This window comes from Leifsonia naganoensis (assembly GCF_013410615.1).
Classification (GTDB): domain Bacteria; phylum Actinomycetota; class Actinomycetes; order Actinomycetales; family Microbacteriaceae; genus Leifsonia; species Leifsonia aquatica.
This window is the reverse complement of record NZ_JACCHJ010000001.1, coordinates 1,803,945-1,912,448: the sequence shown is the minus strand read 5'-3', so window position 1 is coordinate 1,912,448 and position 108,504 is coordinate 1,803,945. Positions and strand designations below refer to the sequence as shown.

At 71.1% G+C, this 108,504-nt stretch carries 119 protein-coding genes and 1 pseudogene (2 of these 120 running past the window's edge); 45 read left to right on the top strand and 75 right to left on the bottom strand.

Translation table 11 applies throughout. The features are described from left to right. On the top strand, nt 1–242 hold the 3' portion of the coding sequence (locus tag HNR14_RS09325) for a nuclear transport factor 2 family protein (protein WP_179700807.1). The gene continues 118 nt to the left of window position 1, outside the view; 242 of the gene's 360 nt are visible here — the last part of the coding sequence; its start codon lies off the left edge, out of view; the stop codon is at nt 240–242. Nucleotides 243–266: 24 nt separating this feature from the next. Here HNR14_RS09325 and HNR14_RS09320 read toward each other — a convergent pair whose 3' ends face one another. The 8 genes from HNR14_RS09320 to HNR14_RS09285 all read right to left on the bottom strand — a co-directional run bounded on the left by HNR14_RS09320 (nt 267) and on the right by HNR14_RS09285 (nt 7,530). Then, nucleotides 267–1,031 carry a GntR family transcriptional regulator gene (locus tag HNR14_RS09320; RefSeq protein ID WP_343064447.1) on the bottom strand — a complete coding sequence of 255 codons (765 nt, stop codon included), beginning with the start codon at nt 1,029–1,031 and terminating at the stop codon, nt 267–269. Nucleotides 1,032–1,100: 69 nt separating this feature from the next. Then, the gene (gene deoC, locus HNR14_RS09315) at nt 1,101–1,805 is read right to left on the bottom strand and encodes a deoxyribose-phosphate aldolase (RefSeq protein ID WP_021762504.1); all 705 of its coding nucleotides are present in this window, start codon (nt 1,803–1,805) and stop codon (nt 1,101–1,103) included. A 52-nt stretch (nt 1,806–1,857) separates the two neighbouring features. Beyond that, the gene (gene rbsD, locus HNR14_RS09310; protein ID WP_179700806.1) at nt 1,858–2,313 is read right to left on the bottom strand and encodes a D-ribose pyranase; all 456 of its coding nucleotides are present in this window, start codon (nt 2,311–2,313) and stop codon (nt 1,858–1,860) included. Between the two features lie 31 nt (nt 2,314–2,344). After that, nucleotides 2,345–3,874 (bottom strand): sugar ABC transporter ATP-binding protein, encoded by a 1,530-nt coding sequence (locus HNR14_RS09305; protein ID WP_179700805.1) that lies wholly within the window; start codon nt 3,872–3,874, stop codon nt 2,345–2,347. A gap of 1 nt (nt 3,875) precedes the next feature. Then, on the bottom strand, nt 3,876–4,901 hold the full coding sequence (locus HNR14_RS09300; RefSeq protein WP_179700804.1) for a substrate-binding domain-containing protein: 1,026 nt from the start codon (nt 4,899–4,901) through the stop codon (nt 3,876–3,878). A gap of 76 nt (nt 4,902–4,977) precedes the next feature. Beyond that, nucleotides 4,978–5,979 carry an ABC transporter permease gene (locus tag HNR14_RS09295; protein ID WP_179700803.1) on the bottom strand — a complete coding sequence of 334 codons (1,002 nt, stop codon included), beginning with the start codon at nt 5,977–5,979 and terminating at the stop codon, nt 4,978–4,980. Beyond that, complete coding sequence (locus HNR14_RS09290; RefSeq protein ID WP_179700802.1) at nt 5,976–6,917, bottom strand: ribokinase; 942 nt, start codon at nt 6,915–6,917, stop codon at nt 5,976–5,978. The genes HNR14_RS09295 and HNR14_RS09290 overlap by 4 nt, the downstream gene beginning before the upstream one ends. A gap of 166 nt (nt 6,918–7,083) precedes the next feature. After that, nucleotides 7,084–7,530, bottom strand: coding sequence for an SRPBCC family protein (locus HNR14_RS09285; protein ID WP_179700801.1), 447 nt, complete (start codon nt 7,528–7,530; stop codon nt 7,084–7,086). 108 nt (nt 7,531–7,638) lie between these two features. Between HNR14_RS09285 and HNR14_RS09280 the strand changes: the two genes are divergently transcribed. Next, the gene (locus HNR14_RS09280; protein ID WP_179702604.1) at nt 7,639–8,547 is read left to right on the top strand and encodes a 5'-3' exonuclease; all 909 of its coding nucleotides are present in this window, start codon (nt 7,639–7,641) and stop codon (nt 8,545–8,547) included. Nucleotides 8,548–8,626: 79 nt separating this feature from the next. On the opposite strand, the gene HNR14_RS09275 is transcribed toward HNR14_RS09280, so the two are convergent. The 3 genes from HNR14_RS09275 to HNR14_RS09265 all read right to left on the bottom strand — a co-directional run bounded on the left by HNR14_RS09275 (nt 8,627) and on the right by HNR14_RS09265 (nt 11,318). After that, a complete protein-coding gene (locus HNR14_RS09275) occupies nt 8,627–9,838 on the bottom strand; it encodes a GDSL-type esterase/lipase family protein (RefSeq protein ID WP_179700800.1) in 1,212 nt (403 codons plus the stop codon). Nucleotides 9,839–9,918: 80 nt separating this feature from the next. Beyond that, nucleotides 9,919–10,374, bottom strand: coding sequence for a hypothetical protein (locus HNR14_RS09270; RefSeq protein WP_179700799.1), 456 nt, complete (start codon nt 10,372–10,374; stop codon nt 9,919–9,921). A gap of 14 nt (nt 10,375–10,388) precedes the next feature. Next, nucleotides 10,389–11,318 (bottom strand): aldo/keto reductase, encoded by a 930-nt coding sequence (locus HNR14_RS09265; RefSeq protein WP_179700798.1) that lies wholly within the window; start codon nt 11,316–11,318, stop codon nt 10,389–10,391. A gap of 102 nt (nt 11,319–11,420) precedes the next feature. Between HNR14_RS09265 and HNR14_RS09260 the strand changes: the two genes are divergently transcribed. Together HNR14_RS09260 and HNR14_RS09255 are read left to right on the top strand one after the other, a co-directional pair. Next, on the top strand, nt 11,421–11,696 hold the full coding sequence (locus HNR14_RS09260; RefSeq protein ID WP_179700797.1) for a TetR family transcriptional regulator: 276 nt from the start codon (nt 11,421–11,423) through the stop codon (nt 11,694–11,696). Between the two features lie 38 nt (nt 11,697–11,734). Then, entirely contained in the window at nt 11,735–12,280 is a 546-nt protein-coding gene (locus tag HNR14_RS09255; protein WP_179700796.1) for a hypothetical protein, read from the top strand. 3 nt (nt 12,281–12,283) lie between these two features. Here the strand turns inward: HNR14_RS09255 and HNR14_RS09250 are convergent, their stop codons facing one another. Then, nucleotides 12,284–12,565, bottom strand: a complete 282-nt coding sequence (locus HNR14_RS09250; RefSeq protein ID WP_021756272.1) for a hypothetical protein — start codon at nt 12,563–12,565, stop codon at nt 12,284–12,286. Nucleotides 12,566–12,629: 64 nt separating this feature from the next. Here HNR14_RS09250 and HNR14_RS09245 point away from each other — a divergent pair, with 64 nt between their 5' ends. Further along, nucleotides 12,630–13,202, top strand: a complete 573-nt coding sequence (locus HNR14_RS09245) for a TOPRIM nucleotidyl transferase/hydrolase domain-containing protein (protein ID WP_425485026.1) — start codon at nt 12,630–12,632, stop codon at nt 13,200–13,202. Between the two features lie 10 nt (nt 13,203–13,212). Next, complete coding sequence (locus tag HNR14_RS09240) at nt 13,213–13,725, top strand: tetratricopeptide repeat protein (RefSeq protein WP_179700794.1); 513 nt, start codon at nt 13,213–13,215, stop codon at nt 13,723–13,725. A 48-nt stretch (nt 13,726–13,773) separates the two neighbouring features. Here HNR14_RS09240 and HNR14_RS09235 read toward each other — a convergent pair whose 3' ends face one another. Genes HNR14_RS09235 through HNR14_RS09225 form a run of 3 tightly spaced genes read right to left on the bottom strand, consistent with a single transcriptional unit; the run spans nt 13,774 to nt 15,588 of the window. Continuing rightward, entirely contained in the window at nt 13,774–14,133 is a 360-nt protein-coding gene (locus HNR14_RS09235; RefSeq protein WP_179700793.1) for a hypothetical protein, read from the bottom strand. Next, the gene (locus HNR14_RS20645; protein WP_218875003.1) at nt 14,126–14,404 is read right to left on the bottom strand and encodes a hypothetical protein; all 279 of its coding nucleotides are present in this window, start codon (nt 14,402–14,404) and stop codon (nt 14,126–14,128) included. The genes HNR14_RS09235 and HNR14_RS20645 overlap by 8 nt, the downstream gene beginning before the upstream one ends. 59 nt (nt 14,405–14,463) lie before the next feature. Then, a complete protein-coding gene (locus HNR14_RS09225; protein WP_179700791.1) occupies nt 14,464–15,588 on the bottom strand; it encodes an FAD-dependent oxidoreductase in 1,125 nt (374 codons plus the stop codon). Between the two features lie 462 nt (nt 15,589–16,050). On the opposite strand from HNR14_RS09225, the gene HNR14_RS09220 reads away from it, so the two are divergent. After that, nucleotides 16,051–16,731 (top strand): hypothetical protein, encoded by a 681-nt coding sequence (locus HNR14_RS09220; protein ID WP_179700790.1) that lies wholly within the window; start codon nt 16,051–16,053, stop codon nt 16,729–16,731. A 32-nt stretch (nt 16,732–16,763) separates the two neighbouring features. On the opposite strand, the gene HNR14_RS09215 is transcribed toward HNR14_RS09220, so the two are convergent. The 3 genes from HNR14_RS09215 to HNR14_RS09205 form a co-directional block, all read right to left on the bottom strand. Continuing rightward, nucleotides 16,764–17,159, bottom strand: coding sequence for a hypothetical protein (locus tag HNR14_RS09215; RefSeq protein ID WP_179700789.1), 396 nt, complete (start codon nt 17,157–17,159; stop codon nt 16,764–16,766). 212 nt (nt 17,160–17,371) lie between these two features. Then, nucleotides 17,372–18,769, bottom strand: a complete 1,398-nt coding sequence (locus tag HNR14_RS09210; RefSeq protein WP_343064446.1) for an APC family permease — start codon at nt 18,767–18,769, stop codon at nt 17,372–17,374. Between the two features lie 159 nt (nt 18,770–18,928). After that, nucleotides 18,929–19,771: a TspO/MBR family protein gene (locus HNR14_RS09205; protein ID WP_179700788.1), complete on the bottom strand. Its 843-nt coding sequence runs from the start codon at nt 19,769–19,771 to the stop codon at nt 18,929–18,931. Nucleotides 19,772–19,845: 74 nt separating this feature from the next. Here HNR14_RS09205 and HNR14_RS09200 point away from each other — a divergent pair, with 74 nt between their 5' ends. Then, a complete protein-coding gene (locus tag HNR14_RS09200; RefSeq protein WP_218875002.1) occupies nt 19,846–20,478 on the top strand; it encodes a DUF3887 domain-containing protein in 633 nt (210 codons plus the stop codon). After that, nucleotides 20,475–21,467 (top strand): CPBP family intramembrane glutamic endopeptidase, encoded by a 993-nt coding sequence (locus HNR14_RS09195; RefSeq protein WP_179700787.1) that lies wholly within the window; start codon nt 20,475–20,477, stop codon nt 21,465–21,467. The genes HNR14_RS09200 and HNR14_RS09195 overlap by 4 nt, the downstream gene beginning before the upstream one ends. Here HNR14_RS09195 and HNR14_RS09190 read toward each other — a convergent pair. Further along, nucleotides 21,439–22,245, bottom strand: coding sequence for a putative protein N(5)-glutamine methyltransferase (locus tag HNR14_RS09190; protein WP_343064445.1), 807 nt, complete (start codon nt 22,243–22,245; stop codon nt 21,439–21,441). The two genes, HNR14_RS09195 and HNR14_RS09190, sit on opposite strands and share 29 nt — an antisense overlap. Before the next feature lie 23 nt (nt 22,246–22,268). Beyond that, nucleotides 22,269–22,880 (bottom strand): flavodoxin family protein, encoded by a 612-nt coding sequence (locus HNR14_RS09185; protein ID WP_179700786.1) that lies wholly within the window; start codon nt 22,878–22,880, stop codon nt 22,269–22,271. A gap of 165 nt (nt 22,881–23,045) precedes the next feature. Between HNR14_RS09185 and HNR14_RS09180 the strand changes: the two genes are divergently transcribed. From HNR14_RS09180 to HNR14_RS20840, 3 genes are read left to right on the top strand one after another with little or no spacing between them, the layout of a single operon-like run. Then, nucleotides 23,046–23,324, top strand: coding sequence for a hypothetical protein (locus HNR14_RS09180; protein ID WP_021763848.1), 279 nt, complete (start codon nt 23,046–23,048; stop codon nt 23,322–23,324). 16 nt (nt 23,325–23,340) lie between these two features. After that, entirely contained in the window at nt 23,341–24,882 is a 1,542-nt protein-coding gene (locus HNR14_RS09175) for an FAD-dependent oxidoreductase (protein WP_179700785.1), read from the top strand. Between the two features lie 33 nt (nt 24,883–24,915). Further along, the gene (locus HNR14_RS20840; RefSeq protein WP_246311550.1) at nt 24,916–25,644 is read left to right on the top strand and encodes a hypothetical protein; all 729 of its coding nucleotides are present in this window, start codon (nt 24,916–24,918) and stop codon (nt 25,642–25,644) included. A gap of 78 nt (nt 25,645–25,722) precedes the next feature. Here HNR14_RS20840 and HNR14_RS09165 read toward each other — a convergent pair whose 3' ends face one another. The 3 genes from HNR14_RS09165 to HNR14_RS09155 form a co-directional block, all read right to left on the bottom strand. Next, on the bottom strand, nt 25,723–26,577 hold the full coding sequence (locus tag HNR14_RS09165) for a hypothetical protein (protein ID WP_179700784.1): 855 nt from the start codon (nt 26,575–26,577) through the stop codon (nt 25,723–25,725). 58 nt (nt 26,578–26,635) lie between these two features. After that, nucleotides 26,636–26,896: an SAP domain-containing protein gene (locus tag HNR14_RS09160; protein WP_179700783.1), complete on the bottom strand. Its 261-nt coding sequence runs from the start codon at nt 26,894–26,896 to the stop codon at nt 26,636–26,638. 73 nt (nt 26,897–26,969) lie between these two features. Continuing rightward, a complete protein-coding gene (locus HNR14_RS09155; RefSeq protein ID WP_179700782.1) occupies nt 26,970–27,548 on the bottom strand; it encodes an LmrA/YxaF family transcription factor in 579 nt (192 codons plus the stop codon). 95 nt (nt 27,549–27,643) lie between these two features. Between HNR14_RS09155 and HNR14_RS09150 the strand changes: the two genes are divergently transcribed. After that, on the top strand, nt 27,644–28,078 hold the full coding sequence (locus HNR14_RS09150; RefSeq protein WP_179700781.1) for a tautomerase family protein: 435 nt from the start codon (nt 27,644–27,646) through the stop codon (nt 28,076–28,078). A 66-nt stretch (nt 28,079–28,144) separates the two neighbouring features. Here HNR14_RS09150 and HNR14_RS09145 read toward each other — a convergent pair whose 3' ends face one another. The 3 genes from HNR14_RS09145 to HNR14_RS09135 form a co-directional block, all read right to left on the bottom strand. Further along, nucleotides 28,145–30,499 (bottom strand): M1 family metallopeptidase, encoded by a 2,355-nt coding sequence (locus tag HNR14_RS09145; protein ID WP_179700780.1) that lies wholly within the window; start codon nt 30,497–30,499, stop codon nt 28,145–28,147. 236 nt (nt 30,500–30,735) lie between these two features. Continuing rightward, nucleotides 30,736–30,900 (bottom strand): hypothetical protein, encoded by a 165-nt coding sequence (locus tag HNR14_RS09140; RefSeq protein WP_179700779.1) that lies wholly within the window; start codon nt 30,898–30,900, stop codon nt 30,736–30,738. A gap of 20 nt (nt 30,901–30,920) precedes the next feature. After that, nucleotides 30,921–31,238, bottom strand: coding sequence for a DUF7882 family protein (locus HNR14_RS09135; RefSeq protein WP_021760412.1), 318 nt, complete (start codon nt 31,236–31,238; stop codon nt 30,921–30,923). A 220-nt stretch (nt 31,239–31,458) separates the two neighbouring features. Here HNR14_RS09135 and HNR14_RS09130 point away from each other — a divergent pair, with 220 nt between their 5' ends. Next, nucleotides 31,459–32,403 (top strand): endo-beta-N-acetylglucosaminidase H, encoded by a 945-nt coding sequence (locus HNR14_RS09130; protein WP_179700778.1) that lies wholly within the window; start codon nt 31,459–31,461, stop codon nt 32,401–32,403. A 28-nt stretch (nt 32,404–32,431) separates the two neighbouring features. On the opposite strand, the gene HNR14_RS09125 is transcribed toward HNR14_RS09130, so the two are convergent. After that, a complete protein-coding gene (locus tag HNR14_RS09125) occupies nt 32,432–33,487 on the bottom strand; it encodes a LacI family DNA-binding transcriptional regulator (RefSeq protein ID WP_343064444.1) in 1,056 nt (351 codons plus the stop codon). A 135-nt stretch (nt 33,488–33,622) separates the two neighbouring features. On the opposite strand from HNR14_RS09125, the gene HNR14_RS09120 reads away from it, so the two are divergent. The 6 genes from HNR14_RS09120 to HNR14_RS09095 all read left to right on the top strand — a co-directional run bounded on the left by HNR14_RS09120 (nt 33,623) and on the right by HNR14_RS09095 (nt 43,540). After that, nucleotides 33,623–34,924: an ABC transporter substrate-binding protein gene (locus HNR14_RS09120; RefSeq protein WP_179700777.1), complete on the top strand. Its 1,302-nt coding sequence runs from the start codon at nt 33,623–33,625 to the stop codon at nt 34,922–34,924. Nucleotides 34,925–34,930: 6 nt separating this feature from the next. Then, nucleotides 34,931–35,809: a carbohydrate ABC transporter permease gene (locus HNR14_RS09115; RefSeq protein ID WP_179700776.1), complete on the top strand. Its 879-nt coding sequence runs from the start codon at nt 34,931–34,933 to the stop codon at nt 35,807–35,809. Further along, nucleotides 35,806–36,735 (top strand): carbohydrate ABC transporter permease, encoded by a 930-nt coding sequence (locus HNR14_RS09110; RefSeq protein ID WP_179700775.1) that lies wholly within the window; start codon nt 35,806–35,808, stop codon nt 36,733–36,735. Before HNR14_RS09115 ends, HNR14_RS09110 begins: the two co-directional genes overlap by 4 nt. Next, nucleotides 36,735–38,024 carry a glycoside hydrolase 5 family protein gene (locus HNR14_RS09105; protein WP_179700774.1) on the top strand — a complete coding sequence of 430 codons (1,290 nt, stop codon included), beginning with the start codon at nt 36,735–36,737 and terminating at the stop codon, nt 38,022–38,024. The genes HNR14_RS09110 and HNR14_RS09105 overlap by 1 nt, the downstream gene beginning before the upstream one ends. A gap of 8 nt (nt 38,025–38,032) precedes the next feature. Next, nucleotides 38,033–41,035, top strand: a complete 3,003-nt coding sequence (locus HNR14_RS09100; RefSeq protein ID WP_179700773.1) for an alpha-mannosidase — start codon at nt 38,033–38,035, stop codon at nt 41,033–41,035. Between the two features lie 66 nt (nt 41,036–41,101). Continuing rightward, nucleotides 41,102–43,540 carry an HAD-IC family P-type ATPase gene (locus tag HNR14_RS09095; protein WP_179700772.1) on the top strand — a complete coding sequence of 813 codons (2,439 nt, stop codon included), beginning with the start codon at nt 41,102–41,104 and terminating at the stop codon, nt 43,538–43,540. Here the strand turns inward: HNR14_RS09095 and HNR14_RS09090 are convergent. From HNR14_RS09090 to HNR14_RS09040, 11 genes are all read right to left on the bottom strand, one after another. After that, nucleotides 43,458–43,880, bottom strand: a complete 423-nt coding sequence (locus HNR14_RS09090; protein ID WP_179700771.1) for a hypothetical protein — start codon at nt 43,878–43,880, stop codon at nt 43,458–43,460. The genes HNR14_RS09095 and HNR14_RS09090 overlap by 83 nt on opposite strands. A gap of 91 nt (nt 43,881–43,971) precedes the next feature. Beyond that, nucleotides 43,972–44,307: a hypothetical protein gene (locus HNR14_RS09085; protein WP_179700770.1), complete on the bottom strand. Its 336-nt coding sequence runs from the start codon at nt 44,305–44,307 to the stop codon at nt 43,972–43,974. A gap of 78 nt (nt 44,308–44,385) precedes the next feature. Beyond that, the gene (locus tag HNR14_RS09080; RefSeq protein ID WP_179700769.1) at nt 44,386–44,802 is read right to left on the bottom strand and encodes an Ig-like domain-containing protein; all 417 of its coding nucleotides are present in this window, start codon (nt 44,800–44,802) and stop codon (nt 44,386–44,388) included. Then, nucleotides 44,802–46,454, bottom strand: a complete 1,653-nt coding sequence (locus tag HNR14_RS09075) for a hypothetical protein (RefSeq protein WP_179700768.1) — start codon at nt 46,452–46,454, stop codon at nt 44,802–44,804. The genes HNR14_RS09080 and HNR14_RS09075 overlap by 1 nt, the downstream gene beginning before the upstream one ends. Beyond that, nucleotides 46,454–47,890 carry an RCC1 domain-containing protein gene (locus HNR14_RS09070; RefSeq protein WP_179700767.1) on the bottom strand — a complete coding sequence of 479 codons (1,437 nt, stop codon included), beginning with the start codon at nt 47,888–47,890 and terminating at the stop codon, nt 46,454–46,456. Before HNR14_RS09070 ends, HNR14_RS09075 begins: the two co-directional genes overlap by 1 nt. Beyond that, on the bottom strand, nt 47,887–48,480 hold the full coding sequence (locus HNR14_RS09065; RefSeq protein ID WP_179700766.1) for a signal peptidase I: 594 nt from the start codon (nt 48,478–48,480) through the stop codon (nt 47,887–47,889). The genes HNR14_RS09070 and HNR14_RS09065 overlap by 4 nt, the downstream gene beginning before the upstream one ends. Further along, nucleotides 48,477–49,055 (bottom strand): hypothetical protein, encoded by a 579-nt coding sequence (locus tag HNR14_RS09060; RefSeq protein WP_179700765.1) that lies wholly within the window; start codon nt 49,053–49,055, stop codon nt 48,477–48,479. Before HNR14_RS09060 ends, HNR14_RS09065 begins: the two co-directional genes overlap by 4 nt. Next, nucleotides 49,052–49,699, bottom strand: coding sequence for a hypothetical protein (locus HNR14_RS09055; protein WP_179700764.1), 648 nt, complete (start codon nt 49,697–49,699; stop codon nt 49,052–49,054). The genes HNR14_RS09060 and HNR14_RS09055 overlap by 4 nt, the downstream gene beginning before the upstream one ends. Before the next feature lie 80 nt (nt 49,700–49,779). Further along, entirely contained in the window at nt 49,780–50,439 is a 660-nt protein-coding gene (locus tag HNR14_RS09050) for a hypothetical protein (RefSeq protein WP_179700763.1), read from the bottom strand. Between the two features lie 83 nt (nt 50,440–50,522). Continuing rightward, the gene (locus tag HNR14_RS09045; protein ID WP_179700762.1) at nt 50,523–51,293 is read right to left on the bottom strand and encodes a hypothetical protein; all 771 of its coding nucleotides are present in this window, start codon (nt 51,291–51,293) and stop codon (nt 50,523–50,525) included. A gap of 228 nt (nt 51,294–51,521) precedes the next feature. Next, nucleotides 51,522–52,283, bottom strand: coding sequence for an alpha/beta fold hydrolase (locus HNR14_RS09040; RefSeq protein WP_179700761.1), 762 nt, complete (start codon nt 52,281–52,283; stop codon nt 51,522–51,524). Between the two features lie 59 nt (nt 52,284–52,342). On the opposite strand from HNR14_RS09040, the gene HNR14_RS09035 reads away from it, so the two are divergent. Next, nucleotides 52,343–53,938, top strand: coding sequence for a stealth family protein (locus HNR14_RS09035; RefSeq protein WP_179700760.1), 1,596 nt, complete (start codon nt 52,343–52,345; stop codon nt 53,936–53,938). Here the strand turns inward: HNR14_RS09035 and HNR14_RS09030 are convergent. Further along, the gene (locus HNR14_RS09030) at nt 53,922–54,848 is read right to left on the bottom strand and encodes a phosphodiesterase (protein ID WP_343064443.1); all 927 of its coding nucleotides are present in this window, start codon (nt 54,846–54,848) and stop codon (nt 53,922–53,924) included. The genes HNR14_RS09035 and HNR14_RS09030 overlap by 17 nt on opposite strands. Nucleotides 54,849–54,990: 142 nt before the next feature. Between HNR14_RS09030 and HNR14_RS09025 the strand changes: the two genes are divergently transcribed. From HNR14_RS09025 to HNR14_RS09015, 3 genes are all read left to right on the top strand, one after another. Then, on the top strand, nt 54,991–55,203 hold the full coding sequence (locus HNR14_RS09025) for a hypothetical protein (RefSeq protein WP_021762921.1): 213 nt from the start codon (nt 54,991–54,993) through the stop codon (nt 55,201–55,203). 86 nt (nt 55,204–55,289) lie between these two features. Next, nucleotides 55,290–55,595 (top strand): hypothetical protein, encoded by a 306-nt coding sequence (locus tag HNR14_RS09020; RefSeq protein WP_179700758.1) that lies wholly within the window; start codon nt 55,290–55,292, stop codon nt 55,593–55,595. A gap of 44 nt (nt 55,596–55,639) precedes the next feature. Further along, a complete protein-coding gene (locus tag HNR14_RS09015) occupies nt 55,640–55,837 on the top strand; it encodes a hypothetical protein (protein WP_179700757.1) in 198 nt (65 codons plus the stop codon). 85 nt (nt 55,838–55,922) lie between these two features. On the opposite strand, the gene HNR14_RS09010 is transcribed toward HNR14_RS09015, so the two are convergent. The 4 genes from HNR14_RS09010 to HNR14_RS08995 form a co-directional block, all read right to left on the bottom strand. Next, complete coding sequence (locus tag HNR14_RS09010; RefSeq protein ID WP_179700756.1) at nt 55,923–56,219, bottom strand: hypothetical protein; 297 nt, start codon at nt 56,217–56,219, stop codon at nt 55,923–55,925. A 25-nt stretch (nt 56,220–56,244) separates the two neighbouring features. After that, the gene (locus HNR14_RS09005) at nt 56,245–56,457 is read right to left on the bottom strand and encodes a hypothetical protein (RefSeq protein ID WP_021764498.1); all 213 of its coding nucleotides are present in this window, start codon (nt 56,455–56,457) and stop codon (nt 56,245–56,247) included. Between the two features lie 69 nt (nt 56,458–56,526). Next, nucleotides 56,527–58,773, bottom strand: a complete 2,247-nt coding sequence (locus HNR14_RS09000) for a glycoside hydrolase family 3 C-terminal domain-containing protein (protein WP_179700755.1) — start codon at nt 58,771–58,773, stop codon at nt 56,527–56,529. 83 nt (nt 58,774–58,856) lie between these two features. Further along, the gene (locus HNR14_RS08995) at nt 58,857–61,739 is read right to left on the bottom strand and encodes a hypothetical protein (RefSeq protein WP_246311549.1); all 2,883 of its coding nucleotides are present in this window, start codon (nt 61,737–61,739) and stop codon (nt 58,857–58,859) included. A gap of 110 nt (nt 61,740–61,849) precedes the next feature. Between HNR14_RS08995 and HNR14_RS08990 the strand changes: the two genes are divergently transcribed. Then, the gene (locus HNR14_RS08990; protein WP_179700754.1) at nt 61,850–62,071 is read left to right on the top strand and encodes a hypothetical protein; all 222 of its coding nucleotides are present in this window, start codon (nt 61,850–61,852) and stop codon (nt 62,069–62,071) included. Between the two features lie 31 nt (nt 62,072–62,102). Here the strand turns inward: HNR14_RS08990 and HNR14_RS08985 are convergent, their stop codons facing one another. From HNR14_RS08985 to HNR14_RS08960, 6 genes are all read right to left on the bottom strand, one after another. Continuing rightward, nucleotides 62,103–62,270, bottom strand: coding sequence for a hypothetical protein (locus HNR14_RS08985; RefSeq protein ID WP_021756506.1), 168 nt, complete (start codon nt 62,268–62,270; stop codon nt 62,103–62,105). A gap of 68 nt (nt 62,271–62,338) precedes the next feature. Next, a complete protein-coding gene (locus tag HNR14_RS08980; protein WP_021756504.1) occupies nt 62,339–62,962 on the bottom strand; it encodes a TMEM175 family protein in 624 nt (207 codons plus the stop codon). A 4-nt stretch (nt 62,963–62,966) separates the two neighbouring features. Then, nucleotides 62,967–63,605, bottom strand: a complete 639-nt coding sequence (locus HNR14_RS08975) for a response regulator transcription factor (protein WP_179700753.1) — start codon at nt 63,603–63,605, stop codon at nt 62,967–62,969. Continuing rightward, nucleotides 63,602–64,834, bottom strand: a complete 1,233-nt coding sequence (locus HNR14_RS21355; protein ID WP_179700752.1) for a histidine kinase — start codon at nt 64,832–64,834, stop codon at nt 63,602–63,604. The genes HNR14_RS08975 and HNR14_RS21355 overlap by 4 nt, the downstream gene beginning before the upstream one ends. Before the next feature lie 2 nt (nt 64,835–64,836). After that, nucleotides 64,837–66,414: an MFS transporter gene (locus HNR14_RS08965; protein ID WP_179700751.1), complete on the bottom strand. Its 1,578-nt coding sequence runs from the start codon at nt 66,412–66,414 to the stop codon at nt 64,837–64,839. Between the two features lie 179 nt (nt 66,415–66,593). After that, the gene (locus HNR14_RS08960) at nt 66,594–67,184 is read right to left on the bottom strand and encodes an isochorismatase family protein (protein WP_218875001.1); all 591 of its coding nucleotides are present in this window, start codon (nt 67,182–67,184) and stop codon (nt 66,594–66,596) included. A 104-nt stretch (nt 67,185–67,288) separates the two neighbouring features. On the opposite strand from HNR14_RS08960, the gene HNR14_RS08955 reads away from it, so the two are divergent. From HNR14_RS08955 to HNR14_RS08940, 4 genes are read left to right on the top strand one after another with little or no spacing between them, the layout of a single operon-like run. Further along, on the top strand, nt 67,289–68,584 hold the full coding sequence (locus tag HNR14_RS08955) for an ABC transporter substrate-binding protein (protein WP_021761812.1): 1,296 nt from the start codon (nt 67,289–67,291) through the stop codon (nt 68,582–68,584). Between the two features lie 10 nt (nt 68,585–68,594). Continuing rightward, entirely contained in the window at nt 68,595–69,560 is a 966-nt protein-coding gene (locus HNR14_RS08950; protein WP_179700750.1) for an ABC transporter permease subunit, read from the top strand. Continuing rightward, on the top strand, nt 69,557–70,450 hold the full coding sequence (locus HNR14_RS08945; RefSeq protein WP_179700749.1) for a carbohydrate ABC transporter permease: 894 nt from the start codon (nt 69,557–69,559) through the stop codon (nt 70,448–70,450). The genes HNR14_RS08950 and HNR14_RS08945 overlap by 4 nt, the downstream gene beginning before the upstream one ends. Further along, nucleotides 70,447–72,138, top strand: coding sequence for an amylo-alpha-1,6-glucosidase (locus HNR14_RS08940; protein ID WP_179700748.1), 1,692 nt, complete (start codon nt 70,447–70,449; stop codon nt 72,136–72,138). Before HNR14_RS08945 ends, HNR14_RS08940 begins: the two co-directional genes overlap by 4 nt. An 80-nt stretch (nt 72,139–72,218) precedes the next feature. Here the strand turns inward: HNR14_RS08940 and HNR14_RS08935 are convergent, their stop codons facing one another. After that, the gene (locus tag HNR14_RS08935) at nt 72,219–72,878 is read right to left on the bottom strand and encodes a GntR family transcriptional regulator (protein ID WP_179700747.1); all 660 of its coding nucleotides are present in this window, start codon (nt 72,876–72,878) and stop codon (nt 72,219–72,221) included. Nucleotides 72,879–73,046: 168 nt separating this feature from the next. Here HNR14_RS08935 and HNR14_RS08930 point away from each other — a divergent pair, with 168 nt between their 5' ends. Genes HNR14_RS08930 through HNR14_RS08910 form a run of 5 tightly spaced genes read left to right on the top strand, consistent with a single transcriptional unit; the run spans nt 73,047 to nt 80,023 of the window. Beyond that, nucleotides 73,047–75,095, top strand: a complete 2,049-nt coding sequence (locus HNR14_RS08930; protein WP_179700746.1) for a beta-galactosidase — start codon at nt 73,047–73,049, stop codon at nt 75,093–75,095. Next, nucleotides 75,092–76,468 (top strand): aminomethyl-transferring glycine dehydrogenase subunit GcvPA, encoded by a 1,377-nt coding sequence (gene gcvPA / locus HNR14_RS08925; RefSeq protein WP_179700745.1) that lies wholly within the window; start codon nt 75,092–75,094, stop codon nt 76,466–76,468. The genes HNR14_RS08930 and gcvPA overlap by 4 nt, the downstream gene beginning before the upstream one ends. Then, nucleotides 76,465–78,105 carry an aminomethyl-transferring glycine dehydrogenase subunit GcvPB gene (gene gcvPB / locus HNR14_RS08920; RefSeq protein ID WP_179700744.1) on the top strand — a complete coding sequence of 547 codons (1,641 nt, stop codon included), beginning with the start codon at nt 76,465–76,467 and terminating at the stop codon, nt 78,103–78,105. Before gcvPA ends, gcvPB begins: the two co-directional genes overlap by 4 nt. Further along, nucleotides 78,102–79,274 carry an ATP-NAD kinase family protein gene (locus tag HNR14_RS08915; protein ID WP_179700743.1) on the top strand — a complete coding sequence of 391 codons (1,173 nt, stop codon included), beginning with the start codon at nt 78,102–78,104 and terminating at the stop codon, nt 79,272–79,274. Before gcvPB ends, HNR14_RS08915 begins: the two co-directional genes overlap by 4 nt. Continuing rightward, nucleotides 79,265–80,023, top strand: a complete 759-nt coding sequence (locus tag HNR14_RS08910) for an SDR family NAD(P)-dependent oxidoreductase (RefSeq protein ID WP_179700742.1) — start codon at nt 79,265–79,267, stop codon at nt 80,021–80,023. The genes HNR14_RS08915 and HNR14_RS08910 overlap by 10 nt, the downstream gene beginning before the upstream one ends. Before the next feature lie 122 nt (nt 80,024–80,145). On the opposite strand, the gene HNR14_RS08905 is transcribed toward HNR14_RS08910, so the two are convergent. The 8 genes from HNR14_RS08905 to fliO form a co-directional block, all read right to left on the bottom strand. Then, nucleotides 80,146–80,382 (bottom strand): carbon storage regulator, encoded by a 237-nt coding sequence (locus HNR14_RS08905; RefSeq protein ID WP_021763348.1) that lies wholly within the window; start codon nt 80,380–80,382, stop codon nt 80,146–80,148. A gap of 92 nt (nt 80,383–80,474) precedes the next feature. Beyond that, the gene (locus HNR14_RS08900) at nt 80,475–81,173 is read right to left on the bottom strand and encodes a hypothetical protein (protein WP_179700741.1); all 699 of its coding nucleotides are present in this window, start codon (nt 81,171–81,173) and stop codon (nt 80,475–80,477) included. Next, nucleotides 81,151–83,208, bottom strand: coding sequence for a flagellar biosynthesis protein FlhA (locus tag HNR14_RS08895; protein ID WP_179700740.1), 2,058 nt, complete (start codon nt 83,206–83,208; stop codon nt 81,151–81,153). Before HNR14_RS08895 ends, HNR14_RS08900 begins: the two co-directional genes overlap by 23 nt. Continuing rightward, complete coding sequence (locus HNR14_RS08890; protein ID WP_179700739.1) at nt 83,205–84,299, bottom strand: EscU/YscU/HrcU family type III secretion system export apparatus switch protein; 1,095 nt, start codon at nt 84,297–84,299, stop codon at nt 83,205–83,207. Before HNR14_RS08890 ends, HNR14_RS08895 begins: the two co-directional genes overlap by 4 nt. Next, nucleotides 84,296–85,057 carry a flagellar biosynthetic protein FliR gene (locus tag HNR14_RS08885; RefSeq protein WP_021758880.1) on the bottom strand — a complete coding sequence of 254 codons (762 nt, stop codon included), beginning with the start codon at nt 85,055–85,057 and terminating at the stop codon, nt 84,296–84,298. Before HNR14_RS08885 ends, HNR14_RS08890 begins: the two co-directional genes overlap by 4 nt. Next, nucleotides 85,057–85,332: a flagellar biosynthetic protein FliQ gene (locus HNR14_RS08880; protein WP_021758882.1), complete on the bottom strand. Its 276-nt coding sequence runs from the start codon at nt 85,330–85,332 to the stop codon at nt 85,057–85,059. The genes HNR14_RS08885 and HNR14_RS08880 overlap by 1 nt, the downstream gene beginning before the upstream one ends. Beyond that, nucleotides 85,332–86,246: a flagellar type III secretion system pore protein FliP gene (fliP, locus tag HNR14_RS08875; RefSeq protein ID WP_179700738.1), complete on the bottom strand. Its 915-nt coding sequence runs from the start codon at nt 86,244–86,246 to the stop codon at nt 85,332–85,334. Before fliP ends, HNR14_RS08880 begins: the two co-directional genes overlap by 1 nt. Then, a complete protein-coding gene (gene fliO / locus HNR14_RS08870) occupies nt 86,207–86,731 on the bottom strand; it encodes a flagellar biosynthetic protein FliO (protein ID WP_179700737.1) in 525 nt (174 codons plus the stop codon). The genes fliP and fliO overlap by 40 nt, the downstream gene beginning before the upstream one ends. A 209-nt stretch (nt 86,732–86,940) precedes the next feature. On the opposite strand from fliO, the gene HNR14_RS08865 reads away from it, so the two are divergent. Continuing rightward, nucleotides 86,941–87,690 (top strand): formylglycine-generating enzyme family protein, encoded by a 750-nt coding sequence (locus tag HNR14_RS08865; RefSeq protein ID WP_179700736.1) that lies wholly within the window; start codon nt 86,941–86,943, stop codon nt 87,688–87,690. Here the strand turns inward: HNR14_RS08865 and HNR14_RS08860 are convergent. From HNR14_RS08860 to HNR14_RS08845, 4 genes and pseudogenes are all read right to left on the bottom strand, one after another. Further along, on the bottom strand, nt 87,650–88,315 hold the full coding sequence (locus HNR14_RS08860; protein WP_179700735.1) for a hypothetical protein: 666 nt from the start codon (nt 88,313–88,315) through the stop codon (nt 87,650–87,652). The genes HNR14_RS08865 and HNR14_RS08860 overlap by 41 nt on opposite strands. Before the next feature lie 5 nt (nt 88,316–88,320). Next, entirely contained in the window at nt 88,321–89,040 is a 720-nt protein-coding gene (fliN, locus tag HNR14_RS08855; protein ID WP_179700734.1) for a flagellar motor switch protein FliN, read from the bottom strand. A 4-nt stretch (nt 89,041–89,044) separates the two neighbouring features. Next, nucleotides 89,045–89,932 (bottom strand): FliM/FliN family flagellar motor switch protein, encoded by an 888-nt coding sequence (locus HNR14_RS08850; RefSeq protein WP_179700733.1) that lies wholly within the window; start codon nt 89,930–89,932, stop codon nt 89,045–89,047. Nucleotides 89,933–90,039: 107 nt separating this feature from the next. Next, a pseudogene (locus HNR14_RS08845) lies at nt 90,040–91,188 on the bottom strand (MFS transporter); the annotation flags it as partial. Between the two features lie 287 nt (nt 91,189–91,475). Between HNR14_RS08845 and HNR14_RS08840 the strand changes: the two are divergent. From HNR14_RS08840 to HNR14_RS08820, 5 genes are read left to right on the top strand one after another with little or no spacing between them, the layout of a single operon-like run. Continuing rightward, on the top strand, nt 91,476–91,757 hold the full coding sequence (locus tag HNR14_RS08840; RefSeq protein ID WP_021762677.1) for a flagellar FlbD family protein: 282 nt from the start codon (nt 91,476–91,478) through the stop codon (nt 91,755–91,757). Between the two features lie 15 nt (nt 91,758–91,772). Next, nucleotides 91,773–92,591 (top strand): motility protein A, encoded by an 819-nt coding sequence (locus tag HNR14_RS08835; protein WP_021762676.1) that lies wholly within the window; start codon nt 91,773–91,775, stop codon nt 92,589–92,591. Nucleotide 92,592: 1 nt separating this feature from the next. After that, a complete protein-coding gene (locus HNR14_RS08830) occupies nt 92,593–93,420 on the top strand; it encodes an OmpA/MotB family protein (RefSeq protein ID WP_021762675.1) in 828 nt (275 codons plus the stop codon). Nucleotides 93,421–93,469: 49 nt separating this feature from the next. Further along, on the top strand, nt 93,470–93,721 hold the full coding sequence (locus tag HNR14_RS08825; protein ID WP_179700731.1) for a type II toxin-antitoxin system Phd/YefM family antitoxin: 252 nt from the start codon (nt 93,470–93,472) through the stop codon (nt 93,719–93,721). Further along, the gene (locus tag HNR14_RS08820; protein WP_179700730.1) at nt 93,718–93,978 is read left to right on the top strand and encodes a Txe/YoeB family addiction module toxin; all 261 of its coding nucleotides are present in this window, start codon (nt 93,718–93,720) and stop codon (nt 93,976–93,978) included. Before HNR14_RS08825 ends, HNR14_RS08820 begins: the two co-directional genes overlap by 4 nt. Before the next feature lie 45 nt (nt 93,979–94,023). On the opposite strand, the gene HNR14_RS08815 is transcribed toward HNR14_RS08820, so the two are convergent. After that, on the bottom strand, nt 94,024–94,773 hold the full coding sequence (locus HNR14_RS08815; protein WP_179700729.1) for an ABC transporter permease: 750 nt from the start codon (nt 94,771–94,773) through the stop codon (nt 94,024–94,026). A gap of 9 nt (nt 94,774–94,782) precedes the next feature. Then, nucleotides 94,783–95,577, bottom strand: a complete 795-nt coding sequence (locus HNR14_RS08810; protein ID WP_179700728.1) for a helix-turn-helix transcriptional regulator — start codon at nt 95,575–95,577, stop codon at nt 94,783–94,785. A 49-nt stretch (nt 95,578–95,626) separates the two neighbouring features. On the opposite strand from HNR14_RS08810, the gene HNR14_RS08805 reads away from it, so the two are divergent. After that, nucleotides 95,627–96,049, top strand: a complete 423-nt coding sequence (locus HNR14_RS08805; RefSeq protein ID WP_218874999.1) for a DUF2000 domain-containing protein — start codon at nt 95,627–95,629, stop codon at nt 96,047–96,049. Between the two features lie 325 nt (nt 96,050–96,374). Next, nucleotides 96,375–97,697: a sodium:proton exchanger gene (locus HNR14_RS08800; protein WP_179700726.1), complete on the top strand. Its 1,323-nt coding sequence runs from the start codon at nt 96,375–96,377 to the stop codon at nt 97,695–97,697. An 89-nt stretch (nt 97,698–97,786) separates the two neighbouring features. On the opposite strand, the gene HNR14_RS08795 is transcribed toward HNR14_RS08800, so the two are convergent. Beyond that, nucleotides 97,787–98,431 (bottom strand): cation efflux transmembrane domain-containing protein, encoded by a 645-nt coding sequence (locus HNR14_RS08795; protein ID WP_425485050.1) that lies wholly within the window; start codon nt 98,429–98,431, stop codon nt 97,787–97,789. A gap of 108 nt (nt 98,432–98,539) precedes the next feature. Then, the gene (locus HNR14_RS08790; RefSeq protein ID WP_021764555.1) at nt 98,540–98,884 is read right to left on the bottom strand and encodes an ArsR/SmtB family transcription factor; all 345 of its coding nucleotides are present in this window, start codon (nt 98,882–98,884) and stop codon (nt 98,540–98,542) included. 123 nt (nt 98,885–99,007) lie between these two features. Here HNR14_RS08790 and HNR14_RS08785 point away from each other — a divergent pair, with 123 nt between their 5' ends. From HNR14_RS08785 to HNR14_RS08775, 3 genes are read left to right on the top strand one after another with little or no spacing between them, the layout of a single operon-like run. Further along, the gene (locus HNR14_RS08785; protein WP_179700725.1) at nt 99,008–99,478 is read left to right on the top strand and encodes a hypothetical protein; all 471 of its coding nucleotides are present in this window, start codon (nt 99,008–99,010) and stop codon (nt 99,476–99,478) included. A 47-nt stretch (nt 99,479–99,525) separates the two neighbouring features. Beyond that, entirely contained in the window at nt 99,526–99,936 is a 411-nt protein-coding gene (locus tag HNR14_RS08780; RefSeq protein WP_179700724.1) for an arsenate reductase ArsC, read from the top strand. 32 nt (nt 99,937–99,968) lie between these two features. Next, nucleotides 99,969–100,490, top strand: coding sequence for a P-loop nucleotide/nucleoside kinase family protein (locus HNR14_RS08775; protein ID WP_179700723.1), 522 nt, complete (start codon nt 99,969–99,971; stop codon nt 100,488–100,490). A gap of 95 nt (nt 100,491–100,585) precedes the next feature. Here the strand turns inward: HNR14_RS08775 and HNR14_RS08770 are convergent, their stop codons facing one another. The 9 genes from HNR14_RS08770 to fliF all read right to left on the bottom strand — a co-directional run. Further along, nucleotides 100,586–101,755, bottom strand: a complete 1,170-nt coding sequence (locus HNR14_RS08770; RefSeq protein ID WP_021764559.1) for a flagellar hook protein FlgE — start codon at nt 101,753–101,755, stop codon at nt 100,586–100,588. A gap of 120 nt (nt 101,756–101,875) precedes the next feature. After that, the gene (locus tag HNR14_RS08765) at nt 101,876–102,304 is read right to left on the bottom strand and encodes a flagellar hook capping FlgD N-terminal domain-containing protein (RefSeq protein WP_179700722.1); all 429 of its coding nucleotides are present in this window, start codon (nt 102,302–102,304) and stop codon (nt 101,876–101,878) included. 49 nt (nt 102,305–102,353) lie between these two features. Then, nucleotides 102,354–103,946, bottom strand: a complete 1,593-nt coding sequence (locus HNR14_RS21350) for a flagellar hook-length control protein FliK (protein ID WP_179700721.1) — start codon at nt 103,944–103,946, stop codon at nt 102,354–102,356. Beyond that, nucleotides 103,943–104,608 carry a C40 family peptidase gene (locus HNR14_RS08755; RefSeq protein WP_179700720.1) on the bottom strand — a complete coding sequence of 222 codons (666 nt, stop codon included), beginning with the start codon at nt 104,606–104,608 and terminating at the stop codon, nt 103,943–103,945. The genes HNR14_RS21350 and HNR14_RS08755 overlap by 4 nt, the downstream gene beginning before the upstream one ends. Continuing rightward, complete coding sequence (locus tag HNR14_RS08750) at nt 104,605–105,051, bottom strand: hypothetical protein (RefSeq protein WP_179700719.1); 447 nt, start codon at nt 105,049–105,051, stop codon at nt 104,605–104,607. The genes HNR14_RS08755 and HNR14_RS08750 overlap by 4 nt, the downstream gene beginning before the upstream one ends. Next, the gene (locus HNR14_RS08745; RefSeq protein WP_179700718.1) at nt 105,051–106,364 is read right to left on the bottom strand and encodes a FliI/YscN family ATPase; all 1,314 of its coding nucleotides are present in this window, start codon (nt 106,362–106,364) and stop codon (nt 105,051–105,053) included. The genes HNR14_RS08750 and HNR14_RS08745 overlap by 1 nt, the downstream gene beginning before the upstream one ends. Continuing rightward, nucleotides 106,361–107,020: a FliH/SctL family protein gene (locus HNR14_RS08740; RefSeq protein ID WP_179700717.1), complete on the bottom strand. Its 660-nt coding sequence runs from the start codon at nt 107,018–107,020 to the stop codon at nt 106,361–106,363. The genes HNR14_RS08745 and HNR14_RS08740 overlap by 4 nt, the downstream gene beginning before the upstream one ends. Beyond that, on the bottom strand, nt 107,010–108,029 hold the full coding sequence (gene fliG / locus HNR14_RS08735) for a flagellar motor switch protein FliG (RefSeq protein WP_179700716.1): 1,020 nt from the start codon (nt 108,027–108,029) through the stop codon (nt 107,010–107,012). Before fliG ends, HNR14_RS08740 begins: the two co-directional genes overlap by 11 nt. Further along, nucleotides 108,026–108,504, bottom strand: the 3' portion of a protein-coding gene (gene fliF / locus HNR14_RS08730; protein ID WP_021763784.1) for a flagellar basal-body MS-ring/collar protein FliF. It continues 1,108 nt past the right edge of the window; 479 of the gene's 1,587 nt are visible here — the last part of the coding sequence; the start codon falls outside the window, past its right edge; the stop codon is at nt 108,026–108,028. The genes fliG and fliF overlap by 4 nt, the downstream gene beginning before the upstream one ends.

Here is a 108,504-nt window from a genome sequence, read left to right as displayed (position 1 = left end):
TCGCCGCACGGCTGCTCCCCGGCAGCGGTGGAGTCGCACGCGGCAAGGCAGCCCTGCGCGAGTACTGGACGGCCGGCCTGGCCGCCCTCCCCGATCTCCGGTTCGAGGTGCTGGACCACTACGTCGGGGTCGGCACGATCGTCATCCGCTACCGCAATCAGTCTGGCGGCGTGGTCAGCGAAGTGCTCGAGTTCGACGGCGACGTGATCGTGCGGGGGCACGGGACGTATCAGGCGGGTTGAATCCGCCGGTGACGCGCTCCGCCCTCAGCGGCGCGACAGCAGCGAGGTCACGCGCAGACGACCCGAGTGGATCCAGACATCCGAGTACTCGATCGGGCGGCCGTCGGCGAGGTAGGTCACCTGCTGCAAGTACTGCACGGGAGCACCCGTCGCGAGTTCGAGCGATGCGGCGGTGGCGGCGTCGGCGGCCTCGGCCGAGAAGGTGCGTCGCGCGCTGCCGATCTTGAGCTGGAAGCGACCCTCCAGGGTCCCGAACAGGCTGGCCGTGGTGAAGTCCGTGTCCTCTAGCCCCGGTGTGAGGTCGGTGCGGACGTAGTTGACGAGCAGGGCGACGGGCCCGTCCTCGGTGCGGCGTAGACGGCGCAGACTCAGCACCTTGGCCCGGGCGGGCATGTCGAGGAGGGCGGCGACCGGTCGCGGCGGCTCGAGCAGCACGCACTCCAGCACCTCGGTCTGCGTGACGATCCCCTGGTTGGCGAAGTCCTCCGAGAGCGTGCTGAGCTTCTGGGCGATCGAGGGCTCGATCGTGGTGGAGGTGACGAAGGTGCCCTTGCCGCGGATCTGCCGCAGCAGCCCCTCCTCGATCAGCGTGGTCAGGGCGCGGCGCAGCGTGCCGCGGCTGACCCCGAGGTCGTGCGCCAGCTCGGGCTCGCTCTTCAGCCGGTAGTGCGCCGGCCACTCGCCCGTCGCGATCCGGCCGCGGATGCGCTCCGAGATCTGCGAATGGAGGGCGATCGGGGCCCCGCGGTCGACGTCCCCCTCGTCGAACAGCTCGTCGTTCACGGTCACCGTCGTGTGTCCTCCCCTGGTGTGCGCCGCCGTCCCGACCTTAGTTCACGCGGGACGGCGGCGGCGCGGTCAATAGCTGGCGGTGTTCTCGTCGCCGGAGTCGCTGATGATCTCGAGGCCCGCGCTGGTGCCGAGCAGGCTCGCGCCCGCCTCCAGCAGGGACAGCGCCTGCGGGTAGCTCTTGATCGATCCGGACGCCTTCACGAGCACGCCGTCGCGGGCCAGGCCGACGAGGTAGCGGACGCTCTCGGGGTTGGCGGTCTCGATCTGCCCGCTGGACGCGTTCTTCAGGAAGGCGACTCCCGCCTCCATCGAGAGTTCGACGGCTGCGCGACGCTCGTCGGGCGTCAGGAGCGGGAGCTCCAGCATCACCTTGACCGGGATGCCGGAGGCGCGCACGACCCCGGCGATGTCGTCGCGGAACGCGTCGTACATGCCGCTCTTGAGCCAGCCGATCTGCACGCCGATGTCGAGCTGGGTGGCACCGAGGCGCGCGATCGACTCGGCCTCGGCCGCCTTGCCCGCGCTCGTGGTGACGCCCACCGTGGGGAAGTCGAGCGCGGTGGCGATGCCGACGCCGGTGCCGCGCAGTTCGGCGGCGACGACGTCGACCCACGAGGCGGGGACCATCGCCGCGTTGAAGCCGTGCTCGACGGTCTCGCGGGCGTGGGCGACGATCTCGTCGCGGGTGAGGCCGACCTCGATCTTGGTGTGCTGGATGTACGGGGCCAGCTCGGCGGGGGCGAGTGTCTTCTCGCCGGTGGTGGTGGTCACGGTGGTGTTCCTTTCGCGTGGACCGCGGGTGCGGGGTGGGAGGTTCCGGCCGTCAGAGACGGTCGGCGTAGTAATCGGGGGCGACGACGCCGTCCCCGCCGAACCAGCGGGGCACGTCGACGCCGCAGACGAGGCCGATGTTGCCCCAGGGCTCGAAGGCGCCGGTGCGGACGATGACCTTCGCCTGGGCGGCGACCGCGCCGAGCATGTCGGCGTGGGTGCGCGTGCTGAACTCGGCGCCGGCGAAGCGGTCGGCGAGCCAGTCGTCGAGGCGCGGGTTGTTGGAGACGACGTCCTCGGCGCGGACGACGCCCTCCACCACCAGCTCGTCGGCGATGAGGCCGAGCACGGTGCGCAGGTCCGGGAGGTTCTCGGCGATCGCGAGGTCGATGCGGTGCGCGTCGCGCGGGATGGGGAACCCGGCGTCGACGACCAGCAGCAGGTCGGTGTGGCCGAGGGTGGCGAGCGCCCCGCTCAGCTCGGCGTTGAGGATGCCGTTCTTCTTCATGTCTCTCCTTCTGTTCGGTCGCGGGTCGGGATCAGGCCACGGCGGCGGCGCCGGTCGCAGCGGCCATGATGTTCTCCTCCGTCGCCTCCGCCGTCGGCAGGACCGTCGCGATGCGCCCCTCCGCCATGACGGCGATGCGGTCGGTGATGGTCAGCAGCTCCGGGAGGTCGGACGAGGAGCACAGGATGGCGACGCCCGCCGCGGCGAGCGCGAAGAGCTGCTCGTAGATCTCGGCCTTGGCCCCGACGTCGACGCCGCGCGTCGGCTCGTCGAGGATGAGCACCCGCGGCTCGATCGCGAGCCAGCGCGCCAGCATCGCCTTCTGCTGGTTGCCGCCGGAGAGGTTCACGATCGGGGTCTGCAGCGACGCGGTCTTGACCGTGAGGGCGGTCGCCAGCCGACCGGCCTCCCTGTCGAACCCGCCGCGGCGGACGAGGCCGCCGGAGGTGTGGCGGCCGAGGGTGAGCACGCCGATGTTGTCGCCGACGCCGAGGGAGCTGAGGAGGCCCTGCGCGCGACGCTCGCCGGGGACGAACCCGAGGCGACGGCGCACCGATTCCCCGGGCGTCCGACGGTCGTACGACCGGCCGTCGAGCATCATCCGGCCGCCGGCGCCGCGTTCGGCGCCGAAGAGATTACGGAGCAGTTCGACCCGCCCGCTGTCGGGCAGACCCGCGATGCCGAGGATCTCGCCGGGGTGCAGGTCGAACGACACCTCCCGGTGCCCGCGGCCCGCGAGGTCGTGCACGGTCAGCACCGGGGCGACCAGCGGCTCCGCGCGGACGGTGTCGGAGCGGCGCGCCAGGTCGCCGAGCTCACGGCCGACCATCGCGGCGACAGCCTGCTCCGGTGTCGTCTCCTCCCGGCTCCAGGAGGCGACGTGCCGTCCGTCCCGGAGCACCTCGAGCTGATCCGCGAGCCGGAACACCTCGGGCATCCGGTGCGAGACGTACAGCAGGGTGGTTCCCTGGCGTGTGAGCGTCTCCATCAGCGCGAACAGCCGTTCGGACTCCGCGGGCGTGAGCACCGAGGTGGGCTCGTCGAGGATCAGGATGCGGCAGCCGCGGGCGATGGAGCGCGCCACCACGACGAGCTGCTGGGTCGCCAGGTCGAGCCCGCCGACCGGCGCGGCCGGGTCGAGGTCGAGGTCGAGCGTGCGGAGCAGCTCGGCGGCGCGCTGCCGCATCCGGCGGCGCGACGGGAACCAGCGGCTGCCCGGCTCGACGCCGACGAGGATGTTCTCGGCCACGGTGCGCTCCGGCAGGAGCGAGAGCTCCTGTGGCACGATCGCCACGCCGTGCTCGGTGAGCAGGGAGTGCGGATCGAACCGCTGCACCTCGACCCCGTGGACGGTGACGCTCCCGGCGCTCGGCGGCTGCAGGCCCGCGAGGATCTTCAGGAGGGTGGACTTGCCCGCACCGTTCTCTCCGAGCAGGGCGGTCACCCGCCCCTCCGGAACCTCCATCGTGACGTCGGCGAGAGCCGTGACCGGTCCGAACCGGCGGCTGAGCCCGGTGATGCGGATGGCCGGCTGCGCCGCGTCGGGCGTCGGGAGCGTCATGTCAGCCCTCCACCGTGGCGTCGGAGAGGTTCTTCGCGTCGATGATCTGGGCGCCGGTGTCGACGCCGGAGATCTTCGTGCCCTTCTTCAGGAAGTCGGCGAGCACCTTCACGGCCTGGTAGCCCTGCTCCGACGGGTTCTGACTGATCGTGAAGGTCACCACGCCCTGGGTGATGAACTCGGCGGTCTGCGGGAGGAGGTCGAAGCCGACCATGGTGATCTTCCCCGCGTTGCCGGACTGCTGGACCCACTTGGCCGCGGCCGTCGTGCTGCAGCAGTCGAGGCCGGCGATGGCGACGACGCCCGACTGGCCCGACATGGTCGAGTCGACCGTGTTGTAGGCGGCGTTCGGCTCGTTGCCGACGTTGACCGGGCCGACGACCTCGAGACCCGAGCCCTCCATGCCCTTCGTGAATCCGCCGAAGCGATCGTTCGACCAGCCGGCGCCCGTGTCGAGGGAGAAGACGACGACCTTGCCGGACGCCGTGTCGCCGAGGGCGGTGCGCAGCTGCTTCGCCTCGGAGGTGCCGGAGGCGGCGAGGTCCTGTCCGACGAAGCCCATCTGCTTCGAGCCGGGGTTGTCGGTGTTGAACGAGATGATCGGGATGCCCGCCTCGTACGCCTGCGCGATCACCGGCTTGAGGGCGTCGCTGCTGGCGGAGGAGACCGCGAGGCCGTCGACCGCCTGCTGCTGGATCAGGGTCTGCAGCTCGGCGACCTGCTTCGCGGCGTCGCCACCGGTCGGGCCGATCAGCTGCACGTCGGCGCCGAGCTCCTTGCCGGCCTTCTCCATCCCTTCGCGGATCGGGGTCGCGAACGCGAGCGACGGGTCGTGGTAGCTGAGCTTGATGCGCAGCTTCTCACCGCCGTCGACGCGCTTCTGGATGTACTCGGCGAGGTGGAAGCCGCCGGAGGCGTCGGCGGCGTTGCCGTTGGTGATCGCGCCGCAGCCGGCGGCGGTCAGCGCGACCGTCGTGGCGACGGCGGCGGCCGTCAGCACGCGGCGGGTGAGGGTGCGGAAAGACATCAGTACTCCTTCGTGTGTGATGTACGCGGGTGGTGCTCGGGTGGTGTGCGTGGGCGCGGCGTCGATGCCGCGCCGGTCAGGCGCGTGTCTTGCGCTTGCGCTGCCAGGTGTCCGCGGCCACGGCCGCGACGATGACGAGACCGGTGACGACCGTCTGCCAGAAGGACGAGATCCCGTTGATGTTGAGGATGTTCTGCAGGATGCCGATGAAGAGCACGCCGATGACGGTGCCCCACATCGTGCCGGAGCCGCCGAAGAGGGCCGCGCCGCCGATGATCACCGCGGAGATCACCGTCAGCTCGAGGCCGGTGCCGGTCACGCCCTGCACGTAACTGAGGAAGGACAGACCGAGTACGCCGGCGACGGCCGCCGTGAATCCGGAGAGGACGAACGCCGTCAGCTTGACCACGCCGACGTTGATGCCGACGAGCCGTGCGGCCTCCTTGTTGCCGCCGACGGCATAGGTGTTGAAGCCGAGCCGCGAGCGGGAGAGCAGGATGACGCCGAGCACGATGATCGCGGCGAAGACGATGAGCTGCATCGGGACGACGCCGAAGAGGCGCCCCTGACCCAGCAGGTTGAAGTCGGCGACGCCGGCCTGTGAGGTGCTGAGCGAGATCGGCTTGCCATCGGAGATGAGGAGCGCGACGCCGCGGAAGACGCTGAGGCTGCCGAGGGTGACGATGAACGAGGGGACCCCGAGGAGCACCACCGCCAGTCCGTTCACGAGTCCGGCGACGACGCCGACGGCCAGGCCGATCAGGATCGCGAGCGGCCAGGCCACCCCGCCGGCGATCGCCATGCCGGTCGCGATCGCCGAGAGCGCGTAGATCGAGCCGACGGAGAGGTCGATCTCGCCGTTGATGATCACGAAGGTCGCGCCGACGGCCATGATGCCGATCTGCGAGACCTGCTGGCCCACCGACAGCAGGTTGCCCGCCTGGAGGAAGCTCGGCGAGAGCACGGTGCCGAGCACGACGAGCAGCACGAGCGCGGCGAACACGCCGGCCTCGCGGGCGTGGAGGAGCTTGCGGAAGTCCGGTGCGCTGCGTCGCGCGGGGACGGTGGTGGCGGTCATCGGGTGGGTCCAATCGAGCCGGGATTCGGGAGGGAGGGGAGGGCCGGGAGCTGCGCCGCGGTCGGGAGGGCGGGGACGACGCCCTCCGCCGCGACCGTGTGGGCTCCCGCGTGGGCGGCATATGCGGCGGCATCGGCGAGCGACGCGCCCGCCGCGACCGCGACGGCCAGGGCGGCGGTGAACGAGTCGCCCGCACCGGTCGTGTCGACGACGGCGACGGGAGGCACAGGTGCGATCTCGCGCTCCCCCTCCGCGTCGGCCAGGAGCGCGCCGGCCGCGCCGCGGGTGAGGAGGACGGACCCGCCGGTGCGGGCGCGCAGAGCGGTGACGAGCTCGTGCTCGGTCGCCCCGTCGCCGGGCTCGCGGCCGAGCAGCACCGGCGCCTCCGTCTGGTTGGGGGTGATGATGTCGATGAGCGCCCACGCTTCATCGGGCAGGGCGCGGGCGGGCGCCGGGTTGAGCAGGGTGGTCGTTCCGACCTCCCGTGCCGTCCGCAACGCGTGCACGACCGCGGCGAGCGGGATCTCCATCGAGACGACGAGGACGTCCGCCGCGGCGATCTCGTCGCGGAAGGCGTCGACCGCGGCGGCGTCGAGCTCGTCGAGTGCGCCGGGTGCGATCGCGATGCGGTTCTCACCGCTCGGCTCGACCAGGATGAAGCCGACCATCGTCGCGCCGGCGCCGGTCAGCGTCTTGCTCGCGTCGACACCCTCGCGGGCCCAGAGTTCGCGGGCCGCGCGACCGAAGTCGTCGGCGCCGACGGCGGTGAGGAGGGAGGCCTCAGCACCCAGCCGGGCGGCGGCGACGGCCTGATTCGAGCCCTTGCCTCCCGGCCCGGAGTCGAAGACTCCTCCGCTGACCGTCTCACCGGCCTCCGGCGAGCGCGGGACCCGCATGGTGAGGCCCGCCCCGTAGCTTCCGACCACAGCGATCTTCATCGATTCGAGTACTTCCTTGTACGTGGACAACTATGAACATGAGCAGTGTATGTCCATAGTTGTCCACTCGTCAACCGAAGCTGCACGAACGGTGCACGAAAGACGGGCCCGCCCACTGAACGCGTCAGCGCGGCCGGCCCGGGAAGCGATGGAAAGGGGTGGGGTCCTACCCCTCCACGACCTGCTTGAGCTGCCGCAGCCCCTTCTCGAAGTCGGAGCCGACCAGCTTCTCGACGTTGAACAGGCGGGTCATGAGTGTTCGGGGGCTCTCCATCCGCCAGATCACCCGGGTGCCGTCGCCCTCGGGGGTCAGCACGAAGCGGATCGCGTTGGTGGAGCGGAACGGTTTGGTGAAGTCGAGCGCGATGGCGACCCCGTCCGGGTCGACGGCGGTGACCTCCATGCGCCCGGCTCCGGCCTTGCGGTTGCCCGACCAGGCGTAGCTCGACCCGACCGTTCCCGGCTCGCCGGAGTAGTCGCGGTGGAGGTCGGGGTCGAGCCCCTCCCACGGCGACCAGTCGATCCAGCCCGGGAGGTCCGCAATGCGGCGCTGCAGTTCTTCGGGGGTCGCGGCGATGCGCTCGGTGCGCTCCACGACGGTCGTTCCGGCCATGCCGCCAGGGTAACGCCTCTGGCCCCGCGCGGTGGCGCTGCGTAACGTGGGCATCCGGAGGTGCCGACCATGCCCCAGCCCACGCCCGCGTCCGCCACCGGACGGACCATGCTGCTCGACTCCGCGTCGCTGTACTTCCGCGCGTTCTACGGGGTGCCCGACACGGTGCGGTCGCCCGAGGGCGAACCGGTCAACGCGGTGCGCGGTTTCCTCGACATCATCGCGCGGCTCGTCGGCGAGTTCGGGCCGGAGTCCCTGGTCGCGTGCTGGGACGACGACTGGCGCCCGCGGTGGCGCGTCGACCTCATCCCGAGCTACAAGGCACACCGGGTGGCCCGCGAAGTGCCGGGCGGGGTGGATGTCGAGGAGACTCCCGAAGCGCTCGTGCAGCAGGTGCCGGTGATCCGGGAGGTGCTGGAGGCGCTCGGCCTCGCGATCGTCGGCGCCGCGCAGCACGAGGCGGACGACGTGATCGGCACCCTCGCCTCCCGAGGCGACGGCCCGGTGGATGTCGTGACCGGAGACCGCGACCTGTTCCAGCTGGTGGACGACGCGCACGACGTGCGGGTGATCTACACGGCCCGTGGGATGAGCAACCTCGAGGTACTGACCGACGCGGTCGTGTCGGGCAAGTACGGCGTGCGGCCCGACCAGTACGCCGACTTCGCGGCGATGCGCGGCGACGCGTCCGACGGCCTCCCGGGCGTTGCGGGCGTCGGCGAGAAGACGGCGGCGGCACTGCTGGCCGAGTACGACTCGCTCGACGGCATCCGCGCCGCGGCGGCCGACGACTCCAGTCCGATGAAGCCGGCGGTCCGCGCCCGCTTCGCGGCGGCGACGGACTATCTGGACGTCGCGCCGCGCGTCGTCGAGGTCGTGCGCGACCTCGACCTGCCCGACGTGGAGGCGCGGCTGCGCCGGCCGAGCGCGAAGCAGCGCGAGACCCTCGACGCGCTCGCCGACCGCTGGGGGCTCGGCGGCTCGCTCGACCGCCTCCTCGCGGCCCTCCCCGACTGAGGCAACTGCCGAGTACGCGGAAAGTACGGCTCGAACCGCCGAGTACGCAGAGAATTCGCGTACTCGGCCGTCGGCGGGGTCAGACGCGGTCGGGCTCCCAGCGCCAGAGCTCGCGCTGGGCGAGCAGGGCCAGCTCGCGGAGCACGTCGAGGTCGAGCTCGCCGGTCTCGGCATCGCGCGGCTTGCGCCCGAACACGCAGAGCGCGCCGATGCGCGTGCCGTCCGGCGCCTCCACGGGGTAGCCTGCGTAGTACCGCAGGTGGGCGGGACCGGTCACCACGGGGCTCGACGCGAAGCGCTCGTCGAGCTCGGCATCGGCGACGACCAGGCCGTCGGCGGAGGCGATCGTGTACTGGCAGGCGGATTCCTCGAGCGGGAACTCGCGCGTCGCCGTGCCGACGGCTGCGATCGCCCACTCCTTCTCGGCGTCGAGGATGGTGAACATGGCGATCTCGGTGCCGAGCGTGCGCTGCGCCGTGCCCACCAGCCCGTCGAGGCGGGCGTCGCGGCCGCGCTCCGCCAGGCGCAGACGCTCGATGGCCTCCACCCGCTCCGCCGCCGTCCGTGACGAGGGAGGCGTGCTCCGGCGCGGCTCGACGAGCGTGGGCACGAGCACGTCGGCGATCCGCCGCGCCCAGAACAGGTAGTCCGCGGGCCCGCGGTGCCGAGCGGATTCGGCATGCGGCGGAGCCGGGAGCGGCACGAACAGCGCACCCTCCTCCCGGCACACGCGCTCCGCCACGAGATTCAGACGCTCGGCGTGGCCCTGGGCGATCCGGGTCGGTCCCGCGTCGTCCGGGTCGAACGAGCGGATCGGCTGGGCGCCGAGCCACACCACCGCGCCGCCTGCTCCCCGCGCGGTCCGGACTTCCCTCAGCAGCGACCGAACCCGCTCGCCCCACCTCTCCGGGTCGGGCAGGCGCAGCGAGTCGGCGAGCGTCGCGCTCAGCACGACCACCTCGTAGCGCTCGGGCCCCGCCGCGGCGACCAGCGATCGCAGTCTGCGCACGCCGGCCGAGGGATGCGCGACGACGTCGACGACGGCCCCGCGCCCGGTCGACGACCCGATCGCCCGGGCGAGCGCGCCGGGCAGGGCGAGGTCGTAGCTCGCGACACCCCAGCCGACGACCGGCCCCGAGCCCGCCAGCAGCACGCGCACGTTGCGCCGTCCCGCGGCGAACCCCTGCGGTGCGTCCGCCGGCCGTGCCAACCCGCTGCGCACGCCGACCACCCGCAGCAGCTGCGCCCGGGTCAGGAGGCGACGCCCCAGCGTCACACGTTCGGCATCCACTCGGTTGACGGTATCCCGGCATACGTCCGCGGACTAGCGGCGGCTCGCCGGGTCACCCGGAATGTGTGAGGAGGCGTTCGTCAGGGCTGGTTCTGAAGCCACTCGAGAGCATCAGCCGCCTCGGCGTCCGTACGCCGGGGACGACCGAGCATGATCTCGCGCCGGCGCAGCTCGGTCGCATCGTCGTCCGCCGCCATGTTGAGGTCCGTGCCCGTAAGCCAGGTCCGACGCCGACCCTCCGAGGAGTCGTGGATCAGAGCGATCGCGAACTGCTTGCTCTCGCCTGCCAGCCTGGTCGCGAGATCGAACACTTCGACGAAGTCGGCGTCGAGCACATCGACGCTCTCGGTGTTGAACCCAGCGGGCACGAGGTCGTTCTCTTCGAGCGCCTCGAAGGTGGTCAGGACGTCGGTCGTCGGCAGATATACGGCCCAGTCAGGAAGGCCGAAACCAGTCGGCCCGTCGAAGAGGACGATCCGGAAGCGGGCCTCGTCCGTCCCGCTGACGTCGCGTTCGCAGCCCTCCTCGAACCGCATGCCCCCATCGCCCCTCACGGCAGGATGTGCCCCGCCGCGCGGAACAGCCGGTACCACTCTTCGCGGGTCAGGGGCAGGTCGGAGCCGGCGGCGGCGTCGCGGACGCGCTGGGCGTTGGTGGTGCCGAGGACGACTTGGATGCCGGCGGGGTGGCGGGTGATCCAGGCGGTGGCGATCGCGGTCGGGGTGACGCCGTAGGAGGCGGCCAGCTCGTCGATCACGTCGTTCAACTCGGGGAAGTGCTCGCGGTCGCCCAGGAAGACGCCGTCGAAGAACCCCTTCTGGAACGGCGACCAGGCCTGGAGGGTGATGTCGTGCAGGCGGGCGTGGTCGAGGATGCCGTTGTCGCGGTCGATCGACTGCGGGAGGCCGGCCATGTTGGCGGCGACGCCCTGCGCGATGAGGGGGGCGTGCGTGATGCTCAGCTGCACCTGGTTGGCGACGATCGGCTGCGAGACGTACCGGCGCAGGAGGTCGATCTGGCCGGGCGTGTGGTTGGAGACGCCGAACGCGCGCACCTTGCCGGCCGCCTGCAGCTCGTCGAACGCGGCGGCGACCTCCTCGGGCTCGACCAGGGTGTCGGGGCGGTGCAGCAGCAGGAGGTCGAGGTAGTCGGTCCGCAGGGCGGCGATGGACTCGTCGACGGTGGCGAGGATGTGCTCGCGCGAGAAGTCGAAGTAGCCGTCGCGGATGCCGACCTTGGACTGGATGACGACCTGGTCGCGCTCGGCGGCCGGGATCGCGCCGGCGTCACCGAAGCGACGCTCGCTCCCGTGCCGCTCCTCGCCGTAGATGTCGGCGTGGTCGAACACCGTGACGCCCTCGTCGCGAGCGGTGCGCACCAGGGTGCGGATCTCCTCGTCGGACAGGGGTTCGATGCGCATCAGGCCGAGGACGATGTTGGACGCGTCGACGGCGACGCCGGGGAAGCTGAAGGTTCGCATGCCTCCCATCCTCCTCCCGTCAACCCCCTCCTCCTGCGAGACGAGCCGGTCTACAGTTCGAGCAACGGGAGAAGAATGCCCGCGGATCAACAGGAGGAAGCCATGACGATGACACCCGAGATGCAGCTCGCCGTTGAGGACTTCCGCACCGAGACCGCCCTGGGCGCCCGCCCGTCGCCGGCCCGTCCGCGGTACATCGTCCACGCGCTGGGCCGGGATTTCCGGGTGAGCGACGAGATGGCGCAGATCTTCGTGCGCCAGGTCGAGCGCGTCGCGGCCGATGACAGCTCCGCCCTCGTGGTGCTGCGGCACGAGGAGGGCGTCGAGTTGCTGATGGCGACCGACGACAACTCGTTCAGCATCCGGACGCTGCCGTAAGTCCGGACGACGATCGCCGCACGTCGTACCCTCGGAGGGTGACGGATGCGGGCGATGAGGAGGCGGTGGCGGCTCTCCGGGCGGTGATCGCCGAGGTCGCAGCGATGCTGCGGGAGGCCGGTGCCCGCGAGGAGGCGCTCGCCACCTACGAGGATCGGCAGCGCAAGCTCCTGATCATGCGCGAGCCGGTGCTGCGACCCGCCGGACGGGTGTGGCGGCTCGGCGTCCTGCTGCTCGACGCCGACGGCGGCCTCCACGCGACGGGGTCGATCGTGCGCGCCACCGAGCCGGGGCGGACGCAGTACGTCTCGGTGTCGGCCGAGACCCGGCGCGCCTACCGCGCCGCAGCCGAACGCGGGCACTTCCGCGACGGCGAGACGGTGAACTTCGACGCGGAGCCCGTGGCGCTGGATGTCGGGAGCCTGCGGGAGGCTGCCGAGACCGGCCGTGGCCCGCTGTTCCTGCGCGAGGGGCGCGTGCTGGTGCGCTGGAGCGCGGCCGTCGCGGACGCGGACGCCCGCGACGCCGTCGGCTACCTGCGGGAGCGGGCCGACCTGCTGGCCCACCCACCCCAGGGCGCCTGAGGCTCAGTTCGCGGTCGCGGCCCCGCCGCTCTTCTTGCCGGTGATGTCGTCGATCTTGGAGGCCGCCTTGTCGGTGGCTTTGCCGACCGCGTCGCCGACGGTCTCGCCGATGTCGGAGGCGGCGCGCGAAGCGAAGTCCTTCACGTCGTCCTTGACCTGCTGCACCGGCGCGGACCCGGTGAAGTCCCGCACCCGCTTGCGCATGTCGTCGTAGGCTCCCCGGCCTGCGCGCGAACCGACGACGAACCCGACAGCGACCCCTGCTACGAAGATGAGTAGTTTCATGTCGCGAACGGTACGCGCGCCGGGCGGGAGGCGACAGGGGGCGGATCGGAGCAGAATGGCCCGCGTGAGGGACCTGAGCCTGGACGAGGAGCGGGCCGCACGGATCGTCGTGCTGGTCGAGGGCGCGAGCGACCGTGCCGCGGTGCACGCGGCCGCCGCCGTGCTCGGCCGCGACCTCGCCGCCGAGGGCACCGCCGTTGTCCCGATGGGCGGCGCGATGAGCGTCCGCCGGTACGTCAAGGCGCTCGGGGTGGGCGCGTCAACGGACGCCGCGGGCACCGGCCCGGAACTGCGCGGCCTGTGCGACGCCGCCGAGCGGCCGTTCTACGAGCGCGCCGGCCTCCCGGAGTCGTCGATCGCGGTCTGCCGTCCCGATCTGGAGGGCGAGCTGATCGACGCGCTCGGCCTCGCCGCGGTGGAGGAGGTGCTGGCGCGGGCGGGCGATCTGCGGCTGTTCCGCACCTTTCAGAACCAGCCCGCGCAGCGCAGCCGGCCGACGGAGGCGCAGTTGCACCGGTTCTTCGGGACCACATCGGGCCGCAAGGAGCAGTACGGGCGGCTGCTGACCGCCGCGCTCGCGCCCGACCGCATCCCGGAGCCGCTGCTCGCCGTGCTGCGGGCGTCGCGCCTCACGTAGGGTGGAGCGCATGTCTGCGCTCGACGACCGCCTCGCCGCCATCTTCGCCGCCCGCGACCGGGCCGACATGGCGCCGACGATCGCGGCCTTCCTGGAGGTGCTCGCCGAGCATCCCGACGACGCGCACGTGCTCTACGAGGTCGGCGGGTCGTACGACACGGCCGGTGAGGAGGAGACGGCCGCCGGGTACTACGAGCGCGCGCTCGAGCGGGGCCTCACCGGCGAGACGCTGCGCAAGTGCCTGCTGCAGTACGGCAGCACACTGCGCAACCTCGACCGCTTCGCGGAGTCCCTCACGGTGCTCGACCGGGCCCGCGCCGAGTTCCCCGATTCGGAGTCGGTGCAGACCTGGCACGCGCTCTCCCTGCACGCCGCCGGGCGCAGCGACGCCGCGGTCGCGGAGCTGATGGAGCTAGCGGCCGATCGCATCCGCACGGCCGACCTGCTGCGCTACGAGGCGGCGCTGCGCGGCAACGCGGAGTACCTGCGGTCGGTCGACCGCGAGCAGCACCCGGTCGCGTAGCTCGCTATCCCGGCTCCGCCACCGCGAGCCGGAGCCGGTCCACCCTCGTCAGCTCGCCAGCTTGTGCTGCTCGAGCAGGAGATGCACGGCCTCTCGAACGAGCTCGCTCTCCTTCTTGCCCGTCTGCTTGATCAGCTGGTCGAACGCCGCACGATCCGCCTCCGCGATCCGGCCGCGAACGGTCGGCGACGCCCCCTTGGGCTTGGTGCCGAGTCGGGGGCGCCCCGCCGTTCGAAGCGCCTCGTCCAGCGCTTCCTCCGACCCGTACTCGCGCAACATGAACTCGCGGCCGGCAGCCTCGGCAGCAGCGCCAGACAGCACGTTCGCCGCCTTCGGCAGTTCGTGGTCCGGGTCGGTCAGCCGGGCAGCGAGCTGCTCATACTCTGCATCGGTCATCTTCTCAGCCATTCGGATTCTCCTCCCTGTAGCGCCGGAACTTCGGGCCCAACTCCATCGCATGGAACACTCCGGACTCGCGACCGTCCGGGTAGGCGTTGATCAGGATCTCGATCTCCTGATCAGTCTGAGCGTGCGGGTGGCCGATGATCAATCGCACCGTTCCATCGTCACGCGATTCACCCGGCAGGTCTGCCTGGTACGTGGGGTGGAGAAGCGCCCAGATCTGGTCAGCTCGTGATCCACCGTGCCTGAAAGCTGAGTCGATCCACCGTGGTGCCATCGACTCATTTTATCACGGCTACAGATATTGCACCCACCGTTTTGTGATTCTGATATTGCCTACCCCGGCTCCGCCACCGCGAGCCGGAACCGCTCGGGCGCGCGTTCGCCGTGCAGCGCGAGCCGGGCGAGCACGTCGCCGAGCGCGGGACCGAACTTGAAGCCGTGGCCCGAGAAGCCGGTCGCGACGGTCACGGGGCCGACCCGGTCGAGCACGAAGTCGGAGTCGGGGGTCGAGTCGTACAGGCAGCTGATCGCGTCCGGCCGTGACGCATCCACGCCGGGCACCCATTCGGCGACGTAGCGCTGCAGTCGCTGCAGCCGCACCGGGTCGATCGTGCGGTCGCGGTCGTCGGGGTCGACGACCGGGCCGTACCCGTGGGCGCCGACCTTCACTCCCTCGCCGGGAGTGAGCAGGCCGTAGACGCTCGGGATCTCCGGGTCGAGTGGATGGTGCACGAAGCTGGGCCACAGGCTCTCGTCGTCCGCCGGGCCGGGGAGCAGCGGGAAGTGGGCGGGCTGCTCCTCCGTGACGCGCACATCCGGCAGGGCAGCGCCGTGGTGCGAGAGCCAGTCGCCCGCGAGCGTGGGGGTCCACGACCCGGCCGCCACGACCAGCCGCGCCGCGCGGTGCTCGCCGTCTGCGGTGGTGACGACGACGCCGTCGCCGTCGGAGTCGATGCCGGTGACGCGCACGCCGAAGCGCAGTTCGGCCCCGGCCGCCTCGGCGGTGTCGAGCAGGGCCTCGATCGCGGCGTCGGCGTGCAACCTCCCGCCGCCCGGACTGAACAGCACGTCGTCCTCGAACTTCAGTCCCGGCCAGCGCTCGGCCGCCTCGGCACCCCGCAGCCGCTCCGACGGGAGGTCCTCCGCGGTCATCGCCGCGGCGATCGCATCCAGCGCCTTCGGATCGCCGTGGTCGAGCGCCCCGGTGCGGTCGAACACCGTGCGGCCGCACTGCTTCTCCAGCCGCTCCCACCCGGCGGCGGCGCGCACCGTGAGCTGCACGTAGTCGGCGGTGTCGTAGCCGTAGCGGAAGATGCGGCTGGCGCCGTGGGAGGAGCCGCGGTCGTGCCCGCGCTCGAACGCCTCCAGGAGCAGGACGCGGGAGCCGGCCTCGGCGAGCGAACGCGCGGCGGCGGCGCCGACGACGCCGGCCCCGATGACGATGGTGTCGACGGTCATGCCGTCACGTTAGCCGCCCCGCCTGGCAGCGCGACGTCAGCGTTACGCCGCTTGTCGCTCTCGGCGACCACAATTCAGAGCCTCCGGCAGTCCACAAGCCTCACTCTTTGGAGCGTTCACGCACGCCGGTGCAGTAACGCTGGGATGTGCGGTGACCGCCGGAGCGAGTGGTGTTGGCCATCGCCCGGTTCGCGGTCGGCGTTAGCTCGCAATGTTCGAAATGCCGGGCGGTCGCTGCGTCGTGCTCGGAGCGTCCAATGTGTCTTGTTGCGTCCAGGCCCGGTGGTGGGTTGGCGATGACCTGCGCGCGTAGGTGCCGCGTCTCCCCCGAGACGACCGATCCTTCATTTAGGGTACCAAATATATTCGGATAGATTAGAAATTGATCCGTTTCACTGGTCAGCTCTGACACGGAGCGCGAGTAAATCGATGGTCGCAGTGGTGCGACCGTGAGGAAGACACATGCGTTTTCGAAATTTGCTAATAACCCTGCTCGCCGCAGGCTCCCTCGTTATCGGCGCCGCCATTCCGGCAACGGCAGCCGAACCTGATAATCAGTTTGAGGAGGAGCTTGGGCTGTACACCGTGGTCAACGACCGGCCTGTGCGGGTCACCGACTCGTTCCTCGAGGAGCACGCACTGGAACTGAACGAAGCGGCCCCAGAACAAGAGCCTTCCACCCGACTAATCGACTGGAACCAATGGTTCGGCTGCTACTCGCTGAACAACGCAAACGACGTCTTCGCCAACTACATGTTCTGGTGGGACGGGGCCGGAAAGAACGTCCGACTCAAGTGCGGCGAAGGCGACGCTCGCTCCGGATGGGGCTATAAGCACATCCGCGACGGTAAGGAATCTCAGTGGCAAACCAAGCTCGACGCGGCGAGAGCCGCGGGCTGGAATTCCAGCGCGGTCAAGGTGGAGTCCTGGGATGACTTGATGTCCGGCGCATCAGCTGCCGTGATTCTCTACCCGGACTACATTCGGCGCGACACCGTGAGCAACAAGTGGTGCGCTAACAACCTGTTCTACTTACAGGACGCGAACGGAAACGTCCGCTACAAATTTCAGGTCGAAGTCGCGTGGGCTTCAGACAGCGACCGCCTCATCACTTCATTCCCGTCAAACCGCGCCTACTGCTAGACACCCGGGTAGGGGGCGGCACCTGCCGCCCCCTACCCGAACTCAGAAACGATTTCGGCGAAATCCCACACCTCGACCTGAACCCGCTCGACAAGCACGTCCCCCCTCGCTGACCACGGCCCCAACCACGACGCATCGACCGGGGTGCCGTCGTATCGAACGTGAGAACTCCACGACTCGAACCACTCCCTGAGATCGTGCGTGACCTGCCTGCTCAGCCCTAGATCATCGGGAGTCGGCATCGAGTTCTCAGCATCGTCCTCCCAGAACGGCCACGGGTTAGTCCCGTCCAGGTAAAAGCGGATCCGCCTCAGTCGCCCATCACGATCCAACGATGCCCGAGCAATCGCACGCTCAGCCGTCGCAAACCACGGAACGACGAGCTCGACCTGAGACACCGGATCAACCACACGAACGATCTCGGACATAGCCACCACTCTAAGCAACTGCGGCCCGAACGCCGGGAATCAGCCGTGGGCGTCAGCTTCCCGTGCCCGCACAGACCGGTCGGGCCCGCTGACGCTGGACGGTCAGTTCCGGTCGAAAATGGCGTGAATGGTCGACGACCGACGCGCCCCCGAACCCACTCCGCCCGAAGCGGCAGCCGCGTTGCGTCGCTTGTCGCTCTCGACGCCCGCCCTCACCGCGCGCTGTCCACCGGTGCGCCCTCGCGCGTGATGATCGCGGCATCGCCGTCCTCGTCCAGCTTCACGCGCAGCGGCTTGCGGAAGGCGCGGGTCAGCACGAGGAGGGTGATGATGCCGATGGCCAGCCAGACGACCCCGTACTCCAGCGCGTCGAGGTGGAGGTTGGCCCACAGCACGCCCGTGAGCACCATCCCGATGCCCGGGAGGAGGATGTTGCGCACGATCTGCGACGCACCGCGCCGCTCCTTGCGACGGAAGGCGAAGTGGATGATGACCGTCGCGTTCACCACGGTGAAGGCGACGAGCGCTCCGAAGTTGATCATCGAGGAGACGAACTCGAGGGTGAAGGCGGCGGCGAGCAGCGAGACCACGCCGACGAGGATCACGGCCGTCGACGGAGTGCGGAAACGCGGGTGCACGTACGAGAGGAAGCGGGAGAGGCGACCGCTGCCGTTGCGCGCCATGACGAAGATCATCCGCGAGACGCTGGCGTGCGAGGCGAGGCTCGACGCCACCGCCGCCGCGACCGCCGCCGAGATGAAGAGGATCTGGAAGAGCATGCCGCCGGTCTTGAGCGCGATCTCAGGCAGGGTGTCGTCGGTGAAGTGGAAGCCGGCCATGGTGGGGAACCGCGACTGCGCGAACCAGGCGGCGACGAAGAAGATCGTGCCCCCGATCAGCAGCGCGAGCACGATCGCGCGCGGCACAGTGCGCGCATCCTTCGCCTCCTCCGTGTACATCGTGATCGCGTCGAACCCGATGAAGGAGAAGCACACGACCGTCGCCCCGCCGATCACGGCGGTCAGCTGCACGCCCGAATGGAAGAGCGGGGTGAGGCTGAAGGCCGTCCCGTTTCCCGACCCGGAGTTCAGTGCCGCCCACGTGAGGGCGACGAACACGCCGATCAGCACGATCTGGAACGCGACGAGCACGCCGTTGAGCTTCGAGGTCGACGACATGCTGAAGAGGTTCATGGCCGTGATGGCGGCGACGTAGCCGACCACCCAGATCCATCCCGGGACCTGCGGGAAGAACGACTCCAGGTACAGCCGCACGATGAGCGCGTTGACCAGCGGCAGCAGCAGGTAGTCCAGGAGGGACGACCAGCCGACCAGGAAGCCGACGTTGGGGTGGATGGTCTCGGAGGCGTAGGTGTACGCCGACCCCGCCGACGGGTAGACGCGCGTCATGCGGCCGTAGCTGAGGGCGGTGAACACCATCGCGACGAGGGCGAACAGGTAGGCCGACGGCACGACGCCGTTCGTCTCGCCGGTGACGATGCCGAACGTGTCGAACACGGTCATCGGCGTCATGTACCCCAGCCCGAGCCCGACGATCGCCCAGAGCCCGAGGGACCGGCGCAGCGAGGTGGGTGAGGTGATGGCGGGCACGCGAGCTCCTTCGCTCAGTCGACGAGACGAGCCATCGTACGCACGGCCGGCGACGGAGGTCGAATCCGGATTCGACTGATCGCATTGCGAAATCGGCCGTCTGCGACCGAAAACGCAGCGATTCGGCGATTCCGCGGCGGATTCCGCCTGTGAGGATTCTCAGCGTCGGGGGCGCCCGGAGGGATGCGAACGCCCCGCCACCCGGACCGCGACCGCGACCAGCAGGACGAGTGCGGCCGCCGCGAAGGCCGCGACAGCGACGGGGGCGGACGGCAGCGCCCCGTCCAGCCGCGAGACGCCGACCCACGCCAGGCCCCACGCCGAGGCGACCGCCGGCGCGAACCGCCCGCGATCCCAGACGGCGAGCGCGCAGCACACCACCGCGACCACCGCGACGACGACCAGTCCCCACGCGTGCGGGCTCCAGCCGAAGCCGTCGAAGCCGGCCTGCGTCAGACCGGCCGCGACGTTCGCGACCGTCGCGACCATGACCCAGCCGAGATAGAGGCCGGTGGTTCCGTCGAAGAGGATGGCGTCCGCCATCGTGCCGCCCGGGTACGCCCGCAGCCGGGCGAACGTCACGATCAGCACGACCAGGAGGGCCGCGATCACGGCGACGCTCAGCGCGAGGAGACCGGCCTGCACCGACAGGATCCACGCGGCGTTCAGGAGCAGGGAGGCCACCATCCAGTAGCCGACGCGGCGCTGCCGTTCGCGGCCGGCCTGCGACGGGAGGGCCTGCCAGATCGCGTACAGCACGAGCCCGGCGTAGATGACCGACCAGATGGCGAACGCCGGACCGGCGGGGGCGAGCAGGGTCGCGTCGGCGCTGAGCGCACCGCCGGCGACCTCGGGGATGGGCGTGCCGCCGACCAGTCCCGAGCCGACGACAGCGCCCACGAGGGCGGCGACGGCCGAGGCGATGACGACGATCTGCCGCACGCGGTCGGCTGCGTCGGGACGGATCGCCGTTCGGGCGGGATCCCCGGTCAGAGTGCTCATGCGCGTCACGGTAGACCGGTGGCCCGGTGCGGAAAAGGGTGCGCGCTGGGACGTGTCAAGGTAACCTTGACACGATGACAGCAGAACGGGATGCGGTCGACGCCCTCGCCGACGCGGTGCGGAGCATGACCGAGCACGCGGACGGCACCGCCGACCGCGCGCACGCGCTCGACCTGGTCGCCCGCGCGGTGACCGTGCGCGAGCGCGCCGACGCCGCCCTGGCCGCGCTGGTCGACGCCGCGCGCGACGCCGGTGCGACCTGGCAGGACATCGGCCGCACGCTCGGCACCAGCCGGCAGGCGGCCTTCCAGCGCTTCGGGCATCCCGTGGATCCGCGGACAGGAGAACCCATGGACACGACACCTCTGACCGGCGCCGCCGAGCTGGCGACCGAGATCTTCGGCGAGCTGGCGGCCGCCCGCTACGACGCGGTCACGGCGCGCTTCGACGAACGGATGGCGGACGCCCTGGACTCCGCCGGACTGGGCGCCGTGTGGGCGCAGGTCGCGAGCGCGGTCGGCGCGTTCGAGGGCACCGGCGAGGCGACGTCGCGCCGACTCGGCGACCTGACGGTCGTGGACGTGCCGCTGCGCTTCGAGGCGGGCGACATGATCGGGCGCGTCTCGCTGCATCCCGACCGCCGGGTGGGCGGCCTGTTCGTCCTCGACCCGGCCCAGCTTCAGGACGCCTCGGGAGGCACAGCATGACCGCCGCGGCGCCGGTGGCGCCCGTGGACGAGACCGTGCGCCCCGACCGGCCGGCCCGCGTGCCGTGGCCCGCCGTCGCCGCGTACATCGTGGTCGCCTTCGGGCTGGCCTGGCTGGTGGCTCTGCCGCTCTGGCTCGACGGCGGTCTACGCAATCCGTTCGCTCCGCTCATCCTGATCGCGATGATGTTCACGCCCACGATCGGCGCGCTGATCGCGGTCTTCGTGGTGCAGCGGCCCCGGCCGCGCTCCGTGCCGGAGTACCTCGGGATGTGGCCGCTGCGCCCGGCGTGGCGGCTCATCGGCCTGACCCTCGCGGGCATCTTCGGCTCCATCGCGATCTCGGTCGCGGCGGTGTTCCTGGCGGCGGCGGTCGGCGCGGTGCAGCTCGACCTGACCGGGTTCTCGGGATTCGCCGAACTGCTGCACACGCAGCTCGCGGCGTCCGGCATGGAGCAGCAGCTGCCCGTCCCGGTCGGTGTGCTGGTGGCCGTGCAACTGCTCACGATCCCGTTCGCCGCGCTGTTCAACGGATTCGCGACGGTCGGCGAGGAGCTCGGCTGGCGCGGGTGGCTGCTCCCGAGCCTCCGCCCGCTCGGCACGTGGCCGGCCCTGCTCCTGACCGGCATGCTGTGGGGCCTCTGGCACAGCCCGCTCATCCTGCTCGGCTACAACTTCGCCGAGCCGAACCTGCTCGGCGTGCTGCTCATGACCGTGGGATGCATGGCGTACGGAGTACTCATCGGCTGGCTGCGCCTGCGCTCCGGCTCGGTCTGGCCCGCGGTCTTCGCGCACGGCGCCTTCAACGCGTCGGCGGGCATCGGTGCGCTGCTGCTGGCCGCGGGCTCGCCCGCCTCGCCGTTCGCGCTCCTCCCGCTCGGCTGGACGGGGTGGATCGTGTGCACGGTCATCGCGGTCGTGCTGGTGCTCTGCGGCCAGTTCCGCCGTCAGCCCACGCTGGTCAGGAAGACGCCGCTGCCCGCGCGATGACGAGAGTGGAGCCGCGCTCGTCGTCCTGCTCGACGGCGGCGGCGAGCCCGGCCGCCTCGAAGAGCGCCGCGCTCACGGGTGCCTGCTCGTCGCTCGCCTCGATGAGCAGCACACCCCCGGGCGCCAGCCAGTCCGCAGCCTCCGCGGCGATCCGGCGGTGCACGTCCAGGCCGTCACCACCGCCGTCGAGCGCGACGGCGGGCTCGTGGTCGCGCGCCTCCGGAGGCATGTTGATGATCTCGCGGGTCGGCACATAGGGCGCGTTGACCGCGATCACGTCCAACCCCCCGCGCAGGGCGCCGGGCAGCGCCGAGAAGAGGTCCCCCTCGAATACTCGGCCGTCCGGCTCCAGGTTGGCGCGGGCGCATCGCACCGCAGCCGGCTCGATGTCCGCGGCGAACAGGTGCACGTCCGCTACGCGCTGCAGGACCACCGCCCCGATGGCGCCGACCCCGCAGCACAGGTCGAGCACCGTCGCGCCCGGCCGGCCCGCCGCCTCCTGCGCTGCCCGCTCGGCCAGCAGTTCGGTGCGGTGGCGGGGGACGAAGACGCCCGGCTCGACCCGCAGCCGCATCCCGGCGAACTCGGCCCAGCCGAGCAGCGGTTCGAGCGGTTCGCCGGCGACACGGCGGGCGGCCAGCCGTTCCAGCTCCACCTCCGAGCCGGCGGCGGCCTCCGTCAGCAGCGCCGCCTCGTCCTCCGCGAAGACGCAGCCCGCGGCCCGGAGGCGCGCGACGAGCGCGGGGTCGGGCTCGGGCGTGGTGGAGGGGGCGATCACCCCGTCATGCTAGCTGCGGCGGCTCAGTACGGCGTCGACGCCAGCAGCCGGGCGATGTGCGCAGCGTTCTTCGCCACGCTCGCGTTCGTGCTGGCCGTGCTCTCGGGCGTCTGGTCGAGGTCCTTGTAGTCCACGGTCTGCATCGCCTCCCCGTTCCAATAGGTCGCCCCCTGCGACGGGATGGTGAAGCCCACGTCGTTCAGCCCCTGGAAGAGATCGGCGATGATGGCGTGCGCGCCGTCCTCGTTGCCCACGACGCCGACGATCGCGACCTTGCCCTCCACGAGCGGGCGCCCGTCGGCGTCGGTCTCCGAGAGCTCGGCGTCCAGGCGCTCCAGCACGCGCTGGGCGATCGACGAGAGGTGCCCCATCCACGTCGGGGTGACGATCACCAGAATGTCGGAGGCGATGACCTGCTCCCGGATCTGCGGCCACTGGTCGCCGTCGCCCTCGTCGAGCGAGACGCCGGGCTTGATGTCGTAGTCGGCCATGCGCACGGCGGTGCCGGTGACGCCGTGCGTGGTGAGCTCGTCGAGGAGCTGGGTGGCGAGGAGCTGACTGCTCGACTCCGCCGGGGACGGCTTGAGCGTGCAGACGAGGGCCAGGGCGGACAGGGGTCGTGTGCGATCGGTCATACCCTGCACGCAACCCTCTGGACGACCCGCGCGCAACCCGCTTGACAGCCCCACCCGGGATGGACGATCGGTGATGATGCAGAACTGCACTGGCGAAACATCCCACGCCGCGTACTATCGGCCGGGACCCTATCCGACGAGAGACGGAAAGCGAGCGGGAGAGGCATGCAGGTGTTCCACGTCTACATCGACGACCTCCGCTTCACGTTCGTTGACCGCGCGCCGGTCGACGAGCTCAAAGAGCGGGTCGTGCAGGCGAGCCGGAGCGACGGTGACTTCGTCGCCATCACCCAGTCGAGCCGCCCGCCGACCGAGTTGTTCGTGACGTGTCAGACGCGCGTGCGCATCGAGACGGCGACCATCCCGCGCGAGACCGCCGCCGATCACGCCTCCGGCGAGGACGAGGACGACGCCTTCTGGTTCGACTTCGACTCCCTCTCCTGATGCCCCGGGTCTGACGATGTCCCTCTGGCTCGAGACGTCCCCGGCCATCCCCACCGATCCGTTCGAGTGGGACGGCCGCTACGACACGGTCGTGGTGGGGGCCGGGCTCACGGGACTCGCGACCGCTGTCATGCTGGCGCGATCGGGAGGCCGCGTCGCGGTGCTCGAGGCGCTCACCGTCGGCGCCGTCACGACCGGCAACACGACCGGAAAGGTGAGCCTGCTGCAGGGCACGACCCTCGCGGGCATCCGCCGCCGCACCTCCGACCGCGTGCTCTGCGCCTACGTCGACGGGAACACCGCCGGTCAGGGGTGGCTGCTCGACTTCCTCGACGCGCAGGGCGTCCCGTATGAGATGCGCGACGCCGTGACGTACGCGACCAGCGCCGATGGCGTCGACCGGTTGGAGGCCGAACTCGCGGCACTGCAAGCGGCCGGGCTGCCCGCCGGCCGGACGCCGAGCGCGCCCGAGCTGCCGTTCGCGGTGGAGGGCGCGCTGACGCTCGGCGGGCAGGCGCAGGTGCACCCGATGCTCGTGCTCGCCGCGCTCACGGCCGAGCTCCGCCGCCTCGGCGGTCGCGTCGTCGAGGGCGAGCGCGTCACGGCCATCTCGGCCTCCGCGCCGGCCGTCATCACCAGCACCTCGGGCCGCACGCAGGCGGACCAGGTGGTGCTCGCGACGGGCACGCCCATCTTGGACCGTGGCCTCTACTTCGCGAAGACCGCCGCCGAACGTTCGTACGTCGCCGCCTTCCGGGTGCCCGGCGACATCCCGCAGGCGATGTACCTCTCGGCCGAGACGCCGGCGCGTTCCCTGCGCCAGGCGGCCGACGCCCAGGGCGACGTGTTGCTGGTCGGCGGCAACGGTCATCCCGTCGGCCGCGCGGACTCCCCCGCGCAGCGGCTCGCGGAGCTCACGGCGTGGGCCGAGGAGCGGTTCCCGGGCGCCGAGCGCACGCAGTGGTGGGCGGCGCAGGACTACCGCTCCGCGAACCACGTGCCGTTCGTCGGCTGGTTGCCTCGCGGGCGCGGCCGCGTCTTCCTCGCCACCGGCTACGCCAAGTGGGGCATGACGAACGCCGTCGCGGCCGCGCTCAGCCTGGCGGCCGACCTCACCGGCGAGACGCTCGAGTGGGCGCGCGTGCTCCACCACCGGGTGACGCGCCCGGGCGACCTCGCCGAGGGCGTCGCGATGAACGCGTCCGTCGGTGCCTCCGCCGCGGCAGGCTGGACGGGCGCCGCCACCGCCCCCGAGCTCGCCGACGTCCCCGCGCCTCCGGAGGGGAATGGAAGAGTCGTCCGGCACGGCCTGGCGCCCGCCGGGATCTCGACCGTCGACGGGGTCACCTGCGCCGTCGCCGCGGTCTGCCCACACCTCGGCGGAGTCGTGCGCTGGAACGACGCCGAGCTCTCCTGGGACTGCCCACTGCACGGCTCCCGCTTCGCCCCCGACGGCTCCGTGCTCGAGGGTCCGGCCACCGAGCCGCTCGCCCCGGTGCCGTCTCCGCTGGCCCACGCGGACGAGGGCGAGGATCCGGCGACCCGCGTGGAAGGCTAGTCAGACCTGTCCATCCCGCAGTAGGGTCGCGGCATGACAATTCCGAACGACGAGAACACGCCGCACGAGCCGGCCGGCGCCCCCGCCGGGTCGGACGCCGCCCCACCGGTCCCGCCCGTCCCCCCGGCTCCGCCGGTTCCGGACGCCGCACCGGCCGCATCGCCCGAGCCGCCCGCGGCCCCGGTCGAGCCCCCCGCGCCGCCGGCCGCTCCGGCCGCGCCCGCAGCCCCCGCCGCCGACCTCCCGCCGGCACCGCCCGCCTTCCCGGCATACGGTGCGACACCGGGTGCTCCGGCCGTCGCCCCGAGCGCGCCGCCGAGCACCGTCAACACGGCGTTCTGGCTGTTCATCGCCTCGGCGGTCGTCAGCGTCATCAGCGGCATCATCACGATCGTGTCGATCGGCAGCACGCGTCAGGAGGCGCTCGACACCCTCCAGCGCAACGGCACCGACCTGCGCGGCCTGGATGCGAACCAGGTCATCGACGCCACCATCGCGGCCGTCACGATCTGGACCATCGTCACCCTGATCTTCTGGGCGGTCGTCTTCGTGCTGTTCGCGTTCTTCGCCCGCCGCGGCGCCGGCTGGGCCCGGATCGTCCTGACGATCCTCACGGCGCTCTCGTTGCTGAACATCCTGACGAGCTTCGGCGTCGGCGCCCTCCAGGTCGTCCTGTCGATCATCGGAGTGGTCCTGCTCTGGCTGCGCCCCTCGAGCGACTACTTCGCCGCTGTCAAGGCGGCCAAGGCGCCCCGCGCCTGATCCGTTCCCCATCGAAGGGCCGTGGCATCCGCCGCGGCCCTTCGTGGTTTCGCCCTCGTGGTTCCCGGCCTTCGCGGTTCAGGGGCTGCTGCGTCGGGCGTCCTCATCCTGCGCCGCGCGCAGATCGCGTTCGGCGGCGCGGAGGGCGGAGTGCGCCGCCGAGATGCGTTTGCGCAGGTCGCGTTCCGTCGCGCGCGACTCCGCGAGCTCCTCGGTCGTGCGTTCGAGCCGGCGCTGGAGGGTGTCTCGTTCGGCCTCCAGGTCGCTGCGGCGGTCGACCTCGGTGTCGAGTTCGTCGTCGAGGCCGTCCGTCTCGGCGCGCGCCCGCTCCACCGCCTTCTCGGCGGTGCGGAGGCGTCGCTGCCGTTCGCGGCGCTCGCTCGCGCTCTCGCGCTCGGGCACGTCGGGCGTCTCGTCTGCGGCTTTCCGTGTTCGTGCGGGCCGCTCGGGCGGCGGCGCGTCCACGTCCACCGGCAGCGCGACGGCGTCCGAGACGTCCACCTGGTCGACGCCGGTGGACTCGAGCGCCCGCAGCAGCATCCCGCTGCGTACTGCTGCGGCGGCCGCCGGATCGACGACCGCTGCCTGCAGCGTCTCCTCGACCTCGCGCTCGACCGCTGCACTCAGGCCGAGGCCGCGGGTCGCCTTCTGGAGCAGCCGCTGACGGTCCCGGGTCAGCTCGCGGATCGCCGCCCGGTCGCGGTCGGCGAAGGCGGCCCGCATCCGGTCGCCGATCTCGAGCACGTCCTCGACGGTGTCGGGATGCTCGCGCACCAGCGCGTTGATCGCCGCCGCGGAGGCGGTCGGCTTGCGGAACGCGCGGATCTCCTTCGCCAGGTCGCGGTCGGCTCCGGCGGCGGCCGCGCTCCGGCGTTCGACGAACTCGGCGGGCGCAGCGGCGTAGAGCTCGCCGGCGACCTCCCGCAGATCCATGCCGCGAGCATACGCGCGCTGTGCGCCCGCGGCCCGCGGTGCGCCCTCAGCCGGCGGCTCAGTGGTTGCGGAGCTCCTCGATCAGCGCCGCCTTGTTCTTCTTCGAGTAGCCGCTGAGGCCGAGCTCCTTCGCCCGCTTCTTGAGCTCGGGCACGGTCCAGTCGTCGTACGATCCCGACTCGCCGCCCGTGCGGCCGACCGACGAGCGCCCACGAGCGGCGGCGGCGTTCGAGATCCGCGCCGCCTTCTCCTTCGAGTCGCCCTCGTCGCGCAGCTTCTCGTACAGCTTCTCGTCCTTCAGCTGGGGCTGTCCCGGCATGATGCGCTCCTTTCGTGCATCCGGTCTCCATGAGTGGATCTGTGGCGCACGGTACCCCGCGGCGTCGTGCTCGTCAGGGGGTCGGTGTCCTGGGGGTCAGGCCGGCCCGTACCTGATCGAGAAGCGCAGCAGCGACGGTGTCGAACGGCTCGAGGTCGTGCGTCGCGCGGCTGAGGATCACGCCACCCTCCGCTGCCGCGAGCAGCAGGGTCGCCGTGCGCTGCGCCGCCTCGGGCGGGAGGCCGCCCCGCGCCAGGAGCTCGGCGAGATGACCGCGCCACACGGTGAAGGCCGCCGCGGCGCGCTCGCGCAACACCTCGGTGTCGGCGTCCACCGTCACCGCGACCAGCGCGCAACCCGCCTCGAACCCGGAGCGCGTCAGGAGCAGTCGCCACGCGTCGAGGAACAGCTCGGCGACCCGGTCGGCCGGCTCCCCCGCGCGCTGGTCGAGCAGGGTGACCGCGTTCTCGGCCGAGCGGTCGACCGCGGCGGCGATGAGCTCGTCCTTGCCGCCGGGGAAGTGGTGGTAGATCGAGCCGCGCGGAGCTCCCGTCACCTCCAGCACCTCCGAGAACGAGGTCCCGGCGAGGCCGCGGGTCGCGAGCAGCCGGATGGCGCCGTCGACCATGCGCGAACGGACGTCTGCGGTCACGGGCGTGCTCCATTCCGACGGGAGGCCTTGACTATGACGACCGTCATAATCTACCGTCTATGCACACCATCATAGTTTTGACAGGAGCAGTCACCATGCCCATGATCGACGTCTACGCCCCCACCACTCTCTTCCCCGCCGACGCGGACGAGCGACTCGTCGACGAGCTCACCCACGCCGTTCTCCGCGCGGAGGGCGTCGCCCAGCCCGGCGCGTTCCACCTGGACAACACGGCGGCGTTCATCCACCGCCTCCCGCCGACCGCCCTCGGCACCGCGGCGACGCCCTCGGCCCCGATCGTGCGCGTGCAGATCGTGACCCCGCCCGGCTCCCTGGACCGCGAGGGCCAGCGCACCATCACCCGGGAGGCGACCGACATCGTCCGCGCGGCCGCCGGCAGCGATGTGCGCACCTGGGTCATCCTCACCGAGGCGGCCGAGGGCGGCTGGGGCATCCAGGGCACCGCGTTCGGCGTGGAGGAGTTCACCGCGCTCGCGAAGGCGGCGGCTGCGGCTGCCGCGGGCAGCTGACCCGCATACGGAGACGAAGGGCCGCCCGGTCGTTCGACCGGGCGGCCCTCTGTACGCGAGCGAAGGCTACTCCTGCGACGAGCCCTCGGTCACGGTTCGGGTCGCCGTGCGGCGGCGCCATGCGGCGAGCAGGAGCGCGGCGAGGCCTGCCAGGAGCACACCGGAGGCGATGCCGAACGGCAGCGTCACCGACGATCCCGTGCTGGCGAGCGCGTCGGCGCCCGTGCCTGCCGGCCCCGTCTCCGGGTCCGTCGCGCCCGGTGCGGAGACGAGCGTCAGTGCACCCCAACCGATCAGGACGCCCTGCGCGTCGACGATCGCCAGCTTGTGCGCGCCCAGCGCCGCGTCCGCCGGGATCGTGACGCTGAAGGCTCCGCCGTCGACGACGGCCGCGACGAGCGGGCGCGGGGTCGAGAAGAGCACCGGGGTGACCGTCTCGCCCTCGTTGACTCCGCCCAGGAGGGTCACGTGCACCAGGCCGCCCGGGACGGCGGTCGCCGGCAGGCGCACCGGGCCGCGGGTCGCGTCGGTCAGGTCGGCCTCGGTGATCGGGTCCGGACCCGGGATGACCGGCGTGGTGAGAGTCGAGGCGCACGTCGCGCACGTCGCGCCGAGCGCACCGGCCGCGGCCGTCGCCGCGAGGGTGCCGCCCGAGGAGGTCTTCGCGACCACGGCGGTGAAGGTGACCGTCGCCGTTCCGCCGGTGGCGGTGTCGGGGACGCTCCAGGTGAGCGTCGTGCCGCTCAGCGAAAGCCCGGCCGGGAGGGACGACGTGTCGATCGTCGCGTCGTCGAGCACGTCGGCGAGGTCGACCGTCGCGGTCGCACCGATCAGCGCGATCTGGCCGGTGTTGGTCGCGGTCAGCGTGTAGCTGATCTCCTGCTCGGGTGCGACCTCACCGTCCACCGGGTCGGAGGCGAGGCCGAGCGTCCAGGTCGACGGCCAGGCGGGCTTGTCGGCGTCGTACAGCCAGTCCTGGAAGAAGGCGCCCAGATCGCGACCCGAGAGCTCTTCGGCGAGGGCGATGAAGTCCTCGGTCGTCTTGCTCTGACCGGCGTAGCGCTGGACCCAGGTCTTCATGATGGCGTCGAACGTCGTCTGTCCGACGGACTGGCGCAGCGCCTCCAGCGTCATCGCGCCGCGGGTGTAGACCTGCCAGTCGAAGAGATCGGCCGGGTCGGTCATCGCCGCGGAGGGGATCGTCCAGCGCGCGCTCGTCGACGCCGTGGTGTTCCAGGTGTTGAACAGCGACGAGGCCGTCGTGGCGGCGCTGCCGTGGTCCTGGTTGTACTGGGTGGGGATGAAGGTGGCGGGACCCTCGTTCAGCCAGATGCTGTTCCAGTCGGCGGGCGTCACCGAGTCGCCGAACCACTGGTGCGCGAGCTCGTGGATGAAGGTGCTCAACGAGACCGATCGCTCGAAGTAGGGGCGGTCCTGAGTTTCCAGGGCGTAGCCGAGGGTGGTGATGTCGACCACGAAGCCGGTGCTACCGCCCGGGTAGGCGCCGTACTTCGACTCGAGGTAGTTGAGGATCTCGGGGAGCGCGGCACGCCGTGTCTGGATCGTCGCCTGGTTCGCCGTGGTGACCGCCGGGTCGACGAAGGTCCACTCGTGGATGGTCCGCCCGCTCACCGTGAGCGGGATGTCCGACTCGTAGACGAGGTACTTGCCGATGGTGATCATCGCCAGCTCGGTGGCCATGGGACGGGTCTGCCGCCAGTGCCACGACGTTCGGGTGCCGTCGCCGTTGGGCGTTCTGGCGACCAGCTCACCGTTGCTGACGGCAGCGGCGGAGACGCCGTCGATCGTCGTGGGGGCGTCGATCGTGATGTCGTAGGTCGCCTTATCGGCGGGGGTGTTGTTGCTGGGCAACCAGGTCATGTTGCCGACGGGCTGGCCGAGCGCGGTCGCGCCGTCGGAGGTGGAAACCCATCCTTCGCTCGATCCGTCAGGGTCCACGTGGGTGACCGGCGTGCCCGCATAGGCGACAGCGACGGTGAAGTCTCCCGTGATCGTCGCCGCCGGCGTGACGACGAGCTTGTACGACGTGATGCTCGGATCGCTCGTCCTGCTGAACGTCGCAGGGGTCCCGTTGACGAGCACCGACGAGACGGTCAGCCCCTCGAAGTCGAGCGAGAACGAGGAGAGCGCCTGGGTGGCCGTGGCGGTGATCACCGTCGTGGCGGTGATCGTCTTGTCGGCGTTGAACGCGAGCGCGACGTCGTAGTGCTTGACGTCGTAGCCGCCGTTGCCGATGCCGCGGAAGAGCGAGTCTCCGATCGTCGTCGCGCCGGGCGTGCCGTCAGCGGCGACGGCCGGGGTGCTGAGCGCGATCTGGCTCGCGCCGATCAGAGCGGCGGCGAGGACGACAGCGAGCGGGCGCGCCAGCCGTCGGCGAGGTGAGGTGTTCCGGGGTTCCAACGGTGATCCTCCAGGGATGCTTCGTCCGACTGCACGTTCGGCGAGCGCGCAGGTATGGCAGAGGTGCAGAGCGCTTGTGGCGGAGTTTCATTGCGAGCAATCTCGCTTTCACGCACGGGTGTTGCATGTGCGCGTGAACATTCGGTGAATCACACCATAACGGACGTTTGTTTCTAACGTGAGTCTTTTCTCACGAAGGAGTCGGCGCGACCGCCGGGCCGCTGCACCTGGTCCGCTCAGCGGCGGGACATCACGTACGCCCGCGCGAGGAGCGCACCGATCAGGCCGAAGGGCAGCCCCACCCAGATGAGGACGGACGACGGCACCACGAGCTGGCCGAAGATGCCGCCGATGAAGACGAGGCCGCAGGCGCCGACCACCCAGAGAATCCAGGGACGCATACTCATCGGTCGCGCGCCGGTCAGTCGGGCAGGTGCGCTTCGAGCTGGTCCTCGGACATGACGACCATGCCGCCGGTGCGCTGGGACGTGTGCATGAGCGCCTCCAGCCACTGCGAATTGATCGCCGGCGGGCGACTGCCGCTGAACTGGAACGCCAGCGGGACCTCGCGGCTGATCCAGAGGGAGATGCGGCCGGAGCCCTGCTCGACGGGCACATCCCAGTTCAGGAGAAAGCTCTCGTGCCTCCGGAGTTTTGCGACGACCGCGAGCTTGACGTGGCTCAGCACGCGGTCATCCAGGTCGTATTCCTGACCTGCACCGTAGACGAGTTTTCCCATGATGGTCTTAGTGTGCCCTACCGTGACCACAGTCGTCCGTCGTTGTCAGGGGGATTGACAGGATGCGGAAAGCGTGGTCGCGCGCCGGTCGTCGTCGGTCGCATGCGAATACCGGCATACAAAGTCGAGCATGTCTTGACTAATGCGCTTTAGTCTCGCAGCCTGGGGCCGCGGTCGCCGATCGGGGCCGCCGACGACGACTCGACGAGGAGCGCCTGACATGACCGACCATCCACGGACGAACCGATCCCCGCACCGCCGCCGATCTCGACGCACCTTCCTGGCCATCGCGGCAGCAGGCCTCGCCGCTGCGGTGGCGTGGCCCGCGAGCGCGGCCACGGCATTCACCCCCTCCGCGCACGCCGCGAGCGGGGGCGGACCCACCAGCATCGCCTACGTCGAGGTGAACGATGCGGACCTCGCGAACGTCGGCTCATACCGCCTCGCCGACGGCGGAAACGCCTTCGACGTCGCGATCATCTTCGCCGCGAACGTCAACCACGACGGCGTCCAGGCGCAACTCCATCTGAACGAACGCGTGCAGTGGACGCTCGACAACGCCGTCACGCAGATCCGGCCCCTGCAGGCGAGAGGCATCAAGGTCCTCCTCTCGGTGCTCGGCAACCACCAGGGCGCCGGGATCAGCAACTTCACCACTCCGACCCAGGCGGACGCCTTCGCCGCACAGGTCGCCGACACGGTCACCCGCTACCGGCTCGACGGCGTCGACCTCGACGACGAGTACTCCGACTACGGGGTCAACGGGACGGCCCGCCCGAACCAGCAGTCGGTCGGGTGGCTGCTCACCTCGCTCCGCACGCGCCTGCCGGACGCCATCCTCTCCTTTTACGACATCGGCCCGGCGTCGACAGCGCTCCGGTCGGCGACGCCCGCCGTGGCGGCCACGCTGACGTACGCGTGGAACGCCTACTACGGCAGCTACAGCGCCCCGGCCATCCCGGGCCTGTCGAAGTCGCAGCTGTCGGCCGCGGCCGTCGACATCCAGTCGACACCGGTGAGTACTGCGACCGGCCTCGCGAAGCGCACGCTCGCCGACGAATACGGCGTGTTCATGACCTACAACCTGCCGAACGGCGACCGCAGCTCCTACGTGAGCGCGCTCACCACCGCGCTGTACGGGCAGCCGGCGTTCTACCGGCCCTGACGCGGGCTGCCGCGGCCCCGCCGCGCCGTCACGCCGGCGGCGCGGTGGAGTCCCGCACCTCGAGCGTCAACGACGGCCCGGGTCGCGACTCCAGCGTGCGCCCGCCCTCGATCTGGTCGAGGAGCAGCCGGGAGGCGCGCTCGCCCAGCTCCACCGTGTCCCGCCGGAGCGCGGTGAGGGACGGCCGCACGAGGCGAGCCATGACGGAGTCGTCGAACGAGACGATCGAGAGCCGGTCCGGCACTCCGACGCCCATCTCGGCGGCGACGCCGAGCCCGGCGACGGCGAGCACGTCGTTGTCGTAGACGATGGCCGTCGGCGGCTCGGAGCGAGAGAGGAGCGTCCGCGTCACGGACGCTCCTTGCTCGGCCGAATAGTCGGTCGCGGAGGACTGCGCGAACGCCAGACCGGCCGACTCCGCGAAGGTCTGCAGCGCCGCCGTGCGCATCCGGGTGTGCTCGAACGCCTCCACGCCGGCGACGTGGGCGATGCGGGTGTGACCGAGCGCGTGCAGATATCCGAACACCGTCATGGCGGCCTCGGAATCGTCGATCCAGACCGTGGGAGGCGCGCCTTCGGCCGACGGCCGCGACCCGACCACGACCGCGGGCATCCCGAGCTCGGCGAGCAGATCGACACGGGCGTCCTGCTCGCGCGGATCGACGACGATCACGCCGTCCACCTGGTGCCCGTTCCACCATTCCTGGTAGGTGTCCAGCTCCTCGGCGAGGTCCCGGGCGACGAGGAGGTTGACGCCGGTGTGCGAACCGCTCAGGCCGAGCTGGATGCCCGAGATCAGGTCGCCGAAGAACGTTTCCGTCCCGAGCGTGCGGGCGGGCCGGTTCAGGACGAAGCCGATCGTGCCCGCGCGAGCCCCGCCCAGCGCGCGGGCCGCCGAATGGGGGCGCCAGTGCAGCTCTTGCGCGATCTGGACGATGCGAGCGCGCGTCTCCTCGGAGACGCCCGGCCGGTTGTTGAGCGCGAACGAGACCGCGCCCGGCGAGACGCCGGCTCGCGCCGCGATGTCCGCGATCGTCGCGCGTTTGGGCGGAGTCAGGTCGTTCTCCTCTGTGTCGGGTGCCACGCACCCATCATGCCGGGCGAGGCTTGACTATACCGCTTTAGTGCGTCATAAATGTTAGACGAGAGTGCGGCGGAACCATCGATGATTCCGCCACTAAAGCGTTCTAGTCATCCGCGAACGAAGGAGACCGAAACGATGAGCAACCGCACCCACTCCCCCCTCCGCCGCTCGGCGCTGGCCCGCGCGGTAGGCCTGCTCGGCGCGGCGGCCGCGACCGCCGCCCTCCTCACCTCCTGCTCGGCCGGAGACGGCAACGCAGCCTCCGACGGATCGGTCACCGGCACCATCACACTCCAGACCTGGGCGCTCACACCCAAGTTCACCGACTACCTCAAGGGCGTCACGAGCGACTTCGAGAAGACGCACCCCGGCACCAAGGTCACGCTCGTCGACCAGCCGGGTGACGGCTACGCGGAGAAGGTCCTCAGCCAGGCGGCCGCGGGCTCGCTGCCCGACGTGGTCAACCTCCCGCCGGACATCGCCCTCCCGCTCGCCAAGCGCGGCTTCCTCGCCGATGTCGCCTCGGCATCCGACCTGAAGAAGACGTATGTCGCCGGCGCCCTCGACGCCTACGAGTACAAGGGGCTCGACGGGGTGTACGGCTTCCCCTGGTACCTCAACACCGACGTCAACTACTGGAACACGACCATGTTCACGGCGTGCGGACTCGACCCCGCCGCGCCGCCGGCCACCACCGACCAGCTGTTCGAGCAGGCGGCGACGATGCACGCGGCGTGTCCCGACGACTACCTCATGAGCCGCAAGCCGGGCCTCGGCGACTTCACCCTCGCCGGCGTCGACGTGCTCAACGGCGACGGCACGAAGTTCGTCTTCGCCGACTCGCAGAAGGCGGTCGACCTGCTCGATCGCTACGCCTCCGCCTACCGGGACGGCTTCCTGCCGCCGTCGGTGCTGAACAGCGACTACCTCGGCAATTCCACGCTCTTCACCCAGGGCAAGGTCGCCTGGACGACGGGCGGCGCGACCAGCCTGGCCGACTTCGAGAAGAACAACCCGTCCCTGAAGGGCAACGTCGCCGTCTCCGCGGCGCTCGACACCCCCCCGCTCTACGTGCAGGGCGTCAGCGTCTCGGCGAAGTCGAAGCACCCCGCCACGGCGAAGGCATTCGCCGAGTTCCTGACGAACGCGAAGAACCAGGAGGCGTTCGCCCGCCTGGTCAACATCTTCCCGTCGACCGTGTCGTCGCAGTCCGACCCGTTCTTCTCGAAGGACGACGGAACGACGAACGGCCGGGCCCGCGTGCTCGCCAACGAGGCGCTGAAGACCGCCGAGAACCTCACCCCCGTGCAGGCCAACTCGGCCATGACCACGGTCCTCGACCAGCAGATCGCCCTCGCGATGAAGGGCGACGTGAGTGCGAAGGAAGCGCTGCAGACCGCCCAGACCAAGATGAACAGCCTGCTGGCGAACGGCTGACCTCCGATGCGCGCGAACCGCTGGTTCACCCCGTGGATCCTGGTCGCCCCGGCGCTCCTGTGGCTGCTGGCCTTCAGCGTCTGGCCGTCGATCAACACCGTGCGGCTCTCGTTCACGAACGCGAGCCCGCTCGGCGGGGCGACCGACTTCGTCGGGCTGAAGAACTTCGAGCAGCTGCTGGCCGACCCGCAGGTGTGGGAGGCGCTGCTCAACAGCGTCATCTACATGGCGGTCTGCCTGCCGCTGCTGACGATCCTCCCGCTGCTGATGGCGATGCTGGTGGAGAAACGGATGGCTGGCATCGCGTTCTTCCGCACGGCGTACTACACGCCCGTGATCGCGTCCGCGGTCGTCGTCGGGCTCATCTGGACCTGGATCCTCGACGACCGCGGCGTGATCAACGAGATGGCGAAGGCCCTCGGCGTCGTCCAGGGACCGATCCCGTTCCTCACCGACCGCTGGCTGCTGCTGTTCAGCGCGATCAGCCTGACCGTCTGGAAAGGCCTCGGCTACTACATGATCATCTTCCTGGCCGCGCTCGCGAACGTCGGCAAAGACCTCCACGAGGCCGCCGCGATCGACGGCGCGGGCGCCATGCGGCGGTTCTGGTCGGTGACCGTTCCCGGCGTGCGCGGGACGATGACGCTCATCGGCATCCTGGTCTGCGTCTCGGCTCTGCGCGTGTTCAGCGAGCTCTACATCCTGACCAACGGGACGGGCGGCCCGGGAGGCCAGGACCAGTCGCTCGTGATGCTCATCCAGCAGTACGCCCGCGGATTCACCGGCAACCTCGGCTACGCCTCGGCGCTCAGCCTGCTGCTGTTCGCCGTGACGCTCGTGCCGATGCTCGTCCTCGCCCGGATCAACAACAAGGCGGACCGATGACCCAGACCATCGCAGACACCCCGGCGCCGTCGGCGCCCGAGCCCGTCGGCCGCGAGCCGCGCTCCGCTCCTCCCCGTCGCAGGCGCCGCCGGGCGTGGGGCGTCATGTCCCGCGGCGAGCGCATCTTCCGCTACGTGCTCCTCGTCGTGGTGCTGTTCATCACGGTCGGGCCGTTCCTCTGGCAGCTGTCGACGTCGCTCAAGGGCAGCGGCGAGGACATCTACACGGCCTCGCCGTCGTTCATCCCGGCGCAGCCGACGCTCGACAACTACGCCAAGGTCGCCGACGCCATCCCGGTGTGGCTGTACATCGGCAACTCGCTGGTGGTCGCGGCGATCGACGTGATCGGGAACATCGTGTTCGCCACCCTCGCGGGTTTCGCCATCGCCCGGTTGCGGTGGCGAGGGCGCAAGGTCGTCCTCGGGCTCTTCCTGGCAACCCTGGTGCTGCCGGGCGAGGCGACGATCATCTCGCAGTTCGTGACGATCAAGGATCTCGGGCTCGCCGACTCCCTCGCCGGGGTGGCCCTGCCCGGGATGATCGCGGCGCTCAACGTGCTGCTGATGTACAACGCGTTCCGGCAGCTCCCGGAGGAGATCGACCAGGCGGCGGTGATGGACGGTGCGAACGCCTGGCAACGCCTGCGGCACATCGCACTGCCGGTCGTGCAGGGCACCATCGCGGTCGTCGCGATCTTCGCTTTCATCGGCGCGTGGGACGACTTCCTCTGGCCCTTGATCGTGCTCCAGTCGCCGGATAACCTCACCCTGACGGTCGGCCTGCAATACCTGCAGGGCACCTTCTCCAACGATCAGCGGCTGATCGCCGCCGGCACCATGATCGCGTTCATCCCGATCGCGATCGTCTTCGCCGTGCTGCAGCGGTTCTTCTTCAAGGGCGTCGAAGAGGGAGGTGTGAAGGGCTGATGCGGTTCGGCGTCAACTACACCCCCTCCGTGGACTGGTTCCACTCCTGGCTCGACTTCTCACCGACGGCGGTGGCGCGCGACTTCGAGGCCGTCGCCTCCCTCGGCGCCGACCATGTGCGCATCTTCCCGCTCTGGCCGATCGTGCAGCCCAACCGCTCCCTGGTGCGGGCATCGGCGCTCGACGACGTCGTGCAGGTGGTCGACATCGCGGCCTCGTTCGGCCTGGACGTCAACGTGGACGCGCTGCAGGGGCACCTGTCGAGCTTCGACTTCCTCCCCTCATGGCTCGAGAGCTGGCACCGCCGCAACCTGTTCACCGACCCGGACGTGGTCGGCTCGACGGCCGCGTACGTGCGGCAGCTGGCGTCGGCCGTCGCCGGCCGGCCGAACCTCCTGGGCGTGACGATCGGCAACGAGCTGAACCAGTTCGCGCACGCGCCGCATCCCGCACCGCACGCGGTCGCCCCCGGACAGGCGGAGAGCTGGCTCGGGACGATGGTCGCCGCGGCACGCGACGGCCTCGGCGGGAGCCACCCGGGAGCGCCCGCGGTCACGGTCGCCCAGTACGACGCCGCCTGGTACGACGACCACCAGCCGTTCGGGCCCGCCCACGCCGCCGAGCACGGCGACATGACCGTGACGCACTCCTGGGTGTTCAACGGCGCCGGGCGCGTGCACGGCCCGCTGGGTGCCGGATCAGTTCGGCACGGTGAGTACCTGATGCAGCTGGCGGCCGCCTGGAACCGCGACCCCCTGCGGCCCAACTGGCTGCAGGAGGTCGGCGCGCCCACCAACGTGATCCCCCCGGTCGACGCCCCGGAGTTCGTCGAGCGCACCATCCGGAACGCCGCCGGTGTGCAGGAGGCGTTCGGCGTCACCTGGTGGTGCTCGCACGACGTCTCGCGCGCGCTCGTCGACTTCCCCGACCTCGAGTACGACCTCGGGCTGTTCACGTCGGACGGCGTCCTGAAACCGGTCGGCGCCCGCTTCGCCGAGCTGGCCGGAGAGCTGCGCGGTTCGCCGGCCACGCCCGCGCCGGAGACGGCGATCGTGCTCGACGACGTCGACGAGCACGGGCTCCCCGTTCCGGACGCCCGGCGCTCCTGCGCCCCTGGTCAACGGTTCTCGCTCGCCTGGCTCGATGCGGCCGAGCAGCTCGGGCGCGGACCGCAGGTCGTCCTCCGCTCCCGCTCCGCCGACGAGGCCGCACTGCGCGCCCGCGGCATCCACCGACTCATCGACGGCCCGTTCGCCGTCGCGACCGCCCTGACCCACCCAGAAAGTTGAAGGCCAGCATGCACGACGACATCACCCTCACCACCGGCCGCGCCCGACGCGTGCTCGACGAGCGCATCCTGCCGGCGGCGCACGGCGTCTCCGTCCCGCTGGAGGTGGCCTCCAACGAGCTGCCGGGGGAGCCCATCCCGCCGGCCGAGGGTCTCGCCCTGGAGTACACGCCCACGACGGTCGGCACGCCGTGGGGACCGGCCTGGGGCACGACCTGGTTCCGGCTGACCGGCACGATTCCCTCCGAATGGGCCGGGCGGCGCATCGAGGTCATCGCAGACCTCGGGTTCGACAAGAACATGCCCGGCTTCCAGTGCGAGGGCCTCGTCTACCGGCCGGACGGGACGCCGGTGAAGTCGATCAACCCGCGCAACCAGTGGGTGCTGGTCGCCGAGAGCGCCGCGGGCGGAGAGCCGGTCGAGCTGTACGTGGAGGCCGCGGCCAACCCCGTCCTGCTCGACTACCACCCCTTCCTCCCCACGCAGGAGGGCGACATCCTGACCTCGTCGCCGAAGCCGCTCTACACGACCCGCCGATTCGACCTCACCGTGTTCGAGCCCCAGGTGCACGAGCTGGGTCTCGACATCGCGGTGCTGCTGGAGCTGCAGGCCGAGTTGCCCGAGGGGCCACGGCGCATGCGCATCCTGCAGGCCCTGGACGACGCGCTCGACGCGCTCGACCTGCAGCGCATCCCGGAGACCGCGGCCGCGGCCCGTGCGGCGCTCGCCCCCGCCCTGGCCGCTCCCGCCGACGCGTCGGCCCACCGGATCTCCGCCGTCGGGCACGCGCACATCGACTCCGCCTGGCTCTGGCCGGTGCGCGAGACGGTCCGCAAGGTGGCGCGCACGACCTCCTCGATGGCCGACCTCATCGACCAGACCGACGACTTCGTCTACGGGATGTCGAGCGCCCAGCAGTACGCGTGGGTCAAGGAGCACCGGCCCGAGGTGTGGAAGCGGATCGTCGCGGCCGTCGCCGCAGGGCGCTTCCTGCCCCTCGGCGGCATGTGGGTCGAGTCGGACACGGTGATGCCGACGGGCGAGGCGCTCGTGCGGCAGTTCAGCCAGGGGCAGCGGTTCTTCCGCGAGGAGTTCGGCATCGCGCCGAAGGGCGTCTGGCTGCCCGACAGCTTCGGGTACTCCCCGGCGCTGCCGCAGCTGATGCGTCGCGCGGGCTTCGAGTGGTTCTTCACACAGAAGATCTCCTGGAACCAGGTCAACAAGTTCCCGCACCACACCTTCCTCTGGGAGGGCATCGACGGCTCGCAGGTGTTCACGCACTTCCCGCCGATGGACACGTACAACTCGCGGCTCTCGGGCGAGGAGGTGGCAAAGGCCTCCCGCCAGTTCCGCGAGAACCGCCGCTCCACCGGATCGATCGCACCGGTCGGCTGGGGCGACGGAGGCGGCGGAACGACCCGGGAGATGGTGGGGACGGCCGCCCGCCTCGCCGACCTGGAGGGCAGCGCCCGCGTCGCGTGGGAGCATCCCGACGCCTTCTTCGAACGGGCACGCGCCGAACTCCCGAACGCGCCGGTCTGGGTGGGCGAGCTCTACCTCGAACTCCACCGGGCGACGCTCACCTCGCAGCACCGCACCAAGCAGGGCAACCGGCGGGCGGAGCACCTGCTGATCGAGGCCGAGCTGTGGTGCTCCGCCGCCGCGGTGCGGGCCGGCGTCGACTACCCGTTCGAACGCCTCGACGCCCTGTGGCAGCAGGTGCTGCTGCTGCAGTTCCACGACATCCTGCCCGGCACGTCGATCGCCTGGGTGCACCGGGAGGCCGTGGAGACGTACGCACGCGTCGCGGCGGAGCTGGAGGGTCTCATCGAGACAGCGCTTCAGGCGCTCGCAGGCGAGGGCGACCGCGTGCTGGTGGCCAACCCGGCGGCGGCCGCGCTCGGCGCGACGGCCGCGCACGCGATCGGAGCGGCGACCGCGCACGAGACGGCCGCGACCCTGACCGAGACGGCCGACGGCTTCGTGCTGGCGAACGAACTGGTGTCGGTCACCGTCTCGCGTGAAGGACTCATCACCTCGGCGATCGACCTCTCGACCGGCCGCGACGCGATCGCCCCCGGTCGCGAGGCGAACCTCCTGCAGCTGCATCAGGACTTCCCGAACATGTGGGACGCGTGGGATGTCGACCGGTTCTACCGCAATCGCGTCGAAGACCTCCGCGGTGTCGACGCCCTCGACGCGCGCATCGACGCGGACGGGGTGGCCCGCGTCACGGTGCGGCGCTCCTTCTCGCAGTCGACGGTGGAGCAGACGCTGGAGCTCGCTCCCGGATCCCGGACGCTCGCCATCGCCCAGTCGACCGACTGGCACGAGACGGAGAAGTTCCTCAAGGTCGCGTTCCCGCTCGACGTCCGCGCCGAGCACACCGTCGCGGAGACGCAGTTCGGCGCGCAGAAGCGGGTGACGCACACGAACACCTCGTGGGAGGCCGCGAAGTTCGAGACCTCGATGCACCGCTTCGTGCTGGTCGAGGAGCCGGGATTCGGCGTCGCGCTCGTCAACGACTCCGTGTACGGCTACGACATCGAACGCTCGGTGGCGGATGGCGAGGTCACCACGACCCTGCGCCTGTCGTTGCTGCGCGCCCCGCGGTTCCCCGACCCGGAGACCGACCAGGGCGTCCAGACCCACCGCTACGGCCTCGTGATCGGGACGACGCTCACCGAGGCGACGCAGGCCGGCATCCTCCTGAACCAGGATGCCCGGACGCTGCACGGCGCACAGGAGGTCGCCCCGCTCGTGACGGTCGAGGGAGGCGCGCTGCTCTCCAGCGTCAAGCTGGCCGACGACCGCGTCGTGCGCCTGTACGAGCCGGCCGGCCGCCGCGCGACGGCGAGCGTGCGAGTGGATGCGGCCGTCGGCGAGGCACGCACCACGACGCTGCTCGAAGAGCCTCTCGACGCGCTCGAGCCTGCGGAGGACGGCGCGTTCGACCTCGCCCTCGCGCCGTTCGAGGTCCGCACCCTGCGCTTCGCCGTGAGCGGGGTCTAGCGCTCCGAGCGACCGCCCGATCGGACCGTGCCGTACGCTGACACCGACGCGAGAGCGGAGGGGCGCATGACCGATCGGGCGGTCGTCGAGGCCGAGGGGCTGACTCAGGCCCAGGTGAGCGAGCGCGTCGCGCGCGGTCAGACGAACGCGTACGACGCCGCGTCGAGCCGGAGCGCCTGGAGCATCGTCCGGGCCAACGTCTTCACCCTGTTCAACGCCATCATCGCGGCGTGCTTCCTCGTGCTGCTCGTGCTCGGGCACTGGAAGGACGCCCTGTTCGGCATCAGCGCCCTGGCCAACACGATCATCGGGTCGGTGCAGGAGTTCCGAGCGAAGGCGGCCCTCGACAAGCTCGCGCTCATGCACGCCCCGGCGGCACGGGTGCGGCGTGACGGCGAGGTGCACGAGATCCCGGTGGCGGAGGTCGTGCTCGACGACCTCCTGCTGCTCCGCGCCGGGGACCAGGTGCCGGGCGACGGCACCGTGACGGCGTCGTCCCGGCTGCAGCTGGACGAGTCCATGCTCACCGGCGAATCGGACGCCGTCGACAAGGCACCGGGCGACCGAGTGCTCTCCGGATCGATCGTCGTGGGCGGCGAAGGCAGCGCCCAGGTCTCGGCCGTCGGCGCGGACTCGTTCGCGAACCGGCTCGCCAGCGAGGCCAAGAAGTTCTCGCTCGTCGCCAGCGAGCTGCGCTCCTCTATCGACCGCGTACTGCGCTGGATCGCCTGGATCGTCGGTCCGATCGCGCTGCTGGTGCTCAACGCCCAGATGATCGCCCTCGGCGGCTGGGCTCAGGCCATCGCCGACGGCAAGTGGCAGCAGGCGGCGGTGAACACCATCGCCGCCGTCGTCGCGATGATCCCGCTCGGGCTCGTGCTGATGACCAGCATCGCGTTCGCGGTCGGCGCGGTGAAGCTCGCCCGCCAGCAGGTCCTCGTGCAGGAGCTCCCGGCGGTCGAAGGGCTCGCGCGCGTCGACACGATCTGCCTCGACAAGACCGGCACCCTCACCGAGGGCGAGATCGTGTTCGACGGCGAGCATCCCGCCGGAGGCGAACCGCCCGCGGGCTGGCAGGAGGTGCTCGCCTGGTACGGCGCCGACCCGGATGCGAACGCCACGGCGCGGTGCCTGGCTGCGCCCTTCTCGCCGCCGCCTGTTGAGCCGGTCGCACGCATCCCGTTCTCCTCCGCCCGCAAGTGGAGCGCGGTCGCCTTCGCGTCCGACACCGACGCGGCCGGGACGTGGGTGCTCGGCGGCCCCGAGATGGTGTTCCCGGCGACGGGAACGGGCGGGGAGCGCCTGCGCGCCCAGGCGGTGGAGCTCGCCGCGACCGGGCGACGGACCCTCGTCCTCGCCTTCTCTCCCGAGGTCCTGACCCCCGCGCTGGTCGGCGCCGAGCAGCTGCCGGCCGCCCTCGAGCCGGTCACGCTGCTCACCTTCCGCGAGAAGATCCGGGAGGACGCGGCGCAGACGCTCCGCTACTTCGCCGAGCAGGAGGTTACCGTGCGCGTGATCTCGGGCGACAACCCGCAGACGGTCGCCGCCATCGCCCGCGAGGTCGGGCTCGACGCGCCCACCGGCTTCGACGCGCGTGAGCTGCCGGAGGACGACCCCGGCCTCGCCGCCGTGCTCGAGGAGCACAACGTCTTCGGTCGGGTCACCCCGACGCAGAAGAAGCGGATCGTCATCGCGCTCAAGGCCGCCGGGCACACGGTCGCCATGACGGGCGACGGGGTGAACGACGCCCTCGCGATCAAGGAGGCCGACATCGGCATCGCGATGGAGACCGGCTCCCCCGCGACGAAGGCCGTGGCGCGCCTGGTGCTGCTCGACGGCCGCTTCTCGCACCTGCCCTCGGTCGTCGCCGAAGGGCGGCAGGTCATCGCGAACATCGAGCGCGTCTCCATGCTGTTCCTGACCAAGACCGCGTACGCGACCGCCCTGGCCGTGATCTTCGGGGCGACGCTGATGCAGTTCCCGTTCCTGCCGCGGCAGCTCTCGGTGATCGACGGGCTCACCATCGGCCTGCCCGCGTTCTTCCTGGCGCTCATGCCGAATGCGCAGCGCTACCGGCCGGGCTTCCTTCGCCGGTCGTTGAGCTTCGCACTGCCCGCCGGCCTGGTGATCGCCGCCGCGCTCTGGCTGTACGCCTGGGCGGCCACCTCCGCCGGCATTCACGAGCCCGAGCTGCGGACCGGGTCGACGCTCATCCTCACCATCGTCGGGCTGTGGGTGCTGACCGTGCTCTCGCGGCCGATCGACGGCTGGAAGATCCTCATCATCGGAGCGATGATGATCGGCCTGGTGCTGGTCTACTCGGTGCCGATCGTCTACGACTTCCTGCAGTTCAGCGACCCGTCGCTGGTGACGGCACTGCTCGTGCTGGTCACCTCGCTGGCGACGATCGGGGCGATCGAGATCATCCGGTTCGCGCACCGTCGCTTCGTGCGAAGAAGCGCGCCACCCGCCCCGTCCACAGCACCGCGATCACCGCGGCCGTGACGACGACGTCGATGAGGCGGAACCACAGGTCGCCGGGGGACGTGACCAGCACGTAGACGCCGAGCGCGGCCGACACCGACATCAGCACGGTGAGCAGCACGCGCGCGTCCCGCCGGGCCCGGCCGAGACCGGACGCCAGCGAGACGACCAGCAGCCCGAGCAGCATCGTCAGCGCGCCGACCAGCGTCACGATGAACCGTTCCGTGCCGTCGAGACCGTCGGCGTAGCGCACGAACACAAGCACGATCCCGGCCGCGATCTGCCCGATCCCGACCACGTACGACAGCACGATGGCGACGACCAGCTCCGCCGGGGGCCGCTCCACTCGCACGCGCGTCATGCTCGGATCATATGACGTGACACGGTCACCGCCGCGTACGAAAAAGGCCCGCTGTCGGCGGGCCCGGACTGCTGCGCTCGTGCGCTGCGTGTCAGCGCTTGGCGATCGCCGCCGTCCAGACCGCCTGCAGGGCCTTGACCTCTTCCGGTTCCAGCTGCTCCCGGTAGGCCTCGCCGAGGCCGGCCCACCGGACCGCCGACTGAGCCGCCTGACGCGCGCCCACGTAGCCGACCGCGCGGGCCGACTCGAGGAACGCGCCGTCGATCTCGGCGACCAGGTCGTGCTCCGCGTCGAGGCGCGAGACCTTGACGCGCGCGGTCTTCTCGAGTGCCGCCCGGCCATTGCGCTGGGCGGCGAGCTGCAGTTCGACGAGACGCGCGATCTCGTCCGCGCTCAGCTTGCCGACACGACGAACGAACGTCTTCATGGCCACCTCCGGTGATTCAGTAACGAGAATCTGACATCTTACCGAGTCATCCTCAGAGAACCCTCAGAGTCGGGCGGGTCAGCCGTCCAGGGCGACCACGACCGTGCTCCGGCTGGGCTCGTGGTTGGCGTCGCCTCCGTAGACCACCTCCACCTCCACGTCGCCCGCCCACGACATCGGCACCGCGAACTCGAACCGGTAGGCGCCGGCATCGAGGGTGGCTGTCGCCAGCGTGTCCGCGCCGCGCACGAGCGTGACCGTGCCCGTCGGGGTGGTGCCGTACTGCGCCTCGATCCTGCCGGTGACCACGGCGGTGCGGGCGTCGACGACCTTCATCGACAGGTTCATGTACGCCTGGTCGTGGTAGGCCGCTGCCGTGTGAGCGGGCATCACCCCGCCTCCGATCAGCATCCCGCACACGACCGCCGCCGAGAGCAACAGGCCGGCGGCCGCCCGTCCTGCCAGTCCGAGCCGGGTATTCGTCGCGCGGATCATCAGCGCACCTCCACATTCGTGTTCACGACGGTCGTCGGAGCCTTGGCGACCACGTAGTCGGTCGTCGCCCTGCCGGTGTCGCGCCCGCCGGGAGCGACGAAGGACACCTCCGCCGGATAGGTGCCGGCCGGATGCTGCGCGGGCGCCAATTCGAACGTGGCCGTTCCGGTGGCGTCCGTGTCGGTCTCGTGCTGGTCGCCGTCCAGCTCGAGCTGGACGGTCACCGACGTCGCCAATCCCGGCACGCTCGCCGTGATGGTTCCGTGCTGCCCGTAGACGATCGACGGCGCCTGGACGGCCATCGGCCACTCGACGACGTTGGGGATGATCGGGGAGAAGAGATAGGCCTTGCCGGGCTTGCTGTTCGCGGCACCGGTGCTGGCCACGATCGCGCGCCCGCCATCGACTCGGGTTCCTCCCGCGCTCAGGTTGCCGCCGAACCAATCGCCGGGCTCGATGTCGGAGCCCCGCAGCACCTGCACCGGCTCGGGCTGCTGCCGCATCAGGTCGCCGGGCGTCGACGCCGTCGCGAGGGACGAGATGGAGTAGACGTTCGTCTGACCGAGCTGGCCGTCGATCCGGTTCGCCCCCGAGAAGAGCAACGCGTTGCCTTCGGCGGCCAGGTTGTATCCGGACCAGTACGTGTGCGCGGGCGGGACGATCTTGGGGCCGACCTGGTGCAGGTCCGAGAGAGAGAACCGATAGACCGCGCCTCGCGTGCTGGTGCCGGTGTCGATCGACGGATAGTTGGCCCCACCCAGCGGGTCGTCGAGGCTGTCCGCGGTGTAGCTGAGCTCGCCGGGCGACGATACGAAGAGATCCGTCGCCGTGGCCGCGATCTGATAGCCGAACCCTCCCGACGAACCTCCCGCTGTTCCGCTGTAGACGGTCTTGCGCTCACCCTCTGGTACATCCCAGAGGGGGTGGTCGATGAAGGTCCTCGGTGCGGTGAGGTCGCGACGGTCCCACACGTATACCCCGCCCGCCTCGACCCGGACGCCGGTGGAATCCCGCTTCTTGGTGCCGTGAGCGCCGGCGATGAGGAAGTCGTCGGTCAGCAGCACCTCGTCGCCGAGTAGGGCTTCGCCCGAGAGACCCGTGAGCCCCGCACGCTGGACTACACCTGTGGTCAGGTCGACCGCGAACACGGCACCGGCGCCCCCGTCGGCTCCATAGGCGCCGACGGCGAGCTGGTCCCCGTTCAAGGAGATCGACTCTCCGAAACCACGGACGGTCGTTCCGTTCGGCGGAACGAACGTGCGGGCGAGGTCCCAGCGCCACACGCCTCCGGCGGTCTCGAGAAGGTACTCGAACACGCGGGTGCTCTCGTAGGCTCCGATGTAGAGCCGCCCGCCCGCCTCATCGAGGGCCAGCGCGCGGCCGAACCTCTCGGCACCCTCCGGAGCGTCGATGACCTGGACATCGAGAATCGTTCCGGCCTCGTCGACGCGCATCACGTCGACAGTGTTGGTGTGGGTGACGGCGATCAGCTCGCCCGAGATCGCGACCTGTGTCGCGTTCTCACTGCCCCACCGATACATCGCGACTTCTTGATAGATGTCCTCTGCGGTCGCCGTCGCGGCAGGCAGCAGTGCGAGCACGGCTGCGACGAGCAGTGCGGGGAGGGATTTGAAAGCGTTGGGGCGTCGCATCACTTCACCTTCTTCGGAGTTGTCTGGGCATTCGACGGCCACGAGCTGCGCCCATCGCCGAGCAGGTTGATGGAGTTCATGTTGGTCCGGCCCCATGCCCAGACCCCGCCATTGACATCCACGGCGACACCGCCGAAGTATTCGGCGGCCACCGCCGTGATCCTCACGCTGAAATCGACCTTGGTCGGCGAGAGCGTGTCCTGCACCGTGGTCCCGTTGCTGGTCGTGCCGACACCGGTGTTGCCGAACCGGTTGCCGCCCCATGCCCACACGGCGCCATTGCTGTCGAGTGCGTAGAAGTGCGATTCGCCCGCCGAGATGTCGGTTAATGCCGCCTGCCCGGAGGCGCGCCCCACACGCAGCGGCTTGCAGACGGCGGCGATCGCTGTCGTCTGCTCGGACGCGTTCGACCACTTGCAGAGCTTGTCATTGCCCGGGTTGGTGGTGCCGATCCCGAGAGTGCTGTTCGACTGCGTCCCGCTCTTCGAGCCCCAGACCCAGACGTAACCGTCCCGATCGAGCGCGTACGCCGTTCGGCCGCCCATCGCTACCTTGACGATGCCGGCGAGGAAGGGCGAGCGGGTCGGGGTGACGACTTCGGAAGTGGAGTAGGTGTCCGAGAGCGCGAGGCCCGCCATGTGATTGCTGCCCCAGGCGTACACGGAGCCATCGCGCGCGACGGCCATGTTCTTCTCCCAGCCGACGGACACGTCCACGAAGTCGATGCCGGTCGTGACCTGCTTCGGAGTGCTCCGGTTGGCGCCGGTGGAGTCGCCGAGGACGTGGAATTTGGTCTGCGCGCCGCCGTTCCAGGCGCCCCAGCTCCAGAGATTGCCGTTGGTGTCGATCGCGTAGCTGGTGCCGGTCTGATTCTGGCCCGTCCCGAGGTTGATGTAGCCACCGGCTGCGACCTTGCGGTACTTCGTCGCCGTCGAGACGACCTTCACCGGAGTCGGCTGGTCGGCGTAGGGGCCGAGGGCGCCGGTCTGGCCATAGCCCCAGCCCCAGATGTCGCCGTTCTGGTCGATGGCGAGGTTGTGCTTGGGCCCGAGGGCGATCTCGGTGAACGTGGTGCCGGCGGGCACCCGCACCGGTAGCAACGAATCCGAGTACCCGCCGACTCCGGACGTCTGCGCGCCGGCCCAGCCGTACAGGGTGCCGCCGGCGCGAGCGAGGGAGTGCACGTTCGAGAAGTTCTGGGTCGGCACTCCGTTTCCGGAGCCGGGCGGGGCGGTCGGCGTCGAGGTCGGCGTGGAGGTGGGCGACGACGTCGACGCACCCATCGTCACGAGATAGTTGAACTGGCCGCGATCGGTGAAGTCGGCGCCCGTCGCGCCGACAGTGATCAGCGTTGCCACGAGCGCGACGCCGCCGAACCCCAGCAGCACCGGTTTCAGACGCGGCCGCCGGCGGCGGACGGGGGAGGGCGTGTTCATCGGGCTGACTCCTTGCGCAGGGCTCGGCGCCCGGATCGGACGGGCTCGGGTGCGGTCTCGGCCGCTGACTGCTCCTCGTTCGGCTCTCGCATGAACTTCGCCGGGTCGAGCACGAGAAGTGCGGCGATCAGACAGACGATGACGACACCCACGAGGATCCCCTGACGCTGCAGGAAGTCGGCGACGTAGCCCAGGAACGGAACGGTGAAGACGACCACCGCGGCACTTTTGACGACATACGGCTCGGGATCGGTCACGGCGTTGGCGTCGCCCTGGAGGCTGAGCGCCATGCGGCCACCTGATTTCTCCATCGTCACGATGCGGTGAGTGACGAGGCCCTCATCGTCCGGGCGGTCGACCATCACGACGTCGCCGACGTGAAGGTCGACCGCCGCCCGATCGAGCGAGAAGGTCATCGCGCCCACAGGGATGGTCGGCTCCATCGATCCGGAGACCACGATGGCGGGCTTCACGCCGAGGAACATGCCCAGGGCGAAGACGAGCACGCATGCGGCGCCGATGACGGCGCCCATCGTGAGGAGCACATTCCGTGCGGCCGCGTAGATCCGCCAACCGCGGCTCGTCTTCACCGGGCCTCCGAACGCCTTCGGGAGACGGCGAACACGATCACGCCGCCGGCGAGCAGGACGATCGCCAGCACGATCACGGTGGTCGCCACCGTCGCACCGGTCCGAGCGAGGTCTTCCGTGCCCGGGCTGCCCACGTGCTCGGCGACGGCGGTGAACACGACCGTGACGTCCCCGTTCTGCCGGGCATACTCGTTGCCCGCCTCGTACGACTGCGCGAAGTCGAGCGTCACGCTCACGCTCTCGCCGGACGCGACGCTCCCGAGATCGATCGCCTGTTCCTCCAGCCGCAGGCCAGCGCTCGACACCGTCACCGGGTGCGGACCCGACCAGATGCGGCCGGTTCGATCGGCGAGAGCGACGCTCACGCGCGCCGATGAACCGCTCACGTTTCGGGTCGAATAGGTCTGAGACCACGTCTCGCCCGGGGCCGGCGACTGGACGGTGACCGTGGTGCTCTCCACCGAGAGCAATGGGTCAGCGGCGTGAGCCGCGGTCGGCAGCGAGAGGGCGGCAGCGCCGACGCCGAGCCCGAGCAGCAGGCGGGAGAAGAAGCGCATCGCGACGTTCCTGTTCATTCGAAAGCCGATCGGGCGGAGGGGTCGGTGCTCGTGCCGGTGAACGCGACCTGCACCGCGGTGCGCAGGCCGGCCAGATCGGCGGCAGCGCCCGCGGGAAGGGTCACGTCGATCTCGAACATCCGGACGCCTCCGGCATCGACGCTGTCGGGCAGACGTCGGGTGAGCTCGGCTGTCGAGGCCGCTCCTGCTTGGTTGATCACGACCTCGCCCCCCTCGCGCACCGTGAACTGCAGAGCTTGGAAGAGCCGGAGGGAGTCCCGGGCATCGGTGGCGCCTGCGTTCGGCCGAGTGATCGTCATCGTCACGTCCGCAGCGAGCCGGGGGCTCGCGTTGCGGACCGCCATCCGGAAGGTGTGGGGGACGCCGGGCTCCAGGAGCCGGTCGCCGTTCAGGTCGAGCGTGAACGAGGCGTTCTCGGCCTCGCTCGGCCAGGCCGCCAGCTCGGCTCCGGCTTCGGCCGCCGAGGTCTGGAGGGCGATGTAGTTGGTACGACCGTCGAGATGGGTGAGGACGGAGGACGAGTCGGTGAAGGCGGCGGTGCTGCAGAGAGCGCCGATGCCGAGAAGGGCGCCCACACCGAGAAGAGCGCGTTTGCGGCCGCGGAACGCGACGGCGCGCGCGGAAGGAGAGGGGGAGGTCACTCGCTGTTCCATTCGACGTCTGCGGATTGTGATGGAGCGGCGGGCCGGAACGCGTCCGGCCCGCCGTCGGAGTCATCGACTCAGTCGAGCGTCTCCGCGTGGATCTTCGCCTGGATGGACGCGGTCTTGCCCGCGAGCGCATTGTTGGCCGCCTCGCTGCCCTGGTCGGGAACCGTCACGCCGATGGTGAGGACTCCACCCTGACCCGCCGCGACGGCACTGCCCATGAGCGAGGACGAGACCGCGCTGTAGGTGACGTTGCTGAGCCCCGGGAGCACCGTTCCGTTCAGCGAGACAGTGAAGCGGAGCTTGTCGCGCAGCGTGGTGTCGGCACCGCTGGCCGCGCGGTCCACGAGCGTCACATCGAGCTTCGCCTCTTCGGTGCTGCTGTCGTTCTTGAACGGGATGTTGACGCTCTTGATCGCGCCACCGGGGATGAGGCGGTCCGACCCGACGATCGCGATCGACACGCCGGCCGGGTCTTCAGCCTCCTGCCAGGCGTTCGCCGCGTCCGCCGCCGCGAAGGTCTCGGCTTTCGGGGTGAAGTCGGCATTGGTGTCGACGACGAGGATGTTGAAGTCGTCGATCGTCGCGAACCCGCCGTTGCCGCTGCCCGCGCCGCCCAGGTTGAGGTAGGCGTTGTCGCTGAAGAATGCAGCTGTGGTGAGGGCCGCAACACCCAGGAGGGCACCGCCCGCGATGATCGCCCGACGGCGACCGTTGTGCTTGGTCTTCTGCACAATGTTCCTTTCGTGAGTTCGGTGCGTCCCGGGATGGGGGCACCCGTACCGCTGCTAGTCGCGGACGTGTGTGGGTGGGCTCGCTAGGGCGAGACCACGGATCGGCCGTGGAGCGTGATGTTCAGGCTCACGCTCTTGCCGACGACGGCGGCATTGGCCGCCGGGCCCTGGTCGGCGAGGTAGAAGACGAACTCGAGTCGGCCGAGCTCTCGCGAGCCGGGGCTTCCGGCGGGGCCGAGCAGAGTCGTCGAGGGGTCTGAACCGCGGATGGTCACCGTGTCGCCCAGCGCGCGTCCGCTGGACTCGAGATCGTGGACCGCTGCGGATGAGGAGTAGGGGAACGCCGAGTACACGGCGTACCGGACGGCGGACGCTGCGGCGGCATCCGATCCCGCTCCGGGCTGCACCTGCACCTGAAGGGTGGAGGACAGGCGCGGGCTGAAGTTGGCGACGTGGATCTCGGCGCGGCACGTGTCGCGTCCGCTCGCGTCGGCCTGCGGCCGGAGCGGGTTGGTGCAGTTGACCGGGCGGACGACGTCGACCCCGCCGTCCTGGTCGGCGTCCATCCACGGGGACACGTCGATCCCCACACCGGAGGACCACGCGCCTCCGGTGCGGTATCGGAACTTCAAATCGAACGTCTCGGTGCCGAGCGGAGTGCCGCCGGCCGCGCCGAGATTGAGGTACGCGTGGTCGACGTAAGCCGCCGTCGTCCCGGTGATGTCGGGGAGCACCAGCGCCGCCGAGACCGCGGTCACGACCGCACCGCACACCGAGAGCACGCCCAGCGCACGACGTCGGGTCGCGCGGCGTCGCAGATCGCGGCGCAGGCGAGCGCGGGTGGGGGACTCCATGAGGGGCTCCGGACGGTCGTTGGGATCGGATTACTTCCGGCGATATTGCATGTGAGATGCCATATCTGCAGGAGCAGAACCAATCAACCATCCCCCCGAGTGCGGGGCAATGAATATCGGCACACTGCCGCGGTCGGACCGAGGACTTAAGCAGTCACCGCAGGGTGCTTACGTAGTCAGGATCCGGCCTAAAAGCACCAGGCTCCGCAGGCAGATGCGGATGCGCACTCAGCGCGCGTCGAGATGCGCGAGCAGGAACGGCAGGGTGCGGCGCAGCGCCCCGTCGTCGCCTCCCGCCGCCAGCAGCTCACCCAGGTAGTCGCCGTGCGATCCCGGCACGACGAGGAGGCGCGCGTCCGGCAGCAGCGCGGCCAGCGCGACCGCCTCCTCCACCCGCACGACGTCGCGATCGGCGACGACCACGAGCGTCGGGGCGACGATCGCGGCGAGGAGGTCGTCCGGGAAGTCTTCGAAGCCGAGCATCAGCGCACGATCGAGCTCGAACATCGTGCGGGCGTGCTCGGCGTCGTGGCTGACGGCGAAGTCCGCCTGACGATACGGCGCCGGGAGGTCGTCGAACGTGCCGGCCTCCAGCCCCTCCCAGAACCCGTCTACCATGCCGGAGCGGCGGAAGGGCGCGGACGCGGCGATCAGGCGGCGGACCGCCCCGGGATGCCGTGCGGCGAGTTGCAGACCGACCTGCCCGCCATTGCTGAACCCGAGCACATCCACGGGGCCGCAGTGCAGCGACGACAGGATGACGGCCACGTCGTCCGCCGAGCGCTCGAACGACGCGGGGCCGTCGCCGGCTGGCGTGCGTCCGTGGCCCTGCAGCTCGACCGCGAGCACCGACCGGGTCGGCGACAGCAGCGGGAGGAGCAGGCCCCAGTTGGACGCGATGGTCGAACCGCCGCCGTGGATGAGCAGCAGCGGCGCGTGCGGCGAGTCCGGGTCGCCGTGCCATTCGTGATGCAGCGGAGTGGGGATCACGCGCAGAGGCTACACCCGGGGTCGGCGCGGTGGCTCGCCCGGCCTAGAGTGGGGACTGTATGACAGAGCATCCTCCCGCCTCCCTCTCCGACCAGCCCGAACCCGTCGTCGTCACCGCCGACTCCGATCCAGCGACCTCCCGCTTCGCGCGCGCGGACATCGTGCGCCGCAAGGGACTGTTCACCCTGGTGTCGGGGCCCTTCACGCCGCGCGAATCGATGATCGAGGACCTGCTGGCGGTCCACGACGCCCTCGAAGCGGCCGGCTTCGACTTCCTGCTCGTCCGCGACGACGACGGCCGGTTGATCGTCGCCGTCGACCGGCGGCGCCGCAAGGAGCTGGAGGCCGTGCTCGCGCAGGCGTTCGCCCGCGAGCCGTTCTACGCCCGCGCCGTCGATGCGGAGGGGCGTTCCGTCGACGAGGCCCTGCTCATCGCCGATGGCCGGCTCTCGCGCCGCAAGGCCGATGTCGTCCGCCTGTACCGGCCACGCCTGGAGCCGGTGGGCCGGCTGCGCTACGGGTCGGAGACCGCGTTCCAGCTGGAGCTGTGGCGCTTCGGCGACGACGAGATCCAGGCGCCGCGGCCCAACGCGCTGATGCGCACCAGCCTCCCGCGCGGCGAGGCCGTGGAGGCGGAGGTCGAGCTGTACGGGCGGCGCTGGCGCACCCTCCAGCACATGTTCGACCCGATCGCCAGCGACGTGGCGTTCGACATCGACATCGTCTTCTCGTGGGTCGACGGCTCGAGCGCCGAGTACCAGCGGCAGCGCGCCGCGCAGATGGCGTCGTACGTCGTGGGCGACGGCGACGACAACGAGGCGCGGTACCGGCAGATCGACGAGCTCAAGTACGCCCTGCGCAGCGTGCACATGTTCGCGCCGTGGGTGCGCAACATCTACATCGCGACCGACTCGCCCATCCCGGCGTGGCTCGACGCCTCGCATCCCCGCATCAACGTCATGCGCAGCGAGGACTTCTTCGCCGACACGTCGACGCTGCCCACCCACAACTCGCACGCGGTCGAGGCGCAGCTGCACCATATCCCGGGCATCTCGCAGCACTTCCTCTACTCGAACGACGACATGTTCTTCGGGCGGCCGATCGCTCCGGACGTGTTCTTCTCCCCCGGCGGCGTCACCAAGTTCATCGAGGCCGGCACCCGGATCGGCCTCGGCGAGTCCGACCCGGCGCGCAGCGGCTTCGAGAACGCCGCCCGCGTGAACCGACGGCTGCTCTGGGAGCGCTTCGGCGCGGTGACGACCCGGCACCTCGAGCACTGCGCGGCCCCGCTGCGGGTCGACGTGCTGCAGGAGATGGAGCGGGAGTTCGCGGACGAGTTCCGGCGCACGGCCGCGAGCCCGTTCCGGTCGGCGACCGACATCTCGGTCACCAACTCGCTGTACCACTACTACGCGCTGATGTCCGGCCGCGCCGTGACGCAGACGCAGGCCCGGGTGCTCTACATCGAGACGACCCTGCGGCAGGCGCCCGACACCATGAAGCGACTGCTGAAGCGGCGCGACCAGGACATGTTCTGCCTGAACGACGGCTCGAAGCCCGAGATCCCGGCCGACGTGCGCACGCGCGTCGTCACCGACTTCCTCGAGCGCTACTTCCCGTTCGCCGCGCCGTGGGAGGTCACGCCGGAAGCGTGACGGGCTCCGCCGGCGCCGCCACGGGGGTGCGCGCCGGTGGGATGCGGATGCCGTCGGCCGCGAGCCGCCGCGCCGACTCCTCCGCGTCGATGTAGTCGAGGGTCGGGAAGGCGCCGAGCGGCACCACCGAGTGCAGCACCGTCGTCGGGTACACGTGGACGAGGTTGTAGGCGAGCGCCCCATCCCGGCCCCGCGTGCCGCCGACCGGCACGTTGAGGTCTTGCGTGTAGCAGCTCGCGGACGCGACCGACACGGGGATGCCCGCGAAGGTCGCCGTCGACGAGTAGTGCAGGTGGCCGGCCAGGATGCTGCGCACGTCGCTGCCCTCCAGCACCTCCGCCAGCTGGGCCTGGTCGCGCAGCTCGACCGACACCGCCAGGTCGAGCACGCTCGGCACGGGCGGGTGGTGCATGGCCAGGATGGTGCCCTCGGGAGCCGGGCTGGCCAGCTCGGCCGCGAGCCAGTCGAGCTGCGACTCGCTCACGTCGCCGTAGTGGTGGCCGGGCACGGACGAGTCCAGCACGATGATCCGCAGCCCGCCGATCCAGTGCACCTCGTCGACCGGCTCACCGGTGGGGGCGTCGCCGCGCAGACCCGAGCGGAAGGCGCCGCGGTCGTCGTGATTGCCCATCACCCAGACGATGTGCGAGCCGAGCCGCTCGGCGAGGGGCTCCACGAGCTCCCGCAGCCGCTGGTAGGCGCCGGGCTCGCCGCGATCGGCGAGATCCCCGGTGAAGACGATCGCCTCCGGCCTCCCGCCGGAGGCCTCGACCTCGTCGAGCAGTGCGCGCAGATGCGCCTCGCTGTCGACGGAACCATAGAGCTGCGCCCCGCCTGCGAGCAGGTGGGTATCGCTGATGTGCAGCAGGAAGTGGTCGGGCCGCGGGTACTCCGCGATTCGCGTCTTCACGCGGACAGTCCACCACCGCAGCCTGAACGGAGCGTGAACGCGGGCGGCGTGGCGCGGGGACCACCCCCGAAAGGGGTCGTGGAACGCGATCTTCTTTATTTCAGACTCTTCCCCCGGCCGCGCCCCGGAGTTAGCATGCAGCATGACCATCGCCAAGCACGATGACTTCATCGCCGTGCCGTATCTGCGCCAGGGGCAGCTCATCTCGTTGATCCGGTGGACGAAGGAGGCCGGGGAGTGGACGTACACGACCCTCCTCGTCGAGTACCGCCGCCGCGACGACACCGACTGGCACGTCATCGTCGACGGCGAGGCGGCGGCGATGAACCGCGCCGAGTGGGCGATCTTCAACTAGCGATCAGCGGGAGAGGATCTTGCCAAGGGCGGCCTCGCGGGCGTTTGATGCTGGTGAGACCGGGAGACCGACCGAAGGGGCCAGCAATGTCCGCCAGTGAGCTCGAGATGTCCAGCGTCCGGTACCCCTACCGGGACCGCATCTTCCACGTCGAGAAGAAGGCGCCCGGGGTGTGGGTCGTGCTGGACGACTCCCACGCCGAGCTGGGCACCCTGGTGCGGGTGGCGCCGGAGGGCGAGGAGCACGAGCCCGTGTTCGGCACCATCCCTCCGGGCGAGACGGAGACCCTGCGCGAGGGCTCTGACTGGAAGACGCTCGTCGGTTCGATCATCAACGAGTCCCTGGACGCGGGAGCGGAACCGGGCGGGACGGGCAACCTCGGCGGGTCGTGACCGCGCTCAGCCCCCGCGGAGCAGCGGCGAGTACGATACCGGGGATGAACGCGGCGCTGCGCAGGACCCTCGGCTGGATCGCCGCCGTGCTGCTGAACGTGGGCGCCCTGCTGTTCGTCGTCGGCCTGATCGTGCCGCGCGCGGGAGGCGGCGTCTCGGTGCTCGCCCTCGGGATCGGGCTCTGCGTGGCCGGCCTGGCGATCGGTGCGGGCTGGATGTTCGGCGGCCGCCGCGACGCCTGACCGGGCGAGGGGCATCGCGGGTCGCGCGCACGAAGAGCGGCCCCGCCCGGGATGACGGGGCGGGGCCGCAGCGGTGACCGGACGCTCAGTCCGGTGGCTCGGTGTTCTTCACGAGGTCGGGATTCGACGGCTGCTGCGCCGGGTCGAACTCGGCGGGCGGCGGCTTGGCGCCGTCACCGGCCTGGTCGGCCTCGGGCGTCACGTCCTGGGCACCCTCGGGGGTGACGCCGGTCTCGCCGGCGTCGCTGACATCCTGCCCCGGCTCGGTCTCGGCCGGCTCGGACGCCTGCACTTCGTGGTCGCCGCCCTCGAAGCGCTCCGGCTGGTCCTCCGCCGGGACGCCTTCGGCGTCGGCGTTCTGCAGTCCGCTCGTGTCGCTCATGCGCTGCTCCTTCCGGAGGCCCCGCCTAGGGGGCGCCCTCTTCGCTGTACGGGGTGACCGCCTCGTCCTCGCCCGCGTCGTCGACCCGGTCGGGGTCGAGATCGGCGATGACGTCCTGGATCACGTTCTGGTCGGCGGTCGGCTCGGCCGAGCCGCCGTCGTCTCCTTCGAGGTCGCCGGCCAGCCCGTTCGTGGGATCGTGGCCGACCACCGGCTCCTGCTCCGTCGAATCGCTCATAGCCCCCACGAAACGCCGAACCCCCCTGCTCTCGCAAGGGGGTTCACCGTGCCGTCGGAGCGGCGTAGGTTAGGCGTTCGCTGCGGCCACGAGCTGGTCGAGCTGCTCGGGCGAGACGGCGTTGCCCGAGAAGCCGATGGCCCGGATGAGCGGGATGCCCTCGGCCATACGGCGCAGCCCCGGGTCGGCGAGCATCCCGGCGACCGCGGCATCGCCGGTCTGGGCGAGGGCGGCGCCGAGCACCTGCGCGCCGACCGGGTGGCTCAGCCACTCGCCGAGCGTGGACTCGACCGAGAGCGGGAGGGCCTTGCCGTCGCCGGCAATGTTCACCGTGGTGCTGCCGCGCAGATCGCGGGACGAGGCGCCGACCGAGACGACGTAGTCGCCGCCCTCGACGATCCAGCCGGCGAGGTCGGTGTCGTAGTACGCGAGATCGTCGGAGGGGATCTCGATGACGACGCTCTCGGTGGCGCCGGAGGCGATCGCGACGTTCGCGAAGCCCTTGAGTTCGCGGACCGGACGCGTCGCGGCCGAGCCGGGCAGCGCCACGTAGACCTGCACGACCTCACGGCCGTCACGACCACCGCTGTTGGTCACGTCCACGGAGACGCGGATGCCGCCGTCGGCCGTCGCCTCGACCGCGGGGGCGCCGAAGTCGAAGGTCGTGTACGAGAGACCGTGGCCGAACGGGAAGCTGACGGCCACCTCCCGCGCATCCAGATCGCGGTAGCCGACGAACAGGCCCTCGCCGTAGCGGACGTGCCCCTTCTCGCCGGGGAAGTTGATCGACGCCGCGGTGTCCCCGAGGTGCGCGATCACGGTCTCGGCCAGGCGGCCGGACGGATTCACGACGCCGAAGAGCACGTCCGCGACGGCGCCGCCGCCGGCCTGGCCGAGCAGCCAGCCCTCGACGATCGCGGGCACGCGGTCGGCCCAGCCGGAGACGCGCACGACGCCTCCGTTGGAGAGCACGACGGCGACGCGCGGGTTGGCGGCGAGCACGGCCTCCAGCAGCGCGGTCTGCGCGGCGGGCAGCTCGATGTGCTCGCGGTCGAAGCCCTCGGACTCATCCTCGCCGGGCAGGCCCAGGAAGAGCAGGACGTCGTCGGCGGCGGAGGCCGCAGCGACCGCCTCGGCCGTGAGAGCGGCGGTGTCGCCCTCGGCGCCGAGCGTGTAGCCGGCCGCGAAGGTCACCTCGGCGTCACCGGCGAGCGCGCGGATCTCGTCGAGCGCGTTGTCGAGACGGGTCGGGACGATCTGCGACGAGCCGGCGCCCTGGTAGCGCGGGGTGCGCGCGAACTCGCCGACGACGGCGATGCGGCGGCCGGCCTCGGCGGCGAGCGGGAGCACCCCGTCGTTCTTGAGCAGCACGATGCTGCGACCGGCGACCTCGCGGGCGAGCGCGTGGTGCGCATCCACGTCGTAGGAGGCGTCCGCGTCCGCGTTGTCGACGGCTTTCTGCACGAGGTCGATGACGCGCTGCGCGCCGCTGTCGAGCACGGACTCGGCGAGCGATCCGTCGCGCACGGCCGCGACGAGCTGGGCGTCGGTCACGCCGCCGGACGACGGCATCTCGAGGTCGAGGCCCGCGGCGAGCGCGGAGACGCGGTCGTTCACCGCACCCCAGTCGGAGACGACGAGACCGTCGAAGCCCCATTCGTCGCGGAGGACCTTCGTCAGCAGCCACGGGTCCTCGCTGGCGTAGACGCCGTTGATGCGGTTGTACGAGCACATGACGGTCCACGGCTGGGCATCCTGCACCACGCGCTGGAAGCCGCGGAGATAGATCTCGCGCAGCGGGCGCTCGTCGACGTCGGCGCTGACGCGCATCCGGTCCGTCTCCTGGTTGTTGGCGGCGAAGTGCTTGAGGGAGGCCCCCACGCCCTGCGACTGGAGGCCGCGGACGAGGGCGGAGCCGAGGCGGCCGCTCACGATCGGGTCCTCGGAGAGGTACTCGAAGTTGCGGCCGCAGAGCGGGGACCGCTTGATGTTGATGCCCGGGCCGAGGAGCACGCCGACGCCTTCGGCCTTGGCCTCCTCGCCGAGGGCGCGGCCGACGCGCTCCAGCAGCTCGGCGTCCCACGACGAGCCGAGGGCGACCGCGGGCGGGAAGCAGGTGGCGGGCACGCTGTCGCCGATGCCGAGGTGGTCGCCGCCCTGGCTCTGCTTGCGCACGCCGTGCGGTCCGTCGGTGAGGTAGATGGAGGGGATGCCGACGCGCTGCACCGCCTCCGTCTCCCAGAAGCTCGCGCCGGAGGTGATCGACGCCTTCTCCTCGGTGGTCAGTTCGGTTGCGCGGACGAGACGGTCGACCATGGTTCTCCTTCGATGTGGCCGGGTGGTGGCAATACCTTACAACACTCGGTTTTAAGCAGGCCAGGGTTCACAGGGAGTTCTCGTCAGATCTTCCGCGCCAGATCGCGCAGCGCCGTCATGTACTGCGCCGACGCGGGGTAGCCGGGATGCGTCGCGACCTTCACGAGGTACCTCGTCGGCCCGAACTCGTCGGCGCCGCGGTCGATGTCGTTGTCGTCGTACGAGTCGTCGGGGAAGCCGAGGTAGTCCGTGCGGCGCCAGAGGTTGATCCAGGCGATCTCGCCGTCGGGCTGGGTGAGCAGCTCGCGCAGCGTGGGCTCCGGCCCGTCGCCGGGGCGCACAACGGGCGGGGCGGACTGGTCGCGGTTCACCTGCTTCAGCCAGGGATCCGCGGCCCACAGCGACGGCCCCTGACTCTTACGCACCCCGAGCACCTCCCCTCCGAAGAGCTCGGGGAAGAACCGGCCGAAGAAGGCGCGCAGCTGCGTGCCGTACGTGAGCAGGCCGACGTTGCGCAGGCCGTCCTTCGTGTCGGCCCCCAGGGTGAAGAGGCACGAGACGGCCAGGACCCCGCCCAGGCTGTGCGCACTCAGCACGACCTTGCGCCGCTGCGCGGTGCCCAGCGCTGCCAGCTCGTCGTCGGCCTTCTGCGCCTCGGTGCGGATGTCGCGCCCGTCGACGATCTTCCCCTTCAGCAGGTCGGTCTCGAGCCACGCGACGACACGGCCGCGCAGCTCGGGGATGACCCGCTCGGCGTAGCAGGGCGGACCGTACGGGTGCCCGGCGCGCGGGAGGAAGCACATCAGGTCCCACATGATCCCGATCGGCCGCTCCTTGGTGGTGATCGCGTTCTCCGCGATGGTGACGATGGCGGTGACGGCGACCAGCCCCAGCGCGGGCAGCGCGAAGTCGAGCAGGGCGGTCGGCCGCCACGTGTCGGGGAACGACACCGACACGGCGCAGCCCACCGCGAGCAGGCCTGCGAGCGCGCCGAGGACGGGCTCGCCGCGGTGGAACAGCCCGGCGAACCGGCGGGCGCGCAGCATCCGGGTCGTCAGCTTGCCGGTCGACCCCGCGCGCGGCACGGTGCCGTCGCGGTAGCGGCGCAGCGGTGCGCGGAGGGGGCGACCGCCCTCGGTGCGCGGGGTGGTGAGCCGCGGCGTGGTGCTCATCCGGGCGACGGCCACGATCGCGACCAGCAGCAGGAGGAGCACGGCCAGCGCCGGGACGGTGCTCCCGAAGTTGCGGTACGCGCCCGGAGTGACGAGGGCGGCCTGACCGGGAGTGAGCGGGCAGGCGGGGACCGCTCCCGGCGAGCTCAGCCAGCACTGCGCCCCCACGACGAGGAGGGTCGAGAGCAGCATGGCGCCACCGAGCGAGAGCAGGAGGACGACGCCCGGCCCGGTGCCGCTCCAGCCCTCGTAGCGGAGCACGTCGCGACGGCGTGCTCGGGACGGCCCGAAGGCGATGATCAGGCCCAGGACGAGCAGGGCCGCTGCGCTCACCGCGTACGCGATGATCGACGGCGGTTGCGGCGGCTCCCCGTCTGGCGTCAGGACCACGGCGAGCGCGACGGAGAGCCCGGCGACCACCACGAGGACGATGCACACGACCGCCGGCAGCCACTCCTTCACCCGCGCTGCGGACGAAGGCCACTCGGGCAGCCGGCGCCAGCCGAGCGCCGAGAGCGCGATGGCCAGGAGCACCCCGGTCACGATCGCCGGGGAGACCACCAGGCCGAGGAAGGGGATGCGCGCGTAGTTCAGCGCCCGGTCGGGGAGGGCCACCGCGACGAACACGGCGACGTAGACCACGACGGCCGCGAGCAGCGTCCATCCCGCCCACGCCTCGCGCCGCCGCAGCTTGCGGCGCACCCGGTTGCGCCGTGCGGCGCTCGTCAGCTCCCCCGGGCGGCGCGTGACCGTGTCGGTGTCGGCCATGACCCGGGCGATGGTGACGACGAGGCCCAGGATCCCGGCGATCACGGCCGCCGACACCCACCAGCGGGTCAGCGGCGCGGGGTCGGCGCCCCAGCAGGCGGCGGGGATGCGGCTGCTGCCTCCCGAGCAGGCGGCGAACACGTTGTCCCAGCCGAGCAGCACGGCGACGAGGAAGAGCGATCCGGCCAGGTGCAGCAGCTCGGAGGGGAGCTTCACCCGCGTCATGCCCCAGAAGCCCTCCGTCGCCAGCGGGGTGCGGCCGTTCGGCGCCGACGCCGCCGCGCCTCCCCGCTCCTCCGCGTGCCGCATCTTGTCCACGGTGCCGAAGATGCCCGCCTCGTAGCGGGTGCGCGCCGTGTGCGAGACCAGCAGCAGGAGCACGACGCCGAGCACGGGGACCAGGGAGAGCATGGCCAGGCGGATGCCGCGCCGATCGAAGTCGGGAAGCGCGAAGAAGTCGTTCAGCCATCCCGGCATCGAGGGGCAGGACGCCGTGCCGGCCAGGCACTGCGACCCGATCAGGTCGAGGCTGACCGAGGCCAGGGCGCACACGTAGAGCAGCGTCAGGCAGAGGGCGAACACCCGCAGCGACGCGGCGCCGCGCCCCGCCCTCCACTCACCGGCGACGGTCTGCCGGGGGATGCGGCGCGTCCAGTACGCCGTGTTGCACAGCCCGAAGGGCAGGATGAGCAGCCAGGCCAGCTGCACGAAGAACTGCCCGATGATGACCAGGGCTCCGCCGCCGTACCGCGCCATCAGACCCCACGAGTAGCCTTCTCGCCGGATGCGCGTCGGCGGGTACGCCGGGTCGGTGGGGTCGACCGGGTCGACGGTGGGCACGAAGAACCCGCCGTTCTCGTCGGCCTGGTCGGGCCGCACATCCCCCGGCGGCACTCCGAGCATCTCGGCCGGCGGCGTGTTCTTGATGCCGTGGATGCGCAGCTCCAGGATGTTCTGGTCGCGGGCGCCCTCGCGCACCGCACCGAACAGGGTGGTGAACACGCCCATGAGAGCCTCCCGCGCCATGCCGACGCGCGCAGGGTACCGCCCGGCGAGGACGCGCGGCCAGCCTGGGCATCCGCGCCGAATCGACGGCGCTCTACACCTCGGGGCCTCCGGGGCGTAATGTCTGCACCATGAGCACCCCAGCAGACCCGGCCGACACGCCGCGCGAGGACCTCGAGGGCAGCTACACCGAGGTCGACGGCGAAGCCCCCCACGAGCGCACCGTCCACGGCCAGTACACCGAGACCGAGGACGACCCCGGGCCCACGACCGAGGTCGAGGGCAGCTACACCGACGTCGACGAAGCGGCCGACGCACCCCAGGGCGAGTACACGGACAGCGACGAGCCGTAAACCGCTCGGCCGCTGACGGCGGGGAGGCGGCCTAGCGGGTCGCCTTCTTGATCTTCTTGCGCGTCTTCTTGACGTTCGGGTCGTTCCAGAACGACGACACGGCGCCCACGATCTGCTGGTAGCGTTCGCGGCCCGCTCGCGCGCCCAGCACGTAGGCCACGGCGATCCCGATCAGAACGAGAAAAGTCTTGAAGCGCATCCGGTCCTCCTGAATCCGTCTGGGGCCGACAGTAGACCGCACGCGGCCCGGCCGGAACCCCGGGATCGTCAGGAGGTCGCGCCGGGCCTGCGCCGCACGGCCTTCACCAGAGCGCTGAGCGGACCCTGCAGGAACAGCACGAAGAGCCACCAGATGCCGATGTGCGGGAAGAGCACGGCGAGCACCAGTGCGAGCAGGAGCAGGATGTCGGCGAGCCAGCCGCGGGACGCATCCATCTCGTCCTTCGCGTCGTCGCGCACCAGCTCCGGCGTGCGCCGCAGGACGATGGCGATGAACTGCATCGAGACCGACACGAGCAGCATGTTCCCGATGTACAGGGCGTAGACCGCCGACTGTCCGGACTTGCCCGCGGCGAGCACGTTCGTCGTGAACGGCATGATCACGATGGACAGCAGCCACAGGAAGTTCAGCCAGATGATGCGGACGTCGTAGCTGACGACCCACTCGAAGATGCGGTGGTGCGTCATCCAGAACCGGGCGATCACCAGGAACGAGACGGCGAACGCGATCAGCTCCCAGTAGTTGTCGCGGATCCACGCGCCGATGTCGGAGGCGGCGTCGTCGGCCTGATCGACGAGGGGCAGGATCAGCAGGGTGATCGCGATCGCCACGGTCGCGTCGGAGAAGTTGACGAGCCGGTCGAGCCCGCGCTCCGTCCTCACCACTGCCATGCGCTCATTCTGGCGCGTCGCCGAGCAGACCGAGCTCCAGGGCACGCCGCACGGCCGAGGTCCGGTCGGAGGCGCCGAGCTTCTCGTAGGCGCGGCTCAGGTAGGTCTTGACCGTCGCCTCGCCGATGAAGAGCTCGGCGCCGATGGCGGCGTTGGTGCGGCCGTCGGCGGCGAGGCGCAGCACCTTCACCTCCTGAGGCGAGAGGGCGGGGGCGGGCGGCCCGCCGCCGCGCAGCCTCCCGAGCAGTGCGGAGGCGGCGGAGGTGGCGAGCACCGTCTCCCCCGTCGCGGCCGCGCGCACCGAGCGGGCGAGCTCGGCCGGGGCGATGTCCTTCAGCAGGTAGCCGCTCGCGCCGGCCTCGATGGCGCGCAGGATGTCCTGGTCGGTCTCGTAGGTCGTGAGCACGACGACCCGGGTGCCGGGGTGGGAGGCCGTGATCGCGCGGGTCGCGGCGACACCGTCGCCGCCGGGCATCCGCAGGTCCATCAGCACCAGGTCGGGGTGCAGCGCGGCGACGAGGTCGACCGCCTCCGGTCCGCTCGCGGCCTGCCCGACCACGTCGATGTCGTCGTAGCCGGTCAGCATCCCGCGGATGCCTTCGCGGACGACGGGATGGTCGTCGGCCAGGACGATGCGGATCATGCGGGCTCCTCGGTGGGGGTGGTTGGATCGGGGGCGGTCGCGCTGACGGCCGGGGCGGGCAGCTCCGCCGTGATGCCGGTGCCGCGGCCGGGCTCCGACTCGACCTCGAAGCGGCCGCCCGCCTCTCGGACCCGCGCCGCCATCCCGTCGAGTCCGTAGCCGCCGCGGGGTGCGTCGCGGTCGAAGCCGCGGCCGTCGTCGGTCACGCGCAGGCGTACCGCGTCGGGCAGGTAGGCGAGCTCGACGTCCACCGTGCGCGCCGCGGCGTGCTTGCGCACGTTCGAGAGGGACTCCTGCAGCAGCCGCAGCGCCACCACGTCGACGGCCGGCGGCGCCGGGCGCGCCTCCCCGTCCACGACGAAGCCGGCGCTGACGCCGCTCTCCTCGGCGAAGCGCGCCACGACGCGCTCGAGCACCTCGGGCAGCGGCGAGCCGTTCAGCCTCCCGGGCGACATGGCCGCGATGATGCGCCGGGACTCCTGGAGGTTCTCCTGCGCGGTCTCGGTCATCAGCTCCACGTGCCGCCGGGCCGCGGCGGGATCGGCGGCCAGCTCGCCCTGCACGGCATGCCCGAGCGTGACGATGCTGGTGAAGCCCTGCGCGAGTGTGTCGTGCATCTCGCGCGCGATGCGCTCCCGCTCGGCCGCCGCGCCCTGCTGCTCGGAGAGCTGGGCGATCTCCTTCTGCTGCTGCCGCAGGCGGTCGATGAGCCGCCCGCGCTCGGCGCTCTGCTTGCTGACGGCCGCGACGCGGTGGCCGAAGAAGATCGAGAAGGCGATCACGAGCAGCGTCATCCCGGCGACATCCACGAGCGACGCGGGCGTGATGTCGCCGATCGCCCAGCGCACGACGACGCCGCCCGCGTTGACCAGCACGATCGCGCCGGCCGCGGGGAGCAGTGACAGCAGCAGGAAGAACTGCGGCGACAGGACGAACAGGGCGACGTTCACCCAGTCGTTCAGGGAGAGGGCGACCAGGTAGCCGGCGGACGCCACGACGCAGTACGCGATCGATCGCGCGGCGTCGTCCGGCACGGAGCCGCGGCGCACCAGCAACCAGAACAGCGGCAGCAGCGCGAGCACGATCGCCGCCGACACGATCGCCTGGACCACCCCGGTGTACGGGTTGGCCAGGATGATCACGACGGTGGCGAGCGTCGCCGCCGCGGAGTAGGCGAGCCAGGCCCGGAACTCGAGGAACTCGCTGTCGGTGCTGCGCTGCTGGTGCACGGTCAGACTGTAGTCGCTCGCTCGGGCTGGGCGGAGGAGGCCTCGGCGACCGAGGTGCGGCCCGCCGGATAGAACACCCCGATCACGGCGACGATCAGCATCGCGCCGGCCATGCCCCAGAACGCCCACTGCACGGCTCCGGCGTAGTCGGAGGCGACCGCGTGCATGATCTGGTCGCGCACGGCCGTCGGCAGCTTCGCGAGCGAGCCGCCGTCTCCCGAGGCCCCGCTGATGCGGTCGACCGCGCTCTCGGCGTCCGCCGCCGTGCCGCCGATCTTCTCGAACGAGGTGGTCAGCAGATCGGTGAGCCGGGAGGTGACGATCGTCGTGAAGACGGCCAGGCCGAGCGCGCCTCCGAAGTTCTTCATCGTCTGCGAGATGGCCGTCACCTCGCCGTAGCTGGCGCCGATCGCGCGGTTGACCGCATCCGTCGAGACCGCCGAGAACATCAGGCCGATGCCGGCGCCCGCGATCAGGATCGGCCAGGTCTGCTGGTTGAAGAACGACTCCGCGTTGAAGTCGAGGTCGGTCGCCTTCAACGCGAGCCAGGCGAAGCCGACGGCGCCGATCAGGCCGCCGAGCAGGACGACACCGCGGGCGCCGTACTTGTCGAACCGCACCGAGCCGACCCGGCTCGCGACGACGAAGCCGATGAAGAACTTGAGGAAGAGCACACCGGTGAGGCCCGCGGAGAGACCGAGCGACACCTGCCCGTACACGCTGAGGAAGAAGAACGTGGCGATGAACGCGACCGACGAGAACAGCGTCGCCAGCGTGGAGAGCGTGAACCCGCGGTCGCGGAACGCGGCCAGCTGCACGAGCGGCTGCGCGGCACGGCGCTGGAGGAGCACGAACACGACGATCAGGGCGGCACCGGCGATGAGGGAGCCGAGGACCGCGGGGCTGCCCCAGCCCCACGGGCTCGCCTGCTGCAGGCCGAAGACGATCAGGCCCATCCCGGCGGCGACGACGGCCGCGCCGAGCCAGTCGATGCGCTCGCGGCGCGGGGTGGAGGGGCGCGCGGCGATCGCGACGATCACGAACGCGGCGACGGCGATCGGCACGTTGACCCAGAAGATCGCGCGCCACGTCCACTGGGTGAGGTAGCCGCCGGCGATCGGGCCGAGCGCGGTCATCGCACCGGTGATGGCGAAGAAGATCGCCATCGCACGGCCGCGGCTCTCGCGGGCGAAGCCCTCGACCACGATGCCGATCGCGGCGGGGAACATGATCGCGCCGCTGATGCCCTGGAGGGCGCGGGCGGCGACCAGCCACGGCTCGGCGAGGTCGCCGGTCGGGGCGAGGCCGCACAGCAGCGAGGTGATGCCGAAGCCGGCGATGCCGACGAGAGCCATCCGCTTGTGGCCGACGACGTCGGCGATGCGTCCGCCGAGCAGGAAGAAGGCGGCGGTGGCGAGCAGGTAGACGTTGACGGCCCACTGCATCCCGTCGTGGCTGAGCCCGAGGTTCTGCTGGATGGTGGGCGCGGAGAGGGCGACGATCGTCTGGTCGATCGTCGTCATGGAGACGGCGAGGATGAGGCCGGCGAGCGCCAGCCGCGACGAGGATCCTGGTTTCATGCTCCCAGCCTCGCCGCGGGCGCCCGCGCGCGGCACCGGCGGCCGGTGGTCACCCGTGTCCGCCGATCGGTGGACACGGGTGACGCCTGCGGCGGGGTCTGCGGTCCGGCGGTACGTCTGCGCCGCGGCGAGCGACCGCAGACGTACCGGGGGGCCGCAGTCGCCGAGTCAGGCGGCGGTCAGGCGGCAGGGAGGGCGGCGATCAGCTCGTCGATGGTCACGACGGCGGCCTGCTGGTTGGGGTAGACCTTCTCGGTCAGGACGCGGTGCACCTCCGGGTCGCGGTCGAAGGTGCCGTCGGAGAGCACGACGAGCCGGTAGTCCTTGTCCACCGCGTCGCGGGCGGTCGAGAGCACGACGCCGCTGGTCGAGATGCCGGCGAGCACGAGGGTGTCGATGCCCCGCGCCTGCAGCTGCTCGTGGAGGTCGGTGGTGCTGAACGCGCCGTAGCGCGACTTGCGCACCACGATCTCGCCGTCGTCGGGCGCGATGCGCGGGTCGACCGAGACGGCGGGGTGGTCGGGGCCGATCTCGCCCACGCGCTCGGCGGCGGTCGCGAAGCGGGAGTGCGCGGGGACGCGGGCCGCGTCCTCCTCCGACAGCGCGACGCGCACGTAGCCGATCGCGGCGCCGGCGGCACGGGCGGCCTCCCGCGCGCGGCGCAGCTCGGCGAGGAATCCGTCGGCGTCGGGGAGGGAGGCGAGGATGGAGGGCTGCAGGTCCATGAGGAGCAGCGCGGTACGGGACGGGTCGATGACGAGATCGTTCACATATATAAACTACCTCGCCCAGCTGAAAGCTTGCGTCCCTCCGCTGCCTACTGTATACAGAATACAGACCACCACAGCAGAGACTCTCAAGGAACGAGGTACTCATGTCTCGCGTCGACTCAACGGTGAGAAGGGCGCTGGCCATCACGGCGGCAGCCGCACTGGCCCTCAGCATGGCCGCATGCTCCGGCTCGGGAGGCGGCGGGTCCAAGACCGTCGTCTGGTCCACCTGGGGCACCCCGGAGGAACTCACCCGGTACAAGGAATTCGACACCCAGTTCATGAAGGAGCACCCCGACATCAAGGTCGTGCTCCAGCCGGTCGCCGACTACGGCGACTACCACACCAAGCTGCTGGCGCAGCTGGCCTCCGGCACCGCCCCCGACGTCTTCTACATCGGCGACGACAAGATCGGCCAGTTCGTGAACTCGAAGGCGCTGATGCCGCTGACGTCGCTCATGAACTCGTCCGCCAGCAAGACCAAGCCGGAGGACTTCGCGCAGGGCCTGTTCGGCGCAACGAAGAAGGGCGACGAGATCTACGCGGCGCCCAACGACTCCAACCCCGACGCCCTCTGGTACGACAAGGAGGCGCTGAAGAAGGCCGGCGTCACCGAGGACCCGGCGACGCTCGCCGCCGAGGGCAAATGGACGACCGAGGCGTTCCTCGACATGAACGCCAAGCTCCACGACGCGGGTCTCACCGGCTCGATGTTCTGGAACTACTGGTCGACCCACTACAGCTGGATCTCGTCGCAGGGCGGGAAGGCGTTCGACGACTCCGGGAAGTTCGTCGCCAACACCGACCCGACCAGCGTGAAGGCGATGGACGTGCTGGCCAAGAACTTCCAGGACGGCACCTTCGTGGTCGCCGACACCCTCCCGGAGGGCGCGGGCGCCGACAGCGTGTTCGTCACGCACAAGGCCGGCTTCTTCGTGCAGGGCCGCTACACGATCGGCACGGTGAAGGCCGCGGGCGACCCCGAGAACTACGACGTCGCCCCCTGGCCGACCCCGAGCGGCAAGGCCGCGCCGACCGGCGTCGCCGTCAGCTACCTCGCCATCAACGCGAAGACCAAGAACAAGGACGCCGCGTTCGAGTTCTGGACGAACTTCCTCTCGGCCCAGGGCCAGACCTTCCGCCTCAAGGGCGGCGGCAACGCGGTCCCGTCGATCTCGGGCGCCGACTCGGTCGTGCTGGACGGCTACCCCGCCCACGCCCAGACCCTGCTCGACATGCGCGACATCGGCTTCGAGGACAACGCCACCGAGGCGTCCGTCCCCGGCCTCTCCAGCGACATCAGCGACAAGATGCTCGCGCTCTACCAGGGCAAGGCCTCCACGAAGGAGACGCTGGACGAGGTCGCGAAGATGATCGCCGCCAAGACCGGCGGCAAGTGAGGCATCGGACGTGAGCGCAGTCAGGGAAGCACTGGTCGCCCCCGAGGCCCAGACCCCTCCCGCGACGCCGGGCGGGCTCCGCAAGGAGCCCGCCTGGCGGCGTCGCGACCGCCGGTGGGGCTACGTGTTCGTGGGCCCGCAGCTGCTCGGGATGGCCCTCTTCGTGGTCGTGCCGTTCATCGCCAGCCTCGTGCTGGCGTTCGCGCAGTGGGACGGCCTCAACGACCTCAGCTGGGTCGGCTTCGACAACTTCCGCACCGAGCTGAGCGACCCGCTCTTCGGCCGGTCGATCGTCAACACCCTCCTCATCGCCCTCATCACCGTGCCGATCGGGCTCGGCCTGGCCGTGGTGCTGGCGGTGGCGCTGGAGAAGCTGAAGACGCGCACGCTCTACCTCATCCTGTTCTTCGCGCCCGTCGTCACCTCGTCGGTCGCCGTGGCGATGATCTGGCAGCAGCTGTTCCGCAAGGACGGCGTGCTGAGCGGCTTCATCGCGAACGTGTTCCACATCGCGCCGCCGGACTGGCTGGGCGACCCGCACCTCGCGCTCATCGCCGTCTGCATCGTGACCATCTGGTCGTCCGTCGGCCTGAACGTGATCATCTTCCTGGCCGGCCTGCAGAACATCTCACCGGCCGTGATCGAGGCGGCGCGGCTCGACGGCGCCGGAGCGATCACCCTGTTCTTCCGCGTGCGGCTGCCGCTGCTGTCGCCGATCATCTTCTTCTCGACGGTGATCGCCTTCATCAGCTCGCTGCAGACCTTCGACACCGTGTTCATCCTCACCGCGAACGCGGGACCGGACAACGCGACCCGCACGATCGTCTACCACATCTACGATCTGGGCTTCGGCAAGTTCCAGTTCGGCCCGGCCTCCGCCGCGTCGATCATCCTGCTGGTCATCACCCTCGTGATCACGGGCATCCAGTTCGCCGCCCAGAAGAAGTTCGTCCACTACGAGGATGATGCCGCATGACCACCGCAACGGTCCCCACCGACTCCCCTGCTCGCACGGCCGACGCGCACCCGGGCCGCGCAGCCTCCCGCACCCGCAAGGCGTTGCTGCACGTCGTCCTGCTGCTCGGCGGCCTCGCGATGGTGTTCCCCTTCCTCTGGATGCTGATCACCTCGTTCAAGTCGCTGCCGCAGCTGCTGAACGACCCGCTGAGCGTCTGGCCGCATCCCTTCACCCTGCAGAACTACGCCGACGCGTGGAGCGACGTGCCGTTCGGTCAGGCGTACTGGAACACGATCTACATCGCCGTGCTCGTCGTCGTCGGCACCCTCGTCACCGCCGCCATGGCCGGGTACGCCTTCGCGCGCATCCCGTTCCGGGGCAGCAAGGTGCTGTTCGTGCTGTTCCTGGCGACGCAGATGATCCCGATGCAGGTGACGCTCATCCCCTTCTACTTCCTCATGGCGAAGCTGGGGTGGGTGGACTCGCACCTCGCGCTGATCGTGCCGGCGGCGCTCGCGAACCCGTTCGCGGTTTTCCTCATGCGCCAGTTCGTGCTGTCGCTGCCGCGCGAGCTGGAGGAGGCCGCACTCGTCGACGGCGCGGGCCGCTGGCGCATCTTCTGGAGCATCATCCTCCCGAACCTGAAGCCCGGCCTCGGCGCGCTCGCGATCATCGTTGCGCTGAGCACCTGGAACAACTTCCTGCTGCCGCTCGTCATCCTCAACTCGCAGGACCTCTTCACGGTGCCGCTGCTGCTGCAGAGCTTCCGCGGCCAGTACGGCTCGGTCAACTACGGGCTAATCATGGCGGCGTCGGCCATCGCGACCATCCCGATGCTGATCGCGTTCGTGATCGGTCAGCGCCGCATCCTGAACTCGATGGCCGCGTCGGGGCTGGGCGGGCGATGAGCGTCGCGGCTGCTGGCGCGCGGGTCTCGCCGTTCCTCGACCTGGAGTCGGCACCGTTCACCTTCCCGGGATCGCGCCTCCTCGTGATGCGCGCCGAGGGCGGGGTGACGGTGCGGGTGGCCGAGTACGAGCGTCGCCTGGACGACTGCGTGCTGGTGCGCACCCTGCGCGTGACCGGCGCGGACGGACGCGTCGCGCCGGTCAGCGCCGTGCATCCCGATCGCATCGAGTTCGGGGAGGCGGGCTTCACGCTGACCTTCGACGGCCCGGACGCGCTCAGCCTCGGCGGCGACGGGACGACGGACTGGGCGGTCGAGCTCGACCTGCCGCACGCGCCCGCCCTTCGCACGTCGGCTCCCATCCGCATCGCGCTGGCCCCCGCAGCCGCCGAGCACAGGAAAAGTGCGCGGTTCACGGCCCAGATCGAGCCCTTTTCCTGTGCTCGCGGGCATCGGGCGGCGCTGGAGGCGACGGCGCACGTGTGGGAGGAGTGGTTCGCGCGCACGCCGGCCGTGCGCGACGACCTCGCCGACATGACCGCCTTCTGCTGGTGGGTGCTCGGCGCCAACATCGTGTCGCTGCCCGGCCGCGGCGCCCGCGCCGTCGTGCCCTCCAAGATCGGGTACGTCGGACTCTGGCAGTGGGATGCGTACTTCATCGCCTCCGGCCTCCGTCACGGCGACCCCGAGCTCGCCCGCGAGCAGCTGGAGCTCGCCTTCGCGTTCCCGACCGCCGACGGCCAGCTGCCGGATGTCGTGCACGACGAGGGCTTGCTGGCCTCCAGCGACGACCTCCCGCCCGGCGACCGCGACAACCTGCGCCGCGCCGGCTCGGCCATCGCCGATCCGTCCGCGCCGATCCCGCTCACGAAGCCGCCGCTGGCCGCGTGGGCGCTCCGCCGCCTGGAGGGTCTGGTCGACGACCCGGCCTGGTTCGACGCCGCCTGGAAGACGGTCGCGCGGAGCCAGGAGTGGTGGTTCGCGCACTCCGACCTCGACGGCGACGGGATGCCCGAGTACGGCCACCCCTACTCGTCCGGCCTCGACGACAGCCCGGTCTTCGACGCCGAGCTGCCGGTGGCCTCCCCCGACCTCGCGGCCTACCTGATCCTGCAGGACGACCTGCTCGCGGCGCGGGCCCGGAGCGTGGGAGACACGGCCGGCGCCGAGCGCTTCGCCGCGCGCGCCTCCCGCACGCTCGAGCTGCTGGAGGGGATGTGGGACGAGTCCGCCGGGTTCTTCCGCTCCTCGGGGGCGGGGAAGCCGGTCGAGGCGGAGGCCGTCGTCTCCCTCCTGCCGCTGCTCACCGGCCGGCTGCCCGGACGCTACGTCGCCGGCATCCTCGCGGCCCTCGACGACCCCGCGCGATTCGCGACGACCTGGACCGTGCCCACCGTGGCGCGACGGGATCCGGACTACTCGGACGAGCGGATGTGGCGCGGCCCGGTGTGGGTCAACGTCAACGCGCTGCTCGCCGAGGGGCTGGCCGTCTCCGGCCACGCCGACCGGTCGCGCGCGCTGATCGAGCAGACCCTCCGGCTCGTGCAGCACGGCGGAGGCCCCCACGAGTACTTCAACCCGGCGACGGGCGAGAAGGCACGAACCGCGACGACCGCCTTCGGCTGGTCCGCGGCGCTGTTCGTGGACCTCGCGGTGCAGGTCTCGTCGTCGGCTGTCGCGGGCGCGTGACAAGGCGAGACACGCCCTTTTCCGACCTGAAACGGCACGGAAAAGGGCGTGTTGCGACTGTTCACGGTCGCTCGCGCGGGTCAGGCCAGGCGCTCCCATTTGATGCCGGCGTCGGCGAGCAGGCGGCGCATGCCATTGGTCCAGTTCTCGGCGAGGGCCGCCTTCGCGGCGGGCACGTCGCGCTCGACGAGGTGCTGGGCGATGATCGCGTGCTCGGCGGCGGAGCGCTCGACGAGCACCTCCCCGCCGACGAGCAGGGACTCGTAGCGGTGGATGGCGCTGCGCACCTGGGCGATCTGTTCCAGGAGCTTGCGGTTGGTGCAGGCGCTCAGCATGAGGTTGTGCCACTCGTCGTCCTTGCGGTTGACGACGGCGTGCTGGGCGACGTCGTCCGAGAAGTCGGCGGCGAGGCCGCCGAGGCGCGTGCCGAGAGCGGCGAGCTCGTCGATCGGCGAGAGGTCGAGGGCGAGGCCCTCCAGGGTCACGATGATGGGGCAGAGCTCTTCGAACTCGCGCGCGCTGAGCGGCACGAAGCGGAAGCCCTTGCCGTTCTCGCTCTCGATCTGGCCCTCGCTCTCGAGGGCGATCAGGGCCTCCCGCAGCGGGGTGCGGCTGACGCCGAGTTCGGCGGCGAGCTGGACCTCGTTGATGCTCTCCCCCGGGCGAACGTCCCCTGCGCGCATGCGCGCGATGAGTTCCTCGCGCACCTGGGAACGCAGGTTCTTGCGTTCGATCGCCATGTGACCCCTCCCGGCCGGACTCGTGGTCGCCAGCTTAGGGGTTGACCCGTCGCGGCGATCGCTCTAGCGTTACTGTATACAGAATACAGTCCACACGAAGCCGGCACAAGACACGCCGCCCCGCCTGGACCCCCGTACGAACCCGCACGACACCGTTGAAGGAGACCGATGACGATCCCCGCGCCCCGGAACATCCGGCTCGACGCGCTCGCCTACGGCGGCGACTACAACCCCGACCAGTGGCCGGAAGAGGTCTGGGCCGAGGACGCGCGCCTGATGGTGGAGGCCGGGGTGAACCTGGTCACCCTGCCGGTCTTCTCCTGGCCGCTGCTGGAGCCGGAGCCCGGCGTCTGGGACTTCGCGGGACTCGATCGCGTGATCGACCTGCTCTGGGAGCACGGGATCAAGATCGACCTCGCCACGGCGACCGCGACACCGCCCGCGTGGCTGGTGCGCGAGCACCCCGAGGTGCTGCCCTGGAACGCGGACGGCGTGCGCCTCGAGTTCGGCTCGCGGCAGTCGTACTGCCCGAGCTCCGCGGTGTTCCGGGAGGCGGCGCTGCGGCTGACGCGCGCCCTCGCGGAGCGCTACGGCGAGCATCCCGCGCTCGCACTCTGGCACGTCTCGAACGAGTACGGCGACCACGTGGCGCGATGCTGGTGCCCGGAGTCGGCGCGGCACTTCCGCCGCTGGCTGGAGGCGCGCTACGGCAGCATCGCGGGACTCAACGAGGCCTGGGGCACGAGCTGCTGGGGCCAGAACTACCTGAGCTTCGACCAGATCGAGCCGCCCCGCACGGCCACCGGCCCGATCAACCCGGCCGAGGTCGTGGACTTCGAGCGGTTCTCGTCGGACGCCCTCCTGGAGCTGTTCCAGTCCGAGGTCGACGTGCTGCGGGAGGTCACGCCCGAGATCGCCGTCACCACCAACTTCATGGGCCTCTTCCGCGAGCTGGACTACTGGCGCTTCGCCGACGCCGAGGACCTCGTGACCGACGACGCATATCCCGACCCCGCGGACGCCCGCGCCCACGTCGGCGCCGCGCTCAACTACGGGCTGATGCGCAGCCTCAAGGACGGCCGCCCCTGGCTGCTGCTCGAGCAGGCGCCCAGCGCGGTCAGCTGGCGCGACGTCAACGTGCCCAAGGCGCCCGGCCAGATGCGGCTCGGCAGCCTGCAGGCCGTCGCGCACGGGTCGGACGGCGTGTTGTTCTTCCAGTGGCGGCAGGCGAAGTTCGGCCCCGAGAAGTTCCACTCGGCGATGCTCGGCCACCGCGGCGAGCGCAGCCGCACCTGGCGCGAGACGAAGGCGCTCGGCGCCGAGCTGCGGCGGCTGGAGCCGGTGCGCGGCAGCCGCGTGCGTGCGGAGGTCGCGCTCGTGGCCGACTGGGACTCCTGGTGGGGCGTCACGCAGACCGAGTCGATGCCATCGCAGCGCCTGGACTGGCTGATGGAGGCGCGCGCCTGGCACGCGGCCGCGTTCGCCCTCGGGCAGCCGGTGGACGTCGCTCGCGCCGCCGGCCCGTTCGGCGACCACCGCGTGCTGCTCGTCCCCAATCTCTACGCGGCGACGGCGGAGCAGGCGGAGGCGCTGGACGCGTTCGTCGCGGCCGGCGGCCAGCTCGTCGTCGGGCCGTTCTCCGGCGTCGTCGACCACCGCGAGCAGGTGCACGAGGGCGGCGCCCCCGGACCGTTGCGCGACCTCCTCGGCATCGAGGTGGACGAGTGGTGGCCGCTCGCCGACGGCGGCCAGCGCATCGTCGAGCTCGGCGGCCGCGTGCACTCGACCCGCGTGTGGGGCGAGTGGATCGAGGCGGCCGACGGCACCGAGGTGCTGGCGCGCTTCGCCGACGGCGACCTCGCCGCGCTCCCCGCCCTCACCCGCCGCGCTCACGGCGCCGGCGCCGCCTGGTATCTCGCCGCCGGCCTCGACGAGCAGGGGATGCGTGCCGTGCTGTCCGCGGTCTTCACCGCCGCGGGCGTCGCCATCCGGGAGCCCGACACCGCGCTCGAGATCGTCACCCGCACCGACGGGGCCACCGACTACACCTTCGTGCTCAACCACGGCCGGGAGGCGCGGACCGCGCCGCGCATCCCGGGCGGCACCGACCTGCTCACCGGCGTCGACGCCGGGGCCGGACTGCCGCTCGACGCGTTCGGCGTCGCCGTGGTCGCGCATCCCGCGAACCGCCCTGCGAACACTGAGAGGCCAGCATGACCCACCCCTTCGTCCATCCGTACGTGCCGAACACGGCGCCCGCGTCGCGTCAGGCGATGCTCGACGCCGTCGACGCGGCGAGCGTCGACGAGTTCTACGCGGACGTCCCGGCCGACCTGCGGCTCGGCCGCGACCTCGACCTCCCGGAGCCGCTGATCGCGGAGCAGGACCTCGCCCGCCACGTGAGCGGCCTGCTGCGCCGCAACCGCGCGGTCGAGCCGGGCCGCCTCTTCCTCGGCGCCGGCACGTACAACCACGCGGTGCCCGCCGTCGTCGACGAGGTGATCAACCGCAGCGAGTTCCTCACCGCGTACGCGGGAGAGCCGTACGAGGACCACGGACGCTTCCAGGCGCTGTTCGAGTACCAGTCGCTGATGGGCGAGCTGCTGAACACCGACGTCGTGAACGTGCCCACCTACGACGGCTACCAGGCGGCCGCGACCGCACTGGCCATGGCGACCCGCATCACCGGGCGCCGCGGCATCCTGCTGGTCAGTGACGCCCACCCCGACAAGCTCAGCAAGGTGCGCGACTACGTGCGCCCGATCGCCGACCTCGTCGTCGTACCGACCGCGGACGGCGTCGCCGACGTGGCCGCGGCGAGCGCGCTCATCGGCCCGGACACCGCGGCCGTGTGGATCGAGACCCCCAGCTTCCACGGCGCGCTCGAGACCGCGATCGCCGAGCTGGCCGACGCCGCGCACGCGGCGGGAGCCCTGCTCGTCGCGGGCACCGACCCGATCGGGCTCGGCGTGCTGGCCTCCCCCGCCGACGCGGGCGCCGACATCCTGCACGGCGACATCCAGTCGCTCGGCCTGCACCCCTGGTACGGCGGAGCGCACGCCGGCTTCATCGCCGTCGCCGACGACCCGCGCCTCATCATGGAGATGCCGTCGCGCCTGTTCGGGCTGGCCTCCACCGACGTGCCCGGCGAGTACGGCTTCGGCGACGTCGCCTACGACCGCACCTCCTTCGCGCTGCGCGAGGAGGGGAAGGAGTGGGTCGGCACGGCCGCCGCGCTCTGGGGCATCGCCGCCGGCGTGTACCTCTCCCTGATGGGACCGCAGGGCATGGCCGAACTGGGCGAGACCCTCCTCGCCCGCACGGCGTACGCCCGCGGCGCCCTGACCGCGCTGCCCGGCGTGCGCGACGCCGACGGAGCCGTGCACCTGCGCGAGTTCGTGCTCGACCTGAGCGCGGCGTCCCTCACAGCACCGACGCTCGTCGCCGCCCTGCGCGCCCGCGGCTTCGAGCCCGGGCTCGCGCTCGACGACACCCGCCTGCTCGTCTGCGTGACCGAGCAGAACACCCAGACCGACATCGACGACCTGACCGCGGCCGTCCGCACCGCCCTCGAGGAGACGCACCGATGAGCCTGCCCATCGCCCCCAAGCCCGCCCTGCGCCGGTTCCACCAGGCGCGCTGGGACGAGCCGATCGTCTTCGAGCTGCACGCCGCCGGTGAGCGCGGCGTGGTCCCGTCCCGCGTGGAGGCCGGGGTGCAGGAGGCCGTCGGCGACGTGGTCGCGGCGCTTCCCGCCTCCCTCCGCCGCCCCGTCGCGCCCGCGCTGCCCGAGATCGGCCAGATGCGCGTGCTCAAGCACTACCTGCGGCTCAGCCAGGAGAACCTCGGCGCCGACCTCAACGTCGACGTGGGTCAGGGCACCTGCACGATGAAGTACGCGCCGAAGGTCAACGAGGCGATCATCCGCACCCCCGACCTCACCGACCTGCACCCGCTCCAGGACACGGAGTCGGCGCAGGGCGTGCTCGAGATCGTCTGGCGCACGGAGCGCATGCTCGCCGAGATCTCCGGGATGAGCCGCGTCTCGCTGCAGACCAGCGGCGGCTCCGAGGCGATCTGGGCCAACATCTCCATGATCCGCGCGTACCACGCCTCCCGCGGCGAGGGCGAGCAGCGGGACGAGGTGATCACCACGATCTTCTCGCACCCCTCCAACGCGGCCGCGGCGAAGATGGCGGGCTACAAGGTCATCACGATCTTCCCCGACGCCGACGGCTACCCCGACGTGGAGGCCCTCCGCGCGGCCATCTCGCCCCGCACGGCCGCCATCATGGTCACCAACCCCGAGGACACGGGCATCTACAACCCCCGCATCCGCGAGTGGGTCGACCTGGCGCACTCGGTCGGCGCGCTCGCGTCGTACGACCAGGCGAACGCCAACGGCATCCTCGGCATCACCCGCGCCCGCGACGCCGGCTTCGACGTGTGCCACTTCAACCTGCACAAGACGTTCGGCACCCCGCACGGCTGCGGCGGCCCGGGCTCAGGCGCCAACGCGGTGTCGGAGGCGCTGGTGCCGTTCCTGCCCGGACCGGTGGTCGAGAAGGTCGGCGACCGGTACGTGCTCGACGGCGATCGGCCGCAGTCGATCGGGTCGGTCGCGCCCTTCTACGGCGTCATCCCGAACATCGTGCGCACCTACGCGTGGATCCGCGCGCTCGGCGCGCCCGGGCTGCGGGCCGTGGCCGAGACCGCGGTGCTCAACAACAACTATCTGATGAAGCGCATCCTGGAGATCCCGGGTGCGAGCGCCCCCTACGCGACCGGCCGCTGCCGCATCGAGCAGGTGCGCTACTCGTGGCAGGAGCTGTTCGAGGAGACCGGGATCACCTCGGAGGAGATCGGCATCCGCGCCGCCGACTTCGGGATGCACTACTGGACCAGCCACCACCCGTACGTCGTGCCACAGCCCTTCACCCTCGAGCCGACCGAGTCGTACTCGATGGCCGAGCTCGATGAATACGCGACCGTGCTCGCCGAGGTGGCGCGCGAGGCGCGCGAGACCCCGGATGTCGTGCGCACCGCCCCGCACAACCAGACCGTGCACCACACCCACCACGACGACCTGGACGATCCGGAGCGGTGGGCGGTCACGTGGCGCGCGTACCAGCGCAAGTACTTCGGTGCAGGCGCGGGCGCGGGCGCGGGTTCGGCGGCCGGCGCGGACTCGGTCGATGCGCCCGTCTCGGAGGGCGCCGCCGCATGAGCGTCGGGCTCGTCGTGAACCCGCTCGCGGGGATCGGCGGGCCCGCGGGTCTGGCCGGAAGCGATGGCGCCGCGGTGCAGCGGGAGGCGCTGCGCCGCGGAGGCCGTCCGCGGGCGTCGTCGCGGGCCGTGGACGCGCTGCGCGTGCTCGCGGCCGCGCATCCCGGGGCCGAGGTGCTCACGGCGGCGGGGGCGATGGGCGAGGACGCAGTGAGGGAGGCGGGGCTCGTCGCTCGGGTCGTCTACGGCTCTCCCTCCAGCTCCACTTCCACCTCCACCTCCACCTCCACCTCGGCAGACGACACGGCGCGCGCCGCTGCCGCCCTGCACGGCGCGGGAGCGACGCTCGTGCTCTTCGCGGGCGGCGACGGCACGGCCCGGGATGTCGCGCGCGGCCTCCCGTCGGGCGTCCCGGTGCTCGGCATCCCGGCCGGCGTGAAGATGTACTCGGGGTGTTTCGCGGTCAGCCCGGCCGCCGCCGGTGCTCTCGCGGCCTCCTGGACCGACGGCGCGCTGCCGACCGTGGAGGCCGAGGTGCTGGACCTGGACGAGGAGCGCATGCGCGCGGGCCGCCCGGACCCGCGGCTCTTCGCCCTCGTGCCCGTCCCGTCCGCTCCCGGCCGCACCCAGGCGCGCAAGGCCGCCACCCCCGCGAGCGAGCGGGAGGCCGTGCACCGCGCCGCGACCGGCGCCGCTTCGCGCATGCTCCCGGGCGTGCGCTACCTGCTCGGCCCGGGCGGCACCACGGCCGAGCTCGGCCGGGTGCTCGGCCTCGACACCACCCCGCTCGGCGTCGACGTCGTCGAGGACGGCCGCCTGGTCGCCCGCGACGTCACCGCCGACCAGGCACTGGCAGCGATCGACGGACGCCCCGCGCAGGCCGTCGTCACCGTCATCGGCGGCCAGGGCTTCGTGCTCGGCCGCGGCAACCAGCAGCTCTCGCCGCGCGTCGTCGCGGCGCTCGGGCCGCATCCCCTGCTCGTGGTCGCCACCGAGCAGAAACTCATCGACCTCGCCGGCCGGCCCCTGCTGGTCGACACCGGCGACCCCGCGCTCGACGCACGGCTGGCCGGCCACCTCACGGTGGTCACCGGACCCGCCACGGCGAGCATCTACCCTGTCAGTGCCGCCACCGCGGCCCCCATCGAAGGAGATCCCGAATGCGTCTAGCCGGCAAGTCCGCCATCGTCACCGGAGGAGCGGGCGGCATCGGCCGCGCCACCTCCCTCGCCCTCGCCGCCGAAGGCGCCCGCGTCGCGGTCGTCGACCTGCAGCAGGACGCCGCGGAGGCCGTCGCCGCCGAGATCCGCGCCGCGGGCGGGGAGGCCGTCGCCATCGCGGCCGACGTCTCCGCCGAGGCCGACGTCGAGCGCGCGGTCGCCACCGCCGTCGACGCGTTCGGCGGTCTCGACATCGCCTTCAACAACGCGGGCATCATCCGCCGCACCACCGCCGTCGAGACCACCGTCGAGGAGTGGGACCGCGTGTTCGGCGTCAACGTGCGCGGCATCTTCCTCATGTGCAAGCACGTCGTCCCGGTCATGGCGGCGACGGGCAAGGGCTCCATCATCAACACCGGCAGCGGCTGGGGGCTCAAGGGCGGCGGCCAGGCCATCTCGTACTGCGCGTCCAAGGGCGCCGTCGTCAACATGACCCGCGCCCTCGCGATCGACCACGGCCCGCAGGGCATTCGCGTCAACTCCGTCAACCCGGGCGACGTGAACACCGGGATGCTGCGCGACGAGGCCCGCCAGCTCGGCCAGGAGGCGGGCGCCTTCCTCGCCGACGCCGCCGACCGGCCGCTGGGCCGCATGGGCGAGCCGACCGAGATCGCGGCCGCCGTCGTGTGGCTCGCGAGCGACGAGTCGTCGTACGTCACGGGCTCCGCCCTCGTCGTCGACGGCGGCGGCATCGCCTAGCCCTGTCCTCACCTCACCGCCCCCGTCGGCGCTGAGACGTCACGACACGCCCTTTTCCGCCCTGAAACGGCGCGGAGAAGGGCGTGTTGCGTCTGGTCAGGTGGCCGGGCGAGTGGCGGCCCTCAGAGGCCGAGCGACTTCTTGATGAGCGCCTCGGGGTCGGCGGTGCCGGCGGCCTGCTCGGTGGCCTCCTGGTTGGCCTCGGTGACGGCCTTGACGACCTCGTCGCGCTGGATGCGGATGCCCCGCGGGGCGTCGATCCCGATCCGGATGCCGTCGCCGCGCGCGTCGAGGATGGTCACGACGATGTCGTCGCCGATGAGCACCCGCTCACCCGGCTTGCGCGTCAATACCAGCATTGGTTCAGCCTAGCCGGGGACCGGCCGCCGAGGGGTGAGTTGTTGCGGGTATCGGCCCCCGAATACCCGCAACTACTCACCCCTCGGGAAACTCAGAGCCAGAGGACGGGGCGGGCCAGAGCGGCGAGGCCGTGCGGGCCCGCGGTGCGCCGGGCGCCGGTGGCGGCGATGCCGTCGACGGCGAGCACCGCATCCACCTCGCCGACCCAGCGGCGCGTGTCGTCGGGGCGGCGGGAGACGTCGACCGCGACCCAGACCTGGTCGGGGGCGATGGAGGCGAGGTCCGCGGCGAGCGCCGCCACCGCGTCCACCGCATCCAGCTCGACGGGCGCGACGATCGCGCAGCCGCGACGCACACCCTCGGCCCGCGCGGCCAGGGCGGCACGGCGGTCGGCGACGGGATGCACGGCGGCGTCCGCGCCCTCGGCCAGGATGCGGGCGGCCTCCCGGGCATCGCTGCCGAACCCGACGACGATCGTGAGGTCCCCTTTGCCCTGCAGGCGCGCGGGAGGCGGCCCCGCGAGCGCGGCGTCGTCAGCCGATGGCGACGCCGACGGTGACGCCCCTGAGCCGGGTCCCGTCGGGGAAGGGGCGTCGTCAGCCGACGGAGCGCCCGCGACAGCCGCGCCACCAGCGCCATCCACGGCCTGCCCCGCCGGCCCCACCGGCGCATCCAGGGTCCGCACGAGGTCGTCGAGGATCGCCTGGAACGCGTGCGACGACGTCGAGACGGCCGGCGTGATGTCGTCGGTCTCGGGCCCCAGCCACTCAGGCCGCGATCGACTCGGCACCTCTCACCACCCCGACGGTCTCGATGTTCGCCTGCACGGCCGTCACCTCCTGGTACGAGAGCACGGCCAGCCCGCTGAGCTGCCCCGCGACGAGCCGGCGGATGGCGGGTCGCAGCGCGGGCGCGCACACGAGCACCGCCGACACGCCCAGGTCGTCGAGCTGGCCGGCGGTCTGCTTCACGGAGGACATCACGGCCTCCAGGCGGGCCGGGTCGAGCACGATCTGCGTGCCGAGCTCCGACGGCCGCAGCCCCTCGAGCATCGACTGCTCCAGGCCGGGGTCGATCATGATGAGGCGCAGCACGTCGCCGTCGAGATGCGGCGCGACGACCGCGGGCCCGAGCGCCGACCGGGCGGCCTCGATCAGCCCCTCCGGATCGTTCGAGACCTTCGCCCGCAGCGCGAGCGCCTCCAGGATGCGCGGGAGGTCGTTGATCGGCACCTGCTCGGCCAGCAGCCCCTGCAGCACCCGCTGCACCTCGGCGAGCGACAGCAGGCCGGGGACGAGCTCCTCCACCGCCGAGGGGTTGACCTGCTTGACGCCCTCGGTGAGCTGGCGCACGTCCTCCCGGGTGAGCAGGCGCCCGGCATTGGCCGTGATGATCGACGACAGGTGGGTGATGAGCACCGAGACGCGGTCGATCACGGTCGCACCGCCGAGCTCGGCGCTGTGCCGCATCTCGCTCGGGATCCACTTGGCCGGGAGGCCGAACACCGGCTCGATGGTCGGGGTGCCCGGGAGGGAGTCGAGCGCGTCGCCGAGCGCGAGCACCCGGCCCGACGGCGCCTGGCCGCGCCCCGCCTCCACGCCGGCGATCTTGATGACGTAGGTGGAGGGCGGCAGCTCGGCCGAGTCGCGCGTGCGCACCGGCGGCACGATCACGCCCAGCTCGAGGGCGATCTTGCGCCGCAGCGCCCGCACGCGGGCGAGCAGGTCGTCGGAGGCTCCGCTGACGATGTCGACCAGGTCGGGCGCGAGGGTGATCTCGAGCGCGTGGACGCGCATCTGGTCCATCAGGTCGTCCGTGGTCTCGCCCGTGCCGGCGGTGGCCACGGCCTTCTTGGCCGCCTCCACCTTCTTCTGCTCCGCCTGGCGGGTCTTGATCCGCTGGGCGGCGAGGATGAGGAACGCCCCGACCAGCACGAACGGGATGGGCGGCATGCCCGGGATGAGCGCCATCACGATCGCCGCGCATCCCGCGATCGTCAGCGCGTTGCGCGACTGGCTGAGCTGCCCGCTCGCGGTCGTGCCGATGTCGCTCTCGGCGTTGGAGCGGGTCACGATCATGCCGGTCGAGACGGCCATGAGCAGGGCCGGGATCTGCGTGACGAGGCCGTCGCCGATGGTCAGCAGCGTGTAGGTGTTGACGGCGTCGCCGATCTCCATCCCGCGCTGGATCATGCCGATCGCGATGCCGCCGACCACGTTGATGATGATGATCAGGATGCCCGCGATCGCGTCGCCCTTGACGAACTTGCTCGCGCCGTCCATCGCGCCGTAGAAGTCCGCTTCGGCCGAGACCTCCGCGCGGCGCTGCCTGGCCTGCTCCTCGGTGATCAGCCCGGCGTTGAGGTCGGCGTCGATCGCCATCTGCTTGCCCGGCATCGCGTCGAGGGTGAAGCGCGCGCCCACCTCGGCCACGCGCTCGGCGCCCTTCGTCACCACGATGAACTGGATGACGACCAGGATGAGGAACACGACCGCGCCGATGATGATCGATCCGCCCACGGCCACGTGACCGAACGCCTGGATGACCTGGCCGGCGAACCCGTCGCCCAGCACCAGGCGGGTCGACGCGACGTTGAGGCCGAGCCGGAACAGCGTCGCGACGAGCAGCAGCGACGGGAAGACGGAGAAGTCGAGCGGCTTCTTCGCGAACATCGTGGTCAGCAGGATGACCAGCGCGAGCATGATGTTCACGATGATCAGGGTGTCCAGCAGCCAGGCGGGCACGGGGACCACCAGCAGCATGATGATGCCGACGACGCCGATCGGCACGGCGACCTTGGCACCGAGTCCGTTGCTCGACTTCATGTGAGCCCTCCTAGCGGGGTGGGGGTCATCGTGTGGATGCCGGTGGCGGCGCCGCGGGACTTCAGCGACATGACGAACGCGAGCACGCGCGCCACCGAGTTGTAGAGCTCGACCGGGATCTCGTCGCCGAGCTTGCAGCCGGCGTGGAGGGCCCGGGCGAGGGGGATGTCCTTGACGATCGGCACGCGCTCCTCCTCCGCCTTCTCGCGGATGCGCTGGGCGATGACGCCTGCACCCTTCGCGACGACGCGCGGCGCGGACTTGCCGGGCTCGTACTTGATCGCGATGGCGATGTGGGTGGGGTTCACGAGCACGACATCCGAACTCCCGATCGCCGAGATCATCCGGTTGCGGCTCATCGCGAGCTGCCGCGCGCGGCGCTGCGACCGGATCAGCGGGTCGCCGTCCGAGTTCTTGTTCTCGTCGCGCACCTCGCGCTTGGTCATGCGCGTCTGCTTGCGGTTGCGGCGCATCACGACGAGCACGTCGAGCGCGGCGAGCACGAGGCCCGCGCCGATCGCCGCCTGCAGGAGGCCGGTCGCCCCCGCCTGTGCCGCCTCCAGCAGCGACGACAGCGACAGGCTGCCGGCCATCAGCAGCACGGGCATGAGGCCCTGCACGACGAGGTAGAGGCCGATGCCGACGACCGCGGACTTGAGGAGGGTCTTCGCCCCCTCCCAGAGGGCGCGCATCCCGAACACCCGGCCGATGCCGGTGACGATGTTGAACTGCTCGTACTTGCCCTCGAGCTTCTTGAGGTGCACGCCGCCCTGCGCCGCGGCCGCGCCGATGATCGCGATCGCGGCGACGGCGAGCAGCGCCCCGATGGTGGGGAGGATGCTGGCGAGCCCGGCCCCGAGCGCGGCGACGGCCTTCGCCGGGTCGGGCGACTCGATCACCGAGCGCACCGTGTACATCTGGTCGACCGCGGCGTTCGTGCCGAGCTGGATGGTGAACGGCAGCATGACGGCGGCCGCACCGACCCCCACCCACGCGGTGAGGTCGTTGGACTTGCCGAGGCGGCCCTTCTCGCGGGCCTCCTTCATCCGCTTCTCGGTCGCCTGCTCGGTGCGTTCCTGGGCGTCGCTCACCGCGTCACCCCCAGGATCGTCTTGACCGCGGTGTCGGTCAGCCCGGAGACGACGCCCGGCAGGGCGACGACGACGATGCCCGACAGCACGACGGTCAGCATGATCTTCAGCGGGAAGCCGAGCGCGAACGCGTTGAGCGCGGGCGCCACGCGGGTCAGGAGGCCGAGGCCCACGTCGGCGAGGAACAGCACGACGATCAGCGGCCCCGCGATCTGCAGGGCCGCGAGGAACATCTGGGTCACCCCGGTGACCATCTCCTTCGCCGGGTCGGCCAGATCGAAGCCGCCCGCGAGCGGGATCGCGTCGAACGTGCGCACCAGCCCGCCGATGATCAGTTGGTAGCCGCCGGAGGCGAACAGCAGGGCCAGTGCGGTCAGCTGGAACAGGCGCGTGAACTGCGCGCCGTTGATCATCGCCTGCGGGTCGAACGCCTGCGCCAGCTGGAAGCCTCCGAACAGGTCGATGAAGCTGCCCGCCGACTGGATCGCCGAGAAGACCAGGAACACCAGGAAGCCGAGCGTCGCGCCGACCGCCAGCTCCCGCACCATGTCGAGCAGGAACGCGCCGGTGTCACCGGACTGGTAGCCGGCGCCCACGCGCGGGGCGACCGCGATCGCGAGACCGATCGCCAGCATCCCCTTCACCTGCGCCGGGAAGCCGTTGTACGAGAACGGCGGGGCGATCACCAGGAACGCGACCATCCGCAGCGACGCCAGCGCCACCGCCTCGATCGACGCCAGGTCGATGGGGATGTACATCAGCCACCGCCGAGCAGGGACGGGATCTTCTCGAAGAGCATGTTGGTGAAGCTGATCAGCTCCGCGATCATCCACTGGCCGCACACGAGCAGCGCGATGGCGACCGCCGCGGCCTTCGGCACGAACGAGAGCGTGACCTCCTGGATCTGCGTGATCGACTGGATCAGCGAGATCGCGAAGCCCACGACGAGCGCCGTCACCACGATGGGCGCGGCGAGCTTCGCCGTGACCAGGAGGCCCTGCATGGCGATGTCGAGGACGGCGTTGGCGTTCATCAGCCGCCCCGGTAGCTCGTGATCAGGCTCGTGACGATGAGGCCCCAGCCGTCGACCAGCACGAACAGCAGGATCTTGAACGGCAGCGAGATCATCACCGGCGGCAGCATCATCATGCCCATCGACATCAGCGCCGCCGAGACGACCATGTCGATCACGAGGAACGGCACGAAGATCACGAAGCCGATGATGAACGCGGCCCGCAGCTCCGAGATCATGAACGCCGGGATGAGCGTCAGCATCGGGACGGACGCCGCGTTCTCGGGGTTCGGCCGCCCGGCGGCGCGCGTCATCAGCGCGATGTCCTCCTCGCGGGTGTGCGCGGCCATGAACCCGCGCAGCGGCGCCTCCGCCGCGTGCACCGCCGCCGTGAAGTCGATGTGACCGGCCAGGTAGGGCTGCACCGCGAGGTTGTTGATGTCGACCAGCACCGGGCTCATGATGAACAGGCTCAGGAACAGCGCGAGGCCGGCGAGCACCTGGTTCGGCGGGATGGAGGGCAGCGCGAGCGCGTTGCGGGTGATGGCGAGCACCACGAAGATCTTCGTGAACGACGACATCATCAGCAGCAGCGCCGGCGCGACCGACAGCACGGTGATGCCGAGCAGGGTCAGGATGGCCGCGCTCGGGGTGCCGTTCGGGCCGTTGATGTCGACGGTGATGCCGCCCGTCCCGCCGGGGCCGCTCGGTCCGTTCGGGGTCGGGACCGGCGTCGGCTCGGCGTGCGCGGTGGCGGCGTTCAGCAGCAGGAAGGCGGCGGCGATCAGCGCGACGAGCAGCACGGCGACCAGGATGCGCGGGAGGCGCGATGCCCGACGGACCGCCTCACCGGGCACGGGACGCGGGCGCAGGGCGCGCGCGTCGGCGGCGGCCGTCACTTCTTGGGCCGCACCGCCGAACTCGCCTGCCGCCATGTAGCCGGGGACAGGATCGAGCCTTTGAGTGCCTCGTCGAAGAGCGAGGCGCGTCCCTGCGCCGTGAGGAAGTCGGCATCCTGCCTGGAGTCTGTACTGCTGGCCTTGCTGGTGGAGCTGGTGGAACTGGTCGCGCTGGTGGTGCCCGTCGCCTCCGGCGCGGACTCCGCCGCACCCGGGAGCTCCTTGGCGAACGTTTTGCGCACGGGCCGCAGGGGGCGCACGTCCGCGTCGTGCGGGCGCTCCCCCGTGTGCAGCACGCTGACCTGTCGCTCGGTGACGCCGAGGACGAACCGGTTGCCGTCCACATCCACCACCACGACGGACGCCTTCGGGCCGATGCCCTGACGCCCCACGACGTTCACCGCGTTGGTGCGCCGGGAGGCGCCGCGGCCCTTCGTCACGCGCCGCTGCACGTACCAGAGCACCAGCACGATCACGGCGAGCACGACGAGCACCCGCAGAGCGATGAAGACGGTCTCCACGGCCTACTCCTCCACGTCGTTCGACAGGGAGGGGCGGCGGAGGGTCACGCAGCGCACTATCGGCCGACCTCCCGCACCCGTTAGGCACCTCCCCACCCCGAGATTTGGCACAAATGTCGGGAAAGCGGCGCCGTAAGTCGACATTCGTCACAAATCTCGGGGCCGACACGGGGAAGCGGGCGACAGCGCGGGCGTGGGAGGCTGGCGGGATGAGCGGCACGGACATCGAGATGGCGCAGATCGCCGGCGGCACGGTCACGCTGCACGACGCCCGGCGCAAGCAGCGCTGGAGCGTCGAGCTCGAGCCGTTCGAGATCGGCGTCTTCGCGGTGACGGAGGAGCAGGCGGCCGAGCTCCTCGGGCTACCGTCCGCGCATCCCCGCCGTCCAGTGACCGGGGTGAGCTGGGTGCGCGCCGTGCGGTTCTGCAACGCCGCGTCGGAGTGGGAGGGGCTCGACCCCGCGTACTCGTTCGACGGGGAGGACGTGACCTGGCACGTGGATGCCGACGGCTTCCGCCTCCCGACCGAGGCCGAGTGGGAGTTCGCGTGCCGCGCCGGCTCGACCGGCGCGCACTACGGGCCGCTGGCCGAGGTCGCGTGGACGAGCGCCGACGGCCTCTCGGCACCCGCGGACGTGGGCGGCCGCCTCCCGAACCTGAACGGCCTCTTCGACACGCTTGGCAACGCGTGGGAGTGGTGCTGGGACCAGCTCGATCCCGCCCGTTACGACGACTACCGGGTGTTCCGCGGCGGCGGCTTCGCGGATGATGCGTGGAGTGTGCGCGCCTCCACCCGACGCGGCGGCCCGCCGCGTTCGACGCACGAGGACGTCGGCCTACGTGTCGCGCGCGGCGGCTTCGACGCCGAGGGAGCAGCGCAGGGCTGGTCGCTCGCGGCCGACCTCGAGCGCGCCGACGTCACCGGCCCGCTGCCTCCCGGCTGGACCCCGCGCCGCTGACGGCTCCGGGCGTGATCGGCGCGCCCTCGGCAGCGATCAGCTGGAACTCCGGCCACCAACGGGTCGGGGGAACAGCGGCGATCGCCTCCGCCGCGATGTCCGCCGCGGAAACCTCCGGGCCGGACGTGGCCAGCGACTCCGCGATCCGGAGCGCGATCCGGCGGGCCTGGGCGTTGTAGACCGCGCGCTCGTGACCAACGAGATAGGCGCGGCCCCGAGGTCCGAGCACACTCCTGACCTGCTCTTCGGCGATCGATCCGAGATGATCGGCACGCAACTCATGATGCCGAAGCCTGCACGCGAGAAGGAGGAGCGTCCCGTCGAAGGACGCCGGAGGGAGGAGTCCGTCGATCCGCTCGGCCGGGAAGCGATCGGATGAGCTCGGCCGCGGGCCGAGACGCCATGCGCCGTCGCACTTGCCCCAGTGGTACCCGCCGTGAGCCGAGACGATGAGCAGGTCGGCCGCGGCCGCGTTCGTCGCTTCGAAGGCCTCCCCGAGTCGAATCGGGGCGGGTTGAGAGACGCGGACCTCGTGGGGGCCGCCGCCGACCGCGAGATCGGCGAAGGCGTCACGGATCGTGGCGGCCTCTCTGCCGACGTCGGCGACGACGATCGAGACCCGCATCGTGCCTAGTCCAGCTCTTCGGCCGCGTCGAGGATCTTGGTGATCCGCACCGCGTAGTCCTGGTCGACGACGACGATCTCGCCGTGCGCGATGAGGCGGCCGTTCAGGAGCACGTCGGCGGGCGACCCCGCGGAGCGGTCGAGCTCGATGACCGCGCCCGGCTCCATCGCGAGCACGTCGCGCACGGCCATGCGGGTACGGCCGATCTCGACCGTGAGCGCCATCTCCACGTTGCTGATGCGGGCGAGCTTGCCCGAGATCGCGGACGAGTCGGGCGTGCGGTCGGCGAGCGGGGCGCGTCCGCGGATCGCGAACCAACCGGCCACGCCGTTCGCGCCGTGCAGGGCGAAGACCGTGGTGGAGGCGTCGCCGAACAGCTCCTGCGCATCCTCCACGCGGGCGTCGTCGAGCACGCCGGCGCCGAGGGTGTCGCTCGCGGCCTCGAGGGCCGGCTGAAGCACATCCTGCAGCGCGACGACCGGCGAGCCGTCGGCTCCGTCATCGACCAGGGTCGGGGCCTCGAGCAGCACGACCGCCAGGTCGGCCGAGAACGCGCCGACGAAGCTGGCGACCACGGCCGAGCCGGTCAGACCGCCGAAGCCGCCCGCGGTCTCGAGCAGCGGACTCAGCGGCGCGCCGGTCGGCAGCACGCCCGCGAGCGCCTGGGCGGCCGTCTGGGCCTGCGCGAGGGAGAGAGCGGCGCCGGATGCGGTGGCCATGTTCATCGGATCAGTCCTCTGTCTTCACGATCACGCACGCCAGCCGGGAGCCGCTGGAACCCAGTGCGGCGCCGGCGACGGGGTGTCCCCCGACGGCGAGATCGAACGGTCGGTGGTGCGGATGCGGTAGGGGCAGCAGGTCGCCGACCGCGAGGCCGAGCACGACGCTCGGCTTCACGCTCGCCGGCGTGAGCCGCAGGGAGACGTCGACGGGGACGCGCGCGAGTTGCGCATCCACCAGCTCGCGGGCGTTCTCGGCGCTGTGCGTCGGGTTCGTCTCGCCGAGCTGCGGGAGGAGCACGACGGCGGGGAGGGCGACGGTCGCCTCGGCGACGCTCTCGCCCACGCGCAGTTCGAACGCGGCGACGATCATCAGCTCAGCGGTGGCCGCGGCCTGCGCGAACTGGGAGTTGTACTGGATGGCGTCGACGGCGATCGGCGTCGCGAGCAGCGACCCGAGGGAGTAGCGGAGGTCCTCGAGCGCGTCGTCCATCAGCCGCCGCACGAGCGCGTGCTCGATCTGGGTGAACGTCCGCTCGTTCGGGACCGGGATGCCCGTCCCGCCCAGCATCGCGTTCACCCACGAGAGTGCCGCGACGGTCGGGAACTGGATCACGCCCTTCGGCGCCAGCCCGTCGAGCTCGCACAGGACCATGGCCGTGGTCGCCGGCAGCGACGCCGCGTACTCGTCGTACGTCTGCATCTGCACGGACATGCACGTCACCTGGCTGAGCACGCGCACCTTGGCGGTCAGCTGCGTCGCCCACTGCCGCGCGAAGGTCTCGAAGGCGAGCTCCAGCACGCGCGAGTGCTCCCGCGCCAGTGTGGTCGGCCGCCGGAAGTCGTACACCGGCGCCTCGGACGCGAGCGGAGCGGTCGGAGCGGGCAGGGAGGTCACGAGAGGGTCTATCGGCAGATCGGGGGCGGCCGTTAGCGCCTGTGCGCATCCCGTGCGCCCTCGTCGGTACGAACGCGTCTGATCGCTTCGGCGTGCGTCAGAACCAGCACCGTCAGGCCAGCGACCGCCACTGCCCCGCCCACCACGAGCGATACGGCGGATCCGAACGCCGCGGCAACCGATCCCGCCCGCATCGATCCCAGCTGCGGGCCTCCCATCTGCACGAGATGCTCGATCCCCGACACTCGGCCGCGATATTCGTCGGGCGTTGAGATTTGGATGATCGACTGCCCGAGGACGGATGCGACCAGGTCGGCCGCGCCGATCAGTACGAGGACGGCGGCAGACACGACGGGGTCCGTTGAGAAGCCGAGGAGAAGGGCGAGGAGTCCCCACACCGCTCCAGCCCCGACCAAACAGTATCCCAGCCGCTTCGCGCTCGAGATCGGGCCGGAAAAAACCGACGCGGCTATCCCACCCACGGACAAACACGACATCAAGAGGCCGAGCGTTTCTGGGCGCCCGTCCAACAACTCCGAATTCATTGCAGGCAGGAGTGCGGTCGGGAGTGCGAATACCGTGAGGACGGCGTCAATTGCGAGTGCTGAGCGCACTGCCGGGGTGGCCCACACGAACCTCATCCCCTGGGCAAGTCGTGGACGCTCTGCCGGCAACGTAGGCCTAGGTACGTCAGCAGGGAGCCGTAGTCCGGCGTAGAGCGAGGGCACTGCACCGATTGCTTGGATCACGAAGCACATGCCTGCCGCCCCGAGCCCGGCTACAAGACCGCCCAAACTCGGGCCGATGATCAGAGCGAGCTGGCCTGCGCCTCCATAGAGTGTGAGTCCCGCCGGAAGATCAGATGGTGGCAGAATCCCGCGTAGCAACGCACGCCGGGCGGGGACGCCGAGAGCGCCGACGCTCGCTTGGATGGTGACGAGAGCGAAGATGGGCCAAATCTCATTGCTGAGGCTCGCAACGACGACGAATCCACATCCGACGAGGACCTGCGCGGATGAGGTCGCGATCGCGATCGTTTTTCGCCGGTATCTGTCCGCAAGAACTCCGCCGTACAACGCAAGGTCATGTCGCCCCCCTTCTGTCCCCTTTTTCACCCCGTCCGGTATTGACCTACGGTCGGGGAGAGCCCTCGACCGATGCCTTCGAGGCCAACGATGCCGATTCGCAAACCGGTTCGTCGACGCGGTTGATCTGACACACGGGGTAGGCCGAAAGGCCACGCTGAAGTGCTTCATTCGATCCGAGCACGGCCTTCTCCTTCGTCTCGCCGAGCCCGCGGCTCGGACATTTCAAATGTAGAATCTGAACTCGGCCACCCCAGTAGACAATCCCGTCTTTTGCGTAATCTCGACGTGCCCGTTGCAGGAAATTCGCCGAAATACTGAGAGCGTCAACGCTCTGTCACGCGGATTCGACCAGGAATTTCACCTCGCCGAGCGGCGGTCGGTCTAACGCAGACGTCCCCTCCGCCGATAGTGCCCCTGTGACGGCTCACCCGGAGCCGAGACCAGGATTCGCGCCCATGATCGTCGTCACCCGATTGAACGACAGCCAGTTCGCGGTCAACCCGGATCTGATCGAGCGCATCCACGCCAGTCCCGACACGACGCTCGTGATGGTGGACGGTGCGAAGTTCATCGTCACGGAATCGATGGCCGAGGTGATCGAGAAGATCGCCGCCTACCGGGCCCGCGTGATCGCGCTGGCCCACGACCTGCCCGCCTCCGGCCCCCGACCGGTTCCGACCCCCGCCGAGCAGCAGGAGGGCCTGCGGGCCGTCCCCCTGCACGCACGCAAGAAGTAGCGAGGAAGAACCCCCATGGATCCGGCAACCATCATCGGCATCGTCCTGGCGTTCGGCTCCGTCGTCGCCATGGTGACGCTGGAGGGCGGCCACCTGACCGCGCTCCTGCTGCCCGCCCCGATGGTGCTGGTGTTCGGGGCGACGATCGCGGTCGGCATCGCCAGCGGCACGATCAAGGACTTCCTGATCGCGGTGAAGGCGCTGCCCAGCGCCTTCCGCGGCAAGATCGAGCCGCCGGAGCAGGTGATCGACGAGGTCGTGCGCCTGGCCGAGACGGCCCGGTCCAACGGCCTGCTCGCCATGGAGCAGGAGGCCGAGGGCGTCACCGACCCGTTCCTCAAGGGCGCGCTGCAGAACATCGCCGACGGCACCGACGGCGACGAGCTGCGCATCCTGCTCGAGGACGAGATCGCGACGCGCTCCAAGCAGAGCCGCGTCGCCGCCAAGTTCTTCTCGTCGATGGGCGGCTACGCGCCGACGATCGGCATCATCGGCACCGTCGTGTCGCTGACCCACGTGCTCGAGAACCTCGACGACCCCGGCCACCTCGGCCCGATGATCGCGAGCGCGTTCGTCGCGACGCTCTGGGGCCTCCTGTCGGCGAACTTCCTGTGGCTGCCGATCGGCGCCCGGCTCCGCCGCCTCTCCGAGCTCGACGTCGAGCGCATGAACCTGCTGATGGAGGGCGTGCTCGCCGTGCAGGCCGGCAGCCAGCCCCGCCTCCTCGGCGAGCGCCTGCGCGCGATGGTCCCGGGCGGCGCCGAGGCGAAGAGCGGCAAGACCGAGAAGGCGGCGAAGGCCGCGGCCAAGGCTCCCGCCGAAGAAGCGGCCTGACGTGTCCGCCCGTCGCCGGCGCAAGCAGGAGGAGCCGGAGGAGCACGAGAACGAAGAGCGCTGGATGGCGTCCTACATGGACATGGTCACCGTGCTCATGTGCATGTTCATCGTGCTGTTCGCGATGTCGACGGTCGATCAGAAGAAGTTCGAGGCGCTGAAGAACTCGCTGGCGACGGGTTTCGGCCAGGTGAAGACCGAGAAGGTCGACACGGCCAGCGGCGTCGTGGTCCCGCCCGCGCAGGTGGATCAGAAGGGCGACACCACCGACCTCCAGCTCGCCAAGCAGGAGGCGCAGAACCTCGAGCGCATCCGCGACGCCATCCAGGCCGCCCTCACCCGGGACGGGCTGCAGGATGCGGTGCAGATGAAGATCGACGCCCGCGGCCTCACGATCGGGCTCGTCGGCAGCTCCACCTTCTTCGACTCCAACCATGCCGAGCTGAGCGACACCGCCGTGCGCGTGCTCGACGACATCGGCCCGGTGATCGCCCCCGAGGTGTACCAGGTGTCGGTGGAGGGCCACGCCGACGTGCGCCAGCCCGGCGCCCCGTACCCGACCAACTGGGAGCTCTCCGCGGGCCGCGCGACCAGCGTGCTGCGCCACCTCGTCGAGTCCGACGGCTTCCCCGCCGAGCGCATCGCCGCGGTCAGCTTCGGCTCCGCCCGCCCGATGGCGAACGCCACCGGCACGACCGATCAGGATCTCGCCCTCAACCGGCGCGTGGATGTCGTGGTGCTGTCGGCACAGCCGGACCGCATCCGCGAGCTCATCCCCCAAGCGCTCCAGTCGGGCACCACCCCCGCCGGGACCACCACCGGCGGGTGACGCGACACGCGCTGGTGGCGTACAATTTCTTGTACGTAAGGAGGTTGCGATGAAGACCATCAGTTATTCGGAGTCGCGCGCGCACTACGCGGCGACGCTCGACGCGGTGCTCGACGACCGCGAGGAGGTCGTGATCACGCGCGCAGGCCGCGAGCCGGTCGTGATGGTCGCCCTCGAGGACTACGAGTCCCTGAAAGAGACGGCCTACCTCCTGCGCAGCCCGGCGAACGCCCGCCGTCTGATCGAGTCGATCGAACGACTCGGCGACGGCGGAGGCACCGAGCACGATCCGCTCGAATGAGGCTGGTCTGGGACGAGAGCGCCTGGGAGGACTACCTCTATTGGCAGGGCCAGGACCGGCGCGTCCTCAAGCGCATCAACCTTCTGCTGACGGACATCCAGCGCAACGGCAACAGCGGGATCGGCAAACCGGAGGCGCTCAAGCACGGCTTCCAGGGGTTCTGGTCGCGGCGCATCACGGACGAGCACCGGCTGGTCTACCGGGTCACGGACGATGCGGTCCTCATCGCGCAGTGCCGCTACCACTACGCGCCCTGAGCGTTCTTCTCGCTCCTCGCGCAGCGACGCCTACCGCAGCGGCGCCTACCGCAGCGGCGCCGGCCGCACCCGCACCGGCGCGAGCCACGCGGCGACGATGACCGCGGTGATGGCGCCCGCGCACATGATCGCCGCCAGCACGACGACCTGGAACCGTCCGGCCTCCAGCGGTGACACTCCTCCGAAGATCGCGCCGACGAACGCTCCCGGCAGCGTCACCAGACCCGTCGTCTTGGTCTGGTCGACCGAGGGGATGAGCGCCGAGTAGACCGCGGTGCGCGCCTGGTGCAGCGTCGACTCCCGAGGAGTCGCGCCGAGGGCGAGCCACCCCTCCACTTCGTCCCAGTGGTCGTCGACGGCCTCGGTGAAGCGCCGGCCCGAGAGGGTCGCGATGCTCATGGCGTTGCCGATCACGATGCCGCCGATCGCCAGCGCGTAGCGGGCGCTCAGTTCGATGGCGCCGGTCGCGAAGACGACGACGGAGGTCACGCCGACGCCGATCGCCATGGCCGACGCCATCATCGCGGCGTGGCCGGCGGTCCAGCCGACCCGTCGCGTCGCGGTCACCGCGGCGACCGAGAACATGACCAGCAGGGCGAGCGACACCCAGAGCGGGCTGGTGATCACGCCGGACAGAACGACGCTGATCACCGCGAGCTGGGCCGCGCCGCGGAGGATCGCCAGCACGGGCGCCCAGCGGCGCGGCACCCGGTAGACCGCGAGCACGGCGGTCGCGATGAGCGCGAGGACCGCGACGCCCAGGAGCGTCGGGGCGAGTTCGCGGACGATCGGCACGACGCGAGCCTATGCCGCGCCGGCCCCGGCCGCCCGCGCGAACGCGCCCGGGGTCGTGCCGAGCGTGCGCCGGAAGTGGCGCGTCAGGTGCGCCTGATCGTGGAACCCGGCCAGCACCGCGGACTCGGCCGCCGTCCGGCCGTCGAGCAGGAGGCGGCGAGCGCGATCGACGCGGCGGCCGGTCACGTAGCGGTGCGGCGCGATGCCGTACGCCTGCGAGAACGCGCGGATCAGGTGGCTCGGATTCGCACCGAGCTCGCCTCCGGCCTCGGCGAGGGTGAACGTCTCGGTCAGCCGGTCGTCCAGCAGCTCGCGCAGGCGCCGGGCGAGCGGCGCATCCCGGATCTCGTCCACGGGCGAGCCCAGGTGGCCGAGGAGGTCGTGGCGGAGGGCGTGCACCCAGTGCTCGGCGGCGAGGAGGTCGCCGGGCGAGCCGAGCGCCCCGTGGATACGGCGCACCGCCGAGACGGCCGAGCGCGCCCCGATCGTCGGCCGGCCGACGGCGACGGAGGGCAACCCCTGCGGCAGCCATTCCGGCTCCAGGTACAGCACGCGTTTGCGGTAGGCGGAGTCGCGGACCGCGGACTGCCCGTCGTGCGCGACGCCGGGAGGCAGCAGGGCGATGGATCCGGGCGCGGCCCGGTGCGCCTCGCGGCCGAGCTCGAAGGCGACGACGCCGGAGTCGATCAGCAACACGGTCCACGCGTCGTGGGTGTGCGCCGGATAGGCGTGGTCGAAGGTCGCGTGCAGCACTTCGCGCACGTCGGGCACCGCGGGGTGCCAGGCGCGGACCGACTCGACCATGCAAGGAATGTACAAGACGCGGCCGTGCGCCGGCGGGGAGGCTGGAGGCATGACAGACGCCGCCTCCCCCCGATTCGACACCAAGATCGTCGTCCTGCTGCGCGAGGGGCTCGCGCCCTGGCAGGAGCTGAACGTCACCGCCTTCCTCGTGAGCGGCATCGCCACCAGCGCGCCCGGCCTCGTCGGGGAGCCGTACCGTGACGCCGACGGCGTCGAGTACCTGCCGATGCTGCGCCAGCCCGTCGTGGTGATGACCGGGGACGGCGAGCTGCTCAGCACCGCGCGCGGCCGGGCCGAGTCCCGGGGAGTCGCGACCGCCGTCTACACCCGCGAGCTGTTCTCGACGGGTCACGACGAGGCGAATCGGGAGGCCGTCGCCGCCGTCTCCACCGCCGACCTCGACCTGGTCGGGATCGCCGTCCGAGGCCCGCGCAACGCGGTCGACCGCGTCGCGAAGGGCGCGCCTGCATGACTGACGTCGCCCGTTCTGACATGGCCTGACGCGTCGCGCGACATTTCCGGACCCCTCGCCTACCGCGGAAGTTAGGGCACGCGAAATGCTGGTAATCCGCCTCCCCGGCTCGGCCCCGCACGGCCGTTCCTGCCAGGCTTGACGGGCGAAGGGGAGTAGCTCAGCGTCCGATTCCGGGCGCGCGGCACGTCGACATACTGGCTCGCGAAGACGCGGCCCGGCGTGCCTCCCAGTCTCTGGGCGAGCGAGACCTTCGGTCATCAGCACACGGTGACCGGGCTCCTCTCGTCGTACCTGCCCGGTCGTCACGATCGGAAGGCAGTACATGGACACGCGAACGACCGGCAGCGCCCGGCGCTTGGTGATCCCGCTCGGAATCGTCGCCCTGGTGACGGCGCAGGGTGTCGCCCTGCGCCTCAGCGGCGTCGAGCCGGCGCCCGTCGTCGGCATCCTCATGTTCGGCGTCGCCATCGTCGCCGCCGCGTTCGCGCTGGCGTGGGCGGGCGAGGCGGCCGAGGTCGACATCTCCGGTGGCCTCGCCGTCGGCCTCCTCGCGATCATCGCGATCCTGCCCGAGTACGCGATCGACCTCTACTTCGCCTTCACGGCCGGCAGCGACCCGAGCCAGGCGCAGTACGCCGCCGCGAACATGACCGGCTCGAACCGGCTGCTCCTCGGCTTCGGCTGGCCGTTCATTCTCCTGGTCGCCTTCCTGGTCTATCGCGCCGCGCGCGCACGCCGCCGCCCCGTCGACCCGGATGTCAGCCCGCGGCCGTTCGCCGTGCGCCTCCCCGGCGACAACCGGGTGGAGCTCGGGCTGCTGATGATCGCCTCGGTGCTCACCCTCACCATCCCCCTCACCGGTCAGATCCACGTACTGCTCGGCGTCGTGCTCCTCGCACTGTTCGTCTACTACCTGTGGAAGGTGGCGCAGGGCGAGAGCGAGGAGCCGGAGCTCGTGGGCGTGCCCGCCGCGATCGGTGGCCTGCCGACGGTCGCGCGCCGCGTGACCGTCATCGCGATCTTCGTGTTCTCGGCGGCCGTCATCCTGCTGCTGGCCGAGCCGTTCGCGCACAGCCTCATCCAGGGCGGGCGGGCCGCCGGCATCGACGACTTCCTGCTCGTCCAGTGGCTCGCCCCGCTAGCGTCGGAGGCCCCGGAGTTCGTCATCGCGATCATCTTCGCGATGCGCGGCAAGGCGGCCATGGGCATCGGCATCCTGCTCGCCAGCAAGGTGAACCAGTGGACGGCGCTAGTCGGCACCCTCCCGATCGCGCACGCGCTGGGCGGGGGAGGCTGGGCCCTCCCGATGGATGGCCGTCAGGTGGAGGAGTTCGTACTGACCGCGACGCAGACCCTGCTGGGCGTGGCGATGCTGCTGAGCCTGCGATTCGCCGGGCGCTGGGCGACGGCGCTCTTCGTGCTCTTCGCCGCGACGTTCGTCTTCACGGGCACCGAGGCGCGCTGGATCGTCTCGGGCGTGTACGCGGCGCTCGCGGTCGTCCTGTTCGCGATCCAGTGGCGCACGCTGTGGCCGACACTCCGGGCGCCGTTCGCCCGGTCGGTCGAGGAGCCCGCGGCCACGGCGGAGCCTGTCGCCGCCGCACGGGAGTGGGGCGGGGCACGGAGGGTGCCCCCGAGCCGCTGAGGTTCACGTCGTTGCGGTCATTCCGCGTCTAGTGGACGCCACGACGTGAACCTCGGCGGGACCTCGCTCGGGCGTTGCGGACGGAGCGCTCATGACCAAGGGTCTCGCAGATCCTGCTCCTCCCGCTGCGCCTCGAGCTCCGGTAGCCACGTCGTGTCCCGCGTCCCATCGAACGCGTTCTGTGGATGAGTGACCGGCGGCTCCTGCTCCTCGAGCACCATGCCGACCGCGGTCGCGCACGCGTCACCGCGCCACGCCTCGACACCCTCTCGTACGGCGAAGCCGGCGATCACGAGGCCGGCGATCGCATCCGCCCACCACCAGCCGAAGAGCGAATTGAGCACGAGGCCGCCGAGCACTGCCACCGAGAGGTACGCACAGATGAGGGTCTGTTTCGAGTCGGCGACGGCCGTGGCCGACTCGAGTTCGCGTCCCGCCGCGCGTTCGGCCGCGGAGAGGAACGGCATCACGACGACGCTCAGCGCCGTGAGGGCGATGCCGACGGGCGAGTGCTGCACCTCGATCCGTGCGATCAGGGTGAGCGCGGCGCTCGCGACGACGTATGCCGCGAGGGCGAAGAACGCGAGGGCGATCGCGCGGAGCGTGCCCTTCTCCCATCTCTCCGGATCGCGCCGGGTGAACTGCCACGCGACGGCGGCCGCGGAGAGCACCTCGATGGTGGAGTCGAGCCCGAATCCGATCAGGGCGGCCGAGGACGCCGCGCTTCCGGCGATCAGGGCGACGACCGCCTCGACGAGGTTGTAGGCGATCGTCGCGGAGACGATCCAGCGGATGCGCCCGCCGCAGCACCAGCGTCCGCTCGGAGGTGACCGGGGCCGTGTTCACGCGCACCCGCACTCGTCGCCGTCGCAGCATCCCGGCTCGACGTAGAGCACGACGCGCAGGAGTTCGTCGAGGGCCGGGGCGAGGTGGCCGTCGGCGAGGCGGTACCAGGTGCGGCGGCCGTCGGGCATCCCCTCGACCAGGCCGCAGCCCCGCAGGCACGCCAGCTGGTTGGACATCACCTGGCGGGAGACGCCGAGCGCTTCGGCGAGGTCGGACGGGAAGGCGGGGGCCTCGCGGAGCGCCAGGAGGATGCCGACACGGGTCGGATCCGAGAGCGCGTGGCCGAAGCGGGCGAGGGCTGCGGTGTGCGTGACCGTCGCCGCGGGAGTCGTGAGGGTCATGGCTCGACAGTACAGCGAACGCTGAATCAACGGAAGTGCCGGACCCTTGCGGCGGCGGGCTCGTCCCGCGAGAATCCTCCCGGGGATGTCGGCGCAGGAGCGCATCGACGCGAAGGGGGAATGATGAAGCGATTCGCAGGGGTGCTCGCCGTCGTGCTGAGCGCCGCCGCTCTGGCCGGCTGCTCGGCGTCGTCGCAACCGGCGGCCGACGGCGCGTCGCAGACTCCCGAGTACCACTCGATCCCGACGACGACGAACCGCGCACCGGATCCGTCGCTGTCGCCCCAGCCGAACGACTCGGCGGTCGCCGCTCAGGATGCACCGCTCGCGCAGCTCTGGGCCCTCGTCGACTCCGGGCTGCGCAACAACGGCGGGTACGCGGACGCAGCGCGACCGGCGGGCACGACGCCTCAGGATGTCGCCGACTTCGCCTCCGCGATCGCGGCCCGGTGCACACCCCAGCTGACCGCCGAGCAGTCGGCGCACCTCGACGCGCTCTGGGACGACGTGACCGCCGCCGCGGCGAGCGCCGGCACCGACCTCACACCCACCGTGACGGCGTACGTCGATCAGGCCACGGCGCTCTGCATGTGAGCAGTGGAGGCGCGCGGCGTCGAGGAAGACGGGAGAATGGTCACACCATGACCGACACCACGACTCCGACCGTCCTGTTCGTCTGCGTGCACAATGCGGGGCGCTCGCAGATGGCCGCCGGGTTCCTGCGCGAACTGGCCGCCGGGCGCATCGAGGTGCTCTCCGCAGGCTCCGAGCCGAAGGACCAGCTCAACCCGGTCGCCGTCCAGGCCATGGCCGAAGCGGGCATCGACATCGCGGGAGCCACGCCGAAGATCCTCACCACCGAGGCCGTGCGGGAGTCCGACGTCGTCATCACGATGGGCTGCGGCGACACCTGCCCGATCTTCCCCGGCAAGCGCTACGAGGACTGGGACCTCACCGACCCCGCGGGGCGCCCGATCGAGGAGGTCCGCCCGATCCGCGACGAGATCAAGAAGCGGGTCGAGGCGCTGCTGGGCGAGCTCCTCCCCCGCTGACGGCCGACGCCGGGTTCCGGTAGCGTCGCGGCATGGCCGACCGCGCTCTCCTCATCAATGGTGCCCCCGCGTCCGGCAAGACCACGCTCGCTCGTCGCCTCTGCGACGAGCTGGGGCTCCCCCTCGTCACGAAGGACGACATCAAGGAGGCTCTGGCCGACGCCGTCCCCGTCCCGCTGCCCACCAGCCGGGTCGGTGCGATCGCATCCGACGCGATGTGGCAACTGGTGGGTCTGATCGACGGGACGGTCATCGTCGAGTCGTTCTGGTTCTCCGGTCGCGACGGCGAGTACCTCCGGAGCGGTCTCGACACGGCCGGCATCGCCAGCGGCGTCGAACTCTGGTGCGAGGCTTCAGCGGAGATCGCCCGCGAGAGATATCTCACGCGGCCGCGACATCCTGCGCACGATGACGCGCAGCGTCTGGACGAGTGGGAGCTGTTCCACCGCGACGCGCAGCCCGTCTCGGGCTTCCCGGTGCTCAGAGTGGATACGGAGTACCCGGTCGACATCGAAAGCGTCGCCCGACGCGTCCGCGCCCTCCTGAACCCCTGAACCGCAACGCCGAGGTTCACGTTGTGGCGGCCATTCCGGGTGGAATGAGCGCAACGTCGTGAACCTCGGCGGAGGCGGGCGACGGGCGGAGCGCGTCAGCGCTTGAGGTTGGTCAGCTCCTGCAGCACCTCGTCGGAGGTGGTGATGATGCGGGCGTTCGCCTGGAAGCCGCGCTGGGCGACGATCAGGTTCGTGAACTCCTGCGAGAGGTCGACGTTCGACATCTCCAGGGAGCCGCCCTGGATGTTGCCGAGGCCGTCCTCGCCCGGGCCGCCGACCTGCGCCGCGCCGGAGTTGACGGTGGCGCGGTAGGTGGAGCCGCCGGCCTTCTCGAGGCCACCCGGGTTGACGAAGGTCGCGAGCGCGATGCGGGCGACGGCCTGCTTGTCGCCGTTGGAGAAGAGGCCGATGATCGTGCCGTCCTTCGACAGGGTGAAGGACTCGAGGGTGCCGGCCGCGCGGCCGTTCTGGTCCTTGAACGCGACCGTGGAGAGGCCGGAGTACCCGGTCACGGTGCTGAGGTTCACGTTGACGCCGCCGACGGTCAGGGCGCCGCCCGCGGTCAGGACGCCGTTGGTGAAGGTGAGCGCGCCGGTGGCGTTCGCGGTGCCGTCGGTGCCGGCGACATCCCAGCCCGTGGCCGACTTGGTGAACGTCAGGGTGAGCTTCCGCTCGGTGCCGTTGGCGTCGTAGACCGAGATGTCGCGGACGAGCTGGTCGCCGACGGCAGCGTCCGAGGGGAGGTTGCCGTTGACGTTCGCCGAGGTGCTCGCCGCTGCGGGGGTGACGGCCTTGAGCGGGATGGTGATGTCGCTGAGTGCACCGCCCTGCTGGATGACGCCGTTCACGGCGTTGTAGCCCTGCAGGATGGCGCCGCCGGGGCCGACGAGGCGGCCGAGGGCGTCGGGGTCGAACGAGCCGGCCCGGGTGTAGACGGTCTCCCCACCGACGTTGGTGACGAAGAAGCCGTCGCCGTTGATCATCATGTCGGTCGACCGGCCGGTCGCCTGCGCGGCGCCCTGGGTGAAGTTGGTGGAGATGCCGGCGACGAGCACACCGAGGCCGATCTGGGCCGGGTTGGTGCCACCGGTCTGAGCCTGCGGGCCGCCCGCGCCCTGCACGAGCTGCGAGAGGGTGTCCTGGAACTGCACGGCCGAGGACTTGAACGCGGTCGTGTTGACGTTGGCGATGTTGTTGCCCGTGACGTCGAGCATGGTCTGGTGCGACCGGAGGCCGGAGATTCCGGAGTAGAGAGAGCGGAGCATGACGCTGCCTTTCTGTGGATGCTGCGGGGCGGAGGATTCAGGAGGCGGTGGTCGAGCCGGACCCGGAGGGCTCGGTTGTCGGGGTGACCACGCGCTAGGTGGACGCTGTATGGCGGAGGATCAGCCGGTCGGGGTGACCACGCCCAAGATGGCGTCGAGGTTGATCTTGGCGTCGCCGACGGTGACGACGGGGACGGATCCGGCGTACGAGACCGAGCTGGCGAGCCCGGTCTGGGTGTCGCCGTTCTTGTCGAGGTAGCTGACCGTGTGACCGATGAGCGCGGCCGCTGCCGTGCGCATCTGCAGGGCGAAGCCCTCCTGGCTCGTCGTGTCCATGTTGGTGAGCTTCTCCATCATGGCCAGATTGGTCGTCTGGGAGATCATCTGGTTGGTGTCCATCGGCGAGCTCGGGTCCTGGTTGCGCAGCTGGGTGACCAGCAGCTGCATGAAGGCCTCGCTGTCGAGGGACTGCTTCGGAGTGCGCGTGGGCTGGGTGGTGTAGATCCCGCTCGTGGTGGCGGTGTCGGTTCCGGTGACGGCGTCGACCACGGTGGCTCCCTTCTACTGGCTTCTGGCTGGGTGTTCGTCGATCGGGCGATCAGACGATCAGGTCGATGGAGTGGGCGAGGCCGTCCGCGGGTGCGGCGTGCCCCGGCGAGGCGGACAGGTGCTCGCCGAGCGCGGATCCGGCGCGCGGCCGGCCTCCCGGCGTCTCGGGAGGCGTGGGCAGGCGGCCGTCGCGGCCGTCCTGCTGCGACGCGTTCTGCTGCGCCGACGGCTGGTTCTGCGACGAGAGGTCGAGCGTCCCGCTCAGTCCGGCGCCGTTGAGGTCGCGGCGCAGGTCGGGCAGGATCGCGCGGAGTGCGTCGCGCCCGGCGTCGGTCGGGGCGAACAGCTCGACCCGCACCCCATCGCCGCCGACGTGCGCGCGCACGGTGACAGGGCCGAGCGTGTCGGGCGTCACGTGCACGGTCATGACGTGCTCCCCCTTGCCAGCGGCGGCGAGCGTGAACACCGGCCGGGCGAGCTGCGCGTCGAGCGTCTGCGTGTGCGGAGCGGCGGGGGCCGGTGTAGCGACGGGCGCGGTCGGGGCGGCGGCCACGGGAGGCTGTGGTGCGGCCACCGGAGCAGCCAGCGTCGGCGACGGCGCGGCGGGGGCGGGTTGCGCGGCGGCCGGTGCGGGTTGCGGCTCGGCTCCGCGGGCGGCGTCCGCCCCCGGGTGCGCGGCCGGCTCGACTCGCACGGCCGGGGTCTCGGCGACGGCCCGCGCGACGGCGGCCGCGCCCGCGTCGGGGCGCCCGGAGCCGCTCACAGTCGTCGCCACTACGTCTCCGGTCGGAGTGGCGGGGGTGGCCGTCGCGCCGCCCTGCGCGCCACCGGCGGCATCCATCGTGGTCGAGGGCGTGACCGTCGGACGGGCGAGGGCGGCCTCGACCCCACGCCCCTGCGACGCACCAGCGTTCGCGCTCGTGGTCCCGCCCGCGGTCGGCGCGCTGTCGGCGGGCGTTTCGGCGGTCCCGAACGGCTCCGCCGCTCCCCCGCTCTGCGCGGGCCGCGCCGACCGGTCGGCCGACCCGGCGCCCGCAGCGGCCAGCGTCTGTGCCGCTGCAGGGGCTCCCGCCGCTGCGTCCGTGCCTGTCACGGCGGTCGTCGCGACGACTCCGTCGCTCGCGTCCCCGGTACCGGGCTCTCCGGCCGCGGAGGGAGCGGGCGTCGTGGCCGCGGGAACGATCGGAGGAGCCGGCACGACGGCCGGGAGCACCGGCAGCGTCACGGACGCCGCCGCAGACGACGCAGTCGCCGCCGTCGCCGCGCCCGTCTCCGCACCACTCGCACCACTCGCACCACTCGCACCGCTCGCATCGGCTGCGTCGGCCGCTGTCGGATCCGCGGCCTGGTCCGAGGCCGCGGTCGCGTCGTCCGCAGCGCGGTCGCGGGCGGCATCCCGGGCATCCCCGCCGCGCCGTGCCGTGTGGGCCTCGCGGACGCCGTGCGCATCCCGCGCCGGCCGAGCGTGCTGCGCCGCACCCGTGCGGTCCGGGCGGTCGGCCCGGTCGGCCCGGTCGGCCGACGCTCCGCTGAGGAGCGCCGCGAAGGCGTCCCCGCCCGTCTTACCCGCGCCGGCCCCCTTCGCGGGCGCCGCGCTCGACGCCGGTGCCGCCGACGCGCTGCCCACCGCCGCGGGGCTCACAGCGAGCTCCCCTGCAGCATGGAGGTGAAGAGCGAGCGCAGGGCGTCCGACTGCGCCGACGAGAGCGAGGAGGCCGATGCAGCGGAGGAGGCCGTGGCCGCGGTGCTCGCCTGCGGCACCACGCGCCGGATGGTCACGATGTCGGAGTCGGTGAGCCAGTTGTCCACGAGGCTCACATTGCGGCCCTCGCTGGGAGCGTGGATGACCTTGCCGTCGCCCGCGTAGATCACGATGTGCTCGCCGCCGTTGCAGACGATGATGTCGCCGGGCTGGGCCTGCGCGAGGGACGGCACCTCGGTGCCGACCGTGCCCTGGCCGGAGACGAGACGCGGCACGTCGATGCCGAGATCCTTGAAGACGCGCTGCACGAGGCCGGAGCAGTCGAGGCCGGAGGCGCTCGTGCCGCCGAAGACGTAGGGCACGCCGAGGTACTTCTTCGCGTCGGCGACGACGTCCGCGCCGGTCACCCCACCGGTCGAGGTGGTCGCCGAGCTCGCGCCGCCGAGGGCTTGCGTGAGGGCGGAGGCGAAGTCGGTCGCGCCGGTCGTCGACGACGATGCCGAGGTGGAGGCACTGGTCGCCGTCCCCGACGTCACGCTGTCGAGCTGCACCAGGGTGGCCTGGATCTGCGCGATCCGGCCGATCGCATCGGTCACGGTCATGCGCCGCTCCTCCGTCCGTCCGCCGACCGGTCGCGCTGCCAGGCGCCGGTCGCGATCTCGTCGATGGCCGCCTGCTCGGCGCCCAGCTCGCTCGCGGCGAGCTCGGACGCGTGCCGGGCCTCCAGCTTCTCCAGGCCGACCGCGCGCTTCTTCGCCTCGGTGAACGCCTCCTGCGCCTCGGCGGCCTCGGCCTCGGCCTTCGTCGCCAGGGCGTCGAGATCGGCGAGCATGCTGCGGCTGGAGGCGCGGGCCGCGGCGAGCGCGAAGAGCGTGCTCGCATCGATCGCCTCCACGGGCACGGCGTGCAGCGCGGCGATCGCGCGCACCTGCCGCTCCCCCACGTCGCGGCGCAGCGCGTTGGCAGCGGCGAGGTCGCTCGCCGCGTGGTCCTTCTCGATCTGCCGCAGCCGCAGCAGGCCGGCCAGGGGGAACGTGCGTGCCATCAGAGCCCTCCCATCCTCGCGACGAGCGCGCCGAGGCGCGCCCACGATTCGCCCGCCGGTGCGGGCTCGCCGATGCTCTGGCGCAGGAACACGTTGATCGCGTCCTCGTTCGCGACGGCCGCATCCACGCGCGGGTTGGTGCCCGGCTTGTAGGCGCCGACGTCGAGCAGGTCCTGTGCGGCGACCTTGGCCGCGAGCGTTGCCCGCAGCGCCGTGGCCGCCTGCCGCTGCTCCGGCGAGGTCACGCGGGTCGCGAGCCGGGAGACAGAGCCGAGCACGTCGACCGACGGGAAGTGGCCGACGACCGAGAGCCGCCGGTCGAGCACGACGTGGCCGTCGAGGATGCTGCGGGCCGCGTCGGCGATGGGCTCGTTGTGGTCGTCGCCGTCGACGAGCACCGTGTAGAGGCCGGTGATCGAGCCGCGCTCGCCGGTGCCGGCGCGCTCGAGCAGCTGGGCAAGCAGGGAGAACGTCGACGGCGGGTAGCCCCGGGTGGCGGGAGGCTCGCCCGCCGAGAGGCCGATCTCGCGCTGCGCCATCGCGACACGGGTCAGGGAGTCCATCATGAGCACGACGTCCGCGCCCTGGTCGCGGAACGACTCGGCGATGCGCGTCGCCGCGAACGCGGCACGCAGGCGCATGACCGCCGGCTCGTCGGAGGTCGCGACCACGACGATCGAGCGGGCGAGGCCCTCGGGGCCCAGGTCGTCCTCGAGGAACTCGCGCACCTCGCGGCCGCGCTCCCCCACCAGGGCGATGACGGAGATGTCGGCCTCGGTGCCGCGCGCGATCATCGACAGCAGCGACGACTTGCCCACGCCCGAGCCGGCGAAGAGGCCGAGGCGCTGGCCGCGGCCGACGCTGACCATCGTGTCGAGCACGCGCACGCCGAGACCGAGCGGGGTCAGGATGCGCGCCCGGCGCATGGCATCCGGGGCGCGGTTGTCGAGGGGCACGAAACCGTCCGGCTCGATCGGGCCCTTGCCGTCGACGGGACGGCCGAGCGCGTCGATCACGCGGCCGAGCATCCCGCGCCCGGTCGGGACGAGCAGCGGCGTGCGCACGGCGCGGACGGGCGCTCCGGCCGCGATGCCGGTAAGGCGTCCGTACGGCATCACCCGCGCGGAGTCGGCGGTCGTCGCGACCACTTCGGCGTGCACCCCCGGCGCCTCGCCGATCGTCACCAGGTCGCCGATGGCCGCGGGGACCCCTTCGACCTCGGCGCCGAGCCCGACGACGGCCTTGACGCGGCCGACGCGTTCGGCCGCGGCCTCGCGCACGGCGACATCCCAGCGGGGCAGCGTCGCGGTCATGAGAGCGCCTCCCTGGCTCGCGCCAGAGCGGTGGAGATGCGGGCGTCGAGCCAGCCCGCGGGCAGCTCGCCGATCGCGTCGCCCGGGGCGATCGAGGGGTCGGGCACCAGGCGCGGGGCCGGGATACCCGTGACGAGCGTGCTGCTCGTGCGGGCGTTCCCGCCCGAAGCGGCCTGCTCCTCCGCTTCCGCCTCCGCCTCCACGAGCAGCGCCAGGTCGTCCGGGTTCAGGCGCACGACGGCGACCTCCCCCGCGGTCTCCCCCGACAACGCCCGCGCGACGGCCGCGCGCGCCGCTGCGACTCGGTCGCCCAGGGCATCGCCGACCACGGCCGATGCCAGCTCGAAAGCGGCCTCGACCAGCACATCCTCTACCTCGGCAAGCACCGGGACGGTCGCCTCGCGCAGCTCGACGGCCGCGGCCCGGAGAGCCTGGGCCAGGACGCCGATGCGCGCCGACACCTGCTCCTCCTGCAGAGCCCGAGCCTCGTCGGCCGCGGCCAGCCAGGCCGCCTGCTCCTCGGCGGCCGCGCGGCGGCCGTCGGCGAAACCCGTCGCATACCCGCGCGAGCGCGCCGACGCGAGCGCGGCCTGCTCCTGCGCGGTCTCCGCCAGCACGGGGATCGCGAGCGGAGCGAAGGCGGTGTCATTCGACATACGCGTCCTCGTCCCCGCGCTGCACCGTGATCACGCCCGTGGCCTCCAGGTCGCGGATGGCGCGGACGATCGCCGCGCGCGCATCCTCCACCTGCGACAGGCGCACCGGGCCGAGCATCCGCACCTCGTCGGCGAGCACCTCGCGGTTGCGCTCCGAGAGGTTGGCCGTGATGATCTCCTCGACCGCCGGCAGGGCGCCCTTCATGGCCACCGCGAGCACGGCGACATCCACCCCGCGCAGCACCTGCTGCACGTCGCGGGCCTCCAGGCGCACGATGTCGTCGAAGGTCAGCATGCGCGAGCGCACCTCTTCGGCCAGCTCGGGGTCGCGGAGTTCGAGCGCCTCGAGCAGCGCCTTCTCGGTGGCGGCATCGGAGCGGTTGATGATGTCGACGAGGGGCTGCACGCCGCCCACCGCGTCGCTCGCGGTACGGGAGGCGACCACCGCGCTCGCCCGCTGCTTGAGGGTGTCGGCGACCACGCGCACCGCGTCCGGGCTCGGCGATCCCATCGTCGCGATCGAGTGCGCGACCTCGGTGCGGGCCGCCTCGTCCAGGCCGCTGAGCACCCGGGACGCCTGGTCGGCACGCAAGTGCGCGAGCACGAGAGCGCTCGTCTGCGGCAGCTCCCCCGCGAGCAGCATCTGCACCTGGCCCGGCTCGACCGCGTCCAGGAACTCGAACTGCTTGCCCGCCATGTTGGACGCAACACGGTTGAGCACGCCGGTCGCCCGCTCGGCGCCGAAAGAGGCCTCCAGCAGCCCGACCGCGATGTCGCGCCCGCCACGGGTCGAGACCGCCCCGCGCGTCGCGAGGTCATGGAACTCGGTCATCGCCTTCTCGGCGATCCCCGGGTCGACCCGGCGCAGGCGCATGATCTCGGCGGTGATCTCGTCGGCCTCCTCGTCGGAGAACTGCTTCATCACCTGGGCCGCGCGCTGCTGATCCATGTTCATCAGCACGACGGCGACCTTCTGCGGGCCGGTCAGCGGCGTCTTCGCGTCCGTCATACGCCGGCCCGATCATCCATGAGGCTGCGCAGGTACTCCGCGGTCTTCTGCGGGTCGCGCTCGGCGAGAGCCTCGATCTCGGAGCGGCGGCGCTCGGCCTCCAGCTCGGGGCTGTCGGGGTCGGGCGCTTCGAGCGGGATCGGCACGGTCGGCGCGGCCTGCTCGAGCGGGATGGGGAACGGCGACGCCTCGAACGCCAGCGACTCCTCCTCGATCTCGGTCTGCTCCGACGCCCGGCGCCGGCCGCGGCGCACCAGGGCGATGACGATGATCAGGGCGGCCACCACCGCCGCCGCGATGATGGAGGTGCGGATGATGCCGGTGAGCTGGTCCGCCGCGGCGGCGTCCTTCGCCTCCTGCAGCGCCTTGGCGGCCTCCGTCGCCCCGGCCTTGCTGAACGGCACCATCTCGACGCTGACGGAGTCGCCGCGCTTGGTGTCGATGCCGGCGGCGGCGTTCACCAGGTTGCGGATCT

What these genes read in the sequence shown, in the direction of transcription:
- HNR14_RS09260 (WP_179700797.1), top strand. Translation starts at nt 11,421, where the DNA reads ATGACGATGACACCCGAGATGCAGCTCGCCGTTGAGGACTTCCGCACC.
- HNR14_RS09100 (WP_179700773.1), top strand. Translation starts at nt 38,033, where the DNA reads ATGCACGACGACATCACCCTCACCACCGGCCGCGCCCGACGCGTGCTC.
- HNR14_RS09105 (WP_179700774.1), top strand. Translation starts at nt 36,735, where the DNA reads ATGCGGTTCGGCGTCAACTACACCCCCTCCGTGGACTGGTTCCACTCC.
- HNR14_RS09020 (WP_179700758.1), top strand. Translation starts at nt 55,290, where the DNA reads ATGTCCGCCAGTGAGCTCGAGATGTCCAGCGTCCGGTACCCCTACCGG.
- HNR14_RS09285 (WP_179700801.1), bottom strand. Translation starts at nt 7,530, where the DNA reads ATGGCCGGAACGACCGTCGTGGAGCGCACCGAGCGCATCGCCGCGACC.
- HNR14_RS09130 (WP_179700778.1), top strand. Translation starts at nt 31,459, where the DNA reads ATGACCGACCATCCACGGACGAACCGATCCCCGCACCGCCGCCGATCT.
- HNR14_RS08800 (WP_179700726.1), top strand. Translation starts at nt 96,375, where the DNA reads ATGGACACGCGAACGACCGGCAGCGCCCGGCGCTTGGTGATCCCGCTC.
- fliG (WP_179700716.1), bottom strand. Translation starts at nt 108,029, where the DNA reads ATGACGGACGCGAAGACGCCGCTGACCGGCCCGCAGAAGGTCGCCGTC.
- HNR14_RS08895 (WP_179700740.1), bottom strand. Translation starts at nt 83,208, where the DNA reads ATGAAGTCGAGCAACGGACTCGGTGCCAAGGTCGCCGTGCCGATCGGC.
- HNR14_RS09045 (WP_179700762.1), bottom strand. Translation starts at nt 51,293, where the DNA reads ATGGAGTCCCCCACCCGCGCTCGCCTGCGCCGCGATCTGCGACGCCGC.
- HNR14_RS09225 (WP_179700791.1), bottom strand. Translation starts at nt 15,588, where the DNA reads ATGACCGTCGACACCATCGTCATCGGGGCCGGCGTCGTCGGCGCCGCC.
- HNR14_RS09235 (WP_179700793.1), bottom strand. Translation starts at nt 14,133, where the DNA reads ATGGCTGAGAAGATGACCGATGCAGAGTATGAGCAGCTCGCTGCCCGG.
- HNR14_RS08905 (WP_021763348.1), bottom strand. Translation starts at nt 80,382, where the DNA reads ATGCTGGTATTGACGCGCAAGCCGGGTGAGCGGGTGCTCATCGGCGAC.
- HNR14_RS08825 (WP_179700731.1), top strand. Translation starts at nt 93,470, where the DNA reads ATGAAGACCATCAGTTATTCGGAGTCGCGCGCGCACTACGCGGCGACG.
- HNR14_RS08975 (WP_179700753.1), bottom strand. Translation starts at nt 63,605, where the DNA reads ATGATCCGCATCGTCCTGGCCGACGACCATCCCGTCGTCCGCGAAGGC.
- fliN (WP_179700734.1), bottom strand. Translation starts at nt 89,040, where the DNA reads ATGAACATGGCCACCGCATCCGGCGCCGCTCTCTCCCTCGCGCAGGCC.
- HNR14_RS09025 (WP_021762921.1), top strand. Translation starts at nt 54,991, where the DNA reads ATGACCATCGCCAAGCACGATGACTTCATCGCCGTGCCGTATCTGCGC.
- HNR14_RS09295 (WP_179700803.1), bottom strand. Translation starts at nt 5,979, where the DNA reads ATGACCGCCACCACCGTCCCCGCGCGACGCAGCGCACCGGACTTCCGC.
- HNR14_RS09140 (WP_179700779.1), bottom strand. Translation starts at nt 30,900, where the DNA reads ATGCGTCCCTGGATTCTCTGGGTGGTCGGCGCCTGCGGCCTCGTCTTC.
- HNR14_RS08810 (WP_179700728.1), bottom strand. Translation starts at nt 95,577, where the DNA reads ATGGTCGAGTCGGTCCGCGCCTGGCACCCCGCGGTGCCCGACGTGCGC.
- HNR14_RS09160 (WP_179700783.1), bottom strand. Translation starts at nt 26,896, where the DNA reads ATGCCGGGACAGCCCCAGCTGAAGGACGAGAAGCTGTACGAGAAGCTG.
- HNR14_RS08980 (WP_021756504.1), bottom strand. Translation starts at nt 62,962, where the DNA reads ATGGCAGTGGTGAGGACGGAGCGCGGGCTCGACCGGCTCGTCAACTTC.
- HNR14_RS09080 (WP_179700769.1), bottom strand. Translation starts at nt 44,802, where the DNA reads ATGATCCGCGCGACGAATACCCGGCTCGGACTGGCAGGACGGGCGGCC.
- fliP (WP_179700738.1), bottom strand. Translation starts at nt 86,246, where the DNA reads ATGGCGGCAGGCGAGTTCGGCGGTGCGGCCCAAGAAGTGACGGCCGCC.
- HNR14_RS08935 (WP_179700747.1), bottom strand. Translation starts at nt 72,878, where the DNA reads ATGGCGATCGAACGCAAGAACCTGCGTTCCCAGGTGCGCGAGGAACTC.
- HNR14_RS08860 (WP_179700735.1), bottom strand. Translation starts at nt 88,315, where the DNA reads ATGCGGGTCTCGATCGTCGTCGCCGACGTCGGCAGAGAGGCCGCCACG.
- HNR14_RS20840 (WP_246311550.1), top strand. Translation starts at nt 24,916, where the DNA reads ATGACAATTCCGAACGACGAGAACACGCCGCACGAGCCGGCCGGCGCC.
- HNR14_RS08995 (WP_246311549.1), bottom strand. Translation starts at nt 61,739, where the DNA reads ATGGCGCGGGAGGCTCTCATGGGCGTGTTCACCACCCTGTTCGGTGCG.
- HNR14_RS08985 (WP_021756506.1), bottom strand. Translation starts at nt 62,270, where the DNA reads ATGCGCTTCAAGACTTTTCTCGTTCTGATCGGGATCGCCGTGGCCTAC.
- HNR14_RS08755 (WP_179700720.1), bottom strand. Translation starts at nt 104,608, where the DNA reads ATGACCGTGACCGATGCGATCGGCCGGATCGCGCAGATCCAGGCCACC.
- HNR14_RS09185 (WP_179700786.1), bottom strand. Translation starts at nt 22,880, where the DNA reads ATGACCGATCGCACACGACCCCTGTCCGCCCTGGCCCTCGTCTGCACG.
- HNR14_RS09270 (WP_179700799.1), bottom strand. Translation starts at nt 10,374, where the DNA reads ATGCGGTTCGAGGAGGGCTGCGAACGCGACGTCAGCGGGACGGACGAG.
- HNR14_RS09200 (WP_218875002.1), top strand. Translation starts at nt 19,846, where the DNA reads ATGACAGCAGAACGGGATGCGGTCGACGCCCTCGCCGACGCGGTGCGG.
- HNR14_RS08990 (WP_179700754.1), top strand. Translation starts at nt 61,850, where the DNA reads ATGAGCACCCCAGCAGACCCGGCCGACACGCCGCGCGAGGACCTCGAG.
- HNR14_RS08885 (WP_021758880.1), bottom strand. Translation starts at nt 85,057, where the DNA reads ATGTACATCCCCATCGACCTGGCGTCGATCGAGGCGGTGGCGCTGGCG.
- HNR14_RS09205 (WP_179700788.1), bottom strand. Translation starts at nt 19,771, where the DNA reads ATGAGCACTCTGACCGGGGATCCCGCCCGAACGGCGATCCGTCCCGAC.
- HNR14_RS09005 (WP_021764498.1), bottom strand. Translation starts at nt 56,457, where the DNA reads ATGAGCGATTCGACGGAGCAGGAGCCGGTGGTCGGCCACGATCCCACG.
- gcvPB (WP_179700744.1), top strand. Translation starts at nt 76,465, where the DNA reads ATGAGCCTGCCCATCGCCCCCAAGCCCGCCCTGCGCCGGTTCCACCAG.
- rbsD (WP_179700806.1), bottom strand. Translation starts at nt 2,313, where the DNA reads ATGAAGAAGAACGGCATCCTCAACGCCGAGCTGAGCGGGGCGCTCGCC.
- HNR14_RS08820 (WP_179700730.1), top strand. Translation starts at nt 93,718, where the DNA reads ATGAGGCTGGTCTGGGACGAGAGCGCCTGGGAGGACTACCTCTATTGG.
- HNR14_RS08840 (WP_021762677.1), top strand. Translation starts at nt 91,476, where the DNA reads ATGATCGTCGTCACCCGATTGAACGACAGCCAGTTCGCGGTCAACCCG.
- HNR14_RS09215 (WP_179700789.1), bottom strand. Translation starts at nt 17,159, where the DNA reads ATGTCCGAGATCGTTCGTGTGGTTGATCCGGTGTCTCAGGTCGAGCTC.
- HNR14_RS20645 (WP_218875003.1), bottom strand. Translation starts at nt 14,404, where the DNA reads ATGGCACCACGGTGGATCGACTCAGCTTTCAGGCACGGTGGATCACGA.
- HNR14_RS09110 (WP_179700775.1), top strand. Translation starts at nt 35,806, where the DNA reads ATGACCCAGACCATCGCAGACACCCCGGCGCCGTCGGCGCCCGAGCCC.
- HNR14_RS09290 (WP_179700802.1), bottom strand. Translation starts at nt 6,917, where the DNA reads ATGAAGATCGCTGTGGTCGGAAGCTACGGGGCGGGCCTCACCATGCGG.
- HNR14_RS09015 (WP_179700757.1), top strand. Translation starts at nt 55,640, where the DNA reads ATGAACGCGGCGCTGCGCAGGACCCTCGGCTGGATCGCCGCCGTGCTG.
- HNR14_RS09075 (WP_179700768.1), bottom strand. Translation starts at nt 46,454, where the DNA reads ATGCGACGCCCCAACGCTTTCAAATCCCTCCCCGCACTGCTCGTCGCA.
- HNR14_RS08740 (WP_179700717.1), bottom strand. Translation starts at nt 107,020, where the DNA reads ATGTCGAATGACACCGCCTTCGCTCCGCTCGCGATCCCCGTGCTGGCG.
- HNR14_RS09010 (WP_179700756.1), bottom strand. Translation starts at nt 56,219, where the DNA reads ATGAGCGACACGAGCGGACTGCAGAACGCCGACGCCGAAGGCGTCCCG.
- HNR14_RS09095 (WP_179700772.1), top strand. Translation starts at nt 41,102, where the DNA reads ATGACCGATCGGGCGGTCGTCGAGGCCGAGGGGCTGACTCAGGCCCAG.
- HNR14_RS08785 (WP_179700725.1), top strand. Translation starts at nt 99,008, where the DNA reads ATGAAGCGATTCGCAGGGGTGCTCGCCGTCGTGCTGAGCGCCGCCGCT.
- HNR14_RS08750 (WP_179700719.1), bottom strand. Translation starts at nt 105,051, where the DNA reads ATGGCACGCACGTTCCCCCTGGCCGGCCTGCTGCGGCTGCGGCAGATC.
- HNR14_RS09090 (WP_179700771.1), bottom strand. Translation starts at nt 43,880, where the DNA reads ATGACGCGCGTGCGAGTGGAGCGGCCCCCGGCGGAGCTGGTCGTCGCC.
- HNR14_RS09165 (WP_179700784.1), bottom strand. Translation starts at nt 26,577, where the DNA reads ATGGATCTGCGGGAGGTCGCCGGCGAGCTCTACGCCGCTGCGCCCGCC.
- HNR14_RS09220 (WP_179700790.1), top strand. Translation starts at nt 16,051, where the DNA reads ATGCGTTTTCGAAATTTGCTAATAACCCTGCTCGCCGCAGGCTCCCTC.
- HNR14_RS09060 (WP_179700765.1), bottom strand. Translation starts at nt 49,055, where the DNA reads ATGAACAGGAACGTCGCGATGCGCTTCTTCTCCCGCCTGCTGCTCGGG.
- HNR14_RS09175 (WP_179700785.1), top strand. Translation starts at nt 23,341, where the DNA reads ATGTCCCTCTGGCTCGAGACGTCCCCGGCCATCCCCACCGATCCGTTC.
- HNR14_RS08770 (WP_021764559.1), bottom strand. Translation starts at nt 101,755, where the DNA reads ATGCTCCGCTCTCTCTACTCCGGAATCTCCGGCCTCCGGTCGCACCAG.
- HNR14_RS09135 (WP_021760412.1), bottom strand. Translation starts at nt 31,238, where the DNA reads ATGGGAAAACTCGTCTACGGTGCAGGTCAGGAATACGACCTGGATGAC.
- HNR14_RS09300 (WP_179700804.1), bottom strand. Translation starts at nt 4,901, where the DNA reads ATGTCTTTCCGCACCCTCACCCGCCGCGTGCTGACGGCCGCCGCCGTC.
- HNR14_RS08805 (WP_218874999.1), top strand. Translation starts at nt 95,627, where the DNA reads ATGACAGACGCCGCCTCCCCCCGATTCGACACCAAGATCGTCGTCCTG.
- HNR14_RS08930 (WP_179700746.1), top strand. Translation starts at nt 73,047, where the DNA reads ATGACGATCCCCGCGCCCCGGAACATCCGGCTCGACGCGCTCGCCTAC.
- HNR14_RS09195 (WP_179700787.1), top strand. Translation starts at nt 20,475, where the DNA reads ATGACCGCCGCGGCGCCGGTGGCGCCCGTGGACGAGACCGTGCGCCCC.
- HNR14_RS09240 (WP_179700794.1), top strand. Translation starts at nt 13,213, where the DNA reads ATGTCTGCGCTCGACGACCGCCTCGCCGCCATCTTCGCCGCCCGCGAC.
- HNR14_RS08775 (WP_179700723.1), top strand. Translation starts at nt 99,969, where the DNA reads ATGGCCGACCGCGCTCTCCTCATCAATGGTGCCCCCGCGTCCGGCAAG.
- HNR14_RS09115 (WP_179700776.1), top strand. Translation starts at nt 34,931, where the DNA reads ATGCGCGCGAACCGCTGGTTCACCCCGTGGATCCTGGTCGCCCCGGCG.
- HNR14_RS09280 (WP_179702604.1), top strand. Translation starts at nt 7,639, where the DNA reads ATGCTGCTCGACTCCGCGTCGCTGTACTTCCGCGCGTTCTACGGGGTG.
- HNR14_RS08940 (WP_179700748.1), top strand. Translation starts at nt 70,447, where the DNA reads ATGAGCGTCGCGGCTGCTGGCGCGCGGGTCTCGCCGTTCCTCGACCTG.
- HNR14_RS08880 (WP_021758882.1), bottom strand. Translation starts at nt 85,332, where the DNA reads ATGAACGCCAACGCCGTCCTCGACATCGCCATGCAGGGCCTCCTGGTC.
- HNR14_RS08965 (WP_179700751.1), bottom strand. Translation starts at nt 66,414, where the DNA reads ATGAAACCAGGATCCTCGTCGCGGCTGGCGCTCGCCGGCCTCATCCTC.
- HNR14_RS09035 (WP_179700760.1), top strand. Translation starts at nt 52,343, where the DNA reads ATGACAGAGCATCCTCCCGCCTCCCTCTCCGACCAGCCCGAACCCGTC.
- HNR14_RS09000 (WP_179700755.1), bottom strand. Translation starts at nt 58,773, where the DNA reads ATGGTCGACCGTCTCGTCCGCGCAACCGAACTGACCACCGAGGAGAAG.
- HNR14_RS09070 (WP_179700767.1), bottom strand. Translation starts at nt 47,890, where the DNA reads ATGAACACGCCCTCCCCCGTCCGCCGCCGGCGGCCGCGTCTGAAACCG.
- HNR14_RS09305 (WP_179700805.1), bottom strand. Translation starts at nt 3,874, where the DNA reads ATGACGCTCCCGACGCCCGACGCGGCGCAGCCGGCCATCCGCATCACC.
- HNR14_RS08955 (WP_021761812.1), top strand. Translation starts at nt 67,289, where the DNA reads ATGTCTCGCGTCGACTCAACGGTGAGAAGGGCGCTGGCCATCACGGCG.
- gcvPA (WP_179700745.1), top strand. Translation starts at nt 75,092, where the DNA reads ATGACCCACCCCTTCGTCCATCCGTACGTGCCGAACACGGCGCCCGCG.
- HNR14_RS08790 (WP_021764555.1), bottom strand. Translation starts at nt 98,884, where the DNA reads ATGACCCTCACGACTCCCGCGGCGACGGTCACGCACACCGCAGCCCTC.
- HNR14_RS08945 (WP_179700749.1), top strand. Translation starts at nt 69,557, where the DNA reads ATGACCACCGCAACGGTCCCCACCGACTCCCCTGCTCGCACGGCCGAC.
- HNR14_RS08865 (WP_179700736.1), top strand. Translation starts at nt 86,941, where the DNA reads ATGAGCGGCACGGACATCGAGATGGCGCAGATCGCCGGCGGCACGGTC.
- HNR14_RS09085 (WP_179700770.1), bottom strand. Translation starts at nt 44,307, where the DNA reads ATGAAGACGTTCGTTCGTCGTGTCGGCAAGCTGAGCGCGGACGAGATC.
- HNR14_RS09180 (WP_021763848.1), top strand. Translation starts at nt 23,046, where the DNA reads ATGCAGGTGTTCCACGTCTACATCGACGACCTCCGCTTCACGTTCGTT.
- HNR14_RS09120 (WP_179700777.1), top strand. Translation starts at nt 33,623, where the DNA reads ATGAGCAACCGCACCCACTCCCCCCTCCGCCGCTCGGCGCTGGCCCGC.
- HNR14_RS08835 (WP_021762676.1), top strand. Translation starts at nt 91,773, where the DNA reads ATGGATCCGGCAACCATCATCGGCATCGTCCTGGCGTTCGGCTCCGTC.
- HNR14_RS08910 (WP_179700742.1), top strand. Translation starts at nt 79,265, where the DNA reads ATGCGTCTAGCCGGCAAGTCCGCCATCGTCACCGGAGGAGCGGGCGGC.
- HNR14_RS09250 (WP_021756272.1), bottom strand. Translation starts at nt 12,565, where the DNA reads ATGAAACTACTCATCTTCGTAGCAGGGGTCGCTGTCGGGTTCGTCGTC.
- HNR14_RS08915 (WP_179700743.1), top strand. Translation starts at nt 78,102, where the DNA reads ATGAGCGTCGGGCTCGTCGTGAACCCGCTCGCGGGGATCGGCGGGCCC.
- HNR14_RS09150 (WP_179700781.1), top strand. Translation starts at nt 27,644, where the DNA reads ATGCCCATGATCGACGTCTACGCCCCCACCACTCTCTTCCCCGCCGAC.
- HNR14_RS08780 (WP_179700724.1), top strand. Translation starts at nt 99,526, where the DNA reads ATGACCGACACCACGACTCCGACCGTCCTGTTCGTCTGCGTGCACAAT.
- HNR14_RS08745 (WP_179700718.1), bottom strand. Translation starts at nt 106,364, where the DNA reads ATGACCGCGACGCTGCCCCGCTGGGATGTCGCCGTGCGCGAGGCCGCG.
- HNR14_RS09265 (WP_179700798.1), bottom strand. Translation starts at nt 11,318, where the DNA reads ATGCGAACCTTCAGCTTCCCCGGCGTCGCCGTCGACGCGTCCAACATC.